This window comes from Rickettsia gravesii BWI-1 (assembly GCF_000485845.1).
Taxonomy (GTDB): Bacteria; Pseudomonadota; Alphaproteobacteria; order Rickettsiales; family Rickettsiaceae; genus Rickettsia; species Rickettsia rickettsii.
Genome location: NZ_AWXL01000001.1, coordinates 1 through 115,343, shown reverse-complemented (window position 1 = coordinate 115,343; position 115,343 = coordinate 1). Strand labels below are relative to the sequence as shown.

Below are 115,343 nucleotides of genomic sequence, written 5' to 3'. Positions count from 1 at the left end.
GATGCGAAACCAAGATTACGGTCGTAGAGTAAATATCAGTTCAATTAATGCTCAAGCAAGGCAGGTTGGGCAGATTAATTACTCTGCTGCTAAAGCCGGAATTATCGGCTTTACTAAGGCCCTTGCTCGTGAAACTGCTTCTAAAAATATCACCGTTAATTGTATAGCTCCAGGGTATATTGCAACCGAAATGGTAGGAGCAGTACCCGAAGACGTGCTTGTTAAAATCGTTAATAGTATCCCCAAAAAAAGACTAGGACAGCCGGAAGAAATAGCTAGAGCCGTGGCATTTTTAGTTGATGAAAATGCTGGATTTATAACAGGTGAGACTATTTCTATCAACGGCGGCCATAATATGATTTAAACAATTAACTAATAATAGATTAGAATATGAAAGAGATCGTAAACCAATTAATCTCTAAAGGAAGAGAACTTTTAAGTAAAAATGAATATAAAGAAGCACTTAATATATTTACCTTAATTAAACAATATAAAGGTTTTCTACATATCTATTATTATGAAGGCATCATTTACTTGTGTTGGAGAGAGTATAATAATGTTGAACAAACAGACCTTTACCTTAAGGCAGTAGCTTCATTACGACAAGCAACTCTATATACATCTAAACCTAAAGATACTGATGTTTTATTAGGAAAAGCTTTTTATAAAGCAGGAAAATTAAGCGAAGCTGGTACTGTACTTAACAAATACATATCTTGTCCAGAGAATGAGGAAGAATTTCAGGAAATTCTCAGTCAAATAACTCCAGAACTTAATAAAACTACTAATTCACCGATGTTATCGAGAGATAGTAGTCAATTAACTTCGTTTAATAATAAAGATTCGCATGATATAATAGAAGTGAGTCAAACATTAAATGCATTAATAAGCATAATAGCTAAACATGACCACGATATAGTTCGACATGCGCAAGCAATTGCAGACATAAAAAAATGTTACAATCTGCAAATGTTGGGTATACTGCAGATATAAACAACTAAACTAAAGAATTGAAAGTCATTAACCCTAAATTAGAAGAATATTATAAATGTTTTAATATGGCTTTACACAATGTATGTATTGCTGCTAGTGCTGTAAGTAGTGGACTAGTAGTTCCTGATGCAGGACATTTGGAACGTGTGAGTGCCTCTTCTCTTATAAAATGGGTTTGTTATCTTGGCGACATAGCAGTTCTGCATGATGCCGGTGATAATATGTTTAACTCTAAGGAAGAAAAAAAGCTAGTAGATGTACTTACTAAATTTTGTAAAATGATTAATAAACAATCTGATATAAAACCGTACCTGTAGGACAAGATCTACAGAGATTAGCTTTACTTTTTGCTAATTTAAGGAGTGTAGAAATCAAAAAAATAATGAGACAGATTTCAGTAATTTCTTTACGACTAAATTGCCAATGCAAAATAAATTTTTTCGTTATGATACCAATAATACCAAAGAAATGAATAATAATCCTATGGAAAAATTAGCGTTTCAAGATGCTATTTCTTTGATTAGTTATATGTATCATCATGCAGAGGATATATTAAAGAGTTCTAAATCGTTGTTAAATCAAATTTTAACTACTACAAAAGAAGGATTACATTATGGGATGATATAAAGAAAACTACTCCCGGCAATGTAGAGTACGATTTATGGCAAATGGAAAAGCAAGTACCTGAATCTGAAATAATAACTGAGAAAACAAAAAGCGGACAACTGCGAAGTATAAAGATATCTTGTTTTTCGGTTGATTGCTCAAAGCCAATTTTGAAAAAAATAGCGATTTCTTCAACCGGCATCAGAAGAGGAGTTGAAGATTTTCTTAATCAAAAATATTTTGCTGATAAATTTACTGAAGAAAAACAAGGTTGTTTTGTCTTATTCTTAGCATATAAAATATTTAGATATGGTAATAAGGTATGTCTCGAATATTTTAGCGAGCAACAACCGGAGCTAATTACAAAAATTTTTGATAATTATCCTCATTTATTTTTTAGAAGAGAGGTAATTAACATATGTATTAAAAATGAAGATGGTAGACAAAAAGCATTAGATGCAATAAAGTTAAAATCGTCAGATAAATTTTTTAAAGATTGCTTTGATACAGTATTCCCTAAGGTAGATGTTGTTGTAAACCTCATATTTGAAGAAGAACCTAAACCGAAGCACGTACCTAATGAACCTGAGCTTGTATTTAACTTAGAGCTCATACCTTTAAATATAGACGAAAATGATGATGTACTACCAACAGGTAATGTAGAAAATAACCACTAAATTTTTAAAATGACTAGCATATATCACATTCTTGACCGTGTTCCTGCTATTTATAAGCAGGACATGGAAATAGAGTATGAGCATTTGGCTATGCAATTAATTAAGTCCGGTAAATTACGGATAGATACCGATGATTGCTGCAATTTTGCAAGGTTTACCGAACCTGCTCTTAATATAAGCTTAATGGTTAGTCAAGAAGAGCTAACAAGCCCGCATTTAATCCCTGAAACTACCAAGCTTTTTCAAAATTTATATAGAAATTCCGCTTCAGATCAAAAAATAAAATCAATTTTCGATAATTTAAAAAAGCAAATACAAAAGCTACAGCCGGTTAAGAAGGAAGTAACCGAAATGCTAGCACGTATTTTTGTTCAGTCGGCTCATCCGATCGTAATAAGGTGGCTTCTTCTTAATAAGACGGAAGTATTTCTTACCTACTCACATAATATCGGCGATATGATGGATATGGTTAGCTGGCAACGAGTAGGCGGTAATAGCGGCATGCAAAGCACTAACGGCAAGGACGTAGCTATTTTTGTTTCATGCGGCGGTAATCCTTTTGCTGAAAACAATAAAGATCATCCGACTTACGGCAACGGCTTTGCTGCAGCAGCAAGACTTCAGATTATCGCAGCCCAAGAGCTTGGGCATTTTGCCGATATAAAAAGAGATGATAAAGGCAGGCAAATAACTCGCCATTCGGCTAATTTTTCCGGTACTAAAGCTACCGATAAAGTACGAATTGCTAGAAAAAATGACATAATACATTGTCATAATTTGCTGAGTAAGCTCCTTAAAGCAGGTATGAAAAAGCAATTAGATTATGAAACGAAACTTAAATTTTATAATGCAAATAAAGTTAGCGGCTTAAAAGTTTATGCTATAAAATTCATGATTTTTATATATAAATTTCGGCTTTTAAATTATAGCAGTAGGAATAATCTAATATTTGTAAGAAAATTTAAAACCGATGAATATATGGCATTAATGATTGATGCTATGTTTAAAGATATGCAAGCTAATTTATCACCGGCAGCTGACGTGTATAAAAATAAAAACCCTGAAATTGAAGAAGCGATAGCCTGCATTGAAGCCTTAGCAAGAGTACCGCAACAAGCCGTAAAATGGGGATATTTAACTACCAAAGAAACTATGCATGACCTTTATAAAATATATTATAACGAGGTTATACCTTCTTTAATTACTAGCTATAATGCTGTCACCGGTGAAAATTATCAACGTGATTTTAAAAAACAAAAAAGTAATTTCTTTTCTAAAATCAATATCTTTAGTAACAAAAAGTTAGTACTAAAACCGGTTAGGGAATTATGAGTATACTGATGTGAAATGAAGAATGGTAGACGAAGATTAACTTCAAAAAGAGCAAGGAATTCACAGGGCGATGAGGCATTGCTGCGTGGATATTGTTTTTTCGTCATTGCGAGGAAAATTACAAAGTAATTTGACGAAGCAATCTCAGGAGTTTGTTATTATTTCATGAGATTGCCACGCAGCCTACGGCTGTTCGCAATGACGATTTGGTATCCCGCACAGGAATGATATTTTTAGAACAATATCTTTAACTTTAATGAACCTTGGTGGCTAGTATATTTGCTGCGTAAATTACAGTTATACGTTGCAAGTAGCTCAATATTCTTATGAGCGGTAAGTAAACTTGCACCTACATTATAGCCGACTTTCGGTGTGCTGCTACTTGTAGTGTTCTCAAAGTAATTATCTGCCCAAATAAATCTAGCTTTCACCTTAGGTTGCTTATTGCTAATCTATTTTCTACGGAGACATGTAGTCCAGGTACTATTCGAGTATCGTTTGATAATCTCTTAGGAGCGGTTAATTTTATGCCTGCAATCCCTGTAGTTAAGTTACCGGACTTACCAGCGACATACATATTATTCACACCTGTACCGGTTTCGGTATAAGCATTATCTTTATATGTATTATATCTAATACCGATATTAGGCATTAAATTTATACCGTCCATGGCAGAGAATTGATAACCGACATTACCCTTAAAACCATAAGCTTTGCTTGTATATTTACCGCTAGCCGTTTTATAGCTATGAAGTCCTACCGGTCTTAAGTCCTTTTTGTTGATTTTACTGTTACTTGCTGAAAATATTTCTTGTAATATAAGGCCATTACTAAATTGTTGTTGACCGTATAGAGAAATAATATCGCTTTCTGCTGATAATTTATCACCAGTGCTTGAACCTTTAAACTTAAAGTCAGAGTTCATACGGCTATATGCAATACCGACAAGACTATTTTCCCCGATGTAAAGCTCACCGCCGATCGTGCCGCCGGATACCGTGCCTTTATAGCTAGGATTACCTTTATATGCATCTTGATTACTTGAACCGAAAGTACCGGCAACCCATAATCCTTTTTTAGTAATTATAGGGTTTGCTTTATCACCTGCTACAACGGCTATCATAGTACCGCCTGATAAGTGATTATTAATACTAGTAGTTACTGCTTCAGCTGTAACTACACTAACCGATCTTGTTCCTTGCTCGGTTAAATGCTCTAATACTTTTTTTGCATTATCAGGTGCAACTTGAGCTAAGTTTGCCACGAATAATAAGGATTGTTCTTGTTTTGTTTTACTCACTACAACAGTATCATCATTAGCTACTGCTTTAAGCTCAGATTTATTATTTATTAATTCCTTAGCAAGCTCTACAGCGTGTTTTTCAGGATTTTGCATAACAAGTACAGATTTTTCTCTAATCACTTCTTTTTGTGCTTCCGCTACAAAAGTATTTTCCGTATGAACAACGATAGTATTATTGATTGCCGCAGCTAATTTTTGCGACTCAGGTTTTTCAACATATTCCTCTGCTACTCTTATTTCGTTAGCTTGACGTTGCTGATACTCCGCTTGCAGTCTTTGCTGTTCAGCTCTTTCGTTAACGCTAAGCTTGAGCTTGTACTTGTTGCTGTGCTTGTGCATCTGCCGGTACTACTAAACCGGCTAGGTTAGCTTGTGTCTCTGCATCAACTTGATCTTGTCTAGCTTGAACCAATTCTAGAGCTATATTATTAATTGGTTATTGTATCTCTCTTTGTCTAGCTTGTCCATCTCGCTGCAGTACTGCAATTTATACTGGTACTTCTCTTTGTGCATTTGTTAAGTCCAGCTGTGCTACAAACGGAGCATTACGAATATCAAATAAAGCTTGCTGTGCTCAATTTTGTGCCCCTATATCGGCTCCTGCACATGCAGCATTTAATCGTTGCTGTGCATCTGCTAATTGTTGCGGATTCTCGACTTGTATTCGTGCTAGTGCATTCTGTGCTTGCCTTAACCTTAAGTTTTCTCTGTCTACTTGTTGCTGACCCCTCACCGGAACCGCTACCATATCTTGCTGTAGTCGTGCTTGTCTCTGTCCTAACGTATCTACTGTTTCTCTTGCTACTATTACGTTTCCTACTATCGCTGCTTCCGCTCTTGCTTGAGCATGTGCCGGTTGTGCCGCCGTTTGCACTCCTACTTGTTGTACTTGTAATCCTTGCGGTAAAGCAACAGTTCCGGTAGCTGCAGTATAAGTATATCCATTAGGAACAAATGCATCTCTATTACTCATCCTCAAAATTGATAGGGCGGCTACATCATTCGCCGTGTGAGCTCTATTAATATTAATCACAATATTTGTACCAAATGCCGTAGGGAGATTTTGAAAAACTATACCGCTTTTTCCTAAAGCATTCATAGTAATATTGCCTTCAAGTACTACATCACCGGTAAGAATTACGTTACGTCTAAGATCAAATGTCGAGCCGTTAATGTTAGCATTACCGTCAATTGTAATGTCCTGCGTGCGAATATTATAAGTCCCCGAATCAAAATTAGTTTATCTAGAATGAATATCATTATGCAATTTGTGTTCATGATTACCTTCAAACGTCACTTTAGAAACTTGTTTAATTTGTGAGCCGATTTCATAAATATCAGGAATCTTTATGAAAGTTACCTCTCCTCTCATAGTTTTAGTAGTAGTAATATTACCGGTAAAATCTTTATTAACCCTTACCTTCCCAAAACTTATAAACTCTAAATTCCCTGTATCTATTACACTGCCGTTGCGATGTTTCATATCAACTTTTTCTTTAAATACAAACTCAATAGATTCAACGGCACTAATATCATTACCGGTAATGGTTAACTCAGAACCTGTTCCATTACCGCTTGTAAGCTTTAGCTTTGCTTTTGCATTATTATTGACTCCATATGCAAGAGGTGCTCCTAAAACATTTTGAACTGCCCTTTGAGTTTGCGGATTGTCAACGTTAGTTATATTGTTAATACTAACTCTTGTAGTTGGATTGCCTTCAATAATAGTAAATATCCCATTAAAACCATAAAGATTAACCCTATGGTTATTTTCTGCGATAATAATATTGTCATTATCTTGCGAAAGATAATGGTTGTGATTATATCTCTAATCATTCATCGTACCTATATTAGAAGATGGATTTCCCGCCGGAATAATATCCACCACAAAGCCTCCCATACTTGCAAGTAGCCCGATACTACTGGTTGCTAGTAAAAGTTTATTAAAAAAGTTTTTTTCTTATTAGTTATAATTTCCCCTATAACTTATTGCTTTTAATGATTTTACCACTTAACTTATCGGTCATAATACACTATTTATTTACGACACACAATAATTAATGAATAAATTTACTATTAGTTAATATTTATTAATTATTTACAATGTCGTGATTTATGAAATTTAAGGGAAATAGGCTGGTTTAATGAAAGGTAGGGGTTATGGTGTTTGTTTGGTAGGTAATCGTCATTGCGAGCAGACATCACCCGCGTGGATCAGTTTTCCGTTGTCATCCCGTGGCTTGACCACGGGATGACAAGATCCGCACAACAATATCGTAATTTCCTCGCAATGACGTCAAAATAACATCCTATTCATCATCTATATTAGAAAGCTCATCTTGTAATTCTCGAGAAAATACATCCTCATCATCGTTAGAATCATTCGATTTCTTAAGAAAGTTTTTGAAATTATTTAGGTTCTTTATTTTCAAATATTTCAATAGATTTTAAAGTCTCGTTTGGAATTATAACTATAATATTTTTACTTAATTCATCTAAATAATTAGTGGTAACAGAAACTTTCAGTACTCCTCCATATTTGCTCTGTTTGCTACTTACTACAAAATCTTTTAAAGATTTACTTTTAAAATAGTTTTCAGAAGTAAAGATCATTGTTATAAAAAATAGTACTAACGAGATAGTAATACCTACGGCAAATCCTGCTAATAGCCCTAAGAATCTGTCAATAAAACCGTTTCTCATAAATGAAATTATAGCAAGAAATTTATAAACTATAAAAACACATAAAATTAAAGCAATAACATAAGATATAACACCGGCAATAATTATTCTTATAACCTCATTATCCATATATTTCCCGATTAAGTCAGAAATATATGGATATAAAAAATATCCTAACATTATAGAAGTAATAAAACCGAGTATTCTAGTTGCAAACCCGATTATGCCTTGATATAAGCCAAAAAATGAGAAAAGAGTAATAATAGCAAAAATAGTAATATCAAAAAATGTGATCATTATTGTTAACTTCTATTGAATAATTGGATTTAAATCTTATATATTATATAATTAAAGTTTAATTTATGGACGATAAAATTTTTCATAACTTATCCGGTAAAACACTAGTTGCTACACCGCATGTAATTACAAAAGGCATTTACCATAAATCCTTAATTTATATGTTATCACACACGGAAGAAGGAGCAATAGGATTAATATTTAACCGCTTAGTAAATCATATAGATTTAAAATCGTTTTTTAAAATAAAAAATGACGAAATAACAACCCCGGTTATGGTTCCTATATATCTTGGCGGACCCGTAGAACATGAAAAAGGATTTTTTCTTCATTCTAGTGATTATAATAAAAATTTGTTATTGGATTTCCATAATGATTTAGCAGTAAGCTCTAATTTAGAAATTTCAGAAGATATAGCTTTCGGTAAAGGACCTAAAAATAGCTTATTCATTGTCGGTTATACAGCATGGAAACCAGGGCAGCTTGAAGAAGAATTAGAGAAAAATCTATGGCTGGTTATGGATTGTAATAAAGAATTTATTTTTGCCGATAATACTGAAAGTAAATGGCATAATGCATTAAAACACTTAGGCATTGATGAAATACATTTCTCATCACAAATAGGAAATGCTTAGAGATTATCTGTTAACCATTTTTCGGTAAACCTAAGCAATAATACTTTAAAAATTTTCCCTGACTGCTAATTAAATACACAAAATTAGAATGTTGTAATTCATATTTGTTTGTTTTTACATCAAATATTTTGGATGTATAGAAGACCTTAAATTGATCTGCTAATTGTTCAATATCTTGGACTCTCCCCGTTAAACCTATAAAATTATCATCTATTTTTTCTAAATATTTAATACCTCACTTGTATCATGCTCAGAATCTAGAGTAATAAAAACTACTTGTACTAAAATATTCTCTTTCTTCAAAATCTTAATAATATCTTCTACTCTTTTTAGTTCTTGATTGTCATATAAGGAATAGGGAGTATTAAAATAAATCAAACTTAAATGACCTTGCAAATGGGTACTATCCAATTTCTTTCCTTCTTGATCTATAAGAGTAAACTTAATTTTAGGCGAATTGTCCATATTACTAGTTTTCGCACCAATTTTAAGCTTAGACGAAGTTAATGAAGAATACAATAAACATAAAAATATTATGCCTGTAATCATAGCTAGGGCTATAAAAATTTTTATAATATACATTTGGTTTTTTTCTCATAACCTAAGTAATTATTAATATTTATTTATAATAAAACTTATTCTTATCATATATGCAATAAAAATCATCTTTCAGTATATTAAATATCGTAATATCTAAATTGTGATATTTTTAGTTAATCTTAAAGTTAAGATTATTAAATAAAAAACAACTAAGAAACGGATTAATTATGTACAATTATACCGTTTATGTAAAACGTTTAAATGATAAATTTAAAAAACAAGAACATACGGAAATAGTAGATAGTACTATTTCTGAAGACCCCTTATTTCAAATACTAAATGACAACAACAATGCAACTCAACCGATACAAACACTTCTAAATCAAAATTCGTTTGAAATAACAAATAATATTGAACACAATAAAGCAGAAAATATGAGGGATATAATGATGTTGAAAAAAGAAGAAATAAAGGAAGCAGAAATGGAAAATTTTATATCCGATATGTTAAAGGATAAAAATTTTATCGACTTAATTAATAAAGATAGTGGAAATATGAATCTATTATTGATAGGAGTAATAAAGCTATAATTATATTAGGGCAAGAGAAAGAAGATTTAAATCTCATAACTAATTTTCTTAAAGACAGTGAATTAATATTAGAAAGTAATGAGTATGGAGATTGGGACTTTTCAAAAAAAAGTCTAACAGTAAGTTCAAATATTTTAGATAGTTTTTATATAAAAAACGAAAAATATTTAACATATAACAGTTCTTATTTGGATGCTGCTAATTCATCCTCTGAATCTACTATTGACAAATTTTTCCTACAAAAAATCTAAGTACGACTCCTACTAAATTTATATTAGCAATAAAAAATATTGAAACCAAAAACTCTAACTCTTCCCTTGTCAAAGCCAATCTAGAAAAACTTGTAGGTATATTTGAACAATTTACTAAATTATTGAGATATATTGATATAAATGAAGGTAATTTATCTATAGTAGTGACCGATAGCCCAAGCAAGCAATAATCATACTCGTATATCTAAAATTATTGATGACACTATAAAACTCGGTAATTTTAGCGATGAACAAAAGAGTATCATTAATAAAATAAAAGATTCTATTTATTACCTCAAGCTAGCGAGCAAGCAAAAGACTATACAAATCTATTAAATATTAGAGTGATAATTATATCATTCTAGATGAATATAATAAAATAACAATCGACGGCAAAAATTTAACATATATTTTAAATTCTATAAATGTAATTAATAAAGAAGTACCAATTAGTATCAATGAGCTTAAAACATATATAGAAAAAAATGGGAACAAAATATAAAAAATAATTTAGAGAATCTTCTAAATTACCTTAAATATTTATCTAACATCAAATTTTCCGAAAAAGAAAATTTGGTTACACTTAATTCTGCAAAATGGTTTAACGATTTATTGAGTAATCTCGGAGCATATAATATAAAAGAAAAGTTATTAGAATCATTTAAGCAATATGCAAAGATAAAGATTCATTTTATAACAAATTAAATGAGACTATTGAAAAATTTTATGAAGATATCAAAAATAACGATGTTTTAGACTTAAAAGCAATCAATAATATATATAACTTAAAAAACTTTTTACAGCATATTAACAATTCTAACACTGATGTTGAAAATTTAGATAATATTAAATTATTTTTAACAAAGAACTTTAAGAATTTTTATAATATATTAGGTATAACTATAAATAATAGCATTAGTAATTTAGAAAAACTAATAGGCTCAGTCAGCAAGCAAGAAGCTAAATCTCTTTGGAAGTATATTACCGCCTCTAAATCTATTACAGAAATATCTCAAAATTTCGATAAAGTAATATATGATAAGCTTTTACATCAGCCTGTGTTACCTGATCAAGCGCTACCTATTTATAATTTATTAGAAAAATTACTAAAAGAAACTCATAAATCTATTAATGATAGTTATAAAAACGAAAACTTATATAAACATCAATTAGCAGAAATTTATTGTCAACAAGCACAAATCTGTACACCTAATGGCTTAACAAAACTATCTAAAAACTCAATAGGATTGTATGAAAACGCTGCTAACCTTGGTTCTAAAGAGGCAAATATAAAACTTGGGAAGATTGAATTGAAGAGCGGAAATTATGTAAAAGCTTTAGAATATTTTAAAAATACTACTCATATATCTTATGTAAAAGAAGCTTTTAATAAATTATTACATCTCAAAGAATCAGAACTAAAAAAGAAAATACAGCAAAAGAATCCGCAAGATATAGCTAAATTAGCATCAGAAATAATTGAATTATATTCAAGCCAAGGTGATTTTTATAACCAATATAATTTAGATATATCAGAAAAAAGTCTGCAAGATTCACTAAAAGTATTTTGTCTTAATACGAAAGCTCTCATAGAAGAACAAGGAAGACCTAAACCTTATGGAATATTATATGATTTGTCTAAAGAGTTAACATCAATAATTTCTTCACCGTGTAGTCAACTTAAATTTATACAAAAAACTGAAAAATATAAAAATTTAGCAGAAAAATTTAATATCTCTTAATACAATTTTTATAGACAAGCAGAAATGTGGTGCTAGTATAAAAATAGCTATATTTAAAGATGAATTAGATTATGACAAATAATCAATTTCCCGAAGATACCAAAAAAATTGCTGATCAAATAAAAGATGCATTAATGGGTATTAGTGATGATCTTGTACTTGAAAGTAAAGAGGTAGAGGAAATTTTTGAAGAATTAAGCCAAAATGAAGAATTTGAGTATGAGATGGAACGAATGCTTGCTATCTTAAATGAACAAACTATGGATTTAACTCAACTGCAAAGTCAGATTATCTTATTAATCCGTAAGTATTTAGGTAAAACTAAAAACTTAAAGCTTAAAATGGATGAGAAGCTCATTAACAAGAATGTTGCCGAAGTCAGTAATTATTTAATGCATCAGCATTCTAAAATAGTTAGAGATGCTAATAAAAACCTTGCAAACCCAAAAGACAAATTACAAGGTTTAACCAAACAAGCTAGAATAGACTTAAAACGTTTATTAAAAAGCTTTGCCGTTTACCAAATTTATATGTTTATGAACCCAAAAAGAATAGCAGGCGAAACAAAGCTAATGAACTTCGCCTATAATATGATCAGAGGGGGCATGAAACTCGCTAAAAAATATGAAGGCGGCAAGGAAAAAGACATTAAATCATATTCACCTAAACTTATTAAAAAACTTGAAAAAGCTCATGTCGGCTTTAAAAAAAGTGGCGGTATATCAATTTAACTATTGTATCTTTTTATAAAGAGCTTATACTAAACTAACATCAATATTATGATTAGGTATCACAAGCTTTCAACTTAAATTATTCATGTAAACTTAATATTTCGGAACTAATAACTTGGGTACATCTTGGCTGCAGTACTCAAGAAAAACACCACGCTCAACCTGTAAAAATTAACATAAAACTCTTTCTCTCAACTCCTCCCCTTGCTACTGCAACGGATAATATAAACGATACTGTTTGTTATGCAGAAATCGTACGGCTAGTACAAAAACTTTCTCAAGAAAATCACTTTAATCTTATCGAGTATTTAGCCGCACAAATATATGATATTATTTATCAAAATTTTATCGAATCTAAATTAGAAAAGATTTTTCTAAACGTAACCGTTACTAAATTAAAATCACCGGTTTCAGGAGTGCATGGCGGAGTTTCTTTTTCTTATTCAGCGAAAGGAGACACTATGATTTATATTTCTATAGGCAGTAATTTAGGTAATAGACTTTTAAATATTAAAAAAGCTCTAAATTTACTAAAAAGTTGTGATTTTATATTGCTTAAGCAAGCTATTATTTTTGAAACACAAGCTATTCTACCACCTAATGCAGATAAAGCTTGGGATAAATCATATTTAAATATGGTTGTGCAGGGCAAAAGTACTTTAACGCCTAGTAAACTTCTAATTGAGCTTAAAAAGATTGAAAAACAACTAGGTCGAGCAAGCTCTTATGATAAATGGTCTCCAAGAGTTATTGACTTAGATATCCTACTTTGGAATAATTGCCATATAGATTTACCTGATTTAAAGATACCGCATCCTGAATTATTAAACAGACCGTTTCTTATTCATCTAATTGCAGGTTTAAGCTTGGAATGTCGTTATTCATGTCCGATCAATAATTTTTACAACAATAAAACCTTTGCAGAAATAGCACATTTAATTGAAAATCAAGGAGTTATACGCTCTCTTGTTTTAAATCCTCAATTTGTCGGTATTTTAAACATTACTCCTGATTCTTTTTCTGATGGAGGATTGAGTTTTCATAAAGAAGATGCCGTTAGAAATTTTGTACGCTTGAATAAATGAAGGGGCTACAATAATTGAGCTTGGATCACAATCAACACGTCCTTCTGCTTTAATTATTAATGAAGATGAAGAATATGCAAGGCTTAATAATGTTCTTGAAGAGCTTAAGGAAGTTATAGTCAGTATTGATAGTTTTACTCCTGAAGTAATTAAACGTGTTTTAAAAAAATACCCTATTTCCTGTATCAACTTGGTTAAAAATAATCTAGATGATTATACATTACGATTAATTGCCGATTATAATTGTAAAATTATTACTATGCATTCATTAACCGTTCCACCGCAAAAACAAAAATGTCTTGATTTTGATAAATCTCCGCTTTCTAGCTTAAATATATGGACAGAGCAAGAAATAACAAAATTAGAAAAATGTGGATTTGATAGAAAAAATATCATTCTTGATCCTGGAATTGGTTTTGGAAAATCCGTTTATCAAAATTTATAAAGATTTTAAAAAATTGTATTTGTATTGTTTTTTCAAGAAATACACTATTACAATCTTATAATAATATATTTTTTATTAAATCCTTAGATGATTTTTGGCAGGTAATAAAACCTTTTACTGATAAGAAAATTTTTATGGTTGGAGGAGCAGAAATAGCGACTTTTTTCCTAGAGCAAAATCTTATTGATGAATTTTTACTTACAAAAATAAATAAAAATTATGATGGAGATACTTTTTTTCCTCTTAATCTTTTAGCAGAATGGCATTCTGTAATAATAGATAAAACAAACAATTATCAGATTTATAAATTTACTAAGAGGTTATCAGTAAATAAATTTTAGAACAGCTTAATATAAAAATCTTGAGCAATATAACCTCTTAAATCATCCATTTTATCAATTATGGAATATGGGAAAACTTACTCATTCTACTTTACAAATTTACGCAAAAGAATATTATCATCACGTTGCAGCTTTCCTACGTTATATAAGTGCAATACATTCCAAATGTAGTGATATACAAGCTAGACAAATATTACTTGGTAATCTTATAGAAGAAGAACAAGGTGAAGAAAATCACCCGGAACTATGGAAACGTTTTGCTGAAGGACTTGGATGCTTAAGAAACCAACTCACTTCAGAACCTAAATTAGACTCAACTCAAAAACTTGTTCAAGGTTATTTTAAATTAACAGAGAAATCTTTTTCTATAGGTCTTGGAGCACTTTATGCTTATGAGCGTCAGACTCCTAAAGTATCTGACTCTAAAATTCAAGGGTTACAAAAATTTTATGGAATTTCAGATTACAGAACTTTACAATTTTTCATTGTTCATAGTAAAGTTGATCAATGGCATACACAAGAATGTGCAAATTTGATTAATAATTTAAGCTCAAAAGAACAAAAATTAGCATATCAAGAAGCAATAAAAGGAGCAAAACTACTATGGCAATTTCTAGACGGTATAAATGCAACGTATCAATAATTTAACTATTATTCTTTCATAAAATGAAAAATATCTTCCTACATTCCTTAAGTCTTGAGAATTATCGTAATTTTAAAAATCTTGAACTAAAAACAGATAATACACCAATAATTTTAATAGGTGAAAACGGTAGCGGTAAAACTAATATTTTAGAAGCTATATCGCTATTTTATCCAGGAAGAGGGCTGAGATCAGCAAAACTTGCCGATATATGCAAAACTTCAGAAGATCATTGTCTAGTTAAAGCTCTATTGCAAAGTAAGCTAGGACTTGCAGAATTTACCACCCAATTTAAACGTAGTTCTAATAGAAGGATAACTGAGTATAACGAAAGTAAAATAGCCAATAATGAGTTAAGTAAATTCACTAGCATGGTATGGCTGACTCTGCACATGGAAGGAATCTTTACAAGCGGTAGCAGTGATAGAAGAAAATTTCTTGATAGAATAGTTTATAATTTTGATCCAAAGCATGCAGAGCTAGTTAGTAAATACGAATATTACATGCATGAGAGAAATAAAATTCTAGTAGAAGATATAAGAAATGATAATTGGCTTAAAATTATTGAAGAAAAGATGGCTGATATTTCTAACCATATTGCTAATAATCGCTTAAAAACCTTAGAATTTATGCAGCAAGCAATAGATGACCTTGAAAATGAATTTCCAAAAGCCGATTTATCGATCGACGGCATTGTTGAACAAAAAATATTAAACGGCAAAGAAAATATTGTTAGTTTTATTACTGCAGAACTTTATCAAACAAGAAGCAAAGATAAACTACTTGGTCGCACTAGTTTTGGAGTTCATAAAAGTGACTTTTTAGTAAAGCATCAAAAGAAAAATATCTTAGCCAAATTCTGTTCTACCGGTGAACAAAAAGCTATATTAATTGCAATAATCCTTGCTGAAATGAATTATGCTATAAAGCTAACTAAAATAGCACCGATTTTACTTTTAGATGAGGTCTTTGTGCATTTAGACGACAAAAGACGTCAATATTTAATCGAATTTTTTACCGGCTTAAACATGCAACTATGGATTACCACTACCAATCTAGAGGGAATAGAAAATTTTGCAACTAAAGCACAATTGATTAAGTTATAGTTTGTGTAATAATGTCATTCCTAGCTAAAAGCGGTGTTGTTTCATGGCTTTTATGTCATTCCTACGAAAGCAGGAATAACATCAAGAGTATTTTCTGATCCATACAATGGAGCACTATCCCAATCAGATTCACAAGAAAAATTTACAACATTCTTCTTGATTTTTATCGCACCTCTTAAAAAACCAAAATAACTATTATTATTTTTCATAAAATAAAATTACACTTCACTTACATATTATATGAGCATTAGTTAAATTTAAAGTTTTTTGTATATAAATATATTGCTTAATCTTTTGAAACTGCTTAAAATTAATTTTTAATTTATGTAAATACTATGACAAAACAAGCTAATAAAATATCCTATGATGAAGTACCTTATTCTCCATTTACTTTCAGTTATACCTCCTCACCTTATTTAAGAACTATCGGCAAGCTATTCGGGCTAAACCCTCCACCTCTTGAAACTGCTAAAATACTTGAACTCGGTTGTGGAATCGGTGTTAATCTGCTTAACTTTGCTGAAACATATCCTAAATCACAATCTCTAGGTATTGACTTATCCAAAATACAAATAGAATTAGGTAAAAAAATTATCAGTGATTTGAAAATAAAAAATGCCGAACTAAAGGCATTATCTATATTGGACCTTGATGAGTCATACGGTAAGTTTGATTACATAGTTTGTCACGGCGTATATTCATGGGTACCTGAAGAAGTACAAGATAAAATACTCGAAGTCTGTAATAAACTGCTAAATCCGAACGGCATAGCTTTTGTAAGCTATAATACGCTCCCGGGCTGGAATATGCAGGGAACAATACGTGAAATGGTTATGTTCCATTCAGAGCTATTTAATACTAGCCATGATAAATTACAGCAAGCTAGATTACTTTTAAAGTTCATCAATGACTCATTAGAAAGCTCCACAACGCCTTATTCTAATTTCTTACGAGATGAAACAAAATTATTATCTGCATATACGGACTCATATGTATTACATGAATATTTAGGCGAAATTAATACAGGTACATATTTTCACCAATTCATAGAAAAAGCTCAAAAAAACCATCTAAATTACTTAGGTGATGCGTCGCTTACTACAATGTTTATTGGTAATTTACCTACTCAGGCAGCAGAAAAACTACAAGCCGTTAATGATATTGTTCGCACTGAGCAATATATGGATTTTATCACTAATAGAAAGTTCCGCTCGACATTATTATGTCATCAAAACATACCTATAAACAGAAAAATTGAATTTAATAATTTAAAAGGGTTTTTTACTAGCCTTAATATTAGACCGGTAATTCTAGAAAAAGCTGTTGATTTAACTAACGAACAGGAAAATGTTAGCTTCTATTACGAAAATTTACCTGAGCCTTTTATTTCAACCACTTCACCGATCATGAAAGCTATTTTATATGTATATGCCGAAAATATTAGCAATCCGATAAGCTTAGAACAAGTAGCAAAAGAAGCTTTTAAAAAGCTTGGTAAATATCAATTACAAGATTTCTTAGCAGCATTAGAACAACATTTTATCATATTCATTTTTCAAGGTTATCTCAAAATATTTGAGACCAAACCTCATGCTATAGCAACTATCACCGAAAAACCTAAAACTAGCGAATTTGCAAGATACCAAGCAAAACAAGCACATTTTAATAATGTAACTAGCGTGTTTAGCGTCACTAATAGACTTAACGATATGGTAGGTATACCGATACATGAAAAATATATTTTAGAAATGTTAGACGGTACGCATAATATTGATGATATTAAGAAAGGCGTTCTTGAAAAAATTAATTCAAAACTTTTAACTGCTCGTGACGATAAAGGACAGGAAGTAACAGATCCAAAATCATTAAAAGAATTTGTTGACTATGTAGTTAATACATCCCTTGAGAAATTCCGGATGAATTATCTGTTAGTAGAGTAATTAAAATGTTCGTGGTCAATTCTGCTTTGTTGCATGGATTAGCTTTTTCGTTATTGCGAGTAGTCGTAGACTACAGCCAATCCATAAAAATATAATCCGAGTAAATGAAGAGTAGCTATACGAAGCTCAACCTGGAAAAGAGCAAGGAGTCTACAAGCCGAGGAGCGGAGCGTATACTTAATACGTGAGCATCCGAGGACTTACAAAAACGACACAGCCAATTTTTCAAGTTGAACGAGTATAACTATGCTACTAATTTTTCACGCAATACTTCAACTAACTTATTAATTGCTTCGGTTGGGTGGATGTTTTCAAGGATAGCAAGCTCGCCTGCAAGTCTATTTAAAGCTGATTCGTAGAGTGTTCTTTCACTGTAAGAACGATCATTATCAACATTTTTATGTAAGTCCCGTAATACTTCGGCTATGGCTACAATATTACCTGAGTTAATTTTGCCTTCATATTCTTGGGCTCTTCTACTCCACATTCTATTTCCTTGTTTTGGTTTACCTTGAAGAGTTGAATATATGACATCTAAATCTTTTCTGCTTGCAACCGCTCTAAGACCAACAACCACAGCTCTACTAACAGGCACTTTTAATGTCATTTTATCCTGCGAAAAGGAAATTACATATACTTTAATTTCAGTACCTGCAATAGTATGATATTCTATATTTGTTATTTCACCAACTCCATGTGCAGGATAGACAATTCTCTGCCCTATTTTAAACTCGGATTTTTGTTCGGATTGTGTTGTATTTGCCATTATTAATTCCTCCGTAGTGGTTTTAGTGCCTAAGAACTTAATGTTAGACTATTATTTTCTATAGCATAGCACATTTTGCTTTTATTATAAAGTAGAGATTTTTATTGAAATAAAATTGATACGATCTTATTGTAGATAATATTAATAAGTTAAAGGAATAAATATGCGAAGTATTTTTATTGTACTAATATTTTTATTATTTTTGAGTAGCTGTTCAGAAGAAAAAGCACAAGATAAGAACCATGAGGAAAAACAAATAATAGAGCACGAAACTCTACAAAATAACGAAACTTCTAAAGAAACGAGTCAGGAAGCCGCAAATTCTGAAAATACGGCTGAATCAATAGTTCCTGTTAATGATAATAATCAGACTGATGAAGTATCAACGCCGGCTTCACAAGAACAAAAAAATCCTGCAATAAAACCTGTTAAAGTCACTTTTAAAGTTGATGATAATGATATGGTTCTCGGTAATAAAAAATCAAATGTTATAGTAGTCGAGTATTTTTCTCCTACCTGTCCGCATTGTGCTTATTATCACCAAACAATTTTTCCAGAACTTAAGAAAAAATATATTGATACTCACAAAATTGCATATGTGGTTCGTGAATTTATTGCTACTAAACAAGATTTAGATGCTGCAATTTTAGCCCGATGCAAGGGGGATATAAATAGTTTTACACAACTTCATAATATCATATTAATACAACAAGATAAGTGGGCATATAGCAATAAATACAGAAAATTATTAACTGATATAGGACAACTTGGCGGTATTTCTCCGGAAGAATATAAACAATGTTTAAATAATGATAAAATTACTGCTATACTAATTGCTAATACCAATTTTATAGCAAAAACACCCAAATTTATAGGGACTCCTTCTTTCTTCGTTAACGGAGTACAAACAGGAAGTTATAGTATAGATACTCTTTCCACAGCAGTTGATAAAGCTTTAGAGGAGCAGAAAGAAAAAGCAAAAAATGAAACGAGCTTGTAATTTAGATCGTCATTGTGAGCAGTCGTAGACTGTGTGGCAATCTCGTTAAATATCCTGAGATTGCTTCGTCGACGCCTATGGCGTCTTCTCGCAATGACGGAGATAAACTAATGAATACGGAAAAACTAAAAGATATCAAAGCAAGAATTAAAGACTTAAAAACTCCTAAGTTTTCTAATCCTAAAATTCGGCAAGAAATTAGCCCGTTCACTATCGCTGTAGATTTAGTTTCAGGTACAATGGTAGGTGTCGTAATTGGAATATTTACGGATAAATTTTTTAATTCTAAACCTTTATTTCTTATTATATTTACAATAATAGGAATGATTGCCGGCTTTAACATTATAAGGCAAAAAGTAACTAATAAAAAGTAAGGAAATGACTTATAGCCCTTTAGCACAATTTGATATCAAAAAATTAATAGACATCAAAATGTTCGGTTTTGACGTCAGCTTTACTAATTCGAGTATCTATATGTTACTTGCTAGCATCTTAGCTCTAACTTATTTTTACTTAGCTTTTTATAACCGGAAATTAGTACCTTCTAGATTACAAGTGAGTGCTGAAATAGTTTATAATCTTGTAGCTGATATGTTAAATCAGAATATAGGAGTAAAAGGACGTAAATTTATTCCGTTAGTTTTTAGTTTATTTATTTTCATTTTATTCTGTAATTTACTTGGTATGACACCTTATAGCTTTACTGCTACTAGTCATATTATCGTTACTTTTACCTTGGCAATTCTAGTATTTTTAATGGTAACTATAGTCGGTTTTGTAAAACACGGCTTACATTTTTTAACCCTTTTTTTACCACACGGTACTCCTTTATGGTTAGCACCGTTGATGATAGTAATTGAACTATTTACATATTTAGCAAGACCGGTTAGTTTATCACTGCGACTTGCCGCTAACATGATGGCGGGACATGTTTTATTAAAAGTAATAGCCGGTTTTACCGTTTCATTAATGATTTACTTGAAATTTCTGCCAATCCCTCTTATGGTGATACTAATTGGGTTTGAAATTTTTGTTGCAATACTTCAAGCTTATATTTTTACTATTTTATCTTGTATGTATCTTAATGATGCTATTAATTTACACTAGGCTTTTTGCACAACTTGCTTCTAAAGGTAATTTGTATGTCAATCCGATGCTCGAATCTTCACGTACTTTTGTGTACGCTGCGGTTCTGTGCTTCGTGTTTCCTGCAAATTCCTTTTTATTGGCTTCGTTGTGCAAAAAGCCTATTATACAGATAATTAGATAAAATTTTTTGATTAATTAAAAGTGAGGTTTTTTATGGATATGGTTTCTTTAAAATTTATTGGTACAGGACTTATGGCTATCGGCATGTACGGTGCAGCTTTAGGCGTTAGTAACATATTTAGCTCTCTACTTAGTTCAATAGCACGAAACCCTTCGGCTACAGAAAACTTACAAAGAATGGCTCTGATCGGTGCAGGTCTTGCTGAAGCAATGGGACTTTTTTCCTTTGTAATTGCTATGTTACTTATTTTTTCTTAAAATTCATTTTTAAATAAGATGCCTCAATTTGATATTGCTACTTATTATTCACAAATTTTTTGGCTTATCGTTACTTTCGGCTTATTGTATATCTTTGTTTATAAATTTATAACTCCAAAAGCTGAAGAAATTTTTAATAATAGACAGACAAATATTCAAGATAATATTACGCAAGCCGATACATTGACCATAGAAGTAGAAAAGCTAAATAAATATTATAACGAGGAAATAGATAAAACAAATACTGAAATAGATAGGCTAAAAAAAGAAAAAATAGACTCTTTAGAATCAGAATTTTTAATTAAAAAAAAGAATCTAGAGCAAGATTTAAAAAACGCTATAAATCAAAACATTGAAGATATAAATTTAGCTGCTAAGCAATTTAAAACTAATAAAAGCGCAGCAATCATAAAGCTTGCAGTTAATATTATTGAAAAAATAGCTTGCACTAAAGCAGATATGAATTTACTACAAAATATAAAAGTAAAATAATGAATTTCCTAGATGAGAGCTTCTGGCTTGCCGTTAGTTTTGTAATTTTTGTATATTTAGTTTATAGACCGGCAAAAAAAGCCATTTTAAATTCTTTAGATGCTAAGATTTTAGAAATCCAAAAAAAAGTTCTAAAAGCTGAAAAGTTAAAAGAAGATGCTGCTTTGCTCTTTAAACACACCAACGCACAAATAAAGAAATTAGAAACTTTACGCTCTCAAATGATAGAAGAAAGTAATGAAGTTACCAAGAAAATCATTCAAGAAAAAACTAAAGAAATTGAAGAATTTTTAGAGCATAAAAAATCTGATGCTATACAGTTAATGCAAAACCAAAAATCAACCGCAAGTAAAGAGCTACAAGATGAATTTTGTGATGAAGTGATAAAACTTGTATCCGAATATTTTCAATCAGTTAGGCTTTCAGAAAGCAACATTGCTAAAAATTTAATGGATAAATCTGATTTTCCTCAGGATGAGGGTAAAGCTACATAGCCACACTAACCACTAGCTAGCAATTTATTTAAAATTGCTTCATCATTAACACATACCCGTAATATCGAGCCATCAATAAAATATTCAGGATGTTCGTTTGTTATCTTATTTGTTAATTCAGGATAGGCTCTAACAAATTCTTTTACACAAGTGAAGTTTTTACTAGAGTTGTTAAGCACTCCTAAGCAAATCGCTTCAAAACATAACATTTTAGCTATTTCTATATTTTTAAGGTCCAGATAAAACTCTTAGTTGTTTTGCTAAATATCTATCGCCTAAGTAGCCTTTCACCCCCCAATTTCCTAAGATTGAGAATTTACTATTCCACTTATCTTTAGCAGCATTAATATATATTTTATTTAAAACATTCTTTTGTTTAATTTCTAATGTAACTTCCTCAAAATCGCCTCTTTGTAATATAAACTCCCTAGTTTCGTTATTTTTTATAAATTCTGGTGCAATTTTTTTTAGATAAGTTTTTAGCCTTGTAGTGCCCTAAACCTAAAGTTTGTACGTACATTAAATAAGATTGTTTATAGAACTCTATAGCTTCGTATGTATTATCTAATTTTCATAAATCACTCCGATATTATTAAGAGAGCTAGCAATAAAAGAAGGATGAACTAATTCTTGATCGATTTTTAAAGCTTTCTTATAATATTTTAACGATTCTTCAAATTTACATAATATATATTCATTATAATAACCCATTTTTTGATATAAATTTGCCTTTCTACATTTATCAATTTCAATATCATCATTTAATATTTTTACTACATGGGGATAAAATATTTTAGAATTTTCCCAGTCCTCACTTGGAACATCTGTTAATATTGGAAATAAATCATCTAAGATTTCTGCTAGTCTTGTATAAATCTCTTTTTCATCTATCACATGTTCTTTATATTTATTTATATATTGCTTTGTTATAAATTGCATTAATCTATGTAATTGTAAGCCGACTTGTCTATTTTGGTATGTTAGATTCATTATCGATAATGCTTCTAACCTTTTTATGGGTTCTTGTAACTTTTCCTCATCTATTAAAAATAATTCTTTGAAAATCTCTATACTGATAAAATCAGGGTCTAAATCTGCAGAATATTGTAATATCCGCCAAGCTAAAGGTGATTTTTCTAATAATTGTAGTAATAAAACGGTTTCTATATGATCACCTTTGCTATTTTTAAAGTAATTAATGTAATCATTTACTTTAAGTAATTTATTTGCTTTTAAATATGCTACTGCTTTAGATAGCCTATAAGGTGATGCAACATCGTTACTACCAAAGTCTTCTACTAATTTATCAATATCTTTCTTGTTTAATCTATTTTTTAGAGATTTCTTTAAATATAATATCGCTTCTTTTTTACTAAAAGACTCTAATATAATATTTTCTATATCATCACTTAAATTATTATTTTTAGTAGTAATTATCACTTGTGCCTTATCATTAATATATTAATTATACTGTTAAGATAAGGCTCTATATCTTTATGATCTTCAACATTATCAAAAATAAATAATATAGCTGAATTTAAATTAGCAATCCTCTCATGGACTAATCTTATTATGTTTTCTTCCTTTTCATCTATTATGTAAATAGTAAATTCTTTAGCAAGTTGTCTATATGCTTCAAGGACTTTGTTTACAGAATCTGCGTTAATAAAACGTACTATTTTCTTTTTCGCTTGTGTTTGTCTATATCCATATTTTATAGCTAGAGTGGTTTTACCGGCTCCAGCGAAAGCACTAACTGTTACAAATCGTTTTTCGTTTAAAGTTTCTTCTATTTGTTGTAATATTTCATTATGGACAATCAGATTATAAGTTGACAAAGGGGGTAAATTGCTGGGGGTAAATTGCTAATTATATTTTCTGTAACTTTAATTGATTCATTAGGAGTATAAAAGCATTGCAGTCTTCTAATACTTCCTTTGCTTCCCTACTTACTTCAATTAACCTTAAAATTTGCTCTCTTAAGTCATCTACTTTAACTTTAGGTAAGTTTGTAAATATATAATATTTGCCATATTGAGGTTTTATTTCATATAGTTCTTTTATTACTTGTTTTATTAAATTTGGTATTTCTTTTTTATCTATACTCAATTTGCTCAACTGTGCTAGATACCAATCGCTACTGCCCTTATTATTTGTATTTGCTATATCTACAGACAAATTTACTTCTTTTATACGATAATGACCTTTGTAAGAAAGTTCAAATTTTCCCTCAGGGGTTATGATCTCTTTTGATGGGCAACCTTGTGCGGCATTACATTATTTTCTAAATGCTTATAACCGCTTATAAGCTGATCGATTACTTCTAAGAAGCTTCCAAATGTCGTTGCAGTAGCATTTTTATATATTAGATTGCTTGCTAAAGGTAATAAATATCAAGTGCCTTATTTATTTAGCGTATTATCTTTATATGCGAGGCCAATCTAGTACTTCCTAATACTTTATAGGTTTACCGGTTTTTGGATCAAAAGCATCTAGCATTGGATCAAGTAAATAACCGGATAATGATAATACGCCTTCTAACAAGGGAGCATAGTTTTTAATTAGCGGTGTTTTATTTAATATATTTATTATCTTGCCTGTATGCTTTGGAGTAATTTTAGGAAATAATCTATATGCTTTATTAATATGCGGATTACAGACATTTACAAAATTCGGAGCTGATAAATAAGTTATTATATTTAAATTTTTTACGTCAAAGGTAGTTTCATGGCTATACATCTGCGGCTGAAGATTTTCTGTAGCTAAACCCGGGCTATCGAATGTGATTGCCTTTGCTTTTGGATAATGAAAATCTCTATGAGCAAAATATAAACTAAGCTCTGTGAGCCATACACCTAAAGAATAACCTGTGAAAGATAAATTATAATTATTCTCTTCAGCATATTTGGTAATCTCCTTTGTAGCTTCATATGCGGCCGCTTGCTGTGCCACTATCTGCCCACTTAAAATACTTTTAAAATGAGCTTTAAACGGTGAATTAGTTTTGAGCAAATTTAATTTTTCAAATGTAGTACCTCGATAGGTAAGTACCATTTGTTTTACTTTTTCATTTACATATGCTACTGCGTAATATCTACCTATTTCAGGCTTGTTAAATATTTTAAATACTTTCCAGTCTTTTAATTGTTCATTTCAGGTTTTGACCTTTTCATTATTTTCTTTTTCTACAGCAAACTCTACAATATCATTTTCCGTAGAATCCATATAAGCATGTAAACTAAATAAACCATGGACAAAGTCGGTATGGTGGTGCTTATAGTTTTGATTATTTAAGATAATTTTACTTTCAATCTTTTGTACAAGCTCACTAGAAGTATTAGGCATCTTGCCTCAGCTTACATTACCGATAAAATTATTATTTTGGATTTTAGCGGCTATTTCCTCTAGCTGCGGAAGCGTTAAATGTAGATTACTAAAATCTAAATGAACAAATGAAGGGGCATGCTTTTCTAGACACACTATAATTGTTTGATAGTCACTTATAGTTTGAGAATAGTTAACTAGATTTTTTGAAGAAAACACATCTGCTTTTATTAGTTGTATTGTATAATACTAATTGAACTGAACTTTACGTTTTCAACCGAATTTTTTGAAGCATTGTAAATTAAAAGTTATTATTTTTCAACTATTATTTTTATTCTGAATTTAAATTAGATTATTTAAGATCTTATATTATAGGAAAATATAGAATGGTGACCCCTACGGGACTCGAACCCGTGTTCCCACCGTGAAAGGGTGGTGTCCTAACCGCTAGACGAAGGGGCCTTAATTTTAAAGTAGGCAATATAGATATATTAGTCATACCGTGGCTATGACCACGGCATGACAGTAAGTTAGAAGTTTTATACAACACCTTTGCAAATATTGCAAGTATAAAAATTATAGGTTTACCTTAAGCTTAACACTACCTTGATGACTTCTATAATGTTTATTTAGATAATAATTATAATCCAACGAAATAATAGTATTTTTGATACTGCCTATAATACCCGTTCCTAAATTATAGGATGTTTTCGGTTGCTTCGGTATTAGATAATCATGTTTGAATGTATTATCAAATATTTTAACAACTCTATTTATTCTTTGGGTTTTCTCTTTAAAATTATGTTCTACCGCTCCTTGGAATGTTAGACCTAAATTATTAAATTTTAGAGCATTTTTTAAAGGTACTGTGACTTTAGTACCGACAATTCCAGACAATATGTTATTCTCTTTCATTGTAAGAGCTATTTCTTGTACGTTAATACCGGTTTCATTATATACCCCGTCTCGTGACTTCCCGTATCTTAAGCCAATATTCGGGGTAATAACGAGCTTGCTCTGCAAAAGATAATTATAATTCAGTAATGCTTCCGCATTATAACTATGATTACGATGTTTTACATTACTTCTAATTTTAGTATCACCATATGAATAAGTTGTTTTATCTTTAATAAAGTTTTTAGAAGCAGATACTAAAGCTTGTAGTGCAAAATTCTTCGGTAATTCTTTTTGTCCGTAAATAGAAACCACATGACTATTAATAAGTTCTTTATCTTTATTTTTACTATTTTTAAATTTAAATACTGAATGAACATTACTATAAGCTATACCTACGATATTATTGTCGATTTCAGCATCAAACCCGATAGTAGCACCTTTGTTAGTACCTCTATAACCGGTTATATTCTCAACGCGTCCATGATTATTAGTGCCGTACATACCACGCATCCACAAACCTCTTTTTATATGAGACTCTTCTTCATCACCGGCTCCCACTGCTACCATATTATTAGACATATTCATAGATACATCTAATCTGTTACGAATCATATTATTTACAATAGTATTAATAACTTTCGCTTGATTTAAAGTAGGAGCGTTTTCTGAAATTTGAGTTTGCATTTCTTTTTTTGCTTCCTGTTCAAGAGGAATAGCCGTATCAACTTCCGTTATTTTAAGATTACCCCAATCGGAATCGGATAATTGCCCTATTGTTTCTTCTTCCTCTTCAAACCCTGAATCATAACTTTCTTCATCTTCGCTACCATCGCCTAATGCTAATGCACATTCATTACTTGATGCAAATGCAGGTAATGAAGATAATTGTCTACTTATTTCTGTTACTTCTGTGTTTTCTTGTTCTTCATCTCCTGCAGGTAAGGTAGATTCTGATTTACCATCCGACACTAACATTTCTTGTAACAATGACTGAGCAAGAGTATCTGCAGCTTCTTCACCTGTATACTTCTCTAGAAGTAACGAAGAAATTTTTTCATCATGTTCTTGCAATCGTGCATTTATTGCTAAAAGCATTTTTTCATCTAATTCCTCTACATCCTGTATACGATTACTTATATAAGCCATTGCTTCTTTAATATGATTAAGTTCCTCACTTCTAGAACTTGAACCAGGCAATTCTTCTATTTTTTGTATTTTATTGCTTAATACTCTTATATAGGTATCTACATAATTTTTATTAATTTCCATAGTTAGAGTATCTACCGGAGTTACAACATCACGACTACTCAAATCATCACCATTAGATAAGCTGTTTATGCTACCAACTGAAGATGAACATAAAAATACCGGCTTACTCTCAGTTACCTTAGGTTTAGATTCAGTATCTAGACGCTTTATCTCCCCTTCTAACCAAATCTTTTCTTTCGATATCTCAAATACTTCGAGCCCTAACTTCTTAAATTTTGGATCATCGTGATTTAAAGTATCTAACTCTAATTCCTTAGCTTTATAATCATTGGCTATTTTTTCATATTTAGATTTTAATTCCCCTAATTTCATAACATTAGAATTGTTTAAATCCTCTAAGCCACTAACCGAAGGTGAACGGGATAGATTTGATTCTGCATCACTAAGTAAACTGCTTATGTCACCAATTGAATAGGAACGTGCTATTGCTACATCTGTGCTTGAATACTCTTCATTTAAAGAAAATGCTGCTTCCATGGCTTTCCTTTTTTCTTTTAATTGTGATTCTTTTGAAGATAAATCTCGTGCTTCTATAGTTAACCGCTTAAATTCTAGGTTTTCTGGATCTTGATACTGATCCAATTTGGCAATAGCTTGCTTTTCCTTAACTATTCTAGCTTCCTCTACTTTTAATAGTTTATCTTCTAAATCCAAATACTCTAATTTCTTGTCAAGCTCGGCACTTCTGAATAATGGTATAGGTAATTTTCGTTTACTAGTATTCTTGTAACTTATAGATGGCTTAGGTTGCTCTGTCTTATATATTGTTTCTGATGCTAAATTCTCATAACTAACCGACTTATCTATAGTAGATAAATTAGATAATGGCTGTGTACCTTTTTTAATAGTACTATCAACCAAATTTAGTCTACCTTGTGATCTATCAAGTAAAGCTTCAGCTTCTTTTAGTACCTCAGGGGGAGCAGTATTATATATTGAAGCATCTACATGTTGAGCTTGCGGAGAGTTATATAGTGACCCTACATTTATAGGTGGGGTTACAGCTAAATTTTTTGGTAAGCTATTCATATTAGCAATCGGCATAGAATGGCTATTTCCCCAAGCGTGGCCAAATCCTCCCTCTTGATCTACTGTTCTTTGCTTTGAGGTTTCTCCATCTCTTTTCCTTTTTCTGTTCTCTGCATTATTTGTTTGCAAAATTGACCCTACTTTTGATACAGCTTTCTTTATTATATTACCTTGTTTTTTCTTACTAGAAACTGAATAGGTACTTTCTTCAGTTAAAGTTTCTTGAGGTGCATAATGTAAATCTAGCCCTAGATCATTCTGCACACCTAAAGTTTCGGTACGCATTTTTTCTGATTGCAGTTGTTGTATCTCCGGAATACTTCCACTTACATTATTTTTCCTCGATGAGTCACTTTTAGCAACAGTTGTATTTTGTGTTGGCGTTATTAAACCAAGAGTTTCTATAGTTAACGTATCAGGTTGTTTTAGATTCTGAACGAACGCGTCACCAGCTAAATTTAAATATTCTAATCTTCTTTTGTCAAGCTTTGGACTTGAAGAATATGGTGCAGGATTTTTCCAATTTTTGTCAGATCTCAAGCTTTCATTTGTAGTTGTGGTTTGTAACAATGCTGATTTTTCTTCAAAATTTGATGATATTACACTTTTAGCTGAAGACGAGCGTGATAATACTGGAGTACCGCTTTTTCTTGAATTCTCTTCATACTCTGCATAAGACTGAAATATTTCCGCTTGCTCATATATTTTTTGAGTTTCCGGAACTCTAGCTTGCTGAATTTCATATAATTTCACGAACAAACCTTCATATGCCTTTATACTGGCAAGATGTGCAATCTCACCTAATTTTTGACTAAATTGATCCGCACTTAATTTTCTCATTTCTGTCGCTAAACTATCTATTACACCATCTATTTGAGCTTGATTTGACTGATTTGGCTGTATGCTATTCAAATAATTAATGTATTGTGAAGCCTTAGGCTCGTAAATATCTTTTGAATGACTTGGAAGCTGTCCAGATACTTTTGAACGATTTTCTTGTATTTGCTGCTGCAGCATACCTAACACTAGATCACCTTCTAATGAACTATTCACATTAGCAGCTTGCGTATACGGCATATTTCCCCAACCTGAATAAAATCCGACATCTTCATCTGTTTCTTTACCTAAAGTGCCGCTTGATAAGCTCCTCAAGCCTGAATCCATACTTTTAGGGTCCTCTATTTCTTGACTCGGCAACATTACTGTATAAGGTTGCTGCTGAACTTTTATTGGCACTAAGTACCCTTCTTCATCCTCTAGTATGGGCGGCTGCTTATAAGTAGAACTGGTAGAACTATTATAAACAACAGGAGTTAATAACTTTAGATTTTCCTCTATCTTATTATCTTGCATGGCTTGTAATGCCGTTCTACTTGTTTCTTTTTTCGCACTAGCAGCTACTTCTTTAGCTTTATCTTGTTTCTTTATTTCTGATAACTGCTTTTGTGCTTCTTGTTTTTTCTTTTCTCTTTCTGTTCCAGCACTACTTTTTCTTGTCTTATCTCCGCTTGATTTATTTTTATTAAATACACCTTGCCGAGCCTCATTAATTCTTGCTTGCTGTGCTTGAAACGCACTAACTTTGGTTGACGCCGTTGTAACCGGAACTGTTTCCTGCGATTTTATCGAAACTTTATTTGCTGGAATATCTATTTTTTCTATTTTCTGAAATAATCTATCTGCTTCATTGTTTTTACTTGTTAACTCTTTTTCAAGTTTCTTTATTTTATTTTTATTTTTACCTATTTTGATTTTTGTTTCTATCTCCTCAGCTCTTGACTTAAGTGCTTCTATTGTTTTTTGTGCTGAAGTTAGCTGCGTATACAACTTCTGCAATGATTTATTTTTTTTACCTGTGGTATCTTTAATAGCCTGTGTTACTTCAGCTAACTTGATTCTTATCATCTCATTAACTCGTGATATATTACTTACCATTCCTGCTGCAATTTCAGTACTGCTTTTTTTTATAGGCAACGGTACAAATGTCGGCTTCGGAGGAACTTCTGATTTAACCTGTGAGCTAGATTGCACTGCCTGTTGTTGCGGGTCGCTACTGCTAAACAATAATCTTCGTGCTGCCTTTGAGTTTGTGTTTATGTTTGGTGGTGTATTAGCTCCTAAACTATCATTTTGTTTAGAATCTGTAGTAGGCTGATACGGAGTCGCCGGTATTGATGATGGAGTACCAGATGCCGTAGTATAATGTTCAGGTGATGTCAGGGTAGTATTTGATGTATTAGGTGCAGTGACAAAACTATTTGAAGCTGGGCTAACAGTAGGCGAAGACGCTGCTATTATAATCTCTGGTTTTTGAGGCATTTGTTCTGTCGATTCAGGAGTATAAGTATTTTGACTTTGTTCTGTTTTTTCAGTGCCTACAAATGTTTTGCGTCTAGTAATTGGTCGTACTTTTCTTGCTTTCCCGACATCAGACTTACTACGTGCTACCACTTTATAATGATCCTCTACAGGAACATCTTTTAATGGATTAGATGCCTTAGGTTTGTTATATATTTTCATTTCTCTTATTTCAGATGGAGTATATGTGTTTATTTCTGGTTCCGGTACAATTACTGTTCCTATCTGCTGCGGGGTATTTGTCGTATCTTTGTTTCCGTTTAATTGTGACAAGTTATTCAACAATTTATTACCGAGGTCGATACGAAATGCTTCTTTACTCATCGCCATACCCTCAAAAGGTATTGCAATTATTGCTCCTACTGAAATAGAGGCAAGCAGAGAATATTTTAAAAATCTTGATTTTTTTAGTAAATGTTGTTCTGTTAACTTATTCATTATAAATATCTCAATATTAAATTAAAATTTTATAGACATAAACGTTAGAGATATTATAATAAATAAGTTAATAAAAAGCAATATATAAGTTAATTTATCTTAACTTATAATTACAAGAGAATTTTGTTCTAATTATTAAAAATATAACAGATATAACGATATGACGTATAATGTATTTTTAACTTTTGATAGAAAATGCTGCAATATCTTAAAATAACTTTGGAAACAGAGTATAATATTAAATATTTGGTATTTTGTTAGTTTTATTTACGGTATTATTGTTTATTTTTCGCTTGATTTTGAGCTTTCATTTACAACAATTTTTTTGTATTTGTTTAATATTAACCTTTACTAGAAATTCTAATATATTTTTACAGTTTACTTACTGAATGATTATTGCTTTTATTTTTGGCATATTCATCTCTAAATATCGTGTAACAAATTTACATAGCGAAATGCTTTATAAAGCTATCATCACTAAAATTAGCGGTAAAATAGAATCGATAAAACCGACTATTATAGAAAGATAAGTAGTATTAAGTCGCATAAAGATAGAAAAAATTAATCGTAACTTACAAAAAGTTAAAATTAGTATACCGAAAAATATATACAAGAAATTAGGGTAAATAACCGAATTACTTTGCTTGCTAAGCTCTATAAGCCGCAAAATAGTATACTACCCGGGGGTTATGATTTTGGTTTTTACGCTTATATATCGGATATTGGAGCAAACGGCTATGCGATGTCTGAGCCGCAAATTATAGAACGTAATGAAACAAATTTTGATAGTTTTATTTATAGAGTGCGTTCCTATATTTATAATAATTTAATAGAAAAGATAAAGGAAATTTTGCAGCTGCAATTATTACTTGGCGAGACGAAAGGTTTAAACAGGCAAACAATGCAGGATATGAGGCAAAGCGGTATATCACACGTGCTTTGTGTTTCAGGATTGCATCTATCTTTAGTCGTGATGATTATTTTCCTTACTACAAGGTTTTTATTAAATCTTTCAAATTATTTGGCATATAATTTCAATATAAAATTAATCTCTGCTTATTGTTCGCTAATAGGAAGCTTTGGTTATTTAGAACTAAGCGGTATGCAAATAGCAGCGACTAGAGCTTTCATTACTGCTGCAATTTTTATTTACGGTATTATTATCGGACGCTCTTGCTTTCCCCTTCGTTCACTTGCAATTGCGGCTTTTATAATATTATAGTTAAATCCCGAATATATTTTTCATCCAAGTTTCCAATTATCTTTTATCGCCGTATTATGCTTGTTGCCGGTTATGAATTTTACTTAAAGAATTTATGGTTACTTGGAAAAAAGAAAGGCATTTTTGGAGCAGTAAAATTTTATACAGCCTCAAATATTTATTCAAGCTTCTTAGCAAGCATCATAACGGCACCTATAGTAATTAATCAATTCTTTATATTTGCTACTTACTCAGTACCAGCTAACCTCATTGTCGTTCCGATAACGTCATTTTTTCTTATACCGCTTGCTTTGTATCTCTGCCTTTTACCATGATCGGGTTTGATAACTATATCCTAAAGCTTATGGGATTCTTTATTGATATAATAATAAAATCAGCCGCCTATTTTAATAGTTTACCGGCTGCTGTATGATATTTCGGTTATATTACCAATTTCAGCATATTACTCTTTTTATTCGGCTTTTTTGGATTTGTATATGGAAAACTGCTTGGCGTTTACTTGATCTTGCAATCATGGCAATATCTTTTATATTTATGTTCTACTCCCCAAAGCCGGAATTAATATTTGATGCAAATCATGTGGCGTGTAGGCGTTAAAGATATAGAACTTACTGGGCTAATTGGTTTGGACAAAAAGATAATATGGCGTTACCTTTAGAGAATAATATTTTTTAACCAACTACGGACAAAAAATTGTCATTAATAAAGATAATCATTGTGAGAAAGCCGAAATTCATATTAATCTCAATTATAAATCTAAATGCCGCGGGAGCTTAATAACGATTAATAAAGATTTTTCTAAAAAAAGCCCTGTTATACTTATCTTTTGCAATAAAAAGGAATATACGGTAAAATCTTAGTACCGGACTATTTTTGTTTTATGTCATTTCCGCTTGGCATTGTTGCGTGGATAGGTCTATCCGTCATTGCGAGGAAAAACTGTAAGTTTTTTTTAACATTTTTTTATTATTTTTCTGGATTGCCACGCTCCTTACAGTCGCTTGCAATGACGACTCAGTATCCACACAACAATGCCAAGCGGAAATGACATAAACGAGCCATATAACAAAGTCCAGCTTTTAGCTAGGATGACATCAAAGTCTTTTTAAAAACTATCCTATACTTTAGGTAAAATCGAATAATGCAAGTTACACACAAAATACTAAAAATCCCCTCAAAAGGATATAGAAAAATCTTGAGTCTCTTAAATGAAAAAGGACAAGCAAGACTTATAGGCGGCTGCGTACGTGATGCGTTACTAGATCTCTTGCATAACAAAGCTAATAAAGAGGAATTTGAAGGAGACACGGAACGCAGAATCGCAGTGTACATAAACGTACGTGAGGATTCGAGTACCGGATCGACGTACAAATTACCTTTAGAAGCAAGTTATCCAAGAGATCGACTTGAGAAAGATAACTACGATATAGATATAGCTACTAATTTGACACCTAGTGAAGTAACAAATATTTTATCTGGAATTAAAATAAAAACTATTCCGACCGGTTTAAAATTCGGCACGATTACGGCTACTTTAAATAATGAAAAATTTGAGATCACGACTCTTAGGAAAGATATTGAATGTAACGGCAGACATGCCAAAGTAATATTCACCAACGATTTTGCCGAAGATGCCGCAAGACGAGATTTTACTATCAATGCTTTAAGCTATTGTCCCTTTAAGAACGAGATATATGATTATTTTGAAGGGTTTAAGGATTTGCAGCAGGAAAAGGTTGTATTTATAGGGAAAGCTCTAGATAGAATTAAAGAAGATTATTTGCGAATTCTACGCTTTTTTCGGTTTTCTAGCTATTATGCGAATCAGCTTGATGATGGCAGCTTTAAAGCATGTAAAGCTTTAAAAGACGGCTTAAAAACTTTATCACGAGAGCGAATTAAAAGCGAAATGGATAAAATTATTGTTTCAAAAAGAGCAGCACAAATTTTAAAAGCTATGTTTGAAATAGGAATATTAGAACTAATATTCTCTATCCAAAATTATGAAATAAAATTTTTTGAGCAGGCAAATGATTTTAAATTAGAATTAGTTACTCGATATGCACTCTTATTATATTGTCAAAAAGATTTAAATTTAAAGGTCTTTCTAGATTGGAAATTCTCAAAACATGAAGCAATGCAAATATTATCAATAACGAACTTTCTGAATGACGCTAAATTTAACATGAAAAAAATTTGGTTTGAAAAAAAGAATTATAAGGAATATTTATTAGCAGCTAGCATAATCGGTAAATTAAATCATTCACAAGTAAAAGAATTTATCCTTAAATATGAGGCGTTATTACGTCCTAAATTCCAAGTAAACGGTAATGATTTGTTAAATATGAATATAGAAAAAAAAGAGATAGGAGCAAAACTAGAATATCTAAAAAATTTTTGGATAAAGCAGGATTTTAAACCTAGTAAATTAGAGTTGTTGGCGAAATTATGAGAGCTAGTAAGTCAAACCGTTATTGCGAGAAAAAATTGAAAATTTTGACGAAGCAATCTCGTACCAAAATCTTGAGATTGCCACGTTCCTTTCAGTCGCTAGCAATGACGATTTGGTATCAACGCAAGCAAGCCTTCGCAGGGATGACATACCTAGCATTACTATTCCTTACATTCCTCAGCCTTACTAGCTATGCTAAGCCTAAGATAGTTGTAAGTATTACGCCAATCGGCAGTATTGTTTCGATGCTTGTTAAGGATAAAGCGGATATCGAAAGCTTAGCTATTAGTAGTGACTGTCCACATCATTATAATTTAAAACCTAGTGATTTAGTAAAAGTCAAAAATTCCGATATAGCAATTTATATTAATGAACAATTTGACGGTTTTGCCGAGAAATTAATTGATAATCATAGCAAAAACATTATAAAAATCAGTGATATTAAATCTTTAACCACTATAAAAGATAATTGGCATATTTGGCTTGATCTTAATAATGCTGTGATTTTACTACAGGAATTTGCACGAATATTTAGTAAAAATTTTCCTGAGCTACAAGAAGATATTAATAATAACCTTTCAACAGCACTTAAAGAATTAAATAAGCTACAAGAGATTAAAAATAATGAGCTTACAACGATAAAAGACGTAATTTTATTAAGTGACAGTAGCGAGTATTTTTTTCTTAATACTAATATTAAAACTGCAAAATTATATAGCGAAAGTCAAAAAAGCCTCCGATATATAAGCAAGCTAGAAGATTTAATTAAAGAGTCTAATAACAAATGTCTTGTTTTAAGTAATGAACAAAATTCACGATTATACGACAAATTAAACGCTAAAATAATAATATTAAATAGTGAAAACTGGAATGTGCAGAATATAGGTTCCAACACTTTTCAGAATCAATATTTACAAATGATTTATCAAGTTAAAAAATGCATACACTAAATAGCGAAGAAGAGACAAAGAAGCTTGCAAAGTTTTTAGCACAAAGCTTAAAACCAAATGATATAGTTTTACTTAACGGTGACCTTGGAGCAGGTAAAACATTTTTTTGTCGTGAAATTATTAAATATTTTTGCGGTGAAAATACAAGCATTATAAGCCCGACTTTTAACTTACTGCAAACGTATAAAGCATCTAACTTCACTATATATCACTATGATTTATATCGTCTTAAATCACCTGAAGAAATTTATGAACTTGGATTTGAAGAGGCATTAAACGGCAATTTAATTTTAATAGAATGGTCTGAAATTATTAAGCATTTACTTATTTCGCCTTTAATCGAAGTAAATCTAGAAGTATTAGATAATAATAAACGTTTATGTAGTATAAAATAACAAATCATAAAGAAAATTCTCAAGAATCTTCCCTTATTGATTTTTTACAAGATTCTCCGCTATTCGATACAAAACTTGATATTTAAAGAGATAAAAGCCTTACTAGAAAAGTTAAGTTATAATTATGAACTATTTAATTTTTCTTTTAAATAATTTATAAACTTCTCCATTATTTCTTTTTCCTATAAGAAAGATATTTAATATCTTATTTAAAAAATCCTTACTCTCTTCCTCTGATAAAAAACCGCTTTTACTCGCATTTTTTGCTTGCATTGCCTAATACATATCTTCAAGCTGATTAAATTTCTCATATTCTTCATGTGATATAAGAACAACTATGGGCTTACCGTATTATTAATATCTAACTAATCAATTGTCATGTAATAAAAACGCCTTTTCAATAGAAAGTAATTTTAATTCCGGTAACATCGGCATAATTAAATCTATTCCGGCTTTTTTGTTACTATTACCGTGTACCAATATAAAAGAACCATTTTGAACTTTTTCGCCTTTAGCAAGCCATGCATTACTCCCAAGCGGAATAAATCCCAAGTCTTTTAGTTTTTCTATTAATGTTTGATCAGAAACTAATCCAGGAAAACGAAAGAAAGGTGACAGAGCAATATTATAACTTACTAATATTTTCCCTGCTTCTAATACTTCATTTTCAAAATCATCTTTATTGGAAAGAAGGAAATTATCTTCAAGAGGTTTATCTTTAAAATAAGGATGACTAAATGAATGATTAACCCATGTTATTTGTAAATAACCGTTTTCTTGTTGTTTTAATAACCATAAGAATTCTTCTGTATGCTTATTAATCCATAATCCTGAAACACATATAGCAATCGGAATAGGTTTATTTAGTTTAATCGATAATTCTACGAGCTTTTTAAAAAAATCTTCTTCAAAGCTTTTGGAAGAAGGACACATGTCAATTGTCAAGAACCGTCCTTTTACTTCATGCATGCTACTCGTAGCACCGTAATTTTGTTGTATATAAGGTGCAGAGCTATATTTATTTAAAACTTTAATATACGGAGTTTTACTTAATTTTTTTAGAAAATTTTCTTTTTCTATTTTATTCGTAGGTAAAATTACCAGCTCTTGTAGGGCTATTTCAGTTTTAAAAGAATTCGGATCTACTAAAACGAAATATGATTTTTCATTATTTAAATAAGAACGAATAGCAATTCTTATTTTTTTATTTTCAGCAATTACAGGCAAAAATACCGGTTTATAATCAGTTATAATTACTGCTTTTTCACTTGCATAGCTTAAACTAAAAACAATATTACAAAAATAAAACTTAAAATTCTTTTAATTTATTCGTCTCCATAACGCTCGTATAAAATTCCGCAATTTTCTCTTTTACAGCTAGAGGATCGTTCATTAAATTAACAGCACCTCTAAACTCTGCTGAATTCGGTAAACCGCTACTATACCAGCCAATATGCTTACGTGCAATAGGTACGCCCACAGATTCACCATAATAATCAAGTATTGCCTCATAATGCTCGGTTACGATATCTAGCTGCTCTGCTATAGAGGGAGCAGATTTTTCTTCACCTGTTTTAAGATAATGATCAATTTGTGAAATAAGCCAAGGTTTGCCATATGCTCCTCTACCGACCATAATACCATCTGCACCGGATTTTTGTAGGGCTTCTTTTGCCTTAGCAAAATTAGTAATATCACCGTTAGCAATAACCGGAATCTTTACCGATTCTTTAACTGACCGTATAAAATCCCAATCAGCATTACCGGAATAAAACTGGCATCTAGTTCTACCGTGAACGGTAACCATCTGAACACCTGAGCTTTCAGCAATTTTGGCTAAAGTCGGAGCATTTTTCGTATTATCATCCCAACCCATACGCATTTTAACGGTTACCGGCAGCTTAACAGCTTCAACGGTAGCTTCAAAAATTTTAGCTGCCAGCTGCTCATCCCTCATTAGAGCTGAGCCTGAATAACCGCCTACTACTTTTTTCGCCGGACAGCCAAAATTAAGATCGATAATTTTTGCCCCCATACCCTCATTCATTTTAGCAGCTTCTGCTATCACATTCGGCTCACAGCCTGCTAGCTGTACGCAAGCACTTGTTGCATCATCACACATAATGGCACTTTTTTTTAGTGACTGCCTAGATTCCACAATCATTGCTCTACTTACTACCATTTCAGAAACTACAAGCCCTGCACCAAATCTTTTCACCAATCTTCTAAATTCCAAATCCGTAACACCCGACATTGGAGCTAGTACAATATTTGAAGAAAGCTCAATATTGCCGATTTTGATCATAAAAACCGTTATAAAAATAAACACTCATAATATCATAATTAAGTATTTTTGTCTAATATTACTAATTAAGAATAGACAAAAGCCGATTAATCTATTATAAGCTTAAGTTATATTTCTTGTTCTTACACCTTAATAAATGAAAGAATAGTATAGACGAAGATCAACTTGGAAAAGAGCAAGGATTCTGTAAGCTGAGGAGTGGAGCGTATACTAATACGTGAGTATCCGAGAACTTACAAAGACAACGAAGCCAATTTTTCAAGTTCATCGAGTATATACGGCCACGTAGCTCAGTCGGTAGAGCAAAGGACTGAAAATCCTTGTGTCGTTGGTTCAATTCCAACCGTGGCCACCACCATTCCTTACTTTAAATCCCGTTATCTTATATCTTCAATTAAATTTCTATTGCATCTGTAAACTTATTTTGTAATTTTAATTAACTTTAGGTTAATAAGGATAAATTATGTTTATACGTATAAAAAAATTTTTGGAATACATAAAGAATCAACACCTGAAGAATCAGATAAAATATTATATAATCAACTAATATCTTTACTAGAAAAATTAATTGATAAAATAAAAAATACTAATTTATTTTATCAATCCGATGAGGATGGTAATACAGCCTTAATTTTAGCTGCTGATGCAGGTTTAGAAGAAGCTTGTTTAAAACTTATTCCCAAGATATCTGACTAGGCTATTAATACGATCGAGAATATACGTGGTCAGCCTGCATTAACAAAGGCTATGTGGCGTGATTTAGATAATGTTTGTATAGAGCTTATTCCAAGAATGTTTGAGGAAAATATTAACGCTATTGATAAATTCGGAAGGACATTGTTAATGCTTGCAGCCAAAAAAGGCATGATAGCAGTTTCTCTAGAGTTATTAAGCTGCTGCCACCTGAGATAATTATTCGTGCTGATAATAATGGGAATATGGCTGCAAGCTACACAGATACGGACAAAGCATTTGCCGAGGTAAGGGAATTATTGCAAGAAAAACAACAAAACTTATTAAAAAATTCAGCTTCATTTCTAAATAAAATTTTTTTAAAATTGCATATGCTACAAAATTCTATAAAAAAGTGAAAGTAAATAAGGAACTATTAGCATCTTATTTACAAGAACAAAATAATAATCCTGAATCTATTATAATAACGATGAATAATTTTATGAAATTATTCCCATTTGCCATTGCAGGAGTATGTAAAAAATTCAATCGGATTCTAAAACCCTTTTTTACATTTATCATGCTTACCAAATGAAGCAATATGTTGTATTATCTCCCACTTAGAAAACGAAAAATGGGGGATAGATGTTGAGTTGTCTAGAAAAAGTAGCGCTACATAGAATTAATAAAAAGGGACAATTTTGCTTTCATCTTTAATTTTTATGATGCTTATAAATTTTGTTATACAAAAAAGTATTACTTAATATACTATCGCTTGGTGGAGGCAAGTATACTCAAATGCTTTCAAGAATTGAATTTTATTTTGAGAGGTGAGGATGCGAATCCTTGATAAAATGAAAGAGCAATTTTTGAAAGCATTTGAGTATACTTGCCTCCACCATTTAAATTCTGCTTATTTAATTACTCCCAGTTAATCAGTTTTTTAAAGTAATTAATTTTAATATAACAAAAAGTAATTTTCATTACTTTTTAAAACTCGTATGTTCAATACAAAATCATTCTTATCATAGATAAAAATTTTAACTAAGTTTAGATATAATACAGTGCCAAGAATAATTGAACGAAATAAACCAAGTGATGCTTTTAAAAGTTGTTTATCGATTATAAGTATAATTTTCTAATTTTCGGTATGGTAAATTGAATAAATTTCTAATTAATTTGTAGTAAGAATATGATGTGTAAGGTTTTTTAACTAAAATAAATTCTATTCTTAATTCCCTATTTATACCATTTGGATAAATTTCACGTAATAAGTCTTTGTCTTTAATAAAAAAATCTAGATATGGCTCAATAATAGCTATTTCTACTGTTTTAGTGTTCATAACGGCTTAGTTCTCCTTAGTTAAACTTAAATGATTCAAGTTTGATCACCAAGAAGCTAAGTTAAAGCCCGATTGGTGATCAGGGAGTTAGAAACACCGTCAACAAGAACAGCTGAGTAGTTTTTAGACTTAAAGTTAATACTCTAAGCCCTGAACATGACTACTACCTCCCCGACCGTAAAATATCGAGGAATAAACCAATTTAACGGTGATTTTACCGCCTGTTGATGGAGGTTTCTATACTCCAGAACAACCTTAGCTGTTCCAAGATAATTCTAAGCAAAACTTTAAACAAGTCAATATGATTATTGATTTCAAAAATTGGTATTGCTTGCATGACTCGTTTTATGTCATTTCCGCTTTCGCGGAAATGACATCGAGCGGGTTTTTCGAGCCATACAACAAAGCTTACAGTCGTTTGCAATGACGATATCAATTCTTTATTTTGCAATACCTTTTATGCTATCTGTAAAACAAGATTAAAGCGAATAGCGGGTTATCCACTCGTGTTGTTATAGTACAAGGCTATCATTAGAATCGTTTACTCCTAGTCCTGCAAGCATTATATTCTCCATTTTCGTCACATAGTCACAAGTTGCAGAATAACCTGAATTTATTAATGCTTCTTTTTGTTCAGCTATGATATCAAAACTTAAAGCTGATATATTATGATCATCAATAAAAACTGTTCTATCATGATTCTGAAAACAATTTATCAAGTCAGAGCTTGTGAGAACTTCAGTTAATGCATATAGTTGATCCACAACAGTAGTAGTATCCACAAACAGTTTAGGTTCTGTACAATTCTGATAAGCTTCTAATATTTCTTTATTGATTGGTTTAAACCCAAGAGTTTTATAATTTTTATTATCTGTTTGAGGGAGGCTTCGTGCTGCAGTTTTATCATCAAATACCTCAACCGGGTAATTATTCGTAACTCCGCCATCCACATATGTTAAAACTACTCCTTGAACAGTTTTTTGTACGGGCTGAAAATATATAGGAAAAGCCCCTGAAGCGTATACAAATTTTACGACTTTCTCATCAGGAGCATTTTCATAAGATAGAATTTCCGGAAATTGAGTACTGAGATTAGTACACACTACGTATAAATCTATATTTGTTTTTTGACTGTCATGTAGCTGTTTAAAAGTAACATCGGGGTCAAATCCCTTGTCTTTCAATATTGCCCTAAAAATTCTTCTAGATATTTTTCAGAATTTAACCCTCTGTAGAATACAAGATTATACACTTGGTCCCATTTACTAGTATAATCTGAAAATTTATTAAAATCAATTTTCTTAAGTATATCCTCAATTTCTTCCGGTTGATATCCTAGTGCTATGAAGAAAGCAGCTATTGTACCACCGGAAGCTCCAACTACTTTCTGGATATTTTTTTAAACAATCTTTGTCTTTTAATACCTTGATTTAGTTAATATAATTTAGGCTTTATTAAAAGAAATTAGCTTATTAATATTTTTGTAAAAATTGATAAGATTTGTACTAAAATAGCTACAATATATTAATTTAATTCTTCTTAATAAAACATAAATTAATATTTGTGACTTTTTATCTATTTTTTTCCTAGATCTTACAATCAAGTAGACGTTGTTGCGTGGACCGGTTTTTCCGTTATTGCGAGGAAATTGCATAGCAATTGACGAAGCAATCTCAGGAGTTTGTTATTATTTCATGAGACTACCACGCAGCCTACGGCTGCTCGCAATGACGATATCATTCTTTACTTAGCAATACCTTTTATGCCACCTGTAAATTTTGTTGCATAATAAAACTATCACTTATATACTGTCGCTAAGGATTAATTTGCTTAAAGTTATATGGTTAGTAATTTTTATAAAAATCTAGGGCCAAGAAAACTAACGGCAATTATAGATTTTTTATACGATATTATAGAACCTCCTAAGATTCATGAAGATATAGCTATTCATGATATTAAAATTCTGCAGGAAGCATCACCAAATGATATTAGCTTTTTAAGCAATCCTAAATACTCCGAATTTTTAAAAACTACCAAAGCTGCTGCTTGTATAGTGCCGAAAAATTTTACGGGAGAAGTAAATCCAAATACTGTTTTATTACACGCTCAGAACTCATATTTTGCTTACGGCAAATTAATAGATTTTTTTTATGCTCCTATTAAATCATACCCTGCTAAAATAATGAAATCTGCTATTGTTGCAGATTCGGCGACTATCGGAAAAAATTGTTATATAGGTCACAATGTAGTTATTGAAGACGATGTTATTATAGGTGATAATAGTATTATAGAAGCCGGAAGTTTTATAGGTAGAGGCGTAAATATCGGCAGAAACGCTAGAATAGAACAACATGTTTCAATAAATTATGCAATTATAGGCGACGACGTCGTAATACTTGCAGGTGCAAAAATTGGACAGGACGGGTTTGGATTTTCTACCGAAAAAGGTGTACATCACAAAATATTTCATATAGGAATAGTTAAAATCGGCAATAATGTTGAAATCGGTGCAAACACTACTATTGATAGAGGATCACTTCAAGATACAATTATAAAAGATTTATGCCGCATAGATAATTTAGTACAAATAGGGCATGGCGTCAAAATAGGTAAAGGCTCTATTATCGTAGCACAGACAGGTATAGCAGGAAGTAGCACGATCGGTAAATATTGTGCTCTTGGAGGGCAAGTAGGAATCGCCGGACATTTAAATATAGGCGACGGGGCACAGGTAGCGGCACAAGGCGGTGTAGCACAAAATATAAAAGCAGGTAAAATTGTCGGCGGCAGCCCTGCAGTTCCTATCATGGATTGGCATAGACAATCTATTATTATGAAACAATTACTAAAGACCTCTAATAGCAAATTAAAAAAATAGCTTGCTATTGAAAAGAGCTTTGTTGTTGCATGAATACCTGAGTCGTCATTGTGAACAGCCATAGGCTACGTGGCAATCCAAAAAAATTAGCAAAAAGTGCTGATTTTAGTACTTTTTACTAGATTGCTTCGTCAATTATTTCATAATTTCCTCGCAATGACGGAAAATTTACATTAAAGAAGAGACCTAAATAAATGATCATAGATATTACCGAAATCATGGATTGGATACCTCATCGCTATCCATTTTTATTAGTAGATAGAGTACTTAAAATCGATCCTAACAAATCAATAACAGGTATTAAAAACGTTACTGTTAACGAACCGCAATTTACAGGACATTTTCCGGCAAGGCCTGTTATGCCCGGTGTTTTAATGGTTGAGGCTATGGCACAATTAGCTGCTATATTAGTTGCTAAATCTTTAGGTTCTACTAAGAATAAAGAAGTGTTTTTAATGGCTATCGAAAATGCAAAATTTCGTAGAATTGTTCAGCCAGGGGATACTATGCATATCCACGCTGTTATTGATCAGCAAAGAGCTAACGTATGGAAATTTTCAAGTACGGTTACGGTCGAAGGTGAAATAGCTGCAGAAAGTAAGTTTACCGCAATGATTAAAGATAAAGCATAGGGACATAGTGTCAAATTCTAATATCCATACTACAGCTGTAATTGCAGAAGGTGCAAAGCTCGGTAAAAACGTAAAAATCGGACCGTATTGTATTGTAGGTCCTGAAGTTGTGCTTCATGACAATGTCGAGCTAAAATCCCATGTAGTAATTGAAGGGATTACCGAAATCGGCGAAAATACCGTAATCTATCCTTTTGCATCAATAGGTCAACCTCCACAAATCTTAAAATATGCTAATGAGCGATCAAGCACGATAATCGGCTCTAATAATACTATTAGAGAATATGTTACGGTACAAGCAGGAAGCCAAGGCGGCGGAATGGTGACAAGAGTAGGAAATAATAATTTATTTATGGTCGGCGTCCATATAGGTCATGATTGTAAAATCGGCAATAATGTAGTATTTGCTAATTATGTAAGCCTAGCAGGTCATATTGGGGTAGGTGATTATGCAATAATTGGCGGACTGTCTGCCGTACATCAATATGCTAGAATCGGTGAATATTCGATGATCGGCGGACTATCGCCGGTCGGAGCAGATGTAATACCGTTTGGGCTTGTAAGTAGCAAACGTGCGGTGCTTGAGGGCTTAAATCTAATCGGTATGAATAGAAAAGGGTTTGATAAAGTAAAGTCTTTAAGTGCTTTAAAAGCTATCGAAGAAATCTTCTCAGGTGAAGGTAATTTTGCTGAGCGTATAAAACAAGTTGCCGAGAAATATAACAATAATTCTATAGTAATACAAATTATCGATTTTCTTAATCAAGATAGTAGTAGAGCATTTTGTCGTTTTGAGAAGTAAATTTATTTAACTAGCGATATGTAACACTTTGTGTTAGTATTACGACTGTTGTATACGCTTAGAAATAAATTTAAGTAAAAAACTTGAAAAAGCAACTCATGATTTACACCGTGGAAAAAGCTGGATAATTAGTGAAGCAATACGTATATATCTTAAACAACTAGAAAATTCAGACCTAACCAAAGAAGCTAAACGTCAATCCTTATTAGCTAGTAAAGAAAACAATCCTGATGCCGACTTATGGTTAAAACACAATGAAGAAAGTTGGTTAGATGAATGGAAATAATAGAAATTAAAAAAAGATATATTGTTGCTTGGTGTAATATCTGGAGATTATGGTAAACCTCGCCCCACTGTTGTTGTTCAATCTAATTTATATAAAAATCATCCCAGTATAACAGTTTGCACTCTAACAACGGATTTAATAGATGCCCCAACTTTTCAAAAAAAATTGGTGAATTATCACCTGAACAACTAGAAGAGTTAATTGAAGTTATTAAATCATGGATGAATTAGCCACTAATTTTCTTATTTTTTCTTGCAAAGAGTTTTGGCGTAAACGAGTTTTCAAGCTCTTAAAATCAACTATTTCTGCATTTTGATTTTGCTGGCTACATGCAAAAATATATTTCTGCTCTCCTTTAACTTTTTGAATACATTGTCCGCAAATTCCTTTCATCATACATTGCATCGATGAATTAACGCTAACTATTATTTTTGTATCTTCACTGAATATTTCATTTTTTAGACTTTGCAATTCTTCTATTATTTCAGGAGAAGCATTAATTATTACTATATCCACTGAAACTAATTTACGGATTTTTATATCAGGATAGGTAACAAATATAACTTCATTATTATTTTCTTTTAGAACTTTTAATAAACCTATATTACCGGCTTCGAAATCAACAATAACTATTTTTTTATTTTGAGGTATTTCTAGCGGCGAACCTGTCGGTCCCATTAAAACTACTTTCTCATTTTCGGATAATGTTTTACATAAGCTAGTAGATTTACCGACTTCAAAAACTATAAAGCTAATTAAGCCTTTTTCTACATCAATATCGATAGGGCTTAAGGCTATAGGCTCTATTAACTTAGCAGCATCTTCAGAATAATTTTGTAAGCGAAAAAACTGTCCGAACTTAAAATTTTTAGCAGCAAGCGGCGAATGAATTATCAACTCAAAAGTTTTATCATCTAAAATATTTATTTTATTAACCCTAGAAGTCAGCAAATAATCAAGCTGCGTACAAAAATCTTTATAACTACCTTTAAAGCTAGGATTATTATTTATAAGCCTTTTGTTAATAGCGTCGTACCCTTCTTTGGCACTAGCAAGAGCCTTCACTACACTACCCGAATATTTAGGATTACAATCACCGAAATAACTATATTTATCCTTATCGAATTGAGTGTTATTTTCTATACCGATTGCCATAATCACGGTTTTAGTTTTAATGTCATTGCGAGGAAATGCATAGCATTGACGCGGCAATCTTGTTAAGCCAAACTCGTGAGATTGCCACACAGTCTTTGACTGCTCGCAATGACGGTTTCGATTCTCAAACTCCACAGATTCCACATGACCGTATTTATCAACATTAATCCTTAAAGGTTGTATATTTTCCTTAAAATCAACACCGAGTGCTAATGCATATATTAGCTCCTCGTGATTTAATTTATATGCCGGCGAATCTTGCAATCTTCCACGATAGTAGATAGTAGCACCCCCAAGCTTATTAAAAACCTTTCTTAATTCTTCATTATTCTTAGCTTCTTTAAACAATTTTGCATGAGCAATAAATTCTTCAGCTATTTCTTTATCTTCCTCCGTTAAATCTTTTTCTATATAATCTTCGGCAAATTCCTCTACTTGTTTTTTATAGTAATATAAACTTTCCGTTGCTGCATCTAAGGAAGTAAGACCGCCGCCTATTACCGCAATCGGCATCCTAATTACCATATTAGTATTAGAATTTTTCAAAAATGCCCCTCCGCTTTGCAAAGTCATTAAGAAATCAGAAGCCGTTTTTACGCCCTTAGCTTCAAAATTTTCTATATCTAAAACTTTCGGCTGACCTGCTCCAATGCAAAAAGCTATATAGTCAAAACCAAAATCGAAAGCTTGTTCTTTCGTTATATTAAAATCTAAAGCTACTCCGTCATAATATTTGAAATTATTATTTCTCTCTAATATTAGCCGCAATATATCGAGATTGTTTTTATCCCACCGAACGGTAATCCCATATTCCGCTACCCCTCCAAATCCTCTTGGCATTCTTTCCGATAACAAATTTTTATATTCATGCCAAAATTTTATAGGCTTATGAACGTCAAAAGGCAGTAGAGTAATTTTTAAACCGTCAATAGCCACAACATTATGACCTGACCGTAATAAATAATAGCTAAGACTAAAACCTGCAGGACCAAGACCGGTAACTAAAATATTATAATTAGTAGGTTCTTTCGGAAGCGGTGCATAAATATTAAGCGGATTCCAACGAGTAAGCAGTAAATATATTTCTAAGCCGTAAGGTAATTTAAGCGTTTCTTCTAAAATATTTGATTCTATTAATGGGATATTTACCGGATCTTGCTTTTGGTAAATACAAGCTTTTGAGCAATCATTACAAATCCTATGACCTGTTACTGCAACCATCGGATTATCAATAACGATAATAGCAAGAGCACCTAGGTTAAAACCTTGTGCCTTAACATAGTTCATTTCAGAAATTTTTTGTTTTAACGGACAGCCTTGTTTTAAATCCGTCATTGCGAGCGACTGCAAGGAGCGTGGCAATCTCGTCAAATCTCCTGAGATTGCCACGTCGCTTCGCTCCTCGCAATGACGATTCTGAGGTTGCAGTAATCCCTTAGAACAGCTATCCTTATTTTGCTTATGGCAATAAATACAATAATGAGAATGGTTTAAAGCTTCATCTAGATTTAAAAAAGAATCTGTATAGTCAAAATCTACTCTCTCATTTTTTTGATACTTTAATATTTTTTTATCGTTTATTAGATTTTCTTTATCTAGTTTTTGTGGAAGGTTGAATAGGATGTCATCCTGTGGCTTGATACCCTCACACGAATAAACCCTATACGCAGCATACCTAGCTGCTATGTCTAATTCTTCTGCAAAACTTTCTTCTGCCTGTTGCCATATAATTATTTGTTTGGCAAATTCTCTAGAAGTAAAATTCGCACCTATTAAATCAGTTAACTTTAAATACACATCTTCAAAATCAATATCTTTTATTTTTTCCGGTGGATATTTTTTTACGGCAACACGTTGAACAAATTTTCTTTTACATTCATAAATAATATCAAAATCTTTATGTTTTAACCTTGATATCGTTATTTCTTTTGAAATACAAAATAACTCTGCTAAAAAATCGTCTAAATGAGGGGAAATTTTTAGCAAAAATTCGGAATAATCTTTTGGAATAATGGAGAGAGGAGTTGATCTAAATAACATTAAATCTTTATGCAAAGATCTATCGGCTTTAAAGAGATAATCTAAAAATATTTGATCTAATTTTTTAAGTCCGGTTAAATCTAATTCATCAAAATCTAGATTAAAACCAAGTTTCATAAATAATAAATAACTCTTTTAGAAAATTGTCTATAAATTAAATAACTGATACAAACAGTAATAAATGCAACTATAATAGACTTAACTATCAGCATCATATCCGGTAATGTTCCGTCAATCACTAACGCTTGTACGGGTCTTATAACTAAAAAGAACGGATTAAATTCAAAATATATCTTTTTAGACTCCGGAATTAGCGAATATGGATAAACTATCGGTATACTCCAATAAATAACTCCAAGAATAACACTTAACATTTGCGGAATATCTCGAATATACGGCGTTAAAAATGCTACTGCGATAGAACCGCTAATCACACATATTATTAAGGGCAAAATTAATATCGGCATAAATATTATTTGCCAAGAAAACTTTTCTGGAAATAATAAAATAAAAGCAAAATACATTGCCGAAAATGAGCAAATTAAAGTATATAACTGCCCTAAACTATCCGCAACAGGAAAAAAAGTCTTAGAAATTCTAACTTTTTTTATTATTTGATCACGTGTAACTAAAGAACTTGAACAAATCGTTAAGCTACTTACTATAAAACTCCACAAAGGAATACCACCGACTAAGTTCATTACCATAAATTCTCTCGGCTGTCTTAATAAAAAACCAAAAAAATATGAAATTACCATTATGTGAATAAAAGGCTGAATTAAACTCCATAAAGAACCTAAAAAAGAATCTTTATTTTGCCTAATTATAGAAGCTTTAACTAGTAATGCTATCGCCCGCCAGTATTTTTTAGAAAAAAAATACTTTATCATTTATGAATTTCCTTGTTGTTGGTTATAGATTTTAAACATTTCCGATGGTGTACCATCACCTATAATATTGCCGTCTTTTAATAAAATACATCTATCGCAATTATCTTTTATAATTTCTTCTTGATGGCTTACTATTATTGAAATAGGAGTATTTTTAAATTTATTCTTCATTAAACTAAGAGATTTTTCTATAAAATAGCTATCACCTGCCGCAAAAACTTCATCAAGTAATAGAATCTGCGGATTTTGAAATATCGATACAGAAAAAGCAAGACGTGATAACATACCGGAGCTATAAATTTTTATCGGTAAATCAATTTTACTACCAAGTTCTGAAAAATCTATAATTTCTTTTTCAATTTTTTTGCTATATTTATCTAGCATATTATTATATAGCATTAACATTTTTATATTTTCACGACCAGTTTGCTCAGGCTCAAAACCAACTCCCATATCTATAATTGCCGCAATATCTCCATAAACTTTGACTGTACCGGATTTTAACGGATATATTCCGGCGATTAGCTTTAGAAGCGAACTTTTTCCCGAACCGTTACTCCCTATAAAAGCTATTTTTTCTCCCTCATAACAAGAAAAATTAATATTGTTTAATATAGGTATATTTGGAGAAAGAGAGACTCCTTTTTTCAAGAAGAAATGCTTTAAACCTTGAGCTCTTTTATGAGTATCAATACCTTCAACATAACCATTAGTTATCTCTATAAATACTTTTGGATGGCTAAGTGACATAAAATAAATATTAAATAGATTTATTAATCCAATCTAAAAGAGAATTTTTTTGTTGCAAACCTATTTTAGTATCTTTTTGTTCACCGTTTTTAAATAACATTATCGTTGGAATACTACGAATACCGTATTCTGAAGGAGTGTTAGGATTTTCATCAATATTCATTTTAAGTACTTTTACTTTGCCTTGTAATTCTTTACTGATTTCATCTATTATCGGTGTTAACATTTTACACGGTCCACACCATTCTGCCCAAAAATCAACCAGTACAGGTAAATCCGATTCTAATACTTCCTTTTTAAAAGAGCTATCCGTTACGTTATTTGCCATAAATTCCTCTATGTTTTTGTAGTATTGTCCATATGGCTTTTATGTCAATTCCCGCTTTTAACAGCCTTATTGCATGACTCGTTTATGTCATCCCCGCGTAGGCGGAAATATTTATATAGAAGTTACATATTTAAAAAATAAACCTAAAAAAACAAGTTTTTTATAGGTTTTACTGGATTCCCACATACGCGGGGATGACATAGTGTTGTTTTCGGATTCATATGGACAACATCTATATTTATAAATAAAATTATAAAGTACAGGCTTCTACTTGTAAATAATGAAAATCTTTTTATTTATTATATTTATTTTTTCTATTATAATATATTCGCATTATTAAAGCTGCTGTTTCCTCTATTGATCTAGTCGACACATCAATTACCGGCCAATTTCTTTGATCACAAATTTTTCTGACTTCTAGGCACTCTTTTTGTACTATATTAAAATCTGTATAGCTTTTATTTTCGTTAATTTGTAATAGATTTAATCTAGCTTCTCTTATCTCAATTAACCTATTTGGATTAATAACGAATCCTACTACCAATTGATCTATATCTTTTTCTATAAAATCAGGAAAGGGGCAATTATAAACATAAGGAATATTGGCAGCTTTTAAACCGTTATACGCTAGAAATACGGAAGTCGGTGTCTTAGAAGTTCTAGAAGGACCTATTAATATTATATCAGCCTCTGATAATTCATTAAGCATTTGTCCGTCATCATGTCTTATAGCATAATCTATGGCATTAAGTGTATCAAAATAAGTTTTATCAAATTTATAATTGTAATTCTGTTCTTTTTCTATTTCAATACCTGAAAAAACAGACATTTCTTTAATAATTTTACCTATTACAGAAATACATGGAATTTTTAATTCATAGCAAAATTTCGTTAAAGCTTTTCGGAGTTCTTGATCGGCAATCGTGTATAATACTATCCCATGTTTATATTCTATTTTACTTAATACTTCATTTAGCAATTCCAAATTTCTAATCATTGGCCAATGATATAATTTTGGTTTTACGGAAGTAAATTGTGCAAGGGCAGAATTTGCTGCATATTTTGCAGTTTGCACGGAAGAGTCTGAAACTAAGTGAATAATTAGCTTTGTCATACTTTACACATGTAATTGTGGATAAATTTTTTAATAACTTATTATTTTTCCTATTAAAATCTATTAAAAATTTCCTCAAATCCTTATTAAATCAAGTAAATTTAGTGTATTTTCTTTTAAATAAATAGTTTGTGGATAAAATTGTGCATAAATATCATTTTTCTTTGAAAAAATAGTCTTTTCTAAGCTATAAATGAATTTTACACTCAATTATCCACTTGTATAAATTCATTACAAACTTATGTGAATGATAATTAAAAATACCGATATTTTTAAGAAAATTTTAATGAAAATTTTGTTGATAACTCTGTTTAAAACATTTAATCTACATAATTCTATTTACATAAACAACAAATAATAAATATATTTATCATATTAATATCTTTAGTAATTGCATGAAGCAAATTATAAATCCGTTAAGAGGAAATAGTAATAAAATACCTATTTGGTTTATGCGTCAAGCAGGTAGATATTTGCCGGAATATAAAAAAGTAAGAGAAACAACAAAAAATTTTCTAGATTTTTGTTATGATGTTAACAAAGCAACGGAAGTAACCTTACAACCGATAAAACGTTATGGATTTGATGCAGCTATTATTTTTTCTGATATATTAGTTTTACCTCATGCTCTTGGATGGGAAGTGGATTTTAAAGAAAATATAGGGCCTATATTAAAGCAATTCAAATCACAAGAAGATTTTAAATATCTGCAAATCAATCCGAATGATAAATTAGAAAAAGTTTATGAAATAATAAAAAAAGTAAAAAAAGAATTACCATCTCCCACTTCTTTAATAGGATTTGTAGGTAGTCCTTGGACAGTGATGAGTTACATGCTAGAAGGAAAAGGAAAACAGGATTTTAAAACGAGCAAAAAATTTATATATGAAAATAAAATACTTGCTGAAGAATTATTAAATTTTATTACGGAAAAAACAGCTGATCATCTTATAAATCAAGCAAAATCTGGAGCAGATGTTTTAAAGCTTTTTGATTCATGCTCAGGAGTACTTGCAGAAGAGGAATTTACTGAATTTGTAATAGAGCCGACAAAAAAGATTGTACTAAAAGTAAAAGAAGTTTTTCCAAAAACTCCTATAATTGCTTTTCCTAAAGGAGCGGGATTATTGTACGAAAAATTTATAAAAGAAGTACCGATAGATATTTTAGCCGTAGATCAAATGGTCCCTCTTGAAAAAATGAAAGAGTGGAGTGATAAAGTAATAGTACAAGGTAATTTAGATCCGGTTGTATTATTAACTAATAAAGAAATTATTAAAGAAAAAACTTATAAAATTCTTCAGGTAATGAGAGGAAAGAATTTTATTTTTAATTTAGGACATGGTATTTTGCCTGAAACACCTATGGAAAATGTAGAATTTTTGACAGAATATGTTAGGTTATATGAAGAAAAAAATAGCAATAGTACTTTTTAATTTAGGCGGTCCAAAAGACCTTAAATCAGTGAAGCCTTTTCTATTTAATCTATTCTATGACAAAGCTATAATTAATTTACCAAATCCTTTGCGTTATATTATCGCTAAAATAATTTCTATTACTAGAGAGAAAAAATCTCAAAAAATTTATTCTTTAATCGGTGGTAAATCTTCTTTACTTCAGGAAACAGAGGAACAGAAACTAGCACTAACCGAAAAGCTAAAGCAACTTATAAAAGAAGATTTCGCTATTTTTATAAATATGAGATATTCAGCACCGTTTGCTAAAGAAGTAATAGGTCAAATAAAAAAATATAATCCAAGCGAAATAATATTATTGCCTCTATATTCTCAGTTTTCAAGTACTACGACAGGATCATCAGTTAAAAATTTTTTACAAAACCTTAATATTGATATTCCAATTAAAACAATTTGCTGTTATCCTCTAGAAAAAGATTTTATAAAAGCCCATGTTTCATTAATTAAAGAAAAACTATACGATAAAAATTTTCGTATATTATTTTCTGCTCACGGGTTACCCGAAAAACTAATAAAAGCAGGCGATCCTTATAGTTTTCAGATAAAAGAAACAGTACAAGCAATAGTTAAAGAATTAAATATAAAAGATCTAGATTATAAGATAACTTATCAAAGTAGAGTAGGACCTATAGAGTGGTTAAAACCAAATACGGAAGACGAAATAGAGCTAGCAGGAAAGTTAAAAAAAGACATAATTATCGTACCTATATCCTTTGTATCCGAGCATGTTGAAACACTAGTAGAGCTTGATATTGAATATAAATTAATCGCAGATAAATATGAAATTCAATATACCCGAATTCCGACACTTGGAACAAATAAAATTTTTATTAATAGTTTGACAAATATATTGCTACGATTTATTAATAAGGTTGATACTAATTTAGTTATGAGTAGCTCTAGTACAAGAATATGTCCAAACGAATTTACTAAATGTTTGTGTAAATTAACAAATTAATAAGGAAAAGAATGGCAAGTTACTATCTATGGTTTAAGTCAGTCCATCTGATATCTGCTATATGTTGGATGGCAGGACTTCTTTATTTACCTAGAATATATGTTTATCATATCAAAGCTAAAGTAGGTAGTGAGCTAGATAGTACTTTACAAGTAATGGAGCAAAAATTACTCAGATTCATTATGAATCCAGCAATGATTAGCACATTTATTTTTGGTTTAATAAATGCTCATATTTACGGGTTTGTTGCTCTTGATACTTGGTTTCACGTTAAAATGTTTGCAGTATTAATTTTAGTGATATTTCATGGTTTACTTGCAAGATGGCGAAAAGATTTTGCAAATGGTAAGAATGTCCATTCAGAAAAATTTTATCGCATAGTTAATGAGATTCCAGCTATTTGTATGATTGTTGCAGTGATTATGGTTATAGTGAAACCATTTGATTAGTATACTCTTTTTATTTGAAAAGGGATTGTTAAAGATATATCGTCATTGTGAGCAGCGGTAAGCTGCGTGGCAATCTCATGAAATAATAACAAGCTCCTAAGATTGCTTCATCAATTACTTACGTAATTTCCTCGCAATGACGTTAAAACCGATCCATGCGGGCAATGTTTTTCCGTGAAAGGAAAGCAGGAATGGCATAAATAAAGCAATGTCTGCTCATCTATACTTTAGCAATACCAAATATTGCTTCTAATTTTGCTAAGCGTTTTCTCTGTTGCGTTGATATCTCTCTTTTTCAAAGGTCTTTCTAGAAACTCTGCTACGAGTTCAGGTAGGCTCTTGTTAGTTTGGTTGGATATGTAGTTGCTCCCGATTAATTAAACTTAAATTGCTTAAGTTTCAACCACCGAAGAGAAATAAACCCTTGGTGGTCAGGGAGTTAGCAGAACTGCCAAAAGTCAGCTATAATAGGTTTTGCTTAAAGCATTGCTTTAAGCTCTGGACATGCCTATTATCTCCCCGACCATAAGGTCGAGGATTACATCAGTTATGTGAGAGATGTTCTCACTTTTGGTCAATCTATAACTTATTTTAAACTAATGGTTTATTTTTAATATAAGTTGTAAAATTTATTTAGAATATCTATAATTCATAAAAAATAATATGGAACAATTATGAATAATAGCGATGAACTTAATAAGTTAGTAATTTTTAAAGATAAAACCATTAGAAGAATTTTGCATAATAACAAATGGTGGTTCTCAGTAGTCGACGTAGTAGGAGCATTGACTGATAGTAGTGACCCTGGAGCTTATTGGAGAAAACTAAAAAAGGTTAAACGAAGAAAAAAGTGAGGTCGTGACAAATTGTCACGGACTGAAATTAACTGCCACAGATGGAAAAAAATATATAACAGACTGTGCAAATACAGAGTCATTACTTCGTATTATACAATCTATTCCGTCTCCAAAGGCAGAACCGTTTAAACAATGGTTTGCTAAAGTCGGTTATGAGAGGATTCAAGAAATTTCTGATCCGGAAAAGTTAATTGATAGAGCAAGGGATAATTGGAAACGACACGGTCGTAGCGAGAAATATGAAAGAAAATAAGGTTGCAGGTAAAATAGGAGAAAGTATAGCTAAAAACGCTAAAACGGCCTTGAAAAATAAAACTGGTAAAAAAGTAATCTCAACAGAACATTATTTACCGCCTAAACTTACAAAGTAAAAAAATTTGTTATAGTGAAATGCACTGAAAGTGAAATGCACTGAATTAGATGATATTTATAAGAAATATTTTATTTTTTAAGGATATAACGAATATTGCTAATGCCAACCCATTTACGATATGAGATATATTATTTAAAAATTAAAAAATGAAATAGAAATGTCACCTAATTCAATGCATTTTACTATAAACCAAGGATTGCATCGGTTTTGTGGAAAATACTCTCACTTTTGACAGAAGTTTCAACACACCGAAATAGCATTTTGCCATTCCGGTTATGATTTTAAAAAAGTCAATTAAACTTTACTTCAGGTGGCAATGACATTAATATTGCTTCGACATTTCCATCGGTCATTAAGCCGAATTTAGTACCGCGGTCATATAGTAAATTAAATTCTACATATCTACCTCGCCTTATAAGCTGGTATTCTTTCTGCTCAGCTGTCCAAGGTAAAAATAACTTACTTCTAACGATTTCAGGATATACCGACAACAAAGCCTTACCTACGTCCTGTGTAAAGGCAAAATCCTGTTCAAAATTACCGTTATTTAAATAATCATAGAATATTCCGCCTACTCCTCTCGGCTCTTTTCGATGCTTTAGATAAAAATATTCATCACATTGCTTTTTGAATTTAGGATAATAGCTAGAATCATACTTATCGCACGCTTCTTTAAAAGCTGCATGAAACTTTACAGTTTCGTTTTCTTCCGGATAAAAAGGTGTTAAATCGCCACCGCCGCCAAACCAACTTTTAGAAGTTTCTATATAACGAGTATTAAAATGCATAGCGGGAATTAGTGGCGATTTAAGATGTGCGACTAATGAAATGCCTGTTGCAAAGAATTTCCCGTCTAGCTCTGCTCCTGGAATTTCGCTGCGGAATTCGGGAAAAATTTCACCGAATACGGTAGATATATTAACCCCGACTTTTTCAAATACTTCTCCTTTCATGAGAGACATGACACCGCCACCACCGCCATTACGTTGCCAGCTTGAGCGTACAAACTTAGCTGGTTTTAAACCTTTGGTTTGTGCATATTCTTCTTCGATTTTTTCAAATTCTTTGCACAATAAATCACGTAAATTAGTAAACCAACTACTTGTTATTTCTTTATTTTCTATGTTCATAATTATTAAGCAACAATTTAATTACTTTCCTCATCATATACATAATCACTAAAAATACGACAGCAATGATCATAATATAAAAAGCCGGAGCATAAAATAAGCCTGTGCGCTCTACAAGCCAACGAGAAATAATAGGTGAAGTTCCGCCAAATATCGCTATCGCAAAATTGTAGCTGAAAGCAACACCGGTAAATCTTTGTTCTGCCGTAAACAAGGATATAACGAGTATATAAGCTGTACCTGCTATGCTTCCTGCGAGCATACCAAGCATTGTAAGAGCTATAATTTGTTGCCACATCTCTTTTGTCGACATAAGTAACATGGTCGGTAAAATCAATATCAAGATAGCAACACCAACAAGCATTGCCATTTTAAATTTTCCGATAATGTCGGCAGTACCGCCGGCAAGCGGCATCGCTATCATCGCAATAAACGAACTATATGCTAAATATGATAAAGCAATAGTATTACTAAGATGCATTACATTATAATAGAAAACATTTATATATGTTTTTACTAAATACATAACGCTGCTAGCGATAGCACCTATACACATAGTTAAAAACATCGATCTCCAAGCAGTTCTAATTACATTGGAAAAAGGTGCTTTAAGAACTTGTTTCTTTTTCTCAAGCATTTTAAAAATCGGTGTTTCCGATACACGCAATCGCAAGTAAAATCCTGCAAGACCCATAAATCCGCCAAGCAGAAAAGCAAAACGCCAAGCAAAATCTATATGAGAGAAATAACGTTCTATTATAATACCGATAAATGTTGCAATTAAGGTACCGGCAATATTTGAACCATGTACTAAACCTGCAGTAAAACCCGGTCTTAAATTTTGACGATGTTCAAGGATAAAAATAGCCGCTCCCGTTCCTTCACCGCTAATACATAAACCTTGAATAAGCCGCATTATAACTAGAGTTATAGGGGCATAAATTCCAATACTTGCATATGAGGGTATGAGACCCATAATAAAGGTCGGAATAGTCATACCTAGCATCGAGATTATTAAAGCGATACGTCTACCGTATCTATCACCGATATAACCGAATAATATGCCTCCTATCGGTCTTGTCAGAAAGCCAACCGCAAATACTCCAAGGCTTAGAAGAATTCTAATGAATTCTGATTCGCCTGGAAAAAAAACTTGTCCAATAATCAGCGAAAAAACTGAATATACCGTAAAATCATAATATTCGAGTACATTACCTGAAATAGCAGATAAAAAAATGAACTTAGACCTATTCATCGAGCTTTAAATAACTTAATTACTAATTAGTTATTATAGACAAGTTACATCATTTATAAAGTGTAATTTATAATATTATAAATTACAATAAAATCATAAGCACATATGCAGTACAAATATTTAATTGTCGGCATTTTAATTCTTGTGGTGATAGTAATATGTTTTTGTGATTATAAGTTCTTGTTTAATAAACAACCTGAATCAGTTGCAAATGATTTTGAAAAAGAATTAGCAGAATGTGATAAAGCTATAAAACAAAATCCGAATGATGCAGATGCATATATTGGATATGGATTTAGACTAAGAATACTGGGACTTAGGTTTCCTGAAAAATATGAGTTGGCCCTTGAAGCTTATAATAAGGCAATCGAAGTAGATCCAAGTCATCCTTATGCTTATAACAATAAAGCAGAAATATTAAGAAAGCTTGAAAAATACGAACTAGCACTTGAAGCATACAATAAAAGAATTGAGTTTAACCCTAATGACGCTAAAGCATATTTCTATAAGGGTTTAGCTTTAGATGCGTTACAGGAATATGAAGAAGCTATTGGATCGTATGATACAGCATTAGAGCTAGAACCGAATGAGCCTGTAATATACTTTAATAAAGGAAATACATATTTTAATATAGAAGAATATGAGAGTTAGCTATTAAAATGTATAATAAAACAATACAGCTTAATCCTGATGATTTTAGAGTTTACGTGAATAAAGGAATAGTTTTAGGAATTCTTATTAATATAAGGTCTTACTTTGGAAAAATTAGGCAAATACGATTTATCTCTTGAATCATACAACAAAGCATTAGAATTAGAGCCAAATGACTTTGAGACACAAGCTCAAATACAAGCTATATTAGACATGCAAAAGGCTAAATAATAGTCATAATTTATTATGACTATTATAACGTACATATTAATTTGGTCATAACTATTATAATATACACGTTATAATGGTCAAGCACTTATAACCTAGTTTATCCTCTAGTGGGAACTACCGGAATTCCTACTTTTGTAAGTTTAGCTCCTTTTGGCTTTTTAATTCCTACAAATTTCTGTTCTTCTTGTTGTTTTCGTAGTTTTTCTCCTATTTTTGCAGCTTCTCTGCTACCTTTAAGAGCACTTTTTCGGGCTTTGTGTTAAGATTCGTAACACCTTTTGAAGTCTTAATACTTCATCTTTATCAAAATATTTTACGTCTGTAGCAGTACTTAAATGGTAAACTCCGTTACCTTTTTGTATAAACTGATTTTGTAAAGCTTTACCTTCTAAATCTAAGAATTTTCCATTTTTTTTTTTGAAGAATAGTTTCATCAAGCTTAATATTCTCATCTAATACTACTTTTCCAAAATCACCTACTTCTCCAACTTTTGTACCACTAAGATCATATGCATAAAGTTTTTCTTCATAGAAATCTAAGTTGTTTAAAAAGTTCTCTATAGAATTCTTATCATTAGTAAAATTGCCTAATTTATAGGTGCCTATAATTTTTTCTTCTTTACTTACTACTTTTTTCGTATTTTTAATAATTCCAAGATAGGCTAGAACTTTTTTAAACTTACCAAATTACGCTTTACCTCAACTTCTACGGGTCTAGAAAATTCTTTTTCTTTTACTTCTTCAACTTCTCCTATAACTAATTGCCCATCTATTGGGCTGCCCAGTTCATCTTTAAAATGAATTAGTTTGGCATTTTTACTCTATTTAATTCAGTTTCTTCAGTTTGAAAATGTAGATGTTTTTTTTCTGGCATAAATTCCTCCTTGAATAAATTGTGGTTTATTTCAAGTGTAAAGGAGTGAATTAAATTTTTGCAAGAAGTTTTTATTGTTAGTTATTTCTCAATAACTAACAAATATTAAGAATTAAAAACTACTGTGCCGTCCAGCCGCCATCTATCAAGAGTCCACTACCTGTTATTAATGATGCTTTTTCGTCACATAAGAATATTACTAAGTTTGCTATTTCATCAGCTTCTACAAATTTTTTCGTAGCTTGAGATTTAAGGATTACATACCTTAACGCTGATTCTTCACTGATATGTCTAGCTTTAGCAGTATCTGCTATTTGATTCCTTACTAATGGTTGTTGACGTAGCCGGGACAGATAACATTAACTGTAATATTATTCTCAGCCACTTCTAAAGCAACGGTTTTGGTAAGCCCAAGGATACCGTGCTTTGCTGCTACATATGCCGACTTGAAAGGTGATGCGACATATGCATGAGCGGAAGTGATATTAACAATTCGCCCGAAACCGTTTTTTTTCATAATCTGTATTGCATGTTTTGTAGTATAGAAAGATGCTATTAAATCTATACGCAAAATTTGCTCCCATTTATCTTCAGGAAATTCATCGATAGGAGCAACATGCTGAATACCTGCATTATTTATTAATATGTCTATTTTACCGAATTCTTTTATTATCCTCTCAAACATAGAATGAATTTCATCAGGTTTTTCCAAATTTATTCCTTGATAAAATACAGCCATTGCCCCAAGTTCTTTCAATTCTGCTGAAATTTTGGCTACTTCATCTTCTTTTGCAAAACCGTTAATAACTATTTTAGACTCAAGTTTTGCAAAATGTTTTGCTATCTCAAGCCCGATACCGCTAGTAGAACCGGTAATAACTGCTACTTTGTCTTTCATTTTTATCTCCTTATAAAATATGCACTGTCATACTGTGGCTTGTACCAGCCAGCTAAATCGTCATTGCGAGCAGCCATAGGCTGCGTGGCAATCTCAGAACTTTGGCACTAGATTGCTTCGTCAATTACTTACGTAATTTCCTCGCAATGACGAGAAAATTAGAACCATGCAACAAAGCCGATCAAATCATGGGATGACATAGTTAATCAAGTAATATTTGTCTTTTATTTAAAAGTAACTTATATTAGATTTCACTTAAAGAAATAGTGTATAAATCTATGGAAATTGTTAATAGTGTTGATGCATCTGTATCTTGCCAGGGCAAAGAACCTCCATATGACCATCCGAAAGTTTATTTAGAGATAGATAAAGAAAAAAAGGAAATTATCTGCCCATATTGTAGTAAGAAATTTAAATTAGTAACAAAATGACTATAAAATTTCTGTCAGAAAGTACTATCAACCGAATTGCTGCCGGTGAGGTTATAGAAAGACCTGCATCGGTAGTAAAGGAATTAGTTGAAAATGCTGTTGATGCAAGTAGTACTAAAATAGATATTATTTTAGAACGTGCCGGTAAAAATCTAATCATTATTTCCGATGACGGTATCGGTATGACTGATAAGGAATTAGAAATTGCCGTTGAACGTCATACAACTTCTAAGTTTGATGAAAGCGATTTTCTAAATATTCATACTTTCGGTTTTAGGGGTGAAGCACTGCCGTCTATTGCTGCTATTAGCAAAATGCTAATTACTTCTAAAAAACGAGATGCCGACAAAGCATTTCAGATTAAGTTAATCGGCGGCAATGAAAAACAAGTTACTATTTCTGTTCATAATGAAGGTACTAAAATAGAGATACGTGATTTATTTTTTGCAACACCTGCACGTTTAAAATTTCTTAGAGCCGATAAAACAGAGCTTGCAGCAGCTGTAGATGTGGTTAAGAAAATCGCTCTAGCATATCCTGGAATTTCTTTTAGTTTAACACATGACGGCAAGAATTTATTAAAACTAAAGGGACAAAATAAAGATGCTGAAACTAACCTAAAACAGCGTATAATTGATGTAATAGGTGATGATTTTATAAAAAAAGCCGCTTATATAGACTTCAAAACACCTGATTTCTCTATTTGCGGCTATACTAGTAGCCCGACATATAATAGAGCTTCAAGTGAAGATCAGTTTTTATTTATTAATAATAGACCGGTAAAAGATAAATTATTACAGGTAGCTTTAAGGGTAGCATATCAAGATTATTTAGCTCGTGATCGTTATCCGCTATGTGCTATATTCTTACAAATCGATCCGCAACTTGTTGACGTTAACGTACATCCGGCAAAAGCAGAGGTTAGGTTTCATGACCCGAATTATGTGCGAAACTTATTAATAGAAGCAATTAAAAATGTTTTAACAAATAAAAGCCATGTTACTTCTACTATTATCGCCTCTGATGCTCTTGAGTTATTTAAAAATCCTTTAGTTAACAAACAATCGCCAGTAAGTAAAGTTATAAATGTTAATAGTAAATCGACAGATTATAGACCTACTACTCATTCTATACTTAATACAGTTCCTCAAAATCATGTTTGTCAAAAATTAATCGATACATTATCACATGCTAAAATAGAACAAGAAGTAGAAAACCGTATAGAACATGAACAGCAAACCCGTAAACAGTATAAACTTGGGACAGCTAAAGCACAACTTCATACGATTTATATTATTTCACAAACCGAAGATAGTATAGTGATTACCGACCAGCATGCAGCACACGAACGTTTAGGGTATGAAAAAATAAAAGATTACCTTAAAACGGAAGAGTTAATCAAACAACGTTTGCTTATCCCTGAGATAGTAGAACTGCTAAATGAAAAAAAAGCAGATTGTTTATATGACCATAGAGAAAAACTATATAAACTCGGTTTAACTCTAGAAAAATTCGGCGAAAAATCTATTATAGTAACTGAAATTCCAAATATCCTTGAAGATGTAAACGTACAAAAGTTAATTCAGGATCTCGCCGATCATTTATCGGATTTTGGCAAGAATATAGCTTTGACAGAGTTAATCGAGCATGTAACGGAAACTTATGCCTGTCATTACTCTATTAGAGCAGGACGAAAATTATCGGCAGATGAAATGAATGCCTTACTGCGTCAAATGGAAAATACGCCGCTTTCAGGTCAATGTAATCACGGCAGACCTACTTATATTGAGTTGAAGCTTAAGGATATCGAACGCTTATTTGGACGGTAACTCGTTTAATTTGAAAAATTGGCGTCATTGCGAACGACTGCAAGGAGTGCGGCAATCTCAGGAAATTAAACTAGATTGCCACGCTCCTTTTAGTCGCTCGCAATGACTTATCTCTCTTTATTTTGCAATGCCTAGTTTTTACTTGACTATTTTTCAATTTCATTTTATTCTGCTTTTCTTAGAATAATAAAATAATATCTTGATTTAAGGTGTCAGCTAATGGCAAAGAAAAATAAAAATGTTTTGGTAAGGCTAGTAAGTACTGCCGGCACAGGTGTTTTTTGGGTAAAGAAACGTAATCCGAAGACTCAAACCGAGAAGCTTTCTTTTCGTAAGTATGATAAAGTAGTTAGAAAACATGTTCTTTTTAAAGAAGAAAAAATAAAATAATTGTAAGTAATATATGGCAGTAAAAATTCGTTTAGCTAGAGGCGGCGCTAAAAAGCGTCCTTTTTACCGTGTAGTAGTAGCTAACGCAACAGCACCTCGTGACGGTGACTTTTTAGAAAAAGTCGGAACTTATGATCCAATGCTTGCTTCAGATAATAGTGAGCGTGTTGTTTTAAAAAAAGATCGTATAGAATATTGGCTTGGCACTGGTGCTAAACCAACTGAGCGAGTCGCAAAATTTATTGAGCAAGCGGGTGTTACTCTTCCTGAGAAAGTTAAAAAGGAAATGGAAGTGAAAGCAAAAAACCGCAAAGCTAGACTAAGTAAAAAGGAAGCTAAAGAAGCTTAGTTTATAGTGTATTTTCGTCATTGCGAGCGGCATTGACTGTGTGGATCAATTCAGCCCCTGTTTATCCCGCTATTTGATTGCAGGATTTAGTAAATTTGACTGTTACAAGTTATTTTTCTAGATATCGTGGTCAAGCCACGGTATGACAGCACATATCTCTTCTCTATAATCATATTAATATGCCGGATTAGCTCAGTGGTAGAGCAACCGCCTTGTAAGCGGTAGGTCATCAGTTCAAATCCGATATCCGGCACCATTAAAATTTTTCTTGTTATACTGAGACTATCTTTATATAGATACCAAATCATCATTGCAAGCAGCCGTAGGATGCGTGGCAATCTCATGAAATAATAACAAACTCCTGAGATTGCTTCGTCGAATTACTGCGTAATTCTTCTCGCAATGATGATTTACCGATTCATGCAAGCAAGCTTTTATAAGAATTATATAAAAAAACATACAATAGTGACATCCTTTAAAATTTTTATATATGATAGTAATCGATAAAACATCTTATAGAGCTGTGGGATTTGATAAACGTATTAAATTCCTAGTGCTACATTATACACAGTGTGATTTTAAGCAGTCTTTAGATTTTCTAACCAGTGAAAAGTTAAGTAGCCATTATTTAATAAACAATGAAAACCCTGAACATATATTTCAATTAGTAGAAGAGCGTGATAGAGCATGGCATGCTGGAGTAAGTTACTGGCAAGGTTATGAGCGTATTAATGATACATCAATCGGTATTGAAATCGTAAATCCTGCTTTTGAAGTAAATGCAAAAAACAATGATATAGTTTGGCTACCCTATTCGGAAAGGCAAATTAATAGTGTTATAAGTTTGTGTAAACAGATTATTGCTAGATATGATATTAAACCTACTAGAGTGGTTGGGCATTCTGATATTGCTCCAGGTAGAAAACAGGACCCTGGCCCGCTATTTCCTTGGAAACTATTATATGATAACGATATTGGAGCTTGGTATGATGAACAGGTGTTTAACGATCTATTGCTGCAAGTCGACATAACCGATATTGCAGCAATTCAGCAAAAATTTATTACATACGGTTATAAACTTGAAGTTACCGGAATTTTAGACTCTAAAATGAAAGATATTATAATTTCGTTTCAAATGCATTTTCGTCCTAGTAATTTTTCCGGCGATTTGGATGCTGAAACCATAGCAATTTTAGATGCATTAATATTGAAATATAAATCTGAATTAATATGATAAGATTTATAACTATACCGGATTTTGCGGATTATCAAGTTACTTTGAAATTAATGGAAGATTACGTTAACAAAGTAATTAGTGATCATGAGCCGGAAATTATTTATTTAGTTGAGCATTCGGAAGTATATACAGCCGGTACTAATTATAAACAAGAAGAATTATTAAATTACGGTGATATTCCGGTAATTTACACAGGACGTGGCGGTAAATTTACTTTTCATGGACCGGGTCAGCGTGTTATTTATCCAATTCTTAATTTAGCTTCACCAAATCGACACAAAGATTTAAAGCTATATATAAAAATGCTTGAAGAATGGATTATAAATAGCTTAAATTATTTTGGAATTAAAGCATATCTTATTAAAGATAAAGTAGGAATTTGGGTAAAAGTAAGGAAAGATGAATTTGCTAAAATTGCTGCAATAGGCGTTAGAGTAAGAAAATGGGTTACATATCACGGTGTAGCTATAAATATTTCAACAGATTTAAGTAAGTTTAGTGGGATTATTCCTTGTGGACTTGAAAATTCTTTAGTAACATCTTTAAATCAGTTAGGGATTCATGTTGAAATGTCTGAATTTGATAAAATTATTCAAACTGAATTTAATAAAATATTTAAATGATCAGAAAATTTTTACTCACAATTTTTGCTCTTTGGGTCGGTGGTTTTGGTTATTATTTATATTTAATAAATTCTTATAAGTTTAATAGTAATACCACTAATGCAATAATAGTATTTGCAGGAGGAGGACATAAAATTGAAACCGGTATTGCTTGGCTTAAGGCAGGCTATGCACCTATATTATTTATTACTGGTATAGAATCTACAGAGCAATTAAAAAATTTGTTAAAGGAACGTAATGTTATAGAACAGCAGGTAATACTTGCTCCGAATAAAATAATGTCTGAAGAAGATAATATTAAAAAAGCGGTTGATTTTATTGTAACTTACAATCTTACTTCAATAATTTTAGTAGAGCATAATTATAATATGCCTTTTATGCTAAATAAGCTTGAAAAAGTGATTCCTTCTTCTAATAATATCTATATAGTACCATACCCTGTTTTTTCCAAACAAAAATATGATGTGTTATTAAAATCCTATCATCGTTATTTAATGAGTATACTCGTTTAATTTGCTCCTTTACTCTTTTCCAGTACAATATTTTAGAACGGCTACGCCAAATAATGCAGAAATTAAAGAGCCTATTATTACTGCAGCTCTCATAGAGTTTGAAGGGCAGCTGCTCTCAAACGTAATACTACCTATAAATAAACTTAGGGTAAATCCAATCCCTCCAAGTATAGCTATAGAATAAAATTTTAACCATGAAGTATCACTTGGTAAATTACAGAGTTTAAATTTTACAAATGGATATGAAAATAGCATAATACCTAATTGCTTACCTACAAATAAACCAAATATTATCCCATAAGTTAAAGCAAGTATTGAGTTGGAACAAGTGCCTTTAAATGCAAAATATTCTAAAAGGATACCGGAATTCATAAATACAAAAAGCGGTAAAATAAAGTAATTTACAAAAGGACGAGTTAAGTTTTCAAGTTTTTTAAAAGAAGTGTTAAATTCTCCTTTTATATTAACAGGTATAAAAAGTGCTATAATGGCTCCGAATAAAGTACCGTTAATACCTAGACTCCACCGTACTAATCCATAATAATAAACCTACAATTATATAATAAAATAGTTGTTTAACTTGTCGATAATTCAATATAAACAAGATGAATATAATTATAGAGGAAATTAATAATGCCGGAGTATTGATTGTTTTAGTATAAAACAAGGCTAGTATAATTAACGCAAAAGCATCGTCAATTAATGAGAAACCTATAATAAAAACTCGTAATTCCAAAGATATATGTCAGCTGAAAAAAGATAAAATACCAAGGACAAAAGCAGTATCAGTTGCGATAGGAATAGCTCATCCTTTTATTAATCCCGGTTTATCGTAATTAAAAAACATGTATATTAAGACAGGAATTACCACACCTCCAAGGGCTGCTGCCACAGGTAATATTAGTTTTTTTATTTTTATGTTCATCTTCTACTAGGTGAAATTTCATCTCTAAACCTATTAATAAAAAGAAGGAAGTCATGAGACCGTCATTAACTAACTCTATAAAAGTTGTTTGTAAACTTACATTTCCTATTGTTAAAGAAAATTTACTGTAAATAAAAGAAGAATAATATTTTGTTAGGAAAATGTTATTGCTGACAATTATTGCTAAGGTAAAAGCAATAATTAATAATATATCGACAAAAGTACCTGATTTAATTAATGCTCTTAACTGGTTATTTATACTCATGATTTTAATATTAGTTATAACAAGCTCATAATAATAAGTTATTTAAATTCATTAAGAAAGTCAAAAGCAATAATTTATTTTTTAGTGAGATAAAAAGTTGTTTTTTGTACTTTTATAAGCTTGTATAATAAGTGTAAGAAGATATAATTATTAATTACAAAAAAAATATCTAAGCAATTCTTATGTTAGCAGAATAGCAAACCGAATGGATTATCAATTGCAATAATAGAAGCAAAAAAACAGGAGTGGATTTAAGGCAAGCTTTAGATCAAGCAACGGAATATGCAAAATTGCTTTATGTACCTATAGTGTTCGCAATGAATGGAGCTTACTGCGAAGCTCGTTTTGTTGCTAATAATAAAGAGCTTATATTAAACAGTGATGAAGTAAGGGAATTACTACATGAAAAAGAATTATTAGCTTTTTTAGAAGCAAGCAGTAATGAAGCTTGGACTCGAAAGAAATTAAAGTATCACGTGAAGAATTAATATCGATATTTAAAAACTTGAATAATCTTTTAAGAAGTGAAGGGCTCCGAGCAGAAATAGAAAGATTTAGCAAATTTGCAAATATATTATTCTTAAAATTATTAAGCGAAAACAACGAAAAATCTTGGTGGAATAATATCAAAGCACAATCAAACGATGATATTATCGGTTACATTATAATAGCTATGTTATAGAACAAATTAAGAATAAATACGGTGGTGATGTTTTTACGCCTATTTCTCTAGGCAATTCCATTACTCTCCGCCACATTATCGATGAAATTGATCCTCTTATTTTATCTACGATAGATACAGATATAAAAGGCGATGCATTCGAGTATTTCTTAGAAAAAACTACATCAACGGAAAATGATTTAGGTGAATATTTTACACCGAGAAATATCGTTAAAACCATTATTAATTTGGTTGATCCTAAATTTAAAGAAACAATTTATGATCCTTTTTGCGGTATCGGTGGGTTCTTAACTGAAGCTTTTAATTATATCAAAGAAAATAATATAATTAATACCGATGAAGATTTAGAAAAATTAAGATTTAATACATTATATGGGCGAGAGTTAACCAAAACCGCTAGAATCGCTAAGATGAATATGATTTTGCATGGTGACGGATATAGCGGAATTCAGCAAATAAATAGTCTTGAGAATCCTAATGATGTTAAACCCTTAACTGATCAGCAGTTAAAGTTTGATGTAATTGTTACTAATTGCTATTTTCTTAAACTATCACTAAAAAAACTAGCAAAAACGGCAAAACTATAACAGAAAATCATATAACTCCTCTGCTGCTATTCGTCAATTTTTACTATCAAAAGCAAAGCTGCAACTCGTTATCTCTCTACCGCAAGGTACTTTTTTACCTTATACAGGAGTAAAAACGTCAATACTTTATTTTATCGATGCACATAAACCGAATAATCAAAAAGAATATTGGTTTTATGAGGTTAAGAATATTGGCGTTACTCTAGACAATAAAAAAAGAAAAATTGTCGGTATAAATGATTTAAACAGGCGAGGATGGAAAATTAAATTTATCTAAAATTCCTTTTATAGATCTCGATTTTTATCAAATATCTAAAAAAGGATTGGTGAAAAACAATGATATTTTAATGTGTAAAGATGGAGCATTAAAGGGTAAAGTGTGTTTTGTAGATGATAAAATTTTACCGCAAATAGAAGTAATGGTTAATGAACATGTTTATATTTTTAGAGGGAAACTGAATATTATACATCAATCTTATTTATTTTATTGTTTAAATAGCGATATAATTCAAAATCAAATTAAGAACTTAGCTTATAATAAAAGTGCTCAGCCTGGTTTAAATAGAGAACATATAAACTCAATTTATATTCCTCTTCCATCTCTAGAAAAACAACAGGAAATTATTGAAGAATTGAATAGCAGAGGGGGCAAAACAGATAATAGATAATTGGCATCCTTATTTTGAAATAAATAAACAATGGGAAATTGTTAAATTTGGCGATATCGTTATCAATAAATTAAAAAGTAATATTTTATCTCTTGAGAATAAGGAGTATACAACATTAATAGTAGGTAAAAAAGGTAAAATGATTAACATTAATACTGCAATTAAGGGGGATATTCCAGTAATAGCAGCTGGTCGGGTTAGTCCTTATTCACATAATCAATATAATTTTAACGGTAACATAATCACTATTTCTTCATCGGGAGCATATGCTGGATATATTTGGTATCATAATTCGCCAATGTGGGCTTCAGATTGTAACGTAATCTATTCAATTAATGAAAAACTATTGTTAACTAAATATCTATATTATATTTTAAAATCTCAGCAAAATATAATATATCAAAAGCAAGCTGGATCAGGTCAACCTCACGTTTATTTGAAAGATTTAGAGGATTTATAAATTCCTATCCCGCCTCTTGAAGAACAGCAAAAAATAGTAACAGAACTTGATAATAATCAAAGTGAGATTGATAACCTTAAAAACTATATAAAACAATTTGAAAACAAACTAAAAACCACATTAGATTCTCTTTGGCAATAATTGATGTACATTAACTACTTAAAAGATTTGATTGGTTTTAAGTCTGTAACTCCTAAGAGCGATGGGGCTATTGAGTATATTGATGATTTGCTTAAACAGCATGGCTTTAAGACCGAAATAAAAATATTCGGTGATTCTAAAAGCGAGCAAGTCACTAATCTTTATGCTGTTTTCGGTAGCAATGAACCTAATATTTGCTTTGTTGGTCATGTAGATGTAGTGCTGGCAGGCAATCATGAGCTTTGGCATAATGCGAGTCCATTTAAAGCTAGCCAGCAAGACGGTAAGATATATGGCAGAGGTGCGGTGGATATGAAAGGGGCTATAGCGTGCTTTCTAGCTGCCAGTTTAGATTTTATAAAAAATAATACCGATTTTAAAGGTTCCATTAGTTTCTTACTTACTAGTGATGAAGAGGGAAAAGCAAAGCATGGTACTAAAGAAATGCTGCAATATATTTATGATCAAGGATATAAGATAAATTTTGCTATTGTCGGTGAACCTACTTGTGAAAAAGAAATAGGCGATGCAATTAAGATTGGCAGAAGAGGAAGTGTTAACTTTAAATTAAATATAGAAGGCTTAAGCGGGCATGTAGCTTATCCTCATAAAGCAAATAACCCATTGCCTTGCTTAATAATAATATTGAATGAGTTAACAAATATAAAACTTGATGAAGGTACTGAATTTTTTCAACGTTCAAATCTTGAAGTAACGAATATCGAGGTCAGTAATAATACTTCAAACGTAATTCCGGCAAGTACGGAAGCATCTTTCAATATACGTTTTAATAATTTACATAGTGCAGAAACTTTAGCAAAACAGGTAGAAGAAATTATTAAACAGCATTGTAAAGAATATAAAGTAGATTATAAGTTAGAATATAGTAGTTCTGCTGAAAGTTTTATTCAGAACCCTAGCGATAAAATAAAAGAATTTGCTAAAGTAGTAGAGCATACGCTTAAAATAAAACCTGAATTCTCTACAAGCGGCGGTACGTCGGATGCAAGATTCGTCAAAAATTATTGTCCGTTAGTAGAGTTTGGTTTATTATCCGAAACGGCGCATAAAATAAACGAATACACAAAAATTAGCGATTTACAAAAATTATATGATGTGTATTATAACTTTTTGATGGAAATACTTTGATGTCATTCCCGCAGAGGCAGGAATGACATAGAATCCATACAACAAGGCCATCCTTTTACAGAAATGGCATTACCATACGCGGATGTGATGGAACTGGTAGACATGCAAGATTTAGGTTCTTGTGCCGCGAGGCGTGGGGGTTCAAGTCCCTTCATCCGTACCACTTAAATTTTTTCATAAAAAATAACATAAAATTTTTATGCAGCAATTTAGTATTTATCAAACAAGCGATGAATTGCTTCTAAAATCGATATTGCTTCTGATAGAAAAATGCTATTACTCTGATCTTAAAAGCGTGATATTAACTGCAGATGCAGATCAACAAGAAATGCTCAATAAAAATCTTTGGACTTATTCACGTAAGCAATTTATACCTCACGGTAGTAAACTTGATCCGCAGCCTGAAAAACAGCCGATTTATATTACCGATGAGTTACAAAATCCTAATAATGCTAGTGTGCTTGTTATTATTTCGCCTACAGATATAGGAAAAATTTTACAAGCAAAAGAGTATATAAGAGTTTTCAAAAGGATAATTATAATAACCGATTTACCGGAAGATTTAAAAGAATTAACAGTTAAAATAAATAAATTTACCGAACAGGAAAACAAAATAGATTGTTTTACTCAAAATCCTCGTGGAGCTTGGAATAAAGTAGTCTAATAAATTTATATTCTTTTACGTACAAATAAATATAATCCGATCGTTAAAGCAATAACCAAATTGAAATAACAAGCAAAAATAAAATCTAGATTTTTTGAAGCAAAATTTTGTAATGTAAAATGAATTGAAGTAACTAGCAATACTGTTAAGGCAGAAAATAATACCGGCATAAAAGTTGTTTTTTTGCTATAAGGATATCTCAAAAAAACTGCAAGTGCTACAAAAGGTAATACAAAATTGTATAAAGGCCAAATTATTCTTTGATGTGCTTCAGCAATTAATTTAATTTTTTTAGTAATAGCTAAATCATGAGGAGGGGCAAGTAATTCGCTTATATAATATTCGTTTGCTTCTTTATTATGTTTAGTTCTTTGCGATACTAAAGGATTATCATTTTGCAGTTTTATCATTAAAGAATCGAAAGTTAACTGAGTTAAATTACCGTTTACGTCATATTCTTGTCTTATGCCTTTATTAAGTTCAAAAATTGGGCTATTATCATATATATTAAGAGTACCTGAACCCGCAAATACTACTGATGGATTATCAGCGTTGCGATTATCAAATATTATTACGCCGTTCATAATATTTCCTGCTGATTTTTTATCTATAAAAACAGTGATATCTTTCGTTACTTTATTAAAAGTTTTCTCTTCAATCATACTTGAGATATAATTATTCTTTATAAAGTTTAAACGTGATTTTAAGTTTATATGAGATAACGGCAGGATGATAGAAGATATATAATAAGCAAGTAGCATAACTATTAATGCGACATATAAAGCAGGTAGTGCTAGCTGTACATTATTAACTCCTGAAGCTTGTAATATAATTAATTGTCGCTCGACTTTTAAATTATTATAGATATAGATCACGGTAATAACCATTATTACCGGTAACAGAATAAATAATAAAGTAGGAAGTACTAAAACTATTAAACTGAAGAAGTCCATAACTTTTATACCTTTATCAAATAAATATAAAAGTTTTAATATTTGCGTTATCCATACTATACTAGTCACTGAAAAAGTAACGACTATAAGCAGCGGTAAGATATTTTTTATAAAGTATTTTCGGTATAGTAGCATAATGTTTGTTTGGTTTTTTGATGTCATTCTCGTTTTTAGCTAGGAGCGACATCAAACGCTTTTCAAAAACTGTCCAGTACTATGGATGGTTAGATGGGTTTTGTGGGAACTCGTTCCCGGTTCATTTCAAAATAATTAAAAACCAAGTGCACTGTGTGAACCTAATCGTATTAACTCCAATGTTTCAGCATCAGGTTTTCTATAAATTAATACTAAATCCGGTTTAATATGACAATCTCTAAAATCTTTCCAATTACCTATAAGGGCATGATCTCTCATATGTATAGGTCATGTTATATCAGCAGCCAAGTACCTAACTGCTTTCAGTAAAATATCACCCAAATTTATTCCATGTTTTCTACGTTTTTCACGTTTAAACTGTGCAGTACGTTTAATCGTTCTCATTTAAATCAGATAACAAATTATTGATATTACCAACATGAACTAATTTGCCGCTTCTTGCAGCTTTCATAGCTTTAATTGTTTCATCATTTGGGATAAGTGGCTCAAACGGCAATGCTTTTTCACGAGCAACACGAAATAACAGCATACGAATAGCATCAGATAAAGTAAGTCCCATAGCAGCAAGCACTAAAGCTGCTTCTTCTTTCACGTCTTCATTAATACGGGCTCGCACAATAGAATCAGCAGACATAAAAATCTTCTTTCAATAATGTAGCTACATTGTAGCGCGCATATTAAAAACTTTCAAGATTAAAAAGCAAGTTTTTTATATGTTTTTTCTTGATTACTGCCTCATTAATAGAAAATCCCCGATCTTTCTTATTATATGATTTGCAAAGATGCGATAAATTAACTTACCTATCAGTATTGTTATAAATGCAATAATAATGCCGTAGATTATATCACTTGGGTAATGCATAGCAAGGCTTATGCGAGATAAAGACACGAGCATAATAACACAAATCATTAAGATTTTTAATGGTAATTTTATATAATTCCAAGCAAAATACGTTACTAATACGCTAAGAGCTGCGTGGCTGCTTGGAAAGCTTGAAAAGCATCTTTCGTTTGCAGTATTTATTATGGTCATGAAACTATCTACAGGAAGACTGCAATAAGGGCGAGGGAAATTAACTGAAAATTTAAGAGCGGTAAAAATTAAACCGAATACCCCGTATATTATACCGATTTCAATTAACTTATTATAATTGTGCCAGAATTTATTTTGCCGCTTCTTATCATTTTTGGTTTTCTTTAATTGAATATAAAAATATATACAGTATAAAATATATATTAAGGCGAAATTAGCGATATTAAAACAAAACGAAATTATTTTAAAAAAATAAGGTATAAAGACGATATTAGTAATTTTATTCAAAAATAAGAATATTTCTTGATTTAAGCCGCAAAAATTATAAAAAACTTCAAACATTATTTTAAATATTTATGTTACAAGTAACAATACTTGGGTGTGGAGCATCTATAGGCGTACCGGTGATCGGGTGCGATTGTAGTACTTGCACATCTTCTTCAAAGTACAATAAAAGGACTAGATCAGCAATATATATTAACGATGAAAATAGTCAAATATTAGTTGATTTCGGTTTTGATATTAGAAATCAACTATTACGAGAAAAGATAAATAAGCTCGATTGTGCTATATTAACACATTATCATTCCGATCACGTTAACGGCATCGATGATTTACGAGTATTTACTTTTATGCAAGGCAAGCCATTTAAAATCTATACAGATCACGATAGTACGGCAAAGCTCCATACAAAATTTGATTATCTATTTAACAATAAGTTATTTAAGCTTGGGCGACTGTTCACAACTCAATCTGTTAGTTTTTTTGATAAAATTAAGATTAATACTATCGAAATACAATTTTTTAGACAGCATCACGGTCCTATAGATAGCTTGGGCTTACGTATAGGTGATTTCGTTTATTCGCCCGATGTAATCAATTTTCCTCCTGAATCAGATAAATTTTTAAAAGATATAAAAATATGGATATTAGATTGTATGGATTATAAATCAAATCCGAATCATGCAGGGCTTGATAAAGTTCTAGAATGGCGTGAAAAATATAAACCTGAGCAGATATTATTAACCAATATTAGACACACGATAGATTATCATGAGATTACGAAAATGCTTCCAAATAACGTTAAGCCGCTTTATGACGGTTATAAATTTACGGTTTAGTTTATGATTATTTTAGAAAAAGTTTGTAAGCGTTATGGCAAGAATTACGCAATTAAGAATATTGATTTAAGTTTTACTACCAAGGAAACTACTGTAATAATCGGTCCTTCGGGAGGTGGTAAAACTACTATGCTTAGAATTTTAAATAATTTAGAAGAACCAAGTAGCGGTACTTTTTTGGTAGACGGAAAGAAGCTACTGCTTAAAGATAGAAGAAAGCTTCGTTTAAAAGTTGGTATGGTTTTTCAAAATTTTAATCTATTCCCGCATTTAACGGTAGGAGAAAACCTAATCTATACGCCGGTAAATGTTTTAAATTTGCCAAAAGAACAAGCAATTTCTATGGCAAAGGAATTGCTTGCAAAATTTAAGCTAACGCAAAAATTTGACTCATATCCGGCAAGCCTATCAGGAGGGCAAAAGCAACGCACCGCAATAGCAAGGGCTTTAATTATGAAGCCGAAAATTTTGTTATTCGACGAACCGACTTCGGCACTTGATCCTGAAAATATTAAAGATGTTATAGAGAATATTAATTTATTAAAAGATCAAATGAGCATGGTAGTGGTCACGCACCATTTGAAGTTTGCAAAATTAATAGCGGATCGTGTTATTTTTATAGATCAAGGACAGATTTTAGCAAATCAGCCTGCCGAGGATTTTTTTAATAAACCGGCATCGCATCGAGCTAGGTTGTTTTTAGAGAATATCGGCGATTTAATATGATTTTCTTGATAAAGATAAAATTATAGCCTATAATTAGTATTTAATTTAGTATTAATTATAGGTATCCTCGATGAACTTAAAAATTGGCTACGTCGTCTAAATAAGTTTGCAGGTAGCCACGTATTAAGGATACGCTCCGCTCCTAGTCTTGCAGACTCCTTGCTCTTTTCCAAGTTGATCTTCGTATAACTTTCTTCGTTTACTTGGAGTCAATAATGGAACATATTTATGCAAATCTAGCAGTTAGTATATCAGAATTTAAAAAAAGCCCTACTGCATTATTGGATAAGGCAAGTGGTGAGCCTGTTGCCTTATTAAATCATAATAAACCGACTGCTTATCTAATTCCGGCTGAATTATATGAGCAAATTATTGAAGCTTTAGATGACAAATATTTATTAGAGCTTGCTACTATTAGATTAAAAGATAAAGAAAAGGCAATAGCGGTTAAAAGTAGCTTTTGTCATTCCCGCGAAAGCGGGAATCCAGTAAAAAATGGTAAAAATAAAAAAAATCATATAAAAATTTAGTATATAATTTGTTTAGAAAGCTGGATTCCTGCTTTCGCAGGCATGACATAGAATCAATAAATAATATCGCCATATGAATAAAAAGCTTATCCTATTTTTAGTATAATGTTACACAGTTTTGGCACAGACAGACACGAGTAGAATTACCGCAAAAACTAAAAAGCTTGAATTGCAAAAAGACGAATTACAAGGAGGAGCAATTGCAATTTTATACAAAGGTGAAGTTATTTATAAAACAACGTTTGGAAATCAGAAAGGTAATAGTGGAGTTATTACGGATAAAACTTTATTTCCTTTAGCATCGGTTTCAAAAGCTGTTTCAGCAACGGCAATTGCATTAATGGTAGATCAAGAAAGTTTAGATTTTGATGAAAAATTCAAATTACCATACCTAAAAAATGCTATTAGTCTTAATAATATTTTAAGCCATACAACAGGTTATCAATTCTCAGGAAATATTGAAATTGAGCAAGGAATGAATCGCTCAAAGCTTTTAACGTTGCTAAAAAAATAATAAGCTAGTTGTAAACCCAGGCAATGCTATAAGTACAGTAACATAGTTTTTTTAGTTTACTTGAAGAAGCTTTAAATTGTAAAAAATCAAGTTTAAATGCTGCAATAGATAATTTGCGTACAACGCTTAAAACGCAAGATATACAAATATTACCGTTAGGGCCGAATGTACAACTTGCTTATCCGCATTCTAAAGCAATAATAGACGGACAGGAGGTAATAATATTGCTGCCGTTTCCGCCTTATTACCCAAAGACGGTACCTGCATCTGTCGGTATTTTTGCATCGATAGATGGAATGATTGAAATATTCACACTTAGTTTTGGTTATAAATCGAATCTTATTGCTAAAAGTACTTTAGATCGTATGTATAAAATAGTAAAATCAAACAAAGATGTTTTTGAATTTAAATGGCAACCGATTTGGCCTATTGATCAAAAAATGATTGAGTCATATTATGCTTTCGGATGGCATATTCTTAAAGTAAAAGGACGCTCAAATAAGGATTTAATTTTTCACTCAGGCTATATTAACGGTATTAATTCTTTTATTGGCTTTATACCGTCAGAAGAACTTGGAATTATTATTCTAGTGAACCAAGAAGGTAGTTTTCCACTTAAAAATGGGCTGGGACTTTGGTTTGATTATATAGATTAAAATTATATACTCAGATAGAACTTCGTATACCTATTCTTTATTTACTTGTAGTATATTATATGAATAAAAAACTCATAAAACTTATTTTTATCATTTGCAGCACCGTAATTGTAACCGGTTTATTATACAAATATATCAATCAACATTATCCAAAATTTTTTAAAGCACCACAAAATATAGGGAGTTTTTGTGCGTCATTATTAATATTATTTAGTATAATTTACAGTACTATTAGCCAAAATGAAATACGTAGATTTTGTTTGCAATTAGCAATGTGGGCAGTAATTTTCTTAGTTATAATAACCGGTTATGCTTTTAGGTTTGAGCTGAACTACGCTTATCATAGAGTAATATCTGCTTTAATTCCATCATATAAATGGTCTACTGAAGTCGGAGAAATTATTGTAGCCCGTAGCAGAGACGGGCATTTTTATATCAATGCTTTTGTAAATAACGTTAAAATAAAATTTATGGTAGATACAGGGGCAAGTGATATAGCTTTAACTAAAGAAGATGCTCAAAAATTAGGCTTTGACTTAACTAAATTAAAATATACTAGAACTTATCTAACAGCTAACGGCGAAAATAAAGCCGCTCCTATAACCTTAAATAGTGTAGTAATCGGTACGGAATTTAAGAACATCAAAGGACATGTAGGTCTTGGTGACCTTGATATTTCGCTTCTTGGTATGTCGCTACTTGAGCGTTTCAAAGGTTTCAGGATTGATAAGGATTTATTGATCTTGAATTATTAGACTTCCTGCATAACTTGCTTCTAAAGGCAATTTGTACGTCGATCCTAATCCCTAATCTTCACGTATGTCTATATATGCTGCAGCGGCAAGTGCTTCCGTGTATCCTTTAAATTCCTCTCTATAAACTGCTTTGGAAAGATGTCTATTTTTTACAAATTTCCTTTTTATTAAGAAATAGTTAATTATTAATTATTTCTTGACCTTATATCAAAAAGTGCTAAGTTTAATGCTATTTACAATGAAGACATTAAGAAGATCAAAGAACTTGTCAATAATAAGATGGTTGTTTCTAATGAGTTTGCAGCAATACCACTAAATGAACACGATGATACACCTCTGCATATAGCTTCTATTCTAGGTAAAGAAAATTTAGTTAAAATACTACTTAAGACAGAGGCTAATCCTGATGACGTAAATTGTGAAGATGATTTTCATAAATTGGCAGAAGAATGTAGAAACGGAAAGTTTAGTAGAAATTTTCATTTGAAAAATTAATAGAATTTATAGCTTGGAAAGCATCAATAAAACTTTTGGATACTAATTATAATATTGATGTTGTTAAACTTTATCTACAAGATGCTCGTAATTTGAAAAGTTTTTTAGAAACCGGTAAAAAAGAGTTAACAGAAGAGCAAAAAGAAAAATTAGATAAACTAAACGATATGATTATCCCTTCTCTTAGGGATAAAACGCTATTGAAATATAAAGAAATATATAATGATGACAACAATGAAGAATATCAAATATTATAAAGAGAAACTTAAAGTTTTGCCTGAGATAGCACAAACAGAGCTTAACGAGATGTTGGAGATAGATACATCTTATTGTGATGATATTTTGTGAATAAATATGGATACCAAATCGTCATTAGCTAAGCGACTGAAAACGTTGTTGCGTGGAGCAGTTTTTCCGTCATTGCGAGGAAATTTACAATAGTAAATTGACGAAGCAATTTTGGGAAGAATTCCTGAGATTGCCACGCTCACTAACGTTCTATCCACTCAACATGATCTTTGAGAGAATGACATAAGAGCCGTGTTAAAACGGCATTTTAAAGCCTGGTGGTAAGCTCATACCGTTTAAAGCTCCTGATAAAGAATTTTGAGAATCTTCATCACATTTTTGTTTAGCATCATTAAAGGCAACTTTAATTAAATCCTCAAGCATTTCTTTTTCTTCTGCTTTTAATAAAGATTCATCAATTGAAATCTTTTCAACTTCGCCTTTACCGGTTGCAATAACCTCAACAAGTCCGCCGCCGGCTTTACCGGTATATCTTGCATTTGCCATTTGTTCTTGAGCTTCTTGCATTTTCTTTTGCATTGATTGGGCTTGCTTTAAAAACTGATTAAAATTTACCATAATTCTATCCTATATATTTTTAGTTTTTAAGTAAAATATCCGAAATTGTTATATTTGGAAAATGTTTTTTAATTAAACCAAAATCGTTACTTGCTTCAATCTTACCAATTAACTGATTCTTTAAGGTTTGTTTGTTCTGCTCTTTTATTATTACTATCTCAAACTTTTCATTAGTAAAAGCAGCTAACAAATCTTCTATTTGTTTTTTTATTTTGCTTGTAACTTCAAGACTTACGAACTCTAATCTATTATTACTGAGATTTTTAAGTTCCGTATGATTGAGCAGGAAATAATATATATCTATCTCATTATTTTTATATAAATATTCAAGAAAATCTACAATTTCAAATTTTTTTTTTATTTCCGGATTAATTGATTGATTTAAATTTTGATTATTATTGTCAAAATCTGTAAGCAAGGGTAGCGACGTCGAATATATAGATTTTATAACTAACATTTCCGTTTCTGTTAGTTGGTTATAGGAAATTTTTATTTCCCCTACTCCCTTATTATATATTTGCCATAAGATTGATAAGTGCGGCAAGCTGGTTTTATCTAATATGCTTTTAGTTCTATCATTAAATGATTCATATATAGGCAAACTATAATTAGGTAACATTTTTACTTTATTAAGATAAGCAATAAAATCTGATGCCGATTCTATAAAAATCTCAAGATTAACCGAAGAACCGTAAAGTTTATTTATTAAATTTATAGCTTTTTCCGTCTCTCTGTGGATAATACATTCGACAAATTCTATTATAACCGAACTATCGACAAACCCAAGCATTTGATTAATTACTTGAGGACTAATTATATTGTCAGATTTCGCCGACATACTAGCTGCTTGATCTAAAATAGAGACTGCATCACGTGCCGACCCTTCCGATTTGTAAGCTATAATTCTTAGTGCTTCTATATCGGTTTTTAAATTTTCTTGCTTAGTTATATATTCAAGTAGCTTAAAAATCTCTTCAAAACTCAACCGCCTTAAATCATAACGTTGACATCTTGAGATAATAGTTGCAGGTATCTTTTGTACTTCCGTCGTTGCAAAGATAAATATTATATGAGGTGGCGGTTCTTCCAGTGTCTTGAGAAGTGCATTAAATGCCCCTTTAGAGAGCATATGCACCTCATCAATAATGAAGATTTTATGCTTACCTTGTAGGGGCTTATACTCGGCGGATTCTATAATTCTACGTATGTCATCTACGCTAGTTTTACTTGCCGCATCAATTTCGATTATATCAGGGTGATTATGATTATTAAAGCTGATGCAATTCGTACATTCCTCGCATGTTTTAATAGTCGTATTTTCGGTAATTAAAGCAGAACAGTTTACGGCTTTAGCAATAATTCGGGCGGAAGTAGTTTTACCGACTCCTCTAATACCTGTTAAAAGATAGCCTCCGGCGAGCCTATCGTTTAAAATAGTATAGCTTAAAACTTTGACTAATACCTCTTGCCCCTGAAGCTCGGCAAAGTTACTAGGACGATATTTCCTTGCAAAAGGAATATATTGATTTGATGAATTTATATCTAGCACGATAGTTATAAGACTTTTTATGTCATTTCTACAGCAAGACGGTTCATTTTATGTCATTCCCGCGAAAGCGGGAATCTAGAGAAAATAACCTTAATATTGCTACAAAATACGTATTTTGTAAAATAAACATATAAAAAATTTATTTTTTATGTGTTTTACTGAATTCCTGCTTTCGCGGGAATGACATAAAATGAACCGTCTTGCTGTAGAAATGACATCAAAATTAGAATAATGCTAGTAATGACCCATCGAATCCCGCTCTGGCTGCTTCCTTTCAGATCTGACCAACTAAACAGGTACAATGCCCACTACTAGCATAATTAACATAACCTGTTTATTTTCAAGAAACAATATATTTTTTTTCTATTTCCGATTTTGTTAATCTTTCAGGAGGACCAAATATTTCAGGGTTTTTTAATTTAAACAAATCATCGGAAAATTTTTGTACTTTAGCTATTTTATCAAAAGTAATAGTGACTATATTATTATCTTCAAATATTTTTAATGCTTCAATTTGTTGAGTAGCTTTATTAAAAGTAATTTCGCTACGTTTTTCCGTTAGAGTATGATAGATAGTAATTTTAGAAATATTTCTTTCGTTAATTACCAATTCAAAAACAAAATCCTTGTCAAAATGCTCATTATCTTCTAATAAAAAATTAAATGTATTTTCGCTTCTATTAATACGGCTTGCTTGCTCCATATCATAATCATACATCGATACGAAATTTTTAGTACCTATTATAACTAAAGGGAAAGGAGGATAATAATTACATCTAAAATTATAAGGTCTATGGATCAGTAATTTTCCTTTAACTATTTTACCGTACGAATCTTCTTGAGTAAAATCTATCGCAACCGATTTTATCGTACGTAGATAAGTTTTTAGCTCCGAAATAGCTGTTTTATCATCTGCCCCCAATGCTAAGCTTGAATTCACAAAAAGATAAATAATGATTAGAAAAAATATTTTTTTCATTTTCGTTGTTTTATATTTTAAATTATGTTTAAAATACCTTATGTATTCAGTTAATGCAAAATATAATTAGTATTTATGAAAATCGTTGCTTTAAAAGAAAAAGCCAAGCATGAAACACGAGCTGTTATAACGCCTGAAGTAGCAGGATTGCTAGTCAAAAAAGGTTATGCGGTTATGGTAGAAAAAGATATAGGGCTTCATGCCGGTTTTCTTGATGAAGAATATGTTGCTCTAGGTGCTAAAATATCTTCGGTACCACTCGAAATTATTTCTGATGCTGATATTATATTAAAGGTGCAACCTTCATCCGTTACGGATAAATATAGTGAGCTTGAATTTGCAAAAAAAGGAGCAATTATTGTAGGATTATTATCACCTTATTTAAATCATGAATATATAAAAGCGGCAGCTAAAAAAAACCTTACGACTTTTGCTATGGAGTTTGTACCGAGAATTGCTAAAGCTCAAAATATGGACGCTTTATCTTCTCAAAGTAACTTAGTAGGCTATAGAGCGGTAATTGAAGCAAGCTATCATTACACAAGGGCTTTTCCTATAATGATGACGGCAGCAGGGACGATTTCACCGTGTAAAACTTTAGTGCTTGGTGTCGGTGTTGCCGGTCTTCAAGCTATTGCAACGGCAAAAAGGCTTGGTAGCATTGTTGCAGGATATGATGTAAGAGCTGCTACCAAAGAGCAGGTAGAAAGCTTAGGAGCTAAGTTTGTTTCACCGGAATTACAGGAGGATTTACAAGATAAATCAGGTTATGCTCACGAGAGTTCGGAAGATTATAAAGCTAAACAAGAAGAGTTTTTAGCAAAAATTATTAAAGGATATGATATAGTTATTACTACTGCACAAATTCCGGGAAAAAAAGCACCTCTGCTTGTTAAGGAAAAAATGCTAGAATCTATGAAGCGCGGCTCAGTGATTGTTGATATAGCGACTAGTACAGGTGGGAACGTGGAAGGTTCAGAACCGGATAAGATCGTTACTAAGCACGGAGTTACCATAATAGGTTTATCAAACCTTGCTACTAAAATTGCTACCGACAGCTCAAAATTATATGCTAAGAATTTGTATAATTTTCTAACCTATGCATTGCAAGACGGTAAGTTTAATATGGATGATGCGTTAGTACGTGAGATGTTGATTACTAAAGACGGAAAAATTGTGAGTGAGAAATTAAATATATGAATCAATTACCGACGATGGCTAAACAGGCTGCTGAAATTGCCCATAATACCCAAGAATTATCAGATAAATTAAAAGATTTGGTAATAGATACTAGTTGGCAAACAAACACAAGTACTATAGATCCGCTAGTATTTGCTATAACTATTTTTGTATTAGCTTCTTTTGTGGGCTATTATGTTGTGTGGAAAGTAACGCCTGCACTCCATACTCCGCTTATGTCTATTACTAACGCTGTTTCAGGTATTATAATTCTTAGTTCTATGATTGCTGCAAGTAGCTCTGCTTTTGGGTTTCCCGGTCTACTAGGGTATTTTGCAACGCTGCTTGCTTCTATAAATATCTTCGGCGGATTTATAGTAACAAAAAGAATGCTCGAGATGTTTAAGAAGAAGTAATTAATAATGTCATACCTGCGTTGTTGATACCCAAATCGTTATTGCGAGGAGCAGGGGTTGTTGCATGGATCGAAAAACCTACTCGATGTCGTTCCCGCGTAGGCGGGAATGACATAACAAGCCATACGGTTAACGTTTACAGTGACAAAAAAATCAAATTAAAGTTCTAGTTCTTTATATTCAACGGTAACTACTTCGTATGATTTAGATCCTTTCGGTGTTGTAACTTCTACAAAATCACCTACCGATTTTCCAATCAAAGCTTTTGCTATAGGAGAAGCGATTGAAACTCTTTTTCTAGTTATATCGGCTTCATATTCTCCTACAATAATATATGTTACTTCTTCTTCAGTATCGTCGTCGATCAAAGTAACCGTAGCCCCGAATTTTATGTTATCTCCCGATAATTTACCAATAGTAATAATTTCCGCTCTTGCCGTCATATCTTCAAGCTCTTTAATACGTCCTTCTATAAATGCTTGTTTCTCACGTGCCGCTTCATATTCCGCATTCTCGGATAAATCGCCGTGTTCTCGTGCTTCGGCTATATCTTCACTAATTTTTTTACGTTCTACATGTTTTAAATGTTTAAGCTCGTGTTCTAATTTTTCAAAACCTTTAGCGGTGATAGGAAATTTTGTATTCATAATTATATTGTATAGATTTGGTAATTTTAGTATACTATTTTCAATAATATAGATTTCAGCAAGTATATTTGTAATAGTGAAATTTGTCAAATAAGCCTTTTTAATTATTTGGCATTGCCTAAATATCGTCATTGCAAGCGGTCCTTGTCTAAGCGGATTCTGTTATGTTATTCCTGCTTTCGCAGGAATGACATCGAATACTGCTCGCAATGATGTTGGCATTATTTCTCATATAACAATAGCAACAAATTAGTAATCTTATGGAAATTAAAGATTTTGACTTTGAGAAAAAGCGTAAAATTTTCCACCTATCGGCTATAATATTCCCGCTGCTTTATTTATTTATTCCAAGAACCGCTATTACGTTATTATTATTTATAATAACGGCTATTACATTATATTTAGATGTATCACGTCATAATAATGCAAAAATTAGCGAATTTGTAACTAGATTTTTTTCAAAAATTATAAGGCTTGAAGAAAATAACGGTTCTTTTGCTTTAAGCGGCGTTAGCTTTATGATGCTCGGTTTTTTCTTAACTGCTCTTCTTTTTCCTAAAAATTTAGTGATTTGTTCGTGGTTGATTTTAATTATTTCAGATTGTTTAGCGGCTCTTGTCGGCGTTAAAATAGGAAATAGCTTAGGTAACGGTAAATCTATAGCTGGTTCTATTACCTTTTTAGTTTCTGCAATTTTTATAAGTATATTAGTGTATTTCTATTTAGGATATAATACAAGTTTTATTATTATTATTATAAGCTGCATAGGGGTTACAGTAGCTGAATTTTATTCAAAAGATTTAAGAATTAACGATAATTTGTCTATACCGCTTTCTTATTGTCTTTCTACAGTTATTCTTTCCTACATATTGTAATATAATGAGAGTTGCACCGGAATTTTATGAGTTCTTAAGAAACCGTATTAACATATCGGATGTAGTGCGGCAAAAAGTAGCTTTAACTAGAAAATCCGGTAACTATGTAGGTTTATGTCCCTTCCATCAAGAAAAGACCCCATCTTTTACGGTTAGTGATAGTAAGAGATTTTTCTATTGTTTTGGTTGTAAAGCAGCCGGTGACGTTATAAAATTTACTTCTAATATTAGCGGTTTATCTTATAATGAGTCTGCTATAAAGCTTGCAACCGATTACGGTATAGAGATACCGAAATTAACTGCGAAACAGAAAGAATTTTATGAAGAATCCGATGAAATTCTAAATATTTTAGAACTCGCCAATAAATTTTTCAGGACACAATTAACACCTGAAATATTACATTATCTACACGAAAGGGGTATTACCGAAGAAACAGTAAAAGAGTTTTCAATAGGCTTTGCCCCGAAGAATAATAAATTTGAAAAATTTTTTCACGATAAAAATATAGATATTATAAAGCTTGGTAAAGCAGGGCTAATCGGCAAGCGAGAAAACGGTGAAATATATAATTTATTTTCTAACCGTATTACTATTCCAATTAGGAATATTTACAATAAAATTGTAGGCTTTGGCGGTAGAGTACTAGGGGAGGGGCTGCCTAAATACTTAAATTCACCTGAAACTACAGTATTTCAAAAAAGTGAAACTCTATACGGTGAGCATAAAGCAATAAGCAGTAGCTATAAAAAAAATAATTCGATTTTAGTAGAAGGTTATTTTGATGTTATAGCACTACATCAAGCAGGTTTTAGTGAAACGGTTGCGAGTCTCGGTACTAGCGTTACCGAGAATCACCTACATAAATTATGGCGTGCTGGTGATGAAATTATATTATGTCTTGACGGAGATAATGCAGGCATAAAAGCTAGCATAAGAACTATTAACTTAGCATTACCGCTTATTAATAGTGAAAAGAAAATTTCTTTTATTAGGTTACCAAGCGGACTTGATCCCGACGATGCAGTAAATAAAAACGGTGCTGATTTTTTTGCAAAGCTTATAGATAAAAGAATAAGCTTATCAGAAATGATTTGGCATATTGAGTATAGCGGCAAGAGTTTTAAAACTGCGGAAGAAAAAGCTAATTTAGAAAAAAATTTAAAAAATTATTGCAGCAAAATATCGGATAGTGATTTAAAAGCAAGTTATTACAGGTTTTTTAAAGATCAAATATGGCAAAATTTAGTCACAACGCAGAAGAAAGCTACAACTAAAAACTCAAATTTGGCTCCTATAATTTCAAGTCATGGCTATTCGGAGCTTGAAATACTAGAACACGCTTTTTGTGCTTTGTTGGTTAAATTTCCTATAATACTTGAAGAAAAAGATATTAGAGATTTCATCTTAAATCTTAATTTTAATAATAAATCGCTTGAAGAATTCCGTAATTGGTATTTAAACGAGATTATAGATAATAACGTAGAAGCAAGTGAAATTACTGCAATTGTGGAAAAAACTAGCTTTTTTGATATTTTTTTATTATTATCAAAAACGGATAATTTGTTTTTAGATATCTCATTTAATAAAAATAATATCAGACTGGATTTATTATGGCAGTGGCTACATAAGAAATATTATCTAATAAATTTACAACAAGAATACGCTATTACCATAAACAGTACTGACAATCACGACTTTGAAAAAGTTTTACTATATAAAAAAGAAATTCTGAAGATTGCAAATGAACTTCAAGTTTTAAACAAATTTTTTATTAATCACACGATAACTTAATTATTTCAAACTTCTTTTAAAAGAAAAAAGCATATAGGTATTTAATGAGCAATAGCAATATAGACAATGATCTAGATAAAATAGATAGTTTACTTAAAAAAGCTAAATCTAAAAAGATACCGGTCACTTATGATGATATAAACAACGCTCTTCCTCTTAATAAAAATCCTTCAATAAGACAATTAGAGGAAGCTATATTAAAATTTTCCGATGCGGGAGTAGATATTTTAGAATCTAATGAAGATGATGAAATTAAGCTTGATATCGGAATGGATGAAGAATTTAAGCTATCTACCAATGTTGATAATGAACCTGAGGATGAGGTAGAAGAAGAAAATATAGGTATTACCGATGATCCTGTAAGATTATATCTTAAGGATATGGGGGGAGTCGATCTTTTAACTCGTGAAAATGAAGTAGAAATAGCAAAAAGGATTGAGGAAGGACATAAAACAATGACTGCTTCCTTATGCAGAAGCCCTATTGCTATGCGTTGTTTTATAGTATGGTATGAAGATTTAGTTAATGAAAAAATGTTACTACGTGATCTGATAGATTTAGAAGCTAACATGTTACATGACGAAACACCCGAAAATGATGAAGAACATAGTAGTGAGACCGAAGGAGAAGAGCATGAGGATAATCACTTATCTATGTCTAGAGTAGAAACGCAGATATTACCTAATATTATAGAGCGTATGAAAAAGATTTCTTTTATCTGCGAAGAGCTACTCATTGAAGCTAAAAAATGTTATGAGAAATCTTTTGAGCCGAAGGTTTTACAAAATAGCAAAAAATATAATAATTTGGAATTATTAATAAATGAAGTTTCGGAAATACATTTTAATTCTAAAAGAACGGAAGAAATTTTAGGTAAGATGTACGGAATAAATCGTGATTTAATTAATAAAGAAACAGCTTTTTTAAAACTTGCTGAAAAATATGGAGTAACTCGCCAAAATTTCCTTGATGAATATATAGGATCGGTTATCAATGCAGCATGGAAGGAAAAAATGCTGAAAAATAAAAAAGTCGCTTGGAAAGAGTTAATGACTAAAGAATCGGATTATATAGATCAAATGATTGCTGAATTATCGGTTATAGAATCTAAAACCGGTCTTTTAGTTAATGATTTTAAAAAACTAGTGAATACTATACAAAAAAGTGAGAGACAAACTCTACAAGCAAAAAAAGATATGATAGAAGCGAATTTACGTTTAGTTATATCTATTGCTAAAAAATACGCTAATAGAGGATTGCAGTTTTTGGATTTAATTCAAGAAGGTAATATAGGACTTATGAAAGCGGTGGATAAATTTGAATATCGCCGTGGTTATAAATTCTCTACCTATGCTACGTGGTGGATTAGACAAGCTATAACAAGAGCTATTGCCGATCAAGCAAGGACTATACGTATTCCTGTGCATATGATTGAAACAATTAATAAGATACTACGTGCTTCAAGACAAATGCTTAATGAACTCGGATACGAACCAACAGCAACGGAAATCGCTAACCGTCTTTCAATGCCGCTTGATAAAGTGCGTAAAGTCATGAAAATAGCTAAAGAACCTATAAGTCTTGAGAATCCCGTAGGTGATGATAGTGACGGTGGTCAATTAGGCGATTTTATCGAAGATAAGAATGCAGTAGCACCGATTGATGCGGCAATTCAGTCAAATTTACGAGAAGTTACCACTAGAGTACTTGCAACCCTTACGCCTCGTGAAGAAAGAGTGCTTAGAATGCGTTTCGGTATAGGTATGAATACTGACCATACATTAGAAGAAGTAGGGCAGCAATTTAAAGTAACTAGAGAACGTATAAGACAAATCGAGTCAAAAGCTTTAAGAAAGTTACAACATCCTATTAGATCCAAAAAACTTAATAGCTTTAGAAGCGGAGGAAAGCGTGGTGACGGTAATTCATCGGATTTACTAGAAGCATGATAATACTTATACTGTCATCCCGTGATTCGGGATCTCAGGACACGGGCTGTGATACAAGATCCCGTAGTCAAGTCACGGGATGACAGTGGGCTATTATGTATCGATATAAAATTACCATTGAATATTTAGGCACGGATCTTGCAGGTTGGCAAAAACAAGCAGGAGTAATGTCGGTACAGCAGATATTAGAAGAAGCGATTTATAAATTTTCCGGTGAACAGGTGATATTGTTTGGGTCAGGAAGGACAGATGCCGGTGTTCATGCTATAGGTCAAGTAGCACATTTTGATCTTTCAAAATATTTAGAACCTCACAAAATTATTACGGCTATCAACTATTTTGCAAGACCGTATGCCGTAGGAGTATGGAATTGTGAATTAGCCCCCAATAATTTTCATGCTAGGTTTTCAGCTACCTCTCGTTATTATATATATAGAATTATTAATAGACCTTATCCATCGGTAATTGATTTAAATAGAGCATGGTGGATTAGTTCACCTTTAGATGTTCCGGCTATGCAACAAGCTGCCGCTTGTCTATTAGGCAAACATGATTTTACTTCATTTAGGGCTAGCTCATGTCAATCAAAATCACCGATTAAAACTTTAACTGAACTTAATATTATTAAAGAAGACGAAGAAATAAAATTATATCTTTCAGCCCCATCATTTTTGCATCATATGGTACGTAATATTGTCGGCAGTTTAGTACTTGTTGGTAAAAATATTTGGCAGGCAGAACAAATTAAAGATGTTCTAGAAGCCAAAGATAGAAAAGTCGCCGGTCCTACTGCTCCCGCCTCCGGTCTTTATTTTGTGAAAGCAGCGTATTAACAACCATAAATTTTGTCATTACAATGCCTCCCTGCATAGGCATTGTTACGTGGATACCCCACCTTGTCATTGCGAGGAAATTACGAAGTAATTGACGAAGCAATCTCAGGATATTTGACGAGATTGCCACGCAAGTACTACGGCTGCTCACAATGGCAACCGGGTATCCATCTACAAAGCACACTCGTAATGACGTCCTAAATTAGTACACTACGACACTGTCAATAAACTGTATAATTTTTCATGGATGTTAGTTAGCTTACCTATATCATTTCCACCGGCTTGAGCAAGGTTTGCTTGTCCACCTCCGCCACTGCCACCTAAGAATAAAGAAAGTTTTTTTGCAATTATATTTGCATTGTATTTGTCTGTTATAGCTTTACTCACCGCAACCGTAATAGATAATTTACCACTTCCCTCGGCAATATATACCATTATCAAATCTTCTACTTTTTTTGTTAAATTTTCGGCAGCTTGACGTAATATTTTATTGTCTATATTTCCTACTTTTTTGTATAATAGTTTTATTCCTGTTATTTGTGCAGCTTGCTTTTCAATTTGCTCTATACTTAAATCTAAACTAGCTAAATGAGTTTTTTCTAACTCTTTCTCAACTTCCTTGTTACGCTCTAAGATATTATTAACCTTAGTAATAAGTTCATTTTTATTAGTTTTTAAACTGCTTTCTATCGATTTAAGTAAACTATCCTTTTCTCTCATTAATTTAATTACGAATTCACCGCAAACTGCTTCAATTCTACGAACACCTGCTGCTATAGCACTTTCGCTTGTGATTTTAAAGCAACCGATGTCACCGGTACGTCTGACATGTGTACCGCCGCATAATTCTAAAGAAGTCTCACCCATCTTAACTACTCTTACTTCAGAGTCGTATTTCTCGCCAAACAGTGCCATAGCTCCTTGTTTAACTGCATCTTCAGTTGCCATTAATGTAGTATTTACTTCATGATTATCTCTAATAATCTCATTTACCTTATCTTCGATTAAAGTGATTTCTTCATTAGTCACAGCTTTAGAATGGCTAATATCAAAGCGTAAATAAGTCGGAGCGACTAACGAACCTTTTTGAGTAACATGTTTACCAAGTACCTTATGCAGTACTGCATGTAATATATGCGTTGCCGAGTGATGAATTCTTAAATTTTGTCTATATCTTATGTCTATACTAAAATTAGCATTCTCGCCTACGTTAATCTGCCCCTTTTTCAAAATACATTTGTGGACTATAATAGAGCCTAAATATTTTAAAGTATCTATTACTTCTACTTCAGAATCTTTTGCAAATATCGTTCCGATGTCACCTATTTGACCGCCTGATTCACCGTAGAAAGGAGTTTGGTTGCTGATTAGCAGGAATTGTGTATCTATCTTTTTTATATCATTAACTAAATTATTATTTTTGATTAATGCAATTATTTTACATTTTGCTTCATTAAGTGTATATCCTAAAAATTCCGTGCTACCATGTTGTTCTTTGATATCAAACCACAACTGATCGGTTTTTGATTCACCGGAGCCAAGCCAAGATTTTCTAGCACGTTCTTTTTGCATAAGCATTTGCTCTTCAAACCCTTTGTGATCAATGGAAATATCACGGTTTTTTAGAATATCTTCGGTTAAATCAAGCGGAAATCCGTAAGTATCGTATAGTTTAAATGCTACTTCTCCTGATAATTCATTACCTTTTGTTAGCGTTTCTGTTTCTTCGGTAAGAAGTTTGAGACCACGTTCTAATGTGGCTTTAAATCTAATTTCTTCTTGTTCTAAGATACTGCTTATAAAGCTTTCTGCTCTTTTAAGTTCAGGATAAACATTCCCCATTAAATTAACAAGTTTTGGCAGTAATTTATACATTAACGGCTCTTTTGACCCAAGCATATGAGCGTGCCTCATGGATCTTCGCATAATGCGGCGAAGTACGTAACCACGCCCCTCATTTGAAGGAATAACACCGTCAGCTATTAAAAAGCTACTTGCTCGCAAGTGGTCGGCAATAACTCGGTAAGAAAATTTAGCTTCTCCCTCTACTTTCACTTTTACTATATTTTCAGTAAAATTAATTATTTCCTGAAATAAATCTATATCATAATTGTTGTTAACATGCTGTAATACTGCCGTCATACGCTCAAGACCCATACCGGTATCGATAGACTTTTGCGATAATTCTATGCTAGTATCTTTATCGATTTGTTCATATTGCATAAATACCATATTCCAAATCTCAATAAATCTATCACCGTCTTCATCTTTAGTACCGGGAAGTCCGCCATATATTTGTTCACCGTGGTCGTAAAAAATTTCGGAACAAGGACCGCAAGGGCCAGTATCACCCATTGACCAAAAATTATCGTTTGTTTTGATCTTTATGATGCGATCATCCCCAAAACCTGCTATTTTTTTCCAATAAGAAGCTGCTTCGTCATCGGTATGATAAATTGTTGCATAAAGCTTGTCTTTTGGGAGTTCAAATTCTTTAGTCAATAAATTCCAAGCGTAATATATGGCTTGTTCTTTAAAATAGTCACCGAATGAAAAATTACCTAGCATTTCAAAAAAGGTATGATGTCTTGCCGTATAACCGACATTCTCAAGGTCGTTATGCTTGCCACCGGCTCTAAGAGACTTTTGACTAGTTACCGCTTTGTTATAAGGTCTTTTTCCTTGTCCGGTAAAAACATTTTTAAATTGTACCATTCCGGAATTAACAAACATTAAGCTAGGGTCATTGTGTGGAATTAACGAGCTGGCCGGTACATGTGTATGATTATTTGCTTTAAAGTAAGTTATAAATTTACTTCTAACTTCTTCGGTGGTAAATTTAGTCATGGTAAGATATATTATTTAATGTTATGTCATTCCGGAGAGGATCATTTTTCGTCATTGCGAGGAAAATTACGTAGCAATTGTACGTACGCAATCTCGTGCCAAAGCCCTGAGATTGCCACGCTCCTTATCAGTCGTTCGCAATGACGGTTCGGGTATCCACGCAGAAATGACGTCCAGTATAGTAAAATACACTGAATTATGATTAAAATAAATTTATTTATGAAAAATATTTTTGATTCGATCAAATTACATTTTGTTCAATTTGCTACAAAATTAAAAATATTTTCTTTCAAAAGAAAAAAGATTGTGGTGTTACTAGGTAATAAAGGTGTATTTCTTAGTACTTTTCTCGATAATAAATTATTAGATAAATTATTTATCCCTACTCGGGAACAGGTAGACTTAAATTCTTATAAAAACTTTTTTAGTAAATTTCCAAAAAGCGATATTTATTTTTTACTTGACGGCAGTGAATGTAAAACACGGCACGATCAAATACCTATATTACAGTCAATAGTTAAACTTGATCCTATTGAACAATTTATTGAAGGTTATTTTAATAAAGAGGACATTATAGCACATTGTGTTTACGAAATTACTACTACCCCAAGTGAAATTTGGTCGACTTTAATTATGTCGTGTCCATTTGAAACACCTTTAAGTGATATAATTTCATGCATTATAAATAAAAGATCTCTTGATTTAAAAGGAATTTACTTTTTAACGTTAGAGCTAAAAGTTATTATAAATAAAATAGTACAGAATATAGAAAATGATAAATATAACGATTATTTTCAAATTTGTGTATATGCATCACAAGCTAGCGGTATAAAATTTATTATCAAACATAAAAATAATATAATAACAATTAGAAATCTTGAGTATCCATTTGATAAAACAACCGGCTATGTTCAAGGTATTATAGAACAAGAAATTAATGATTGTTTAATATTATTTAAAAACTATATAAGTAATTTTGACCAAAGAGCCTGTATAATTCTTATAGTAGATGAAGAGTTAAAATCTTTATTAGAATCAACAAATTTTGAAGAACGCCCTGTAATCTTTATACCGGTTGATAATATACTAAATAAGCAAACTCTAGAAAAAGAAAGATTTATAGATACGAATATTAGTAGACTGTTTCTAGAATATAAGAGTTTTCCTGCTTATAATAATAATTTAAAATCAATAAAAAAACTAGTTACTATAAAGGATCTGACATTTAAATTATATAGTGCATTACTTATAATATTAATATTAGTGGTCGGTATTATCAAATATAATACAAAACAAAATTACAAAGACATAAACGCTATTAATGAAAAATATTATGCAATAAATCAAGAATATGATGGTATCAAATATAAATATCCTTATATTAAAAATACTACTAGTCTAGCTGATTTATATGTAATAGAAAAATTACTAGAAGCACCGGTACCACTGCCGTTTGATTTACTTAAAAGGCTAATAATTACTTTAAATCCGGCTTTTAAATTAGAAGAAATTAAATGGGAATTAACAAATATAGATAATATTTTGTTAGTCTCTAAGAGACAATTAATAATCAAATTAATACTTAAATATCATACTAATAATCTATCGGTAGATGAATCTCTAAAGATACTAGATGGTTATATGACAAACGTAAAAAATAAATTATCTAATTCGCAGATAGATTATGTTATATATAAGGATAAAATACTTGATATATTCGGTAAGGTAGTAATTCCTTTATCGGTTAATATAGTTGATAATAAAACGTAATATTCTATGTCATTCCCGCCTACGCGGGAATGGCATAAACCATGCAACGGCACTAATAATCCAAGGTAAAAATAATGTTTGAAAAATATATTATGTATTTAAAGAATCTTATATTTTTTCAATTTATTATATATTTCTTCTTTATTTCCTTAACTATTTGGCTAATAAAAAATTTCCAGCAAGAATACAGTAAATCTATTCTTGATAAACAAGTTTTACAAGAAAATCTAACAGAGGAAGTTTTAAAGCTTTATTCTGTCATTAACTCTAAAGAAGAAATATTAGAATCGTACAAAAAATATGTAGATTTAAGCGTGCCAAGTAGTGTGAGTTGCTTAAATTATCAAGAACTAATTCCTAAAATAAAAAGCTTAAGCAATAAATATGATTTAGTAGAACCTATAGATGTATTTATAAATTCAGTATTTAAAAATAATGTTCAGGCGATTGAAGGAGAAGGTGAATCGATTCATGTAAATAATTATAGCATAAATATAAAATATGCATGTGCAGATTTTTTGACTTTTCTAAAAATATTCTCTGAAATTTATTCTTATATGCCTCCTAATACTCTTATATCTTTTGTACGAGTACGTAATGAAGAAGTGTTAACACCTAAGAATATATATAAACTTTCAGTAAATCATGCTCCTAATCTTATTTATGCTAAATTGATATTATATATCAGAGAATTAGCCTCAAAATAAATTACCAAAATGAATAATGCAATAGTACTTAATAACGTAAATACTAATTTATTTAAAAAAGATATTGTTAATAATTTTGTCAATAATCTTATGAAATCTACTTGCTCTACTATTGCAAATATGCTTGCTATAGATTATACGCTAAGGCTTAATTCTAAACCAGAAGCTGAAAAATATATTAATAAATGTATTTCTAGACTCAAAAATTATTTAGGTATGCGGGTTATTAACGATGATAATTTTTCCGTAGCATTAGAGTTATTTGCAATAATGATTACTTCTGAAGATGAAAATGAGCAAAATAAGAATAATATTTTAGAGCAATCACAAGATATAATAGCAGAAAATCTTGTAGAAGTTTATTTTGGAGATGAAATAAATAGTACCAAAAAAGAAAAAATTAAAAATATATTTAAAACTCTTTTAAAAGAGAAGAATTTTGACAAAATAATAAATTATGCGGAGTCTCACAAAAAATTATTTAAGGCTTTTGTAATGTATGCCATAAAGAAATATAATAATATTGATGAAGCAACCATCTATATAAAGAAAGAATTTAATAAAATATTAGAGATGTCTTTAGTATTTACACAAAAAAGTAATATATTTAAACAAGCAACCGGAAAAATCGCCGGTGCTGTTTGTGCTTTATTAGTCGGAGCAATCAGTGTTGCGACTGCGGGAGCGGCTTTTTCTATCATAGTTGTACCGGCATCAATTTTTGCCGTCAGATATGCACCTGAACTTGGTGAAAAAATTGGAGGATTAATTTTGAATAATGATAATGCAATAAAACTAGAACAAAGCAATATAGATAAGTTTATGAAAACATTACAAAATGATAAAGAAAGTCTTCTATCTCAAGAAAAAACAAAAAACATCAAACAAAATATAAAAGTTTCTCCTTCTCAAATCAATGCTAAATTAACTAAGAAAATGGTTAATGAAAAACATAGATAGGGTATAGTCATTGCGAGAAGAATTACGCAGTAATTCGACGAAGCAATCCAGTAAAAATTCTGTAAATCAGAATTTTTTAATTATTTTTCTAGATTGCCACATCGCTACGCTCCTCGCAATGACGACTACGGTATCAACGCAAGCAAAGCTATTCGCATGAAATAAAGCTATTTTTACTTGAGAATATAAAATATTACTCTTATTATCTTTTTTAAAATCAATAAAATAACTTAATGAGAAAAGTAGTAATATCCGGCATGATCGGCAACGCTTTAGAATGGTATGATTATGCATTATATGCGCAATTTGCTTATATTATAGGGCAGCATTTTTTTCCGGATCCAGAAATGCGAGAGACTTTAACTTTTGCGGTATTTGCTGCAGGCTTTGTAGTACGACCGCTCGGCGGTATTATTTTCGGTAATATAGGTGATAGATTCGGTAGACGTACTGCTTTGGTGATGGGTATTATAGCTATGGCAATACCGACTGCCGGGATAGGGCTCTTACCAAGTTATAAAACTATTGGAATTGCCGCTCCTATTATTTTAACTATTATCAGACTCATACAAGGTTTTTCTTTAGGAGGGGAATTTAGCGGTTGTATTTCGTATATTGTAGAACATGCTTCGTTCGAGCAGCGAGGACTTGTGGGGAGTAGCTCATTTGTTAGTATGTGCGGTGGTATGCTGCTTGGACTTGGTACAGCAGCCGGTTTTTCTTATTTTATGCCTGCCGATATGCTATTTGAATGGGGTTGGAGGATACCTTTTATTGCCGGTTTATTTATTAGCTCCGTAGGTTTATATATTAGAAAAAACCTAGCAGAAAGTCCTATTTATAAAAAAGCTAAGGGAACAGGGCGTTTAGCACGTTTTCCTTTACGAGAAACATTAACAAAATACCCAAAAGAACTAATTATCGCACTTGGTTTGTATATTACCGTAACTGCTCCTTTTTATACTTCTACGGTTTTTATTGGTAATTTTATGCAAACACTCGGTTATACTAATCAGCAAAGCACAATTGTTAGTAGTATAATATTAATCGTAATGATGATAGTATTTCCTATATCTGCGTATGTTTCGGATAAGGTGGGGAGACGTCCTGTACTAATATGGGGGATTATCTTGTTAATTTTATCAGTCTATCCTATTTTTGTAGCCTTAGGGTCGATGAATTTTACTTTAGCTATAATATCTCAAGTAATATTTGCTGGAGTTATTAGCATTTATATGGGGCCTATTCCAACGGTTTTAGTAGAGATATTTCCGACTAGCATAAGATTTACCGGTGTTGCACTTTCATACAACCTTGCAGCTGCTATATTTGGCGGTACTGCTCCAATGTTAGCAATGATATTAACGAAAGTTACCGGAGACAATTATGCTATTGCATATTATTTAATTGCACTTGCCTTGTTATCTTTTATAATTCTAAAATTCTATAAAGAAACCTATAAAAAGAATCTAGTAAATTAATATGAGCGAAGTTTTTGAAATACCAAACGGTGAAAGCAAGGTTTTACTCCATTGTTGTTGTGCTCCTTGTGTTGGCCCTTTAATGGAAAAAATGATCGATACCGGCATTAAGTTTATGCTTTTTTTCTACAATCCTAATATTCATCCTAAAAAAGAATATGAGCTTCGTAAAAACGAAAATATTAAATTTGCCGAGAAACATAATATAGAATTTATCGATGCAGATTATGATCCGCAAAATTGGTTTAGGCGTGCTAAAGGGATGGAGTTTGAGCCTGAGAGAGGTATACGCTGTACAATGTGTTTTGATATGCGTTTCGAGCGTACGGCTTTATATGCTTATGAAAACGGCTTTAAAGTTATAACTAGCTCGCTTGGTATTTCTAGATGGAAAGATATGAACCAAATTAATGAATCAGGAACTAGGGCGGCATCTCATTATGAAGGGGTGACCTATTGGACTTATAATTGGCGTAAAGACGGCGGTGCTAGCAGAATGTACGAAATTGCCAAAGAAGAGAACTTTTATAAACAAGAATTTTGCGGCTGTGTTTATTCTTTCCGTGATACTAACGATTGGCGAGTAGCAAACAATCGCCCTAAAATCGAGATCGGCAAGGAGTATTATTAAGACCTCAAATTAATAAAAAATATTTTATTTTTTTGAATCTTTATATTATAATAATCTAGACAATCTAGTTATATGAGGATTTTATATGAATAAATGGCAGTTACACGAAGCAAAGAATAAGTTAAGTAATATTATTGATATTGCAATGCATGGTACCCCTCAATGTATTACAAAAAGGGGTGAAGAAGCAGTTGTAATTATTAGTATAAAAGACTATAAACAACTTACTAAACAAAAACCTGATTTCAAAGAATATTTATTGAGCATACCTAAGATAGATAATTTGGATATTCAGAGAGCAAAAGGGTATGCTAGAGATTTTGAATTATGAAATATTTATTAGATACTAATGTTGTATCTGAAATTCAAAAGAAAAAATCCAATTCTCAAGTAGCAGCATGGTTTTCAATTGTTCATTCTAGCCAGTTACACTTAAGTTGTATTACTTATCGGCGAAATAAGAAAGGGAATATCAAAATTAGCAAAGAAAGATAAAATAGCAAGTTTGAAATTAGAAAAATGGTTAGAAAGAATAATTATAGATTATAATGAAAGAATTCTTAATATTGACAAAGAAATATGTGAAGAGTGGGGTGAATTAATGAGTATTGATAGTATGAATGCAATCGATGCTTTAATAGCTGCACAGGCAAAACAAAGCAATATGATACTAGTTACTAGAAATATCAAACATTATAATATGTTTAATATAAAAATATTCGATCCTTTTAACTGATCAAAATTTTCTTTCCCAATAATAATACCTTATGAAAAAATTATCATTTCAGCAAATTATTCTGACATTACAAAATTATTGGCAGGATTATGGCTGTGCAATATTGCAGCCTTACGATGCCCATGTTGGAGCCGGTACGTTTCACCCTGCAACTGTGCTTCACTGCCTTGGTACTAAACCTTGGTCTGTTGCATATGTTCAGCCATCAAGAAGACCAGGGGATAGCAGGTATGGCATGCATCCTAATAGAATGCAGCATTATTATCAGTTTCAAGTTATCTTAAAGCCGTCGCCGGATAATATTCAAGAGTTATATCTTAAAAGCTTAGAATGTTTAGGCATAGATTTAAAAATTCATGATATCAGATTTGTTGAAGATGATTGGGAGTCGCCAACCTTAGGTGCTGCCGGGCTTGGCTGGGAAGTATGGTGTAACGGTATGGAAGTATCGCAATTTACTTATATGCAGCAAATCGGCGGTATTGAATGCCGTCCCGTTGCCGGTGAAATCACTTATGGACTTGAGAGGCTTGCTTTATATATTCAAGGTGTTGATGAAGTAAGAGAGCTTGATTGGAACGGGCAAGTAGGCGAAAAAGCTTTAAAATACGGTGAAGTGGATTTCGAAGCTGAACGGCAATTTTCAAAATATAATTTAGAGCTTGCCGATAGTGAAATGTTACTGCGACATTTCAAGGATAGCGAAGACCAGTGTGAGAGATTAATCAAAGCTAATTTACCTATGCCGGCTTATGATGAATGCCTTAAGGCAAGTCATGCATTTAATCAACTAAATGCACTTGGAGTAATTAGCGTCACTGAGCGTGCTTCTTATGTTTTAAGAGTGCGTCATTTAGCTAGAATTTGTTGTACAAAATGGTTGGAGATGAACAAGTGAGCGAGTTATTATTAGAGCTATTTAGCGAAGAAATTCCGGCTTTTATGCAAAGAAATGCTGAAGAGGGTTATTTAAATATATTCACGAAAATTTTTGAAGAAAACGAAATATTTGCAAAAGTACAAGTATTCGCGGGACCTCGCAGGGTAACGTTGCATGCTACCCATTTGCCAAAGATAACTTTGCCAAAAGAGGAAGAAATTAAAGGACCAAGCATAGAAGCTCCGGAAGCTGCTATTAACGGCTTTTGTAAAGCTCATAATGTTAGTAAATTAGAGCTTTCTACTAAATTAATTAGTAATCAGCTATATTATTTCTTTGTCAAAAAAACAGAAGAAAGAGAAATAAAAGAGATTTTGCCGGAGATTATTATAGAGGCTATTAATAAATATAGCTGGGCAAAATCGATGTTTTGGGGTGATTACAAAATAAAATGGATTAGACCTCTGCGAAATATTTTATGCATATTTGACGGCGAAATATTACCGATACAATTTGGGTATTTAACCGCTAATAATATTACGTATGGGCATCGTCTTACTGATAATAAAAAATTAGAAGTAACAGATTTTGAAGATTATAGAAATAAGCTTTTAGAAAATCATGTTATTTTAGAAAGAGCAAAGAGAGAGGCAATAATTAAAACCGGTTTACTGGAACTAGCAAATTCTCATGATTTAATTATAAAAGGAGATAATCGTTTAGTAGAAGAAGTAGCAGGGCTTAGCGAATTTCCTGTTGTACTGCTTGGAAAAATCCCGCAAAAATTTTTAGAGTTACCTAAAGAAGTACTTATTTCTTCGATGCGTACGCATCAGAAATATTTTTGTTTATTTGATAAAACAGGAAATTTCACACCGTATTTTCTCTTTGTTAGTAATGGCAGATTTACAAATGCTGAACTAGTTATTCAAGGTAACGAGAAAGTTCTATCGGCACGTCTTTCGGATGCTTTATATTTTTGTAAGCAGGATATGGCTAAAACTTTAGAATCAAGATTAGGCCAATTAGAAGCTGTAACATTTCATGCAAAGCTTGGTAATTTAAGAGAAAAAATTGAACGCATAACCGATATTTGTAATTATATAGCTCCAAATAATAAGGATTTGATTACAGCAGCTAGACTTTGCAAAAGTGATCTTGTTTCTGAGATGGTCGGGGAATTTCCTGATTTACAGGGGATTATGGGTTATTATTATGCAAAACATGAAGGGCTAAATGCAGAAATAGCCGCTGCAATTAGAGACCATTATAAACCGCAAGGTTTGAGCGACAATGTACCAAGCGGAAATGCGGCTTTACTTGCTTTAGCCGATAAGATAGATAGTTTAGTAGGTTTGATGATAGCAGGGGAAGCACCAACAGGTTCAGGTGATCCATATGCCTTAAGACGTCAAGCTCTTGGTATAATAAGAATAATACTTGAAAATAAATTAGAGCTAAATTTTAATGATTTAATTAATTTTTCTATAAACTTATATAAAGATTCATCTGACGAAAATAAGAATTTAATAATATCTTTTTTTGAAGAAAGAGCAAAATTTTACTTTAAAAATGACTATGATATTGCGTTAATTAATGCAGTTCTTGACTTAAATTTAGTAGATACAAACTTTAAGCTTGATGCGTTAAAAGAATTTTTAATAGAAAACGCAGGCAAGCAATTATTAAATGCTTACAAACGAGCTAGCAATATAGTTGGTGATCAGAAAATTACCGGCTTAGTTGATGCGAGTCTCTTTAGTACACAACCTGAAAAAGAATTATTTGAAGTAATCCAAAAAATTTCTCCGCAAATTATAGATAGTATAGCTGATAAAGATTATAAGAAAGCCTTAAATTTATTATCGTCTCTATTAACTCCCATTACTAGCTTTTTTGATAATCTACTTGTTAATGACTCTGATCCAAAGATCGCTCAAAATCGTTTGTCGTTATTACAGAATATTTGCGAATTATTTGATAAAGTAGTTAAGTTTAACCGCTTATGATAAACAAAGCAGTTCAATTTATAAAATCAGGTAAAGTGGTTGTTTTTCCGACTGAAACAGTCTATGGGATTGGTGCGGATGCCACAAATAATGAGGCGTGTTTAAAGATTTTTCAGTTCAAAGAGCGCCCTGCTATCAATCCGCTTATCGTGCATGTCTCCTCCATAGAGCAAGCAAAGGAAATAGGGGAGTTTGACGATTTAGCTACAAAAATAGCAGAAAAATTTTGGTCTGGACCATTATCTATAGTTGTCCCTTTAAAAGAGAATGCAAATATTGCCCCTAGCGTAACAGCAGGACTAAATACCATAGCACTTCGGATACCGTCTTATCCTGTAGCGTTAGAGCTTATCAGACAATCAGGCATACCTATAGCTGCCCCAAGTGCTAACCCTTCAAACTATATTAGTCCGACTAACGCTGAGCATGTCACAAAACATTTTAAGGATAATCAGGAAATTTTTATTTTAGCACCTGAAATCTATCAATCTAAATATGGGCTAGAGTCAACGATAATCGATACAACAACTGTTACTCCTACTATTCTTAGAGAAGGGTTTATAACTGCTGAAATTTTAGGAGAAATACTAGGGATAGAAGTTTTAAAAGCATCAGAGACAAGTACTATAAAGGCTCCGGGAATGCTTGCAAAACACTATTCACCAAAAGTACCGGTTAGGCTAAATGCTATAAATTTAGAGGATAAAGAAATCGGATTAAATTTTGGCAATAGCAATCTTACAGGAAGATTTTCATTAAACTTAAGTGTAAAAGGTGACTTTATAGAAGCCGCTGCAAATCTTTATGCTTATTTAAGAATACTTGACGATTATGCTGCATCTTATGATGTAAGAGGTATAGCAGTTAGCCCTATACCTCAAGTGAATATAGGGGCTGCAATTAATGATCGCCTAAAACGTGCCGCAAAATCATAAATTTTGGCGTTCTATTCACCTTAATAGCTTTTTGATGATATTTGGTAATTACATAGTTATCGTGCGGTTTTAAATAATCATTTTTATTTATAATTTCAAAATTACCGTTCTGCTGTATAACTCTATTGCTTCATAAAAATAATTTTCGATATCGGAAGCAAATACTAAATTACCATTGTCTTTTAGCTTATCTTGTAAAATCTTAAGTCTTTCTTTATTGAAAATACGTTTCTTTTTTTGCTTATTTTTTATCCATGGATCGGGAAATAAAATATAAATTCCATCAAGGCTATTTACTTGGTATCTCTTGGTATCTCATTTAATATTAAATCCAAATTATTAGGGAATAATAAAAAATTCGTGATATTTTGTTCGTCTGCAAGCTTTAAAACATTTGCAACTTCGTTTAAATATACCTTCTACCCCAATAAATAAGTGCATTAGGATTCATTTTAGCTTGATTAATGAAATGCTCACCCATACCAAAGCCTATCTCAAGAAATACTTTACGTTTTTCATTTACAAGCTTTTCTTTAGAAAATAAATATTTTGGTAGTTCGTTATCTAATAAATTCTGTTACACTCCTGATAAGCTTTTACCGATACGTCTTGCATATGACCGATTGAGATTAATAGGAGTAAATAATATTACCCTACTGTGACCTTGTAGATCCTTATAAACGCTTTCAATATTATAACCATGATCTAAGAAAATTTGGGTTACCGCTTCTTCCTGTTTAAACCCTATTTCTAATATAATCTTACCGTTTGGTTTTAAGAATTGTTTTGCATTTTCGGCGATGAGAAAGTAAGCTTGCAGTCCGTCTTTTTCAGCAAATAAAGCAATAGACGGTTCATAATTGATTGTTTCAATTGCCATCTCTGATTTTTCGCTGTGAGCTATATATGGCGGGTTGCTAACGATAAAATCAAATTTCTGAGTTTCAATATTCTCAAACCAATTACTGTGAATAATCTGAATGCGATCCGTTACCTCATATTTTGCCGCATTACTTTTGATAATTTCTATAGCATCAAGACTTATATCGGTCGCAATTACATTAGCATTCGGTAACTCGCATAATAGACTGATAGCAATGCAGCCGCTACCTGTGCCAAGTTCTAGGATATTTAATTTGTCATTCCCGCTTTCGCGGGGATGACATTGAAATACAACATCCACCAAAACTTCAGTATCGCTTCTTGGAATTAATACATGTTTATTAACAATAAATTCACGTGAGTAAAATTCTTTAACACCTGTAATATATACTATCGGTTCATGCTTTAATCTTCTCTCTAACAGTTTTTCAAAAGCTTCTATCTCGGCTTCATTTAACTGCTCATCAAGATTAATAAGTAAATACTCAATAGGTTTATTTATAACATGCTGTAGTAAAATTCGTGCTTCTAATTGCGGCGAACTAATACCTATTTTATTTAATTTATCTGTAGCGTCACTAAGAACTTGCTTTATAGAACATTGCATGGAAAGTTTTATTTTCTGCCAAAATTTTTCATTTCTAAAATCTCATCTACACTACCTAGCGGTGCTCGTTTTTTAAGTTCAGTAAATTCACGAAATATATTATTATCAAATTTATTCTTATAATATTCGGGTTCTATAGAGTTATAATATCTATTTTAAGATAATTTTTGGTTTTAGGTATTTTAATTATTTTCATAAACCGTTTTATGTTATTATATCACCAATTATTTCTGAATAATATTCATGTTCTATATAGCTATTTTTAAAGCTAAGATTTGCTAATGTTTCTAAATCACAAGTGATTAAAGGTTCTTGTTCGTGTTGATTTTTTAATAAATAAGGACTAGTACAAAACCAAGCGAACTCTCCTTTTATCTGGTCAGCAGTTAGTTTATTTAGTACTTCACTATTTTTCCCATACAAAATAAAGTCAGAAAAAGCACCATATCCTGCTTCGGTAAATTTTATGGGAGCTTTCTTCTCACCTAAAATGTCTTGTTGATTTTTTAAAATATATTCTAAATAAGCTTTAAAATAATGCTTATACTCTTGTCCCTCATATCGTGTACACTTAGTATTTTGATATTTAGATTTTGATTCCTCTAAAGATTCTTGCGGTATTTTTGTGTCTTGATGTCCTATATATATTTTATCTAAAATTTGTTTTTTCTCATATTCTTTAATAATAATATGAGTCATATTTTTTGTTGGAACAGTAATCATATATTCTTTTTTGCTAGGATAAATAATCTCTGCACATTTAGCAATAAAACCATGAAGTTTAAGCGAAAGACTTGAATGTTTTTTAGTATTATTATAGTCATATATTGGAGCTTTTGTTATTCCTATATGTGAAATAAAATTTGCGTTTTGGAAGTTGCCATAGTTATAATCATTTCTACCAATGGTATATCAATACTACTTTTCTGTTCCCATGCTTTATTATAGGTAAAAACTACATATACATCTGTTAAATCTTGGTCATGATATTCTATGCTAGAGAGTCAAAAGCATCTAGTCCCATAAAAGCTTTTCTATATTCTTTTTTCCCGGACTGGTTTATAAACTCCCCCTGTTTCTTTGAGAAATTTTGCCAAGTAGTTACATTTACTCCATTAACGTTTATCACATAAAAATGTAAATCATCTTCTACTTCATAATGATAAGTTTCTGATTTTACTTCTTGTGCTTTATATAGCTTTGTAAAAAGATGTTGTAAATTAGAATATTTTTCATCTATTTTACTGAAATCAAATTCAGAGAAAATCCGCAGAGCTTGCATATATTGCATGTCTATATTATCAGGTGCTTTTGTTTCTTTGCATGCAACTTTTATAAATTTATTTAATTGTTCTTCTTGCTCATTAAAATCATTTTTTTTTAATTCTTCTAAAAATTTTTTTAATAAAATTTCTTTCCTATAATTTGCATCATCAATATACGTACTATTATTAATATCTATGCCTGTTTTTAATCTTAGAGAAAGAATTTCATTGACGAATTCAGAAATTTTAATTTCATGTTCTATACTATATTGGGAAGAGCTAGCAATTTTTATAGATTGCGGTTTAAAAGATAAATTATTACCTAATTTTAAAATAAAATCTTTTACTTCTGGCCAATCTCTATAATTTGATATATCTAAGGAAAATAATTTTGTCTGTGGCGGTACTTAAATCTTGCAGAAAAGTAAAAATCTCTTCTAAGCTCGCTTTTTGTTTTCTAAGGTTTAAAATATCCTCTCCCATAGAATATAAGGCTTCTTCTAATTTAGCATTAGCTTTTTTCATTTTAAATATTAATCCTTAATATTATATTTAAAAATTAATATTTTGTCAATTATAAATTAATTATCTCTTCCATATCCCTTGGCAACTCACAAGAAAATTCCATAATCTCATTACTAGTCGGATGAGTAAAACTTAAATACCAAGAATGCAGGGCTTGACGTTTAAAATCAATTAATTTTGCTTTTAGTTCAGGGGGAGAATGAGCAATTTTTCGGTCGTTATTGCCGTAAGTTTGGTCGCCGACTACCGAATGCTTTAAATGGCTTAGCTGTACTCTAATTTGGTGAGTTCTACCTGTACTAAGCTTGCACCCCACCATACTAATACTACCTTTATAAAATAATTCTAGAGTCTTATAATGTGTAACGGCTTCTTTGCCGCCATATTTTAATATGGTCATTTTTTGGCGATCGCTTCGGCTGCGACCTATATTATTCTTAATGACTCCTTCTAGCGGATTTATTACTCCCCACACTAACACTTTATATTTCCGTATTACCTGCCTTTGTTCTATCTGATTTGCAAGTAGCATATGTGCTTTATTATTTTTAGCAACTACCATCAAGCCCGTAGTGTCTTTATCTAAACGATGTACTATCCCGGGTCTTTCTGATGAGCCGATATCCGATAAGTTTTTTGTATGATGTAATAAAGCATTAACAAGCGTATCGTCATGATGCCCTGCTCCCGGGTGTACCGTCATACCTGCAGCTTTGTTAATTACTATCAAATCATCGTCTTCATATATTATATCAAGTGCTACATTTGCTGCTGCAATTTTTAGCTCTTCAGGTTCTTTAAAAGAAAATAATATAATATCATTCTCCTTGACCAAAACATCAGGATCAGAAATAATTACATCATTAACTAGTACTTGCGAATCTTTAATAGCTTTTTGGATTTGATTCCTTGAAACATTTTCAAGAAGCGATGATAGAGCTTTATCAAGCCTTATGCCATTTAGTTCGTGTGGTACGGAATATTTTAACATATTTTATTTAAGATAATGAATAATACGCTTAAATGGTTAAGTGCAATCGGTGTTGAATATTATTGCCATGAACATCCAACGCAATTAAAGGTACGTAATAATACTGAACTAACTGAAAAGCCACAAGTAAAACTTATGTCTACAAAAGAAACTACATTCAATATGAATGATAAAGTTCATGATAATATGACCCTAGCAAGATCTCTTGCCGATAAAGCTAATAATATCGAAGAACTAAAAGAATCTCTACTAAATTTTAATGGTTGTGAACTTAAGAAATTTGCTACTAATACGGTTTTCGGTGACGGTAATTTGGAAGCTAAAATTATGTTAATAGGCGAAGCCCCGGGAAGTACCGAAGATTTGAAAGGAATACCTTTTTACGGCGAAAGTGGCAATTTACTTGATAATATGCTACACGCTATCGGAATTTCACGAAAAAATAACGCTTATATTACTAATACGGTATTTTGGCGTCCTCCTGCTAATAGACAACCGACGTTCGAAGAAGTCGATATTTGTAGACCTTTTGTCGAGAAGCATATTGCTCTTATTAACCCGCAGCTAATTATTCTAGTCGGTAGCACGGCTGCAACTAGCTTACTTGGAAAAAATTCGGGTATTACTAAAATTAGACAAGAATATTATTTTTATACCAATAAATATCTATCCGCTCCTATTCAAACTACGGCAATCTTTCATCCTGCCTATTTACTCCGCCAACCTATGCAAAAACGCACCTCTTGGTATGATTTACTCAAGATTAAGGAGTATTTAGTCAATAATAGACTTCTTGCATAACTTGTACATTAATCTAGTACTCACAGCTTCACGTACTTTTCAAAATAATTTTCTACTGGACAATTAGTTGTATATATGCGACAGTGTAATCATCTCTAGTTAAGCTTAATATGCAAAACACTAAACAAATACAATTTTTATAACAGATAGTCTGCTATTAAATGCAGGTAATAAAGATACTTAAGGCAAAGATATTAAAAAGGCCTTAGAAATAATAGAAGAAGTTTATAAACGAAATTGAGGGTGTTATATGGAAAGTTTACAGATTATTTAAAAGAAAAATTACAAAATGAGGAAATATTAGTAGGGTATATTAATGAAGCGTTAGAGTAATATTTCGTGGATCATAATAATGAGCTATAATGGCTACTTTAAAAGAAGCCATTATAGCAAGAGGAGGTATAGCAAAAATCTCTAAAGAAACTCATATAAATAGACAACATATATATAGAATGTTATCTAGCAAAGGTAATCCAAGTGTCGACAATATAGGATCTTTATTAAACGCTTTAGGCTTGTAGTTGAAAGTAGAAGCATGTGCGTTTTAAATTTTCATTAACCTTGCAAGTTGAGCAAGATATCAAAGAAAATTTTTAAATCCTAATAAATCATAATTCATTTCTAATTTTATTAAATTAGGGTTATACTTACTGATGTATAAAAATAAGGTATATCCATATGACCAATGAAAATAATAATGATTCAGAATTTGCTGAATTAAAAATCAGAGGAAAAATATTTAAATTACCGATACTTAAAGCAAGTATCGGTGAGGATGTAATCGATATAAGTATGGTATCTGCGGAAGCCGATTGCTTTACTTACGACCCGGGTTTTATGTCTACTGCTTCTTGTCAGTCTACTATCACCTATATAGACGGTGATAAAGGAATCTTGCGGCATCGAGGATATGATATTAAAGACTTAGCTGAGAAAAGTGATTTTTTAGAAGTGGCTTATTTACTGATTTATGGAGAACTACCAAGTGGCGAGCAGTATAATAATTTCACTAAACAGGTTGCTCATCATTCATTAGTGAATGAAAGATTACACTATTTATTTCAAACCTTTTGTAGCTCTTCTCATCCTATGGCTATTATGCTTGCGGCTGTCGGTTCTCTTTCGGCATTTTATCCTGATTTATTGAATTTTAAGGAAGCAGATTACGAACTTACCGCTATTAGAATGATTGCTAAGATACCTACCATCGCCGCAATGTCTTATAAATATTCTATAGGACAACCGTTTATTTATCCTGATAATTCGTTAGATTTTACCGAAAATTTTCTGCATATGATGTTTGCAACGCCTTGTACGAAATATAAAGTAAATCCAATAATAAAAAATGCTCTTAATAAGATATTTATCCTACATGCCGATCATGAGCAGAATGCTTCTACTTCAACAGTCCGAATTGCTGGTTCATCCGGAGCTAACCCTTTTGCTTGTATTAGCACGGGTATTGCCTCACTTTGGGGACCTGCTCACGGCGGGGCTAATGAAGCGGTAATAAATATGCTTAAAAAAATTGGTAGTTCTGAGTATATTCCTAAATACATAGCTAAAGCTAAGGATAAAAATGATCCATTTAGGTTAATGGGTTTTGGTCATCGTGTATATAAAAACTATGACCCGCGTGCCGCAGTACTTAAAAAAACGTGCAAAGAAGTATTAAAGGAACTCGGGCAGCTAGACAACAATCCGCTCTTACAAATAGCAATAGAACTTGAAGCTATCGCTCTTAAAGATGAATATTTTATTGAGAGAAAATTATATCCAAATGTTGATTTTTATTCGGGTATTATCTATAAAGCTATGGGTATACCGTCGCAAATGTTCACGGTACTTTTTGCAATAGCAAGAACCGTAGGCTGGATGGCACAATGGAAAGAAATGCACGAAGATCCTGAACAAAAAATCAGCAGACCTAGACAGCTTTACACCGGTTATGTACATAGAGAGTATAAGGGTATTCGGGAGAGGTAAACATTGTCGTCATTGCGAGCGACTGCAAGGAACGTAGCAATCTCAAGAGATTTGATGAGATTACCACGTCGCTTCGCTCCTCGCAATGACGTTGAAAATATAAATCATATGCATTTTATTGATGAAGTTAAAATATATATAAAAGGTGGGAACGGCGGCAATGGTTGTGTTAGTTTCCATCGTGAGAAATTTATTGACAGAGGTGGACCGGACGGTGGTGATGGTGGACGTGGCGGTAGTGTTATTTTCAGGAGTAATCACCATCTTAATACGCTAGTAAATTATCGATATAAACAGCATTTTACCGCAGAAAACGGCGAAAACGGTAAAGATTCAAATAGAAGCGGTAAATCAGGAAAATCATTAGTTCTTGATGTTCCGATCGGTACTCAAATCTTTTCCGAGGACGGCAATATATTATTGCATGATTTTACTGTGGATGATCAAAGCTTTGAAATAATTAAAGGAGGAAGTGGCGGTCTTGGTAACAGCCATTTCAAATCGTCGGTTAATCAAGCTCCAAGAAAGCGTACGGAAGGAGAAATTGCTAAAGAAATGTGGATTCATTTAAGTTTAAAACTTCTCTCTGATGTTGGGCTTGTGGGGCTTCCAAATGCCGGTAAATCTACTTTTTTATCCGTTGTAACGGCAGCCAAGCCTAAAATTGCCGATTATCCCTTTACTACTTTAGTGCCGAATCTTGGAGTGGTATATGTTGATGACGAAGAGTTTGTCATAGCCGATATTCCTGGCTTAATTGAGGGGGCTCATCAAGGTCATGGACTTGGCGATAAATTCTTAAAGCATATAGAAAGATGTAATGTATTAATACATTTAATAGACGGTTCTAGTAATGATGTAGTTGCAGATTATAATACAGTACGTCTTGAGCTTGAATCATATTCCGATTATCTAAAAAATAAAATCGAAATCATATGTCTTAATAAATACGATGTTCTCACAGATGAGGAAATACAGGAAAAAATAAATAAGTTGCGGAAAGTTACTAATAAAGAAGTTTTTCCTATCTCTACCTACACTAATGCTGGAGTAAATAAAATAGTTAAACTTGCTTTAGAGACTATAAAAAATCAGGAGTAATACTACTAGGTATTGCCTGCGAGGATTTCTGAGATTGCCACGCTCACTAAAGTTCGCTCGCAATGACGACTTGATATCCACGCAATAATATCCCCTTGCAATGACAATTAATAAACTTTAAATTAAAGTAATACGTTGCTCTTCTGCTTCTAGATATTTCTCTAGCTCTTCCTTAGTATATTTCTTTTCTTTAAGCTTTATTTCGTGATTAAATATATATTGTACAGCTTTATCTTCTAAGGCAGGACCTTTAAGTCCTTCAATTGCTTTAGGATTATTTTTATAAAAATCAAATATCATATTTTCCTGCCCAGGAAAATTACGTGCTTGTTGCATAATAACTTTTCTTAAATCATCAGGCTCTAATTGCAAATTTTTAGATTTTGCATATTCAGCAAGTAATAAGCCTATTCGCACACGGCGTAGGGCTAATTTATTATAATATGCTGTTATTTCTTTAGAGGATTTATCTTTCAATAATGATTCATCTTGTTCATTTTTATCGGCTCCGGACTTTATAATATTTTTTTCTTGCTCTAATAAAGATTTCGGTACATCAAAATCTAACAATTTTTCTAACTTATCAAATAAGTTCATTTTCATTATAGTATTAATAGCTTCTTCCGACTCATTTTCTATTTGTTTCGTAAAATGTGTACGCAATTCTTCAAGGCTATTACTTTGGAATTTTTTAGCAAATTCGTCATCGATAACGGTAGGTTCTGCAGTATGTACTGCTTTAATTTGTACTACAAAACGAGCATCCTTACCTGCTAAATCTTTAGCATGGTAATTTTCAGGAAAAGTAACATTAACATCTACTTCACTACCTGTTTTAGAACCTATTAATTGTTTCTCAAAACCGGGAATAAGTGCATTACTACCTATTATTACCTTAAAATCATTTAATTTACCGTCCTCAAAAGCTTTCTCCTTGATGTACCCGATTGCATCAATAGTAACCTGATCTCCATCTTTTATTTTTGCTTTACTTTCTTTAGTATAATTTTTTGTTAATGCGGCAAGTTTTTCTAGTTGTTCTTCAACATCTTTAGAGTTTACTTCTAATTTTGGACGATCTAGTGAGATTTTTTTTAAATCCGGAATAGTAATTTTAGGTAATAGCTCTATTTTTACGGTAAATTCTAAAGCTTTATCGGATTCGTTTTGTAATTCTTCAATTTTGGGTCTACCGATTATATTTAGATTATGCTCTTTAATAACGTGATTTACTGAATGGTTAATTCTTCTTTCTATTATATCATTCCTGACGGAAGTACCGTATTTTTTCTTAACAATTGAAACCGGTACTTTACCGGCTCTAAAACCTGCTATTTTAACTTTTTGGGTTAAATCAAGTAATTCTTTTTGAATATCGTCATCTATCTCACTTAAAGGAGTAGAAATTCTTGCATGAAAATCCAATCCTTCGTTTTTTAATACGGTAATTCCCATTTTAATAATCCATTAATTCTGTATATAGTTTGCTAATCAAAATAAACAAAATAAACTAAAGAGCTGAAATATGCAATAGTTTTTGTAAAATCCCATCAGGATTAGGCATTGCTAACTGTGAGTTTCGCAGAACTCACCTTTGCTGGTATATAGTCGTCTATTTTTGCAATCACTAATTATTTCGCGTTAACACTTAACAGCAATTGAGCCATTTCCATAGCAGTAAGCTCCTGCTTCTTATAATTTTCAAGGGCTTTAATAATTTTGGATATAACAATATTTAGCCCGATTTCCCTTTTTTATTGTATTAATGTTCGGTTCGATGTTTGATATAGTACGTAATAACCTGTTTAATTCGTGTCTATAAATCATTATGATAATTTTTTTCTGCTACTTTATTCTTAGTGCTAAGTAATCGTTTGTCGTTGCTTGTTTGTACTTTTCGTTTTGTTTTGTCAGGATAAGTATTAACAATCCATGTGGCTATTTGAGCATTACTAAATTCTTTTCCTGGATGAGCTTTAAGGAACTCAATAACTGCATTTTTACGGTCAAATTTTTTATTATAATAGACCTCATTATAATTAACCGCTCTATTAGTATTATTAACATAACAATATTTAGTCAAATCTATTTTTGGTATGGTTGTAGGTAATAGCGTCTTCATTTCATTTTTATACAAAAGTATCACTATTGCTTTTGTGTTACTTATCTTGTTAACGCTCATTAATAGCTTATCGTTACTTGTTTGCACTTTTCGAGCAGCCTCTTGAGAGTACGTTTCAACTATCCATACGGCTATTTGGGAAGCAGTAAATTCTTTTCCGGCATTAATCTTAAGAAACTTAATAATTGCGGATTTAAGATCAAATATCTCATAGCATTTATTATCATGATTAATTATGTTATTAATATTGTTAACATAATAATATCTAAACCAGCGTCCTCTCTTGGTTATTTTAATTTTCGGTTCTATTTTTTGTATAGCGTTCAATAGCTTATTCAATTCATTTCTATAAATCATGATAATAATTTTTCTCTTTCTTACTTTGCTTTTAGCATTAAGTAATCGTTTATCATTGCTTGCTTCCTCTTTTTTCTTTGCTTCTTCAGGATAAGTATCAACTAGCCAGGTTGCTATTTTAGAGCAGTAAACTCTTTGCCGGCATGAGTTTTAAGAGTTTAATAATTGCAGTTTTGCGGTCAAAAAAAGACATATTCGGTAATTATATTAAGTTAAAATTCATATTACTTTATTTTTTAAACATTGCTAAATTAAAGATGGATATTGTCATGAGCTAAGCGACTAGCCGTAGTCGATTTTGTAGAAGTACTTTTTTCTTTTTTGTTATTGCTCGTTTGTTCTTTATCTGAGTTAACTTTAAAAGCTCAATAATTACAGCTTTGTATTGAAATTTTGCAGAAAAAATAAATTATAAATTCTTCAAAGTAAACAAATTAATTATATAGAAATAAAAAATTAATATTATAGTGGTATAAAAATACAACTATTTTTTAAATTATATAAAGATAAGGTATTTATGGGGTAACCCTTTATTTTTTAAAAAGAATTTAAAGGGTTATATCTTACTTTTTTTAGAGTATATTTCAATAAACTAGATGATTTAGGAGCAAAAGCAAGTAAATAAATTGGGTATAAGATTTGTGGCATTGTTAACCAAAGATAGATATCATTATGAGCTAAACAACTGAAAGCATTGTTGCGTAGAGGCCAAATCGTCATTGCGAAGCGCGAAGCGACGTGGCAATCCAAAAAAATAATTAAAAAAATTCTGATTTACAGAATTTTTTACTGGATTGCTTCGTCGAATTACTACGTAATTCTTCTCGTAATGACGGAAAATCGATCCACGCAACAATGCCACGCAGGAATGACATTAAGAGCATTTGTTATTAGACTGCTTAGTCAATTACTGCGTAATTTTCCTCACAATGGCGTTAAGCAATAAGATTTAAGCGTACTTCTTCGTTAAATTCTTTAGCAGAAGATAATTCTATATCAAGTTCGGCAAATATCTGCACTAAAGCTACAGATAAATCATTGATCATTTTGTCGGTATGGGCAGGGGTTGGGATGATTCGGAGGCGTTCCGTACCTCTCGGTACGGTTGGAAAATTGATATGTTGAACGTAAATACCGTATTCATTAAGGAGCATATTTGAGGCTTTCGCCGCTTTAATCGGATCACCAATAATTATCGGCACTATATGACTTTCATTTTTCAAATAAGGTATATTAAAACGTTCAAAAGAATTTTTAAGTTTTGTAACTACTTTTTGATGTTTTATTCGTTCTTCATTCGATTCTTTGAGATGTCTAATACTATGCGTTGCAGCGGTAGAAATTACCGGCGGCAATGAAGTAGTGAAAATAAACCCTGGAGCGGTTAGTCTTATAGCGTCGACTAAATTATGGTTGCTAGTGATATAACCGCCGATAGTACCATATGCTTTGGCAAGCGTCCCTTGAATAATATCGATTTGATCACTACAATTAAAAAGCTCGGCAATACCGCCACCCTGTTTACCGTATAAACCGACCGTATGAACTTCATCGATAAAGGTTAAAGCATTATATTTTTTGGCTAAGTTGATTATATCTTTGATAGGTGAGAAAAAACCGTCCATAGAGTAAGCCGATTCAAAAGCAATAATTTTCGGTCTATTAATACCGACTGATTGTAAAAGCTCTTCTAGATGCTTAACGTCTAAATGTCTATATATATATTTCTCGGCTCTTGAACTTGTAATCCCTGCAATTATTGATGCATGATTTAGCTCATCGGAGAAAAATACTATATCCGGTATGATTTTAGCAAGACTTGCAAGCGTTGTATCATTTGCAACAAAACCGGATGTAAAAACTAAAGCTGCTTGCTTTTTGTGTAAATTTGCAAGTTCTTTTTCAAGCTCAAGAA

The 115,343-nt window shown here is 31.7% G+C and carries 120 protein-coding genes, 4 tRNA genes, 1 other RNA gene and 18 pseudogenes (1 of these 143 running past the window's edge); 90 read left to right on the top strand and 53 right to left on the bottom strand.

The annotated features are described in order from the left end of the window. The 6 genes and pseudogenes from RGRA_RS10025 to RGRA_RS0100720 all read left to right on the top strand — a co-directional run. Positions 1-364: pseudogene (locus tag RGRA_RS10025) on the top strand (SDR family oxidoreductase); it begins 362 nt to the left of the window's first position. A 431-nt stretch (positions 365-795) separates the two neighbouring features. Beyond that, positions 796-993, top strand: coding sequence for a hypothetical protein (locus RGRA_RS0100745; protein ID WP_024547213.1), 198 nt, complete (start codon positions 796-798; stop codon positions 991-993). Between the two features lie 17 nt (positions 994-1,010). Next, on the top strand, positions 1,011-1,310 hold the full coding sequence (locus RGRA_RS12985) for a hypothetical protein (RefSeq protein WP_236609745.1): 300 nt from the start codon (positions 1,011-1,013) through the stop codon (positions 1,308-1,310). A gap of 106 nt (positions 1,311-1,416) precedes the next feature. After that, complete coding sequence (locus tag RGRA_RS12980; RefSeq protein WP_236609744.1) at positions 1,417-1,620, top strand: hypothetical protein; 204 nt, start codon at positions 1,417-1,419, stop codon at positions 1,618-1,620. 129 nt (positions 1,621-1,749) lie between these two features. Continuing rightward, positions 1,750-2,276, top strand: a pseudogene (locus tag RGRA_RS0100725) (hypothetical protein). Positions 2,277-2,285: 9 nt separating this feature from the next. Next, on the top strand, positions 2,286-3,608 hold the full coding sequence (locus tag RGRA_RS0100720) for a DUF2748 family protein (protein ID WP_017443519.1): 1,323 nt from the start codon (positions 2,286-2,288) through the stop codon (positions 3,606-3,608). 233 nt (positions 3,609-3,841) lie between these two features. On the opposite strand, the pseudogene RGRA_RS11330 reads toward RGRA_RS0100720, so the two are convergent. From RGRA_RS11330 to RGRA_RS08220, 3 pseudogenes are all read right to left on the bottom strand, one after another. Beyond that, a pseudogene (locus tag RGRA_RS11330) lies at positions 3,842-4,731 on the bottom strand (autotransporter outer membrane beta-barrel domain-containing protein). Between the two features lie 1,102 nt (positions 4,732-5,833). After that, positions 5,834-6,697, bottom strand: a pseudogene (locus tag RGRA_RS11325) (hypothetical protein); the annotation flags it as partial. Positions 6,698-7,220: 523 nt separating this feature from the next. Then, positions 7,221-7,890 (bottom strand): annotated as a pseudogene (locus RGRA_RS08220) (CvpA family protein). Between the two features lie 65 nt (positions 7,891-7,955). On the opposite strand from RGRA_RS08220, the gene RGRA_RS0100685 reads away from it, so the two are divergent. Continuing rightward, a complete protein-coding gene (locus tag RGRA_RS0100685) occupies positions 7,956-8,525 on the top strand; it encodes a YqgE/AlgH family protein (RefSeq protein WP_017443511.1) in 570 nt (189 codons plus the stop codon). Between the two features lie 10 nt (positions 8,526-8,535). Here RGRA_RS0100685 and RGRA_RS08215 read toward each other — a convergent pair. Continuing rightward, positions 8,536-9,107, bottom strand: a pseudogene (locus RGRA_RS08215) (SCO family protein). 185 nt (positions 9,108-9,292) lie between these two features. Between RGRA_RS08215 and RGRA_RS12045 the strand changes: the two are divergent. The 9 genes and pseudogenes from RGRA_RS12045 to recF all read left to right on the top strand — a co-directional run bounded on the left by RGRA_RS12045 (position 9,293) and on the right by recF (position 15,999). After that, a complete protein-coding gene (locus tag RGRA_RS12045; RefSeq protein WP_162146303.1) occupies positions 9,293-9,655 on the top strand; it encodes a hypothetical protein in 363 nt (120 codons plus the stop codon). 1,309 nt (positions 9,656-10,964) lie between these two features. Next, on the top strand, positions 10,965-11,648 hold the full coding sequence (locus tag RGRA_RS10005; RefSeq protein WP_017443508.1) for a hypothetical protein: 684 nt from the start codon (positions 10,965-10,967) through the stop codon (positions 11,646-11,648). A 71-nt stretch (positions 11,649-11,719) separates the two neighbouring features. After that, entirely contained in the window at positions 11,720-12,379 is a 660-nt protein-coding gene (locus tag RGRA_RS0100650; RefSeq protein ID WP_017443507.1) for a DUF5394 family protein, read from the top strand. A gap of 98 nt (positions 12,380-12,477) precedes the next feature. Continuing rightward, positions 12,478-12,762: pseudogene (locus RGRA_RS12040) on the top strand (dihydroneopterin aldolase); the annotation flags it as partial. A gap of 78 nt (positions 12,763-12,840) precedes the next feature. Beyond that, the gene (folK, locus tag RGRA_RS12975; protein ID WP_157668004.1) at positions 12,841-13,464 is read left to right on the top strand and encodes a 2-amino-4-hydroxy-6-hydroxymethyldihydropteridine diphosphokinase; all 624 of its coding nucleotides are present in this window, start codon (positions 12,841-12,843) and stop codon (positions 13,462-13,464) included. Further along, positions 13,457-13,909 (top strand): dihydropteroate synthase, encoded by a 453-nt coding sequence (locus tag RGRA_RS0100640; protein ID WP_330216855.1) that lies wholly within the window; start codon positions 13,457-13,459, stop codon positions 13,907-13,909. The genes folK and RGRA_RS0100640 overlap by 8 nt, the downstream gene beginning before the upstream one ends. Beyond that, a pseudogene (locus RGRA_RS0100635) lies at positions 13,909-14,250 on the top strand (dihydrofolate reductase); the annotation flags it as partial. The gene RGRA_RS0100640 and the pseudogene RGRA_RS0100635, both read left to right, overlap by 1 nt. Positions 14,251-14,317: 67 nt before the next feature. After that, positions 14,318-14,893, top strand: a complete 576-nt coding sequence (locus RGRA_RS12970) for a CADD family putative folate metabolism protein (protein ID WP_017443505.1) — start codon at positions 14,318-14,320, stop codon at positions 14,891-14,893. Between the two features lie 23 nt (positions 14,894-14,916). Continuing rightward, positions 14,917-15,999: a DNA replication/repair protein RecF gene (gene recF, locus RGRA_RS0100625; protein ID WP_017443504.1), complete on the top strand. Its 1,083-nt coding sequence runs from the start codon at positions 14,917-14,919 to the stop codon at positions 15,997-15,999. Between the two features lie 50 nt (positions 16,000-16,049). Here the strand turns inward: recF and RGRA_RS12235 are convergent, their stop codons facing one another. Then, positions 16,050-16,208 (bottom strand): hypothetical protein, encoded by a 159-nt coding sequence (locus tag RGRA_RS12235; protein WP_017443503.1) that lies wholly within the window; start codon positions 16,206-16,208, stop codon positions 16,050-16,052. 126 nt (positions 16,209-16,334) lie between these two features. Here RGRA_RS12235 and RGRA_RS0100615 point away from each other — a divergent pair, with 126 nt between their 5' ends. Further along, on the top strand, positions 16,335-17,939 hold the full coding sequence (locus tag RGRA_RS0100615; protein WP_017443502.1) for a methyltransferase regulatory domain-containing protein: 1,605 nt from the start codon (positions 16,335-16,337) through the stop codon (positions 17,937-17,939). Positions 17,940-18,070: 131 nt separating this feature from the next. Next, positions 18,071-18,173 (top strand): annotated as a pseudogene (locus RGRA_RS14210) (palindromic element RPE5 domain-containing protein). Positions 18,174-18,183: 10 nt separating this feature from the next. On the opposite strand, the gene RGRA_RS0100610 reads toward RGRA_RS14210, so the two are convergent. Then, positions 18,184-18,705 (bottom strand): CarD family transcriptional regulator, encoded by a 522-nt coding sequence (locus RGRA_RS0100610; protein ID WP_017443501.1) that lies wholly within the window; start codon positions 18,703-18,705, stop codon positions 18,184-18,186. Between the two features lie 163 nt (positions 18,706-18,868). On the opposite strand from RGRA_RS0100610, the gene RGRA_RS0100605 reads away from it, so the two are divergent. The 3 genes from RGRA_RS0100605 to RGRA_RS0100595 all read left to right on the top strand — a co-directional run bounded on the left by RGRA_RS0100605 (position 18,869) and on the right by RGRA_RS0100595 (position 20,812). Beyond that, the gene (locus RGRA_RS0100605) at positions 18,869-19,705 is read left to right on the top strand and encodes a DsbA family protein (RefSeq protein ID WP_017443500.1); all 837 of its coding nucleotides are present in this window, start codon (positions 18,869-18,871) and stop codon (positions 19,703-19,705) included. Between the two features lie 110 nt (positions 19,706-19,815). Then, positions 19,816-20,079, top strand: a complete 264-nt coding sequence (locus tag RGRA_RS0100600) for an AtpZ/AtpI family protein (RefSeq protein ID WP_017443499.1) — start codon at positions 19,816-19,818, stop codon at positions 20,077-20,079. Between the two features lie 4 nt (positions 20,080-20,083). Further along, a complete protein-coding gene (locus RGRA_RS0100595; protein ID WP_017443498.1) occupies positions 20,084-20,812 on the top strand; it encodes a F0F1 ATP synthase subunit A in 729 nt (242 codons plus the stop codon). Here RGRA_RS0100595 and RGRA_RS09985 read toward each other — a convergent pair. Continuing rightward, positions 20,807-20,986, bottom strand: a pseudogene (locus tag RGRA_RS09985) (palindromic element RPE1 domain-containing protein); the annotation flags it as partial. The gene RGRA_RS0100595 and the pseudogene RGRA_RS09985 overlap by 6 nt on opposite strands. 21 nt (positions 20,987-21,007) lie before the next feature. Here RGRA_RS09985 and RGRA_RS0100590 point away from each other — a divergent pair. The 3 genes from RGRA_RS0100590 to RGRA_RS0100580 are packed head-to-tail and all read left to right on the top strand — an operon-like array spanning position 21,008 to position 22,218. Then, positions 21,008-21,232 carry a F0F1 ATP synthase subunit C gene (locus RGRA_RS0100590; protein ID WP_010976714.1) on the top strand — a complete coding sequence of 75 codons (225 nt, stop codon included), beginning with the start codon at positions 21,008-21,010 and terminating at the stop codon, positions 21,230-21,232. 18 nt (positions 21,233-21,250) lie between these two features. After that, positions 21,251-21,724 (top strand): F0F1 ATP synthase subunit B family protein, encoded by a 474-nt coding sequence (locus RGRA_RS0100585; RefSeq protein ID WP_017443497.1) that lies wholly within the window; start codon positions 21,251-21,253, stop codon positions 21,722-21,724. Continuing rightward, complete coding sequence (locus RGRA_RS0100580) at positions 21,724-22,218, top strand: F0F1 ATP synthase subunit B (protein ID WP_017443496.1); 495 nt, start codon at positions 21,724-21,726, stop codon at positions 22,216-22,218. Before RGRA_RS0100585 ends, RGRA_RS0100580 begins: the two co-directional genes overlap by 1 nt. Before the next feature lie 5 nt (positions 22,219-22,223). Here the strand turns inward: RGRA_RS0100580 and RGRA_RS12965 are convergent, their stop codons facing one another. The 9 genes from RGRA_RS12965 to RGRA_RS0100525 all read right to left on the bottom strand — a co-directional run bounded on the left by RGRA_RS12965 (position 22,224) and on the right by RGRA_RS0100525 (position 31,533). After that, positions 22,224-22,427, bottom strand: coding sequence for a hypothetical protein (locus tag RGRA_RS12965; protein ID WP_017443495.1), 204 nt, complete (start codon positions 22,425-22,427; stop codon positions 22,224-22,226). Between the two features lie 355 nt (positions 22,428-22,782). Continuing rightward, positions 22,783-22,965: a tetratricopeptide repeat protein gene (locus RGRA_RS12960; RefSeq protein WP_010976710.1), complete on the bottom strand. Its 183-nt coding sequence runs from the start codon at positions 22,963-22,965 to the stop codon at positions 22,783-22,785. A 689-nt stretch (positions 22,966-23,654) separates the two neighbouring features. Then, positions 23,655-24,056, bottom strand: coding sequence for an AAA family ATPase (locus tag RGRA_RS12955; RefSeq protein WP_017443493.1), 402 nt, complete (start codon positions 24,054-24,056; stop codon positions 23,655-23,657). A gap of 31 nt (positions 24,057-24,087) precedes the next feature. Then, entirely contained in the window at positions 24,088-24,396 is a 309-nt protein-coding gene (locus RGRA_RS12950; protein ID WP_017443492.1) for a hypothetical protein, read from the bottom strand. Positions 24,397-24,669: 273 nt separating this feature from the next. Beyond that, positions 24,670-25,272, bottom strand: a complete 603-nt coding sequence (locus tag RGRA_RS12945; protein WP_017443491.1) for an Mbeg1-like protein — start codon at positions 25,270-25,272, stop codon at positions 24,670-24,672. A 99-nt stretch (positions 25,273-25,371) separates the two neighbouring features. After that, entirely contained in the window at positions 25,372-25,563 is a 192-nt protein-coding gene (locus RGRA_RS12940; RefSeq protein ID WP_034419436.1) for a hypothetical protein, read from the bottom strand. Positions 25,564-25,569: 6 nt separating this feature from the next. Beyond that, positions 25,570-25,761 (bottom strand): hypothetical protein, encoded by a 192-nt coding sequence (locus tag RGRA_RS12935; RefSeq protein WP_236609743.1) that lies wholly within the window; start codon positions 25,759-25,761, stop codon positions 25,570-25,572. A 168-nt stretch (positions 25,762-25,929) separates the two neighbouring features. Beyond that, positions 25,930-26,004, bottom strand: a tRNA-Glu gene (locus RGRA_RS0100530). A 114-nt stretch (positions 26,005-26,118) separates the two neighbouring features. After that, a complete protein-coding gene (locus RGRA_RS0100525; protein WP_017443490.1) occupies positions 26,119-31,533 on the bottom strand; it encodes an autotransporter outer membrane beta-barrel domain-containing protein in 5,415 nt (1,804 codons plus the stop codon). A gap of 389 nt (positions 31,534-31,922) precedes the next feature. Here RGRA_RS0100525 and RGRA_RS12230 point away from each other — a divergent pair, with 389 nt between their 5' ends. The 5 genes and pseudogenes from RGRA_RS12230 (at position 31,923) to tsaE (ending at position 36,552) form a co-directional block, all read left to right on the top strand. Further along, on the top strand, positions 31,923-32,063 hold the full coding sequence (locus RGRA_RS12230) for a hypothetical protein (protein WP_017443489.1): 141 nt from the start codon (positions 31,923-31,925) through the stop codon (positions 32,061-32,063). 380 nt (positions 32,064-32,443) lie between these two features. Further along, positions 32,444-33,167, top strand: a pseudogene (locus tag RGRA_RS14205) (ComEC/Rec2 family competence protein). A gap of 729 nt (positions 33,168-33,896) precedes the next feature. Continuing rightward, entirely contained in the window at positions 33,897-35,207 is a 1,311-nt protein-coding gene (locus RGRA_RS0100505; RefSeq protein ID WP_017443488.1) for a palindromic element RPE1 domain-containing protein, read from the top strand. After that, positions 35,204-36,157 carry a metal ABC transporter solute-binding protein, Zn/Mn family gene (locus RGRA_RS0100500; protein ID WP_024547211.1) on the top strand — a complete coding sequence of 318 codons (954 nt, stop codon included), beginning with the start codon at positions 35,204-35,206 and terminating at the stop codon, positions 36,155-36,157. Before RGRA_RS0100505 ends, RGRA_RS0100500 begins: the two co-directional genes overlap by 4 nt. Then, positions 36,145-36,552: a tRNA (adenosine(37)-N6)-threonylcarbamoyltransferase complex ATPase subunit type 1 TsaE gene (gene tsaE, locus RGRA_RS08175; RefSeq protein ID WP_174345141.1), complete on the top strand. Its 408-nt coding sequence runs from the start codon at positions 36,145-36,147 to the stop codon at positions 36,550-36,552. The genes RGRA_RS0100500 and tsaE overlap by 13 nt, the downstream gene beginning before the upstream one ends. A gap of 129 nt (positions 36,553-36,681) precedes the next feature. On the opposite strand, the gene RGRA_RS12225 is transcribed toward tsaE, so the two are convergent. The 3 genes from RGRA_RS12225 to dusB all read right to left on the bottom strand — a co-directional run bounded on the left by RGRA_RS12225 (position 36,682) and on the right by dusB (position 38,857). Further along, the gene (locus RGRA_RS12225; protein ID WP_017443485.1) at positions 36,682-36,825 is read right to left on the bottom strand and encodes a hypothetical protein; all 144 of its coding nucleotides are present in this window, start codon (positions 36,823-36,825) and stop codon (positions 36,682-36,684) included. A gap of 96 nt (positions 36,826-36,921) precedes the next feature. Further along, entirely contained in the window at positions 36,922-37,845 is a 924-nt protein-coding gene (locus RGRA_RS0100485; protein WP_024547210.1) for a polysaccharide deacetylase family protein, read from the bottom strand. A gap of 16 nt (positions 37,846-37,861) precedes the next feature. Continuing rightward, the gene (gene dusB / locus RGRA_RS0100480; protein WP_017443483.1) at positions 37,862-38,857 is read right to left on the bottom strand and encodes a tRNA dihydrouridine synthase DusB; all 996 of its coding nucleotides are present in this window, start codon (positions 38,855-38,857) and stop codon (positions 37,862-37,864) included. A 279-nt stretch (positions 38,858-39,136) separates the two neighbouring features. Here dusB and RGRA_RS0100475 point away from each other — a divergent pair. The 3 genes from RGRA_RS0100475 (at position 39,137) to RGRA_RS12925 (ending at position 39,948) form a co-directional block, all read left to right on the top strand. Continuing rightward, a tRNA-Phe gene (locus RGRA_RS0100475) sits at positions 39,137-39,212 on the top strand. Positions 39,213-39,604: 392 nt separating this feature from the next. Continuing rightward, positions 39,605-39,769 carry a hypothetical protein gene (locus tag RGRA_RS12930; RefSeq protein WP_017443482.1) on the top strand — a complete coding sequence of 55 codons (165 nt, stop codon included), beginning with the start codon at positions 39,605-39,607 and terminating at the stop codon, positions 39,767-39,769. Between the two features lie 26 nt (positions 39,770-39,795). Then, positions 39,796-39,948 (top strand): hypothetical protein, encoded by a 153-nt coding sequence (locus tag RGRA_RS12925; RefSeq protein ID WP_017443481.1) that lies wholly within the window; start codon positions 39,796-39,798, stop codon positions 39,946-39,948. Between the two features lie 696 nt (positions 39,949-40,644). Here RGRA_RS12925 and RGRA_RS12920 read toward each other — a convergent pair. Together RGRA_RS12920 and RGRA_RS09950 are read right to left on the bottom strand one after the other, a co-directional pair. Continuing rightward, the gene (locus RGRA_RS12920) at positions 40,645-40,872 is read right to left on the bottom strand and encodes a hypothetical protein (RefSeq protein WP_236609742.1); all 228 of its coding nucleotides are present in this window, start codon (positions 40,870-40,872) and stop codon (positions 40,645-40,647) included. Between the two features lie 512 nt (positions 40,873-41,384). Continuing rightward, positions 41,385-42,217: pseudogene (locus tag RGRA_RS09950) on the bottom strand (patatin-like phospholipase family protein). A 495-nt stretch (positions 42,218-42,712) separates the two neighbouring features. Here RGRA_RS09950 and lpxD point away from each other — a divergent pair. From lpxD to RGRA_RS12460, 5 genes and pseudogenes are all read left to right on the top strand, one after another. Continuing rightward, complete coding sequence (gene lpxD, locus RGRA_RS0100445; RefSeq protein WP_017443478.1) at positions 42,713-43,750, top strand: UDP-3-O-(3-hydroxymyristoyl)glucosamine N-acyltransferase; 1,038 nt, start codon at positions 42,713-42,715, stop codon at positions 43,748-43,750. Positions 43,751-43,944: 194 nt separating this feature from the next. Continuing rightward, the gene (gene fabZ / locus RGRA_RS0100440) at positions 43,945-44,382 is read left to right on the top strand and encodes a 3-hydroxyacyl-ACP dehydratase FabZ (RefSeq protein WP_017443477.1); all 438 of its coding nucleotides are present in this window, start codon (positions 43,945-43,947) and stop codon (positions 44,380-44,382) included. Between the two features lie 7 nt (positions 44,383-44,389). Then, a complete protein-coding gene (lpxA, locus tag RGRA_RS0100435) occupies positions 44,390-45,184 on the top strand; it encodes an acyl-ACP--UDP-N-acetylglucosamine O-acyltransferase (RefSeq protein WP_017443476.1) in 795 nt (264 codons plus the stop codon). A 52-nt stretch (positions 45,185-45,236) separates the two neighbouring features. Next, entirely contained in the window at positions 45,237-45,470 is a 234-nt protein-coding gene (locus RGRA_RS14200) for a hypothetical protein (protein WP_084520526.1), read from the top strand. A gap of 24 nt (positions 45,471-45,494) precedes the next feature. Further along, a pseudogene (locus tag RGRA_RS12460) lies at positions 45,495-45,619 on the top strand (type II toxin-antitoxin system PemK/MazF family toxin); the annotation flags it as partial. A gap of 61 nt (positions 45,620-45,680) precedes the next feature. On the opposite strand, the gene RGRA_RS0100430 reads toward RGRA_RS12460, so the two are convergent. The 5 genes from RGRA_RS0100430 to RGRA_RS0100410 all read right to left on the bottom strand — a co-directional run bounded on the left by RGRA_RS0100430 (position 45,681) and on the right by RGRA_RS0100410 (position 51,747). Continuing rightward, the gene (locus RGRA_RS0100430; RefSeq protein ID WP_017443475.1) at positions 45,681-48,782 is read right to left on the bottom strand and encodes an FAD-dependent oxidoreductase; all 3,102 of its coding nucleotides are present in this window, start codon (positions 48,780-48,782) and stop codon (positions 45,681-45,683) included. Next, positions 48,779-49,555: an ABC transporter permease gene (locus RGRA_RS0100425; protein ID WP_004997009.1), complete on the bottom strand. Its 777-nt coding sequence runs from the start codon at positions 49,553-49,555 to the stop codon at positions 48,779-48,781. The genes RGRA_RS0100430 and RGRA_RS0100425 overlap by 4 nt, the downstream gene beginning before the upstream one ends. Then, entirely contained in the window at positions 49,556-50,305 is a 750-nt protein-coding gene (locus tag RGRA_RS0100420) for an ABC transporter ATP-binding protein (RefSeq protein WP_017443474.1), read from the bottom strand. A 10-nt stretch (positions 50,306-50,315) separates the two neighbouring features. After that, positions 50,316-50,633, bottom strand: a complete 318-nt coding sequence (trxA, locus tag RGRA_RS0100415; protein WP_024547208.1) for a thioredoxin — start codon at positions 50,631-50,633, stop codon at positions 50,316-50,318. Positions 50,634-50,925: 292 nt separating this feature from the next. Continuing rightward, the gene (locus RGRA_RS0100410) at positions 50,926-51,747 is read right to left on the bottom strand and encodes a pyruvate, water dikinase regulatory protein (protein ID WP_024547207.1); all 822 of its coding nucleotides are present in this window, start codon (positions 51,745-51,747) and stop codon (positions 50,926-50,928) included. 395 nt (positions 51,748-52,142) lie between these two features. Here RGRA_RS0100410 and hemE point away from each other — a divergent pair, with 395 nt between their 5' ends. From hemE to RGRA_RS12445, 6 genes are all read left to right on the top strand, one after another. After that, a complete protein-coding gene (hemE, locus tag RGRA_RS0100405) occupies positions 52,143-53,183 on the top strand; it encodes a uroporphyrinogen decarboxylase (protein ID WP_017442795.1) in 1,041 nt (346 codons plus the stop codon). After that, positions 53,140-54,180, top strand: a complete 1,041-nt coding sequence (hemH, locus tag RGRA_RS0100400) for a ferrochelatase (RefSeq protein ID WP_017442794.1) — start codon at positions 53,140-53,142, stop codon at positions 54,178-54,180. Before hemE ends, hemH begins: the two co-directional genes overlap by 44 nt. Positions 54,181-54,191: 11 nt before the next feature. After that, positions 54,192-54,629, top strand: coding sequence for a protoporphyrinogen oxidase HemJ (gene hemJ / locus RGRA_RS0100395; protein WP_017442793.1), 438 nt, complete (start codon positions 54,192-54,194; stop codon positions 54,627-54,629). A gap of 674 nt (positions 54,630-55,303) precedes the next feature. After that, entirely contained in the window at positions 55,304-55,483 is a 180-nt protein-coding gene (locus RGRA_RS12455) for a BRO-N domain-containing protein (protein WP_017442792.1), read from the top strand. Positions 55,484-55,487: 4 nt separating this feature from the next. Then, a complete protein-coding gene (locus RGRA_RS12450; protein WP_017442791.1) occupies positions 55,488-55,739 on the top strand; it encodes a BRO family protein in 252 nt (83 codons plus the stop codon). Next, complete coding sequence (locus tag RGRA_RS12445) at positions 55,726-55,857, top strand: hypothetical protein (RefSeq protein WP_017442790.1); 132 nt, start codon at positions 55,726-55,728, stop codon at positions 55,855-55,857. The genes RGRA_RS12450 and RGRA_RS12445 overlap by 14 nt, the downstream gene beginning before the upstream one ends. 292 nt (positions 55,858-56,149) lie before the next feature. Here RGRA_RS12445 and hemF read toward each other — a convergent pair whose 3' ends face one another. After that, positions 56,150-56,989: an oxygen-dependent coproporphyrinogen oxidase gene (gene hemF / locus RGRA_RS0100380; protein ID WP_017442789.1), complete on the bottom strand. Its 840-nt coding sequence runs from the start codon at positions 56,987-56,989 to the stop codon at positions 56,150-56,152. Then, positions 56,973-58,244, bottom strand: a complete 1,272-nt coding sequence (locus tag RGRA_RS0100375) for an MFS transporter (protein WP_017442788.1) — start codon at positions 58,242-58,244, stop codon at positions 56,973-56,975. Before RGRA_RS0100375 ends, hemF begins: the two co-directional genes overlap by 17 nt. A 180-nt stretch (positions 58,245-58,424) precedes the next feature. Between RGRA_RS0100375 and RGRA_RS0100370 the strand changes: the two genes are divergently transcribed. Then, positions 58,425-58,895 carry a tetratricopeptide repeat protein gene (locus RGRA_RS0100370; protein WP_051354039.1) on the top strand — a complete coding sequence of 157 codons (471 nt, stop codon included), beginning with the start codon at positions 58,425-58,427 and terminating at the stop codon, positions 58,893-58,895. Positions 58,896-59,000: 105 nt separating this feature from the next. Further along, a complete protein-coding gene (locus RGRA_RS09920; RefSeq protein ID WP_017442786.1) occupies positions 59,001-59,126 on the top strand; it encodes a tetratricopeptide repeat protein in 126 nt (41 codons plus the stop codon). A gap of 233 nt (positions 59,127-59,359) precedes the next feature. On the opposite strand, the gene RGRA_RS12915 is transcribed toward RGRA_RS09920, so the two are convergent. The 3 genes from RGRA_RS12915 to RGRA_RS12910 form a co-directional block, all read right to left on the bottom strand. Beyond that, positions 59,360-59,578 carry a hypothetical protein gene (locus RGRA_RS12915; RefSeq protein ID WP_236609740.1) on the bottom strand — a complete coding sequence of 73 codons (219 nt, stop codon included), beginning with the start codon at positions 59,576-59,578 and terminating at the stop codon, positions 59,360-59,362. 541 nt (positions 59,579-60,119) lie between these two features. Then, positions 60,120-60,257: an SDR family oxidoreductase gene (locus RGRA_RS14495; protein ID WP_269077343.1), complete on the bottom strand. Its 138-nt coding sequence runs from the start codon at positions 60,255-60,257 to the stop codon at positions 60,120-60,122. A 68-nt stretch (positions 60,258-60,325) separates the two neighbouring features. After that, positions 60,326-60,898 carry an SDR family NAD(P)-dependent oxidoreductase gene (locus RGRA_RS12910; protein ID WP_017442785.1) on the bottom strand — a complete coding sequence of 191 codons (573 nt, stop codon included), beginning with the start codon at positions 60,896-60,898 and terminating at the stop codon, positions 60,326-60,328. Positions 60,899-61,176: 278 nt separating this feature from the next. Between RGRA_RS12910 and RGRA_RS09910 the strand changes: the two genes are divergently transcribed. The 8 genes from RGRA_RS09910 to RGRA_RS0100315 all read left to right on the top strand — a co-directional run bounded on the left by RGRA_RS09910 (position 61,177) and on the right by RGRA_RS0100315 (position 66,269). Further along, entirely contained in the window at positions 61,177-61,329 is a 153-nt protein-coding gene (locus tag RGRA_RS09910) for a zinc-finger domain-containing protein (RefSeq protein ID WP_084520520.1), read from the top strand. Beyond that, complete coding sequence (gene mutL / locus RGRA_RS0100345) at positions 61,326-63,158, top strand: DNA mismatch repair endonuclease MutL (RefSeq protein ID WP_017442783.1); 1,833 nt, start codon at positions 61,326-61,328, stop codon at positions 63,156-63,158. The genes RGRA_RS09910 and mutL overlap by 4 nt, the downstream gene beginning before the upstream one ends. Positions 63,159-63,377: 219 nt before the next feature. After that, entirely contained in the window at positions 63,378-63,548 is a 171-nt protein-coding gene (gene rpmG / locus RGRA_RS0100340; protein ID WP_004997072.1) for a 50S ribosomal protein L33, read from the top strand. A gap of 13 nt (positions 63,549-63,561) precedes the next feature. After that, a complete protein-coding gene (rpsP, locus tag RGRA_RS0100335) occupies positions 63,562-63,897 on the top strand; it encodes a 30S ribosomal protein S16 (RefSeq protein ID WP_004997078.1) in 336 nt (111 codons plus the stop codon). A 181-nt stretch (positions 63,898-64,078) separates the two neighbouring features. Further along, a tRNA-Thr gene (locus tag RGRA_RS0100330) sits at positions 64,079-64,153 on the top strand. A 234-nt stretch (positions 64,154-64,387) separates the two neighbouring features. After that, a complete protein-coding gene (locus RGRA_RS0100325; protein ID WP_017442781.1) occupies positions 64,388-65,131 on the top strand; it encodes an N-acetylmuramoyl-L-alanine amidase in 744 nt (247 codons plus the stop codon). After that, positions 65,128-65,757, top strand: coding sequence for a lipoyl(octanoyl) transferase LipB (lipB, locus tag RGRA_RS0100320; RefSeq protein ID WP_017442780.1), 630 nt, complete (start codon positions 65,128-65,130; stop codon positions 65,755-65,757). Before RGRA_RS0100325 ends, lipB begins: the two co-directional genes overlap by 4 nt. Further along, positions 65,754-66,269: a YdcF family protein gene (locus tag RGRA_RS0100315; RefSeq protein WP_017442779.1), complete on the top strand. Its 516-nt coding sequence runs from the start codon at positions 65,754-65,756 to the stop codon at positions 66,267-66,269. The genes lipB and RGRA_RS0100315 overlap by 4 nt, the downstream gene beginning before the upstream one ends. Positions 66,270-66,278: 9 nt before the next feature. Here RGRA_RS0100315 and RGRA_RS14015 read toward each other — a convergent pair whose 3' ends face one another. After that, entirely contained in the window at positions 66,279-66,731 is a 453-nt protein-coding gene (locus tag RGRA_RS14015) for a Na+/H+ antiporter NhaA (protein ID WP_269077342.1), read from the bottom strand. A 46-nt stretch (positions 66,732-66,777) separates the two neighbouring features. Then, positions 66,778-67,459, bottom strand: a pseudogene (locus RGRA_RS14010) (Na+/H+ antiporter NhaA). A gap of 245 nt (positions 67,460-67,704) precedes the next feature. On the opposite strand from RGRA_RS14010, the gene RGRA_RS12900 reads away from it, so the two are divergent. Then, positions 67,705-67,947, top strand: coding sequence for a hypothetical protein (locus RGRA_RS12900; protein WP_024547204.1), 243 nt, complete (start codon positions 67,705-67,707; stop codon positions 67,945-67,947). Between the two features lie 17 nt (positions 67,948-67,964). Continuing rightward, entirely contained in the window at positions 67,965-68,141 is a 177-nt protein-coding gene (locus RGRA_RS12895; protein WP_236609739.1) for a hypothetical protein, read from the top strand. Here RGRA_RS12895 and RGRA_RS12890 read toward each other — a convergent pair. Beyond that, on the bottom strand, positions 68,131-68,361 hold the full coding sequence (locus tag RGRA_RS12890; RefSeq protein ID WP_017442777.1) for a hypothetical protein: 231 nt from the start codon (positions 68,359-68,361) through the stop codon (positions 68,131-68,133). The two genes, RGRA_RS12895 and RGRA_RS12890, sit on opposite strands and share 11 nt — an antisense overlap. On the opposite strand from RGRA_RS12890, the gene RGRA_RS12885 reads away from it, so the two are divergent. The 7 genes from RGRA_RS12885 (at position 68,252) to RGRA_RS0100265 (ending at position 71,810) form a co-directional block, all read left to right on the top strand. After that, positions 68,252-68,728, top strand: a complete 477-nt coding sequence (locus RGRA_RS12885; protein WP_330216854.1) for an HsdM family class I SAM-dependent methyltransferase — start codon at positions 68,252-68,254, stop codon at positions 68,726-68,728. The genes RGRA_RS12890 and RGRA_RS12885 overlap by 110 nt on opposite strands. A gap of 28 nt (positions 68,729-68,756) precedes the next feature. Continuing rightward, positions 68,757-69,005: an N-6 DNA methylase gene (locus tag RGRA_RS12880; protein ID WP_157668006.1), complete on the top strand. Its 249-nt coding sequence runs from the start codon at positions 68,757-68,759 to the stop codon at positions 69,003-69,005. A 49-nt stretch (positions 69,006-69,054) separates the two neighbouring features. Then, complete coding sequence (locus RGRA_RS09890) at positions 69,055-69,396, top strand: restriction endonuclease subunit S (RefSeq protein WP_024547203.1); 342 nt, start codon at positions 69,055-69,057, stop codon at positions 69,394-69,396. A 139-nt stretch (positions 69,397-69,535) separates the two neighbouring features. Continuing rightward, a complete protein-coding gene (locus RGRA_RS12875; protein WP_017442775.1) occupies positions 69,536-69,856 on the top strand; it encodes a restriction endonuclease subunit S in 321 nt (106 codons plus the stop codon). 144 nt (positions 69,857-70,000) lie between these two features. Continuing rightward, positions 70,001-71,146, top strand: coding sequence for a succinyl-diaminopimelate desuccinylase (gene dapE, locus RGRA_RS0100275; RefSeq protein ID WP_017442774.1), 1,146 nt, complete (start codon positions 70,001-70,003; stop codon positions 71,144-71,146). 78 nt (positions 71,147-71,224) lie between these two features. Further along, a tRNA-Leu gene (locus RGRA_RS0100270) sits at positions 71,225-71,309 on the top strand. Positions 71,310-71,345: 36 nt separating this feature from the next. Next, positions 71,346-71,810 carry a DNA polymerase III subunit chi gene (locus RGRA_RS0100265; RefSeq protein ID WP_017442773.1) on the top strand — a complete coding sequence of 155 codons (465 nt, stop codon included), beginning with the start codon at positions 71,346-71,348 and terminating at the stop codon, positions 71,808-71,810. A gap of 5 nt (positions 71,811-71,815) precedes the next feature. On the opposite strand, the gene RGRA_RS0100260 is transcribed toward RGRA_RS0100265, so the two are convergent. The 4 genes from RGRA_RS0100260 to RGRA_RS0100245 form a co-directional block, all read right to left on the bottom strand. Continuing rightward, the gene (locus RGRA_RS0100260; RefSeq protein WP_024547202.1) at positions 71,816-72,898 is read right to left on the bottom strand and encodes an LptF/LptG family permease; all 1,083 of its coding nucleotides are present in this window, start codon (positions 72,896-72,898) and stop codon (positions 71,816-71,818) included. Between the two features lie 135 nt (positions 72,899-73,033). Continuing rightward, a complete protein-coding gene (locus RGRA_RS14785; RefSeq protein ID WP_024547201.1) occupies positions 73,034-73,177 on the bottom strand; it encodes a type II toxin-antitoxin system YafQ family toxin in 144 nt (47 codons plus the stop codon). A gap of 112 nt (positions 73,178-73,289) precedes the next feature. Continuing rightward, positions 73,290-73,553, bottom strand: a complete 264-nt coding sequence (locus RGRA_RS0100250; RefSeq protein ID WP_017442770.1) for a type II toxin-antitoxin system RelB/DinJ family antitoxin — start codon at positions 73,551-73,553, stop codon at positions 73,290-73,292. Positions 73,554-73,646: 93 nt separating this feature from the next. Beyond that, a complete protein-coding gene (locus tag RGRA_RS0100245; RefSeq protein WP_017442769.1) occupies positions 73,647-74,294 on the bottom strand; it encodes a phosphatase PAP2 family protein in 648 nt (215 codons plus the stop codon). A gap of 14 nt (positions 74,295-74,308) precedes the next feature. On the opposite strand from RGRA_RS0100245, the gene RGRA_RS0100240 reads away from it, so the two are divergent. The 8 genes and pseudogenes from RGRA_RS0100240 (at position 74,309) to RGRA_RS0100200 (ending at position 79,006) form a co-directional block, all read left to right on the top strand. Further along, positions 74,309-75,073: an MBL fold metallo-hydrolase gene (locus RGRA_RS0100240; protein ID WP_017442768.1), complete on the top strand. Its 765-nt coding sequence runs from the start codon at positions 74,309-74,311 to the stop codon at positions 75,071-75,073. 3 nt (positions 75,074-75,076) lie between these two features. Next, on the top strand, positions 75,077-75,799 hold the full coding sequence (locus RGRA_RS0100235; protein WP_017442767.1) for an amino acid ABC transporter ATP-binding protein: 723 nt from the start codon (positions 75,077-75,079) through the stop codon (positions 75,797-75,799). Between the two features lie 215 nt (positions 75,800-76,014). Then, positions 76,015-76,248 (top strand): annotated as a pseudogene (locus tag RGRA_RS0100230) (type II toxin-antitoxin system Phd/YefM family antitoxin); the annotation flags it as partial. A 199-nt stretch (positions 76,249-76,447) separates the two neighbouring features. Further along, positions 76,448-76,843 (top strand): serine hydrolase, encoded by a 396-nt coding sequence (locus tag RGRA_RS08120; RefSeq protein ID WP_236609738.1) that lies wholly within the window; start codon positions 76,448-76,450, stop codon positions 76,841-76,843. Positions 76,844-76,956: 113 nt separating this feature from the next. Then, complete coding sequence (locus RGRA_RS09885) at positions 76,957-77,499, top strand: serine hydrolase (protein ID WP_017442766.1); 543 nt, start codon at positions 76,957-76,959, stop codon at positions 77,497-77,499. A 59-nt stretch (positions 77,500-77,558) separates the two neighbouring features. Beyond that, positions 77,559-78,254 carry a TIGR02281 family clan AA aspartic protease gene (locus RGRA_RS0100210; RefSeq protein ID WP_017442765.1) on the top strand — a complete coding sequence of 232 codons (696 nt, stop codon included), beginning with the start codon at positions 77,559-77,561 and terminating at the stop codon, positions 78,252-78,254. A 204-nt stretch (positions 78,255-78,458) separates the two neighbouring features. After that, the gene (locus tag RGRA_RS0100205; RefSeq protein ID WP_408005769.1) at positions 78,459-78,749 is read left to right on the top strand and encodes an ankyrin repeat domain-containing protein; all 291 of its coding nucleotides are present in this window, start codon (positions 78,459-78,461) and stop codon (positions 78,747-78,749) included. A 35-nt stretch (positions 78,750-78,784) separates the two neighbouring features. Continuing rightward, positions 78,785-79,006, top strand: a complete 222-nt coding sequence (locus tag RGRA_RS0100200; protein ID WP_017442763.1) for a hypothetical protein — start codon at positions 78,785-78,787, stop codon at positions 79,004-79,006. A 286-nt stretch (positions 79,007-79,292) separates the two neighbouring features. Here RGRA_RS0100200 and RGRA_RS0100190 read toward each other — a convergent pair whose 3' ends face one another. From RGRA_RS0100190 to RGRA_RS0100180, 4 genes are all read right to left on the bottom strand, one after another. Continuing rightward, positions 79,293-79,616, bottom strand: a complete 324-nt coding sequence (locus RGRA_RS0100190) for a YbaB/EbfC family nucleoid-associated protein (protein WP_014391653.1) — start codon at positions 79,614-79,616, stop codon at positions 79,293-79,295. A 19-nt stretch (positions 79,617-79,635) separates the two neighbouring features. Further along, complete coding sequence (gene dnaX / locus RGRA_RS0100185) at positions 79,636-81,165, bottom strand: DNA polymerase III subunit gamma/tau (protein ID WP_024547198.1); 1,530 nt, start codon at positions 81,163-81,165, stop codon at positions 79,636-79,638. Positions 81,166-81,391: 226 nt separating this feature from the next. Next, positions 81,392-81,485, bottom strand: an RNA gene (gene ffs, locus RGRA_RS09875) — signal recognition particle sRNA small type. 20 nt (positions 81,486-81,505) lie between these two features. Next, positions 81,506-82,144 carry an outer-membrane lipoprotein carrier protein LolA gene (locus tag RGRA_RS0100180; RefSeq protein ID WP_017442761.1) on the bottom strand — a complete coding sequence of 213 codons (639 nt, stop codon included), beginning with the start codon at positions 82,142-82,144 and terminating at the stop codon, positions 81,506-81,508. A 75-nt stretch (positions 82,145-82,219) separates the two neighbouring features. Between RGRA_RS0100180 and RGRA_RS0100175 the strand changes: the two genes are divergently transcribed. Both RGRA_RS0100175 and RGRA_RS0100170 read left to right on the top strand, forming a co-directional pair. Next, complete coding sequence (locus tag RGRA_RS0100175; protein ID WP_017442760.1) at positions 82,220-83,344, top strand: NAD(P) transhydrogenase subunit alpha; 1,125 nt, start codon at positions 82,220-82,222, stop codon at positions 83,342-83,344. Beyond that, positions 83,341-83,739 carry an NAD(P) transhydrogenase subunit alpha part 2 gene (locus RGRA_RS0100170; RefSeq protein ID WP_017442759.1) on the top strand — a complete coding sequence of 133 codons (399 nt, stop codon included), beginning with the start codon at positions 83,341-83,343 and terminating at the stop codon, positions 83,737-83,739. Before RGRA_RS0100175 ends, RGRA_RS0100170 begins: the two co-directional genes overlap by 4 nt. 158 nt (positions 83,740-83,897) lie before the next feature. Here RGRA_RS0100170 and greA read toward each other — a convergent pair whose 3' ends face one another. Beyond that, positions 83,898-84,386, bottom strand: coding sequence for a transcription elongation factor GreA (greA, locus tag RGRA_RS0100165; RefSeq protein ID WP_024547197.1), 489 nt, complete (start codon positions 84,384-84,386; stop codon positions 83,898-83,900). Between the two features lie 260 nt (positions 84,387-84,646). On the opposite strand from greA, the gene RGRA_RS0100160 reads away from it, so the two are divergent. The 4 genes from RGRA_RS0100160 (at position 84,647) to truA (ending at position 89,835) form a co-directional block, all read left to right on the top strand. Then, positions 84,647-85,261 (top strand): diacylglycerol/polyprenol kinase family protein, encoded by a 615-nt coding sequence (locus tag RGRA_RS0100160; RefSeq protein WP_017442757.1) that lies wholly within the window; start codon positions 84,647-84,649, stop codon positions 85,259-85,261. Between the two features lie 4 nt (positions 85,262-85,265). Then, the gene (gene dnaG, locus RGRA_RS0100155; RefSeq protein WP_017442756.1) at positions 85,266-87,053 is read left to right on the top strand and encodes a DNA primase; all 1,788 of its coding nucleotides are present in this window, start codon (positions 85,266-85,268) and stop codon (positions 87,051-87,053) included. A 44-nt stretch (positions 87,054-87,097) separates the two neighbouring features. Then, on the top strand, positions 87,098-89,002 hold the full coding sequence (gene rpoD, locus RGRA_RS0100150; protein ID WP_017442755.1) for an RNA polymerase sigma factor RpoD: 1,905 nt from the start codon (positions 87,098-87,100) through the stop codon (positions 89,000-89,002). A 95-nt stretch (positions 89,003-89,097) separates the two neighbouring features. Continuing rightward, positions 89,098-89,835, top strand: a complete 738-nt coding sequence (gene truA / locus RGRA_RS0100145; protein WP_017442754.1) for a tRNA pseudouridine(38-40) synthase TruA — start codon at positions 89,098-89,100, stop codon at positions 89,833-89,835. 210 nt (positions 89,836-90,045) lie between these two features. On the opposite strand, the gene alaS is transcribed toward truA, so the two are convergent. After that, positions 90,046-92,682, bottom strand: coding sequence for an alanine--tRNA ligase (alaS, locus tag RGRA_RS0100140; protein ID WP_017442753.1), 2,637 nt, complete (start codon positions 92,680-92,682; stop codon positions 90,046-90,048). Positions 92,683-92,880: 198 nt separating this feature from the next. On the opposite strand from alaS, the gene RGRA_RS0100135 reads away from it, so the two are divergent. The 10 genes and pseudogenes from RGRA_RS0100135 (at position 92,881) to RGRA_RS0100085 (ending at position 102,791) form a co-directional block, all read left to right on the top strand. Beyond that, positions 92,881-94,452 (top strand): hypothetical protein, encoded by a 1,572-nt coding sequence (locus RGRA_RS0100135; RefSeq protein WP_017442752.1) that lies wholly within the window; start codon positions 92,881-92,883, stop codon positions 94,450-94,452. 74 nt (positions 94,453-94,526) lie between these two features. Beyond that, positions 94,527-95,159, top strand: coding sequence for a hypothetical protein (locus RGRA_RS0100130; RefSeq protein ID WP_017442751.1), 633 nt, complete (start codon positions 94,527-94,529; stop codon positions 95,157-95,159). Between the two features lie 9 nt (positions 95,160-95,168). Further along, positions 95,169-96,119, top strand: a complete 951-nt coding sequence (locus RGRA_RS0100125) for an RP853 family protein (protein ID WP_017442750.1) — start codon at positions 95,169-95,171, stop codon at positions 96,117-96,119. A 233-nt stretch (positions 96,120-96,352) separates the two neighbouring features. Then, on the top strand, positions 96,353-97,600 hold the full coding sequence (locus RGRA_RS0100120) for a metabolite/H+ symporter (protein ID WP_017442749.1): 1,248 nt from the start codon (positions 96,353-96,355) through the stop codon (positions 97,598-97,600). Between the two features lies 1 nt (position 97,601). Further along, entirely contained in the window at positions 97,602-98,231 is a 630-nt protein-coding gene (locus tag RGRA_RS0100115) for an epoxyqueuosine reductase QueH (protein ID WP_014409708.1), read from the top strand. Positions 98,232-98,316: 85 nt separating this feature from the next. Further along, positions 98,317-98,562, top strand: a complete 246-nt coding sequence (locus RGRA_RS0100110) for a type II toxin-antitoxin system Phd/YefM family antitoxin (protein WP_014408039.1) — start codon at positions 98,317-98,319, stop codon at positions 98,560-98,562. Next, positions 98,559-98,967: pseudogene (locus RGRA_RS08115) on the top strand (PIN domain-containing protein). The gene RGRA_RS0100110 and the pseudogene RGRA_RS08115 overlap by 4 nt, the downstream one beginning before the upstream one ends. Before the next feature lie 31 nt (positions 98,968-98,998). Further along, complete coding sequence (locus RGRA_RS0100095; RefSeq protein ID WP_017442748.1) at positions 98,999-99,865, top strand: glycine--tRNA ligase subunit alpha; 867 nt, start codon at positions 98,999-99,001, stop codon at positions 99,863-99,865. Next, the gene (gene glyS / locus RGRA_RS0100090) at positions 99,862-101,856 is read left to right on the top strand and encodes a glycine--tRNA ligase subunit beta (RefSeq protein WP_024547196.1); all 1,995 of its coding nucleotides are present in this window, start codon (positions 99,862-99,864) and stop codon (positions 101,854-101,856) included. Before RGRA_RS0100095 ends, glyS begins: the two co-directional genes overlap by 4 nt. Further along, on the top strand, positions 101,853-102,791 hold the full coding sequence (locus RGRA_RS0100085; protein ID WP_017442746.1) for an L-threonylcarbamoyladenylate synthase: 939 nt from the start codon (positions 101,853-101,855) through the stop codon (positions 102,789-102,791). The genes glyS and RGRA_RS0100085 overlap by 4 nt, the downstream gene beginning before the upstream one ends. On the opposite strand, the pseudogene trmB reads toward RGRA_RS0100085, so the two are convergent. From trmB to RGRA_RS0100045, 6 genes and pseudogenes are all read right to left on the bottom strand, one after another. Next, positions 102,757-104,280 (bottom strand): annotated as a pseudogene (gene trmB / locus RGRA_RS12865) (bifunctional peptide chain release factor N(5)-glutamine methyltransferase PrmC/tRNA (guanosine(46)-N7)-methyltransferase TrmB). The gene RGRA_RS0100085 and the pseudogene trmB overlap by 35 nt on opposite strands. 8 nt (positions 104,281-104,288) lie before the next feature. Continuing rightward, a pseudogene (locus tag RGRA_RS12860) lies at positions 104,289-104,476 on the bottom strand (hypothetical protein). An 8-nt stretch (positions 104,477-104,484) separates the two neighbouring features. Then, positions 104,485-105,003, bottom strand: coding sequence for a hypothetical protein (locus RGRA_RS12855; protein WP_017442745.1), 519 nt, complete (start codon positions 105,001-105,003; stop codon positions 104,485-104,487). Positions 105,004-105,271: 268 nt separating this feature from the next. Further along, entirely contained in the window at positions 105,272-105,562 is a 291-nt protein-coding gene (locus RGRA_RS12205) for a hypothetical protein (RefSeq protein WP_017442744.1), read from the bottom strand. Positions 105,563-105,905: 343 nt separating this feature from the next. Next, a complete protein-coding gene (locus RGRA_RS11595; protein WP_157668003.1) occupies positions 105,906-106,070 on the bottom strand; it encodes a hypothetical protein in 165 nt (54 codons plus the stop codon). 49 nt (positions 106,071-106,119) lie between these two features. Beyond that, on the bottom strand, positions 106,120-107,061 hold the full coding sequence (locus RGRA_RS0100045) for an RluA family pseudouridine synthase (RefSeq protein WP_017442743.1): 942 nt from the start codon (positions 107,059-107,061) through the stop codon (positions 106,120-106,122). A gap of 15 nt (positions 107,062-107,076) precedes the next feature. On the opposite strand from RGRA_RS0100045, the gene RGRA_RS0100040 reads away from it, so the two are divergent. The 4 genes from RGRA_RS0100040 (at position 107,077) to obgE (ending at position 110,949) form a co-directional block, all read left to right on the top strand. Continuing rightward, positions 107,077-107,862, top strand: a complete 786-nt coding sequence (locus tag RGRA_RS0100040) for a uracil-DNA glycosylase (protein ID WP_017442742.1) — start codon at positions 107,077-107,079, stop codon at positions 107,860-107,862. Positions 107,863-108,224: 362 nt separating this feature from the next. Further along, positions 108,225-108,383 (top strand): helix-turn-helix domain-containing transcriptional regulator, encoded by a 159-nt coding sequence (locus RGRA_RS0100035; protein ID WP_029662543.1) that lies wholly within the window; start codon positions 108,225-108,227, stop codon positions 108,381-108,383. 157 nt (positions 108,384-108,540) lie between these two features. Then, complete coding sequence (locus RGRA_RS0100030) at positions 108,541-109,848, top strand: citrate synthase (protein WP_017442741.1); 1,308 nt, start codon at positions 108,541-108,543, stop codon at positions 109,846-109,848. 108 nt (positions 109,849-109,956) lie between these two features. Then, positions 109,957-110,949: a GTPase ObgE gene (obgE, locus tag RGRA_RS0100025; protein WP_024547195.1), complete on the top strand. Its 993-nt coding sequence runs from the start codon at positions 109,957-109,959 to the stop codon at positions 110,947-110,949. Positions 110,950-111,066: 117 nt separating this feature from the next. Here obgE and tig read toward each other — a convergent pair whose 3' ends face one another. The 3 genes from tig to hemA all read right to left on the bottom strand — a co-directional run. Beyond that, a complete protein-coding gene (tig, locus tag RGRA_RS0100020; RefSeq protein ID WP_017442739.1) occupies positions 111,067-112,404 on the bottom strand; it encodes a trigger factor in 1,338 nt (445 codons plus the stop codon). Between the two features lie 361 nt (positions 112,405-112,765). Continuing rightward, positions 112,766-113,428: a hypothetical protein gene (locus RGRA_RS12850; protein ID WP_236609737.1), complete on the bottom strand. Its 663-nt coding sequence runs from the start codon at positions 113,426-113,428 to the stop codon at positions 112,766-112,768. A gap of 935 nt (positions 113,429-114,363) precedes the next feature. After that, on the bottom strand, positions 114,364-115,343 hold a 980-nt coding region (gene hemA / locus RGRA_RS0100005; protein ID WP_024547194.1), incomplete at its 5' end, for a 5-aminolevulinate synthase.

Coding starts and splice junctions, on each gene's coding strand:
- RGRA_RS0100745 (WP_024547213.1), top strand. CDS start 796: ATGTTATCGAGAGATAGTAGTCAATTAACTTCGTTTAATAATAAAGAT.
- RGRA_RS0100040 (WP_017442742.1), top strand. CDS start 107,077: ATGAATAATACGCTTAAATGGTTAAGTGCAATCGGTGTTGAATATTAT.
- RGRA_RS0100180 (WP_017442761.1), bottom strand. CDS start 82,144: ATGAAAAAAATATTTTTTCTAATCATTATTTATCTTTTTGTGAATTCA.
- RGRA_RS0100045 (WP_017442743.1), bottom strand. CDS start 107,061: ATGTTAAAATATTCCGTACCACACGAACTAAATGGCATAAGGCTTGAT.
- RGRA_RS11595 (WP_157668003.1), bottom strand. CDS start 106,070: ATGAAAAAAGCTAATGCTAAATTAGAAGAAGCCTTATATTCTATGGGA.
- hemE (WP_017442795.1), top strand. CDS start 52,143: ATGAAGCAAATTATAAATCCGTTAAGAGGAAATAGTAATAAAATACCT.
- RGRA_RS0100590 (WP_010976714.1), top strand. CDS start 21,008: ATGGATATGGTTTCTTTAAAATTTATTGGTACAGGACTTATGGCTATC.
- RGRA_RS0100595 (WP_017443498.1), top strand. CDS start 20,084: ATGACTTATAGCCCTTTAGCACAATTTGATATCAAAAAATTAATAGAC.
- folK (WP_157668004.1), top strand. CDS start 12,841: ATGATTTATATTTCTATAGGCAGTAATTTAGGTAATAGACTTTTAAAT.
- RGRA_RS0100035 (WP_029662543.1), top strand. CDS start 108,225: ATGGCTACTTTAAAAGAAGCCATTATAGCAAGAGGAGGTATAGCAAAA.
- trxA (WP_024547208.1), bottom strand. CDS start 50,633: ATGGCAAATAACGTAACGGATAGCTCTTTTAAAAAGGAAGTATTAGAA.
- RGRA_RS0100110 (WP_014408039.1), top strand. CDS start 98,317: ATGAATAAATGGCAGTTACACGAAGCAAAGAATAAGTTAAGTAATATT.
- RGRA_RS12920 (WP_236609742.1), bottom strand. CDS start 40,872: ATGAACACTAAAACAGTAGAAATAGCTATTATTGAGCCATATCTAGAT.
- truA (WP_017442754.1), top strand. CDS start 89,098: ATGTATCGATATAAAATTACCATTGAATATTTAGGCACGGATCTTGCA.
- RGRA_RS0100250 (WP_017442770.1), bottom strand. CDS start 73,553: ATGTCTGCTGATTCTATTGTGCGAGCCCGTATTAATGAAGACGTGAAA.
- RGRA_RS12945 (WP_017443491.1), bottom strand. CDS start 25,272: ATGGTACTTACCTATCGAGGTACTACATTTGAAAAATTAAATTTGCTC.
- RGRA_RS0100430 (WP_017443475.1), bottom strand. CDS start 48,782: ATGAAACTTGGTTTTAATCTAGATTTTGATGAATTAGATTTAACCGGA.
- dnaG (WP_017442756.1), top strand. CDS start 85,266: ATGAGAGTTGCACCGGAATTTTATGAGTTCTTAAGAAACCGTATTAAC.
- RGRA_RS0100605 (WP_017443500.1), top strand. CDS start 18,869: ATGCGAAGTATTTTTATTGTACTAATATTTTTATTATTTTTGAGTAGC.
- RGRA_RS12940 (WP_034419436.1), bottom strand. CDS start 25,563: ATGCCTAATACTTCTAGTGAGCTTGTACAAAAGATTGAAAGTAAAATT.
- dusB (WP_017443483.1), bottom strand. CDS start 38,857: ATGATCAAAATCGGCAATATTGAGCTTTCTTCAAATATTGTACTAGCT.
- RGRA_RS0100650 (WP_017443507.1), top strand. CDS start 11,720: ATGACAAATAATCAATTTCCCGAAGATACCAAAAAAATTGCTGATCAA.
- RGRA_RS0100235 (WP_017442767.1), top strand. CDS start 75,077: ATGATTATTTTAGAAAAAGTTTGTAAGCGTTATGGCAAGAATTACGCA.
- RGRA_RS12980 (WP_236609744.1), top strand. CDS start 1,417: ATGCAAAATAAATTTTTTCGTTATGATACCAATAATACCAAAGAAATG.
- dapE (WP_017442774.1), top strand. CDS start 70,001: ATGTACATTAACTACTTAAAAGATTTGATTGGTTTTAAGTCTGTAACT.
- fabZ (WP_017443477.1), top strand. CDS start 43,945: ATGATCATAGATATTACCGAAATCATGGATTGGATACCTCATCGCTAT.
- recF (WP_017443504.1), top strand. CDS start 14,917: ATGAAAAATATCTTCCTACATTCCTTAAGTCTTGAGAATTATCGTAAT.
- RGRA_RS0100265 (WP_017442773.1), top strand. CDS start 71,346: ATGCAGCAATTTAGTATTTATCAAACAAGCGATGAATTGCTTCTAAAA.
- RGRA_RS0100245 (WP_017442769.1), bottom strand. CDS start 74,294: ATGTTTGAAGTTTTTTATAATTTTTGCGGCTTAAATCAAGAAATATTC.
- RGRA_RS0100210 (WP_017442765.1), top strand. CDS start 77,559: ATGAATAAAAAACTCATAAAACTTATTTTTATCATTTGCAGCACCGTA.
- rpoD (WP_017442755.1), top strand. CDS start 87,098: ATGAGCAATAGCAATATAGACAATGATCTAGATAAAATAGATAGTTTA.
- RGRA_RS0100580 (WP_017443496.1), top strand. CDS start 21,724: ATGAATTTCCTAGATGAGAGCTTCTGGCTTGCCGTTAGTTTTGTAATT.
- RGRA_RS12970 (WP_017443505.1), top strand. CDS start 14,318: ATGGGAAAACTTACTCATTCTACTTTACAAATTTACGCAAAAGAATAT.
- RGRA_RS12850 (WP_236609737.1), bottom strand. CDS start 113,428: ATGATTTATAGAAATGAATTGAATAAGCTATTGAACGCTATACAAAAA.
- RGRA_RS0100030 (WP_017442741.1), top strand. CDS start 108,541: ATGACCAATGAAAATAATAATGATTCAGAATTTGCTGAATTAAAAATC.
- RGRA_RS0100505 (WP_017443488.1), top strand. CDS start 33,897: ATGCAAGTTACACACAAAATACTAAAAATCCCCTCAAAAGGATATAGA.
- RGRA_RS12965 (WP_017443495.1), bottom strand. CDS start 22,427: ATGTTATGTTTTGAAGCGATTTGCTTAGGAGTGCTTAACAACTCTAGT.
- RGRA_RS0100425 (WP_004997009.1), bottom strand. CDS start 49,555: ATGATAAAGTATTTTTTTTCTAAAAAATACTGGCGGGCGATAGCATTA.
- RGRA_RS0100175 (WP_017442760.1), top strand. CDS start 82,220: ATGAAAATCGTTGCTTTAAAAGAAAAAGCCAAGCATGAAACACGAGCT.
- RGRA_RS0100170 (WP_017442759.1), top strand. CDS start 83,341: ATGAATCAATTACCGACGATGGCTAAACAGGCTGCTGAAATTGCCCAT.
- RGRA_RS0100585 (WP_017443497.1), top strand. CDS start 21,251: ATGCCTCAATTTGATATTGCTACTTATTATTCACAAATTTTTTGGCTT.
- mutL (WP_017442783.1), top strand. CDS start 61,326: ATGACTATAAAATTTCTGTCAGAAAGTACTATCAACCGAATTGCTGCC.
- RGRA_RS0100085 (WP_017442746.1), top strand. CDS start 101,853: ATGATAAACAAAGCAGTTCAATTTATAAAATCAGGTAAAGTGGTTGTT.
- RGRA_RS0100420 (WP_017443474.1), bottom strand. CDS start 50,305: ATGTCACTTAGCCATCCAAAAGTATTTATAGAGATAACTAATGGTTAT.
- rpmG (WP_004997072.1), top strand. CDS start 63,378: ATGGCAAAGAAAAATAAAAATGTTTTGGTAAGGCTAGTAAGTACTGCC.
- RGRA_RS0100240 (WP_017442768.1), top strand. CDS start 74,309: ATGTTACAAGTAACAATACTTGGGTGTGGAGCATCTATAGGCGTACCG.
- RGRA_RS12235 (WP_017443503.1), bottom strand. CDS start 16,208: ATGAAAAATAATAATAGTTATTTTGGTTTTTTAAGAGGTGCGATAAAA.
- tig (WP_017442739.1), bottom strand. CDS start 112,404: ATGGGAATTACCGTATTAAAAAACGAAGGATTGGATTTTCATGCAAGA.
- hemH (WP_017442794.1), top strand. CDS start 53,140: ATGTTAGGTTATATGAAGAAAAAAATAGCAATAGTACTTTTTAATTTA.
- RGRA_RS14785 (WP_024547201.1), bottom strand. CDS start 73,177: ATGAGAGATCATGCCCTTATAGGTAATTGGAAAGATTTTAGAGATTGT.
- RGRA_RS0100685 (WP_017443511.1), top strand. CDS start 7,956: ATGGACGATAAAATTTTTCATAACTTATCCGGTAAAACACTAGTTGCT.
- RGRA_RS12230 (WP_017443489.1), top strand. CDS start 31,923: ATGATTATTGCTTTTATTTTTGGCATATTCATCTCTAAATATCGTGTA.
- RGRA_RS0100190 (WP_014391653.1), bottom strand. CDS start 79,616: ATGGTAAATTTTAATCAGTTTTTAAAGCAAGCCCAATCAATGCAAAAG.
- RGRA_RS12045 (WP_162146303.1), top strand. CDS start 9,293: ATGTACAATTATACCGTTTATGTAAAACGTTTAAATGATAAATTTAAA.
- RGRA_RS0100410 (WP_024547207.1), bottom strand. CDS start 51,747: ATGACAAAGCTAATTATTCACTTAGTTTCAGACTCTTCCGTGCAAACT.
- RGRA_RS0100720 (WP_017443519.1), top strand. CDS start 2,286: ATGACTAGCATATATCACATTCTTGACCGTGTTCCTGCTATTTATAAG.
- RGRA_RS0100135 (WP_017442752.1), top strand. CDS start 92,881: ATGATTAAAATAAATTTATTTATGAAAAATATTTTTGATTCGATCAAA.
- RGRA_RS09910 (WP_084520520.1), top strand. CDS start 61,177: ATGGAAATTGTTAATAGTGTTGATGCATCTGTATCTTGCCAGGGCAAA.
- RGRA_RS12910 (WP_017442785.1), bottom strand. CDS start 60,898: ATGAAAGACAAAGTAGCAGTTATTACCGGTTCTACTAGCGGTATCGGG.
- RGRA_RS0100115 (WP_014409708.1), top strand. CDS start 97,602: ATGAGCGAAGTTTTTGAAATACCAAACGGTGAAAGCAAGGTTTTACTC.
- RGRA_RS0100260 (WP_024547202.1), bottom strand. CDS start 72,898: ATGCTACTATACCGAAAATACTTTATAAAAAATATCTTACCGCTGCTT.
- hemF (WP_017442789.1), bottom strand. CDS start 56,989: ATGAACATAGAAAATAAAGAAATAACAAGTAGTTGGTTTACTAATTTA.
- lipB (WP_017442780.1), top strand. CDS start 65,128: ATGATAAGATTTATAACTATACCGGATTTTGCGGATTATCAAGTTACT.
- RGRA_RS0100125 (WP_017442750.1), top strand. CDS start 95,169: ATGAATAATGCAATAGTACTTAATAACGTAAATACTAATTTATTTAAA.
- alaS (WP_017442753.1), bottom strand. CDS start 92,682: ATGACTAAATTTACCACCGAAGAAGTTAGAAGTAAATTTATAACTTAC.
- RGRA_RS0100120 (WP_017442749.1), top strand. CDS start 96,353: ATGAGAAAAGTAGTAATATCCGGCATGATCGGCAACGCTTTAGAATGG.
- RGRA_RS12930 (WP_017443482.1), top strand. CDS start 39,605: ATGTGGCGTGATTTAGATAATGTTTGTATAGAGCTTATTCCAAGAATG.
- RGRA_RS0100130 (WP_017442751.1), top strand. CDS start 94,527: ATGTTTGAAAAATATATTATGTATTTAAAGAATCTTATATTTTTTCAA.
- RGRA_RS12925 (WP_017443481.1), top strand. CDS start 39,796: ATGGCTGCAAGCTACACAGATACGGACAAAGCATTTGCCGAGGTAAGG.
- RGRA_RS0100315 (WP_017442779.1), top strand. CDS start 65,754: ATGATCAGAAAATTTTTACTCACAATTTTTGCTCTTTGGGTCGGTGGT.
- rpsP (WP_004997078.1), top strand. CDS start 63,562: ATGGCAGTAAAAATTCGTTTAGCTAGAGGCGGCGCTAAAAAGCGTCCT.
- RGRA_RS12205 (WP_017442744.1), bottom strand. CDS start 105,562: ATGCAAGCTCTGCGGATTTTCTCTGAATTTGATTTCAGTAAAATAGAT.
- RGRA_RS0100525 (WP_017443490.1), bottom strand. CDS start 31,533: ATGAATAAGTTAACAGAACAACATTTACTAAAAAAATCAAGATTTTTA.
- RGRA_RS0100600 (WP_017443499.1), top strand. CDS start 19,816: ATGAATACGGAAAAACTAAAAGATATCAAAGCAAGAATTAAAGACTTA.
- obgE (WP_024547195.1), top strand. CDS start 109,957: ATGCATTTTATTGATGAAGTTAAAATATATATAAAAGGTGGGAACGGC.
- RGRA_RS0100325 (WP_017442781.1), top strand. CDS start 64,388: ATGATAGTAATCGATAAAACATCTTATAGAGCTGTGGGATTTGATAAA.
- RGRA_RS12225 (WP_017443485.1), bottom strand. CDS start 36,825: ATGCAAGCAAAAAATGCGAGTAAAAGCGGTTTTTTATCAGAGGAAGAG.
- hemJ (WP_017442793.1), top strand. CDS start 54,192: ATGGCAAGTTACTATCTATGGTTTAAGTCAGTCCATCTGATATCTGCT.
- RGRA_RS12890 (WP_017442777.1), bottom strand. CDS start 68,361: ATGGTTTTAACGATATTTCTCGGTGTAAAATATTCACCTAAATCATTT.
- RGRA_RS0100160 (WP_017442757.1), top strand. CDS start 84,647: ATGGAAATTAAAGATTTTGACTTTGAGAAAAAGCGTAAAATTTTCCAC.
- RGRA_RS12855 (WP_017442745.1), bottom strand. CDS start 105,003: ATGATTACTGTTCCAACAAAAAATATGACTCATATTATTATTAAAGAA.
- RGRA_RS0100615 (WP_017443502.1), top strand. CDS start 16,335: ATGACAAAACAAGCTAATAAAATATCCTATGATGAAGTACCTTATTCT.
- RGRA_RS0100095 (WP_017442748.1), top strand. CDS start 98,999: ATGAAAAAATTATCATTTCAGCAAATTATTCTGACATTACAAAATTAT.
- lpxD (WP_017443478.1), top strand. CDS start 42,713: ATGGTTAGTAATTTTTATAAAAATCTAGGGCCAAGAAAACTAACGGCA.
- RGRA_RS0100375 (WP_017442788.1), bottom strand. CDS start 58,244: ATGAATAGGTCTAAGTTCATTTTTTTATCTGCTATTTCAGGTAATGTA.
- RGRA_RS12875 (WP_017442775.1), top strand. CDS start 69,536: ATGATTAACATTAATACTGCAATTAAGGGGGATATTCCAGTAATAGCA.
- RGRA_RS0100610 (WP_017443501.1), bottom strand. CDS start 18,705: ATGGCAAATACAACACAATCCGAACAAAAATCCGAGTTTAAAATAGGG.
- tsaE (WP_174345141.1), top strand. CDS start 36,145: ATGCATACACTAAATAGCGAAGAAGAGACAAAGAAGCTTGCAAAGTTT.
- RGRA_RS12445 (WP_017442790.1), top strand. CDS start 55,726: ATGAAAGAAAATAAGGTTGCAGGTAAAATAGGAGAAAGTATAGCTAAA.
- greA (WP_024547197.1), bottom strand. CDS start 84,386: ATGAATACAAAATTTCCTATCACCGCTAAAGGTTTTGAAAAATTAGAA.
- RGRA_RS12915 (WP_236609740.1), bottom strand. CDS start 59,578: ATGAGAATATTAAGCTTGATGAAACTATTCTTCAAAAAAAAAAATGGA.
- RGRA_RS12455 (WP_017442792.1), top strand. CDS start 55,304: ATGAATAATAGCGATGAACTTAATAAGTTAGTAATTTTTAAAGATAAA.
- RGRA_RS0100500 (WP_024547211.1), top strand. CDS start 35,204: ATGAGAGCTAGTAAGTCAAACCGTTATTGCGAGAAAAAATTGAAAATT.